Source organism: Streptomyces sp. NPDC096310 (assembly GCF_044763125.1).
In the GTDB taxonomy this organism is placed as follows: domain Bacteria; phylum Actinomycetota; class Actinomycetes; order Streptomycetales; family Streptomycetaceae; genus Streptomyces.
In genome coordinates this window covers 394,580-508,730 of record NZ_JBIWFO010000002.1, presented here as the reverse complement: position 1 = coordinate 508,730, position 114,151 = coordinate 394,580, and the positions used below count along the sequence as shown (strand labels likewise).

The following is a 114,151-nucleotide window of genomic DNA, read 5'->3' as shown; positions in this document are numbered from 1 at the left end:
CGCGATGTCGACATCCTCCTGGTCGACGACATCCAGTTCCTGGCGTCCAAGGAGTCCACGCAGGAGGAGTTCTTCCACACGTTCAACACGCTCCACAACGCCAACAAGCAGATCGTGCTCTCCTCGGACCGGCCCCCCAAGCAACTGATCACGCTGGAGGACCGGCTGCGCAACCGCTTCGAGTGGGGGCTGACCACGGACGTCCAGCCGCCGGAGCTGGAGACCCGTATCGCGATCCTCCGCAAGAAGGCGGTCCAGGAGCAGCTCAACGCGCCGCCCGAGGTGCTGGAGTTCATCGCCTCGCGGATCTCGCGCAACATCCGCGAGCTGGAGGGCGCTCTCATCCGGGTCACGGCGTTCGCCTCGCTCAACCGGCAGCCGGTGGATCTCGGGCTCACCGAGATCGTGCTGAAGGACCTGATCCCCGGCAGCGAGGACGCGGCCCCGGAGATCACCGCGACCAACATCATGGCGGCGACCGCCGACTACTTCGGGCTGTCGGTGGACGACCTCTGCGGCTCCTCGCGGAGCCGGGTGCTGGTGACGGCGCGCCAGATCGCGATGTACCTCTGCCGCGAGCTGACCGATCTCTCGCTGCCGAAGATCGGCGCCCAGTTCGGCGGACGCGACCACACGACGGTCATGCACGCGGACCGGAAGATCCGCGCGCTGATGGCCGAGCGCCGCTCCATCTACAACCAGGTGACCGAACTCACCAACCGCATCAAGAACGGCTGAGAGCGAGAGCGGCCCGAGAGCAGGAGCGGCCTGAAGGCGAGAGCTGTCGAAAGGCGGGAGCCGTCCGACGGCGGCAGCGCGGCCTGACGGCGCTCACGAGGGCGTCCGAGACCCCGTCCGACACGGTCCCGGGCGCCCTTTCGCCGTCCCGGAGGGCGCGCGACGCCCCCTTCGGCGCGTCACCGGCCGTCCTCGCTGTTCGAATACGCGGCGGCGCGGAGGCCTTCTCCACAGATTCGGGCAGAATCTTCCGTCCACAGGCTGGGGACCCAGGAGTTGTCCCGATCGTGTCCACAGGGCAGGCCACCGGCCGGACATCGGTCCAGGTCAAGGGGGTGTGGATTTGTGGTTGACGCCGCTCCACAGCCTGTGGACGGAAAACTCGTCCACAGGGCGTCCGGGATCTTGTCCACCGGCGGCCCACAGGCAGGCCGCCGTCGCCCACAGCTTCTCCACAGCCCTGTCCACTGTTCGGCAACAAAACACCGGGGATCGCTGAGTCGAGTGAAAGGCGTCACACCAAGGAGGTCGGTTGGGCTGTGGGGAACCTGGGTAAAACTGGGGACGCGGCTGGGGAGAAGTCACGGTGTCCTGTGCATGGAGTGTGCAGAACTTTCCGCCGTCCACAGAAGAGCCGAGTTCTCCACGGCTCCACCCACAAGCCCGGTGGATAAAAAAACGGGCTTGACCTGCGCATACGGCGTTATCCACGGTTTCCACAGGGCCTACTACTACTACCCCTGAGAGTTAGCCAGGAGTCCGTTTCGAAGCAGGGCCTGTGCACAACTTCGCGGGCGGCCATCCGGAACGTCTCGCCTCGACTTGACCCGCGGCAGCACCGAGTGTCGGTGCCGTACGTCAGACTGGTCCCCGGCATCCCAGCCGACGACGAAGGCCAGCAGGGCGAGCGAGCAACAGCAGGAGGCGGTTCCGGTGAAGATCCGGGTGGAGCGCGATGTACTCGCGGAGGCGGTGGCCTGGGTGGCCCGTAGCCTTCCGGCCCGTCCGCCGGCGCCGGTGCTCGCGGGCCTTCTGCTGAAGGCGGAGGACGGCGCGCTCAGCTTCTCCAGCTTCGACTACGAGGTCTCGGCGCGGGTCTCGGTGGACGCGGAGGTGGAGGAGGACGGCACCGTCCTCGTCTCCGGCCGGCTGCTCGCCGACATCTGCCGTGCCCTGCCCAACCGGCCGGTGGAGATCTCCACAGACGGTGTACGGGCGACCGTGGTCTGCGGCTCCTCGCGCTTCACGCTCCACACACTGCCTGTGGAGGAGTACCCGGCGCTGCCGCAGATGCCGACCGCCACCGGCACCGTCCCCGGTGAGGTCTTCGCCTCCGCCGCCTCCCAGGTGGCCATCGCCGCGGGCCGGGACGACACGCTGCCCGTCCTCACCGGCGTAAGGATCGAGATCGAGGGCGACACGGTCACCCTGGCCTCGACCGACCGATACCGCTTCGCGGTCCGCGAGTTCCTGTGGAAGCCGGAGTCGCCGGACATCTCCGCGGTCGCCCTGGTGCCCGCCAAGACGCTGCTGGACACCGCCAAGGCGCTCACCAACGGCGACACGGTCACGCTGGCGCTCTCCGGCTCCGGCGCGGGCGAGGGTCTGATCGGCTTCGAGGGCGCCGGGCGGCGGACGACGACCCGCCTTCTCGAAGGCGATCTGCCCAAGTACCGCACGCTCTTCCCGACCGAGTTCAACTCGGTCGCGGTGATCGAGACCGCCCCGTTCGTCGAGGCCGTCAAGCGCGTGGCCCTGGTCGCGGAGCGGAACACCCCCGTACGGCTCAGCTTCGAGCAGGGCGTTCTCATCCTGGAGGCCGGTTCCAGCGACGACGCACAGGCTGTGGAGCGGGTCGACGCGCAGCTCGACGGCGACGACATCTCGATCGCCTTCAACCCGACCTTCCTGCTGGACGGCCTGAGCGCGATCGACTCCCCGGTGGCCCAGCTCTCCTTCACGACGTCCACGAAGCCGGCGCTGCTCAGCGGCCGCCCGGCCGTCGACGCGGAGGCGGACGAGGCGTACAAGTACCTGATCATGCCGGTACGCCTGAGCGGCTGACCCCACAGGTGAGTACCCAGGTCCGGGCGTAGGCTCGGACCCGGGTACGAATCGCCTCAACGCTTAAGGAACGCCTGATGGAGCTCGGTCTTGTGGGTCTCGGCAAGATGGGCGGCAACATGCGCGAGCGCATCCGCCGCGCCGGCCACACCGTCATCGGATACGACCGCAATCCGGACCTCGCGGATGTCCACAGCCTGAAGGAGCTGGTGGACAAGCTCAAGGGTCCGCGCGTGGTGTGGGTGATGGTCCCCGCGGGTGCCGCGACCCAGGCGACGATCGACGAGCTGGCCGAGCTGCTGTCCCCCGGTGATGTCGTGGTCGATGGCGGGAACTCCCGCTGGACCGACGACGAGAAGCACGCGGTCGAGCTGGGTATCAAGGGCATCGGCTTCCTCGACTGCGGTGTCTCCGGCGGTGTCTGGGGCCTCGACAACGGCTATGCGCTGATGTACGGCGGCGACCCGGAGCATGTGGCGAAGGTCGAGCCGGTCTTCGACGCGCTCAAGCCCGAGGGGAACTTCGGCTCGGTGCACGCCGGCAAGGTCGGCGCGGGCCACTTCGCCAAGATGGTCCACAACGGCATCGAGTACGCCATGATGCAGGCGTACGCCGAGGGCTGGGAGCTGCTGGAGAAGGTCGACTCGGTCACCGATGTCCGTGAGGTCTTCCGCTCCTGGCAGGAGGGGACGGTCATCCGCTCCTGGCTGCTGGACCTGGCGGTCAACGCGCTGGACCAGGACGAGCACCTGGACCAGCTCCGGGGGTACGCGGAGGACTCGGGCGAGGGCCGGTGGACGGTCGAGGCGGCCATCAACCACGCGGTGCCGCTGCCCGCGATCACCGCGTCGCTCTTCGCGCGGTTCGCCTCGCGCCAGGAGGACTCGCCGCAGATGAAGATGGTCGCGGCGCTGCGCAACCAGTTCGGCGGCCACGCCGTCGAGTCGGCCGACGACAAGTAAGTGACATCCGGGGAGGTCCGCGCACAGCCATGCATGTGACGCATCTGTCGCTGGCCGACTTCCGGTCGTACGCCCGGGTGGAGGTGCCCCTCGACCCGGGCGTCACCTCGTTCGTGGGGGCGAACGGGCAGGGCAAGACGAATCTGGTCGAGGCGGTCGGCTATCTGGCGACGCTCGGCAGCCACCGGGTCTCGTCGGACGCGCCCCTGGTGCGGATGGGCGCGGAGCGCGCGGTGATCCGCGCGGCGGTCACGCAGGGCGAGCGCTCGCAGCTCGTGGAGCTTGAGCTGAACCCTGGCCGGGCCAATCGGGCCCGTATCAACCGGTCGTCGCAGGTCAAGCCGCGTGACGTGGTGGGGATCGTACGGACGGTGCTGTTCGCGCCGGAGGATCTGGCGCTGGTGAAGGGCGATCCGGGCGAGCGCCGCCGGTTCCTGGACGAGCTGATCACCGCGCGGTCACCGCGGATGGCGGGGGTGCGGTCCGACTACGACCGGGTGCTCCGGCAGCGGAACACGCTGCTGAAGTCGGCGGCGATGGCACGGCGGCACGGTGGGCGTGGCATGGACCTGTCCACGCTGGATGTCTGGGACCAGCACCTCGCGCGCGCCGGGGCGGAGTTGCTGGCGCAGCGGGTCGATCTGATAGCGACGATCCAGCCGCTGGCGGACAAGGCGTACGAGCAGTTGGCGCCGGGCGGCGGTCCGGTGACGCTGGAGTACCGTTCCTCCGCCGGTGGTCCCGGCGGTGACGAGGCCGCGGGCTCCCCGGGGCCGGGCGAGCCGGGCGCCGGGTCCTCGCGCGACGAGCTGTACGTGCATCTGCTGGCGGCCCTGGCCGAGGTGCGCAAGCAGGAGATCGAGCGGGGCGTGACGCTGGTCGGGCCGCACCGGGACGATCTGGTGCTGAAGCTGGGCCGGCTGCCGGCGAAGGGGTACGCGAGCCACGGCGAGTCCTGGTCGTACGCGCTGGCGCTGCGGCTGGCCTCGTACGATCTGCTGCGCGCCGAGGGCAATGAGCCGGTGCTGGTGCTGGACGACGTGTTCGCCGAGCTGGACGCGCGGCGGCGGGAGCGGCTGGCGGAGCTGGTGGTTCCGGGGGAGCAGGTGCTGGTGACGGCGGCGGTGGACGACGATGTGCCGGGTGTGCTGGCCGGGGCGCGGTTCGCGGTGGCCGAGGGTGCGGTGGAGCGCGTATGAGTCTGCCGGGAATGCCGGGGATCCCGGGAACACCGGGGTCGGGCGCAGGGACGGGGGCCGGTCAGTCGTCGGCCGTGTCGTCAGCCGCGTCGTCGGCGTCGGCGTCGGGGCCCGAGCCGTCCGGGGTGGATCTGGCCCGGGTCGCGCTGCGGGCGGCGAAGGAGCAGGCCCGCGCCCGGGGGAATGCCGTACAGCAGAAGAAACAGGCCAGGCGGGGCGGTGGGCTGCGCTCGGGTGCGCGGGCCGACGGGCGCGATCCGCTGCCGCTGGGTGCGGCGATCAGCCGGCTGATCATGGAGCGGGGCTGGGAGACCCCGGCCGCCGTGGGCGGAGTAATGGGCCGCTGGCCGCAGATCGTCGGTGAGGACCTGGCGAAGCACTGTGTGCCGCAGCGTTACGACGATGCCGAGGACGCGCGGGTGCTGACCGTGCAGTGCGATTCGACGGTGTGGGCGACGCAGCTCCGGCTGCTGGCGCCGCGCCTGGTGGCCCGGCTGAACGAGGACCTGGGGCAGGGCACGGTCCGGATGATCAAGGTGCTGGGGCCGGGAGGTCCGCCGCAGCGGTACGGCCGCCTCCGGGCGCCGGGGAGCACGGGGCCCGGCGACACCTACGGCTGAGACGGCCGGGCGGCCGGGGCGGCCGGGACGCCGACGACGCCCGGGGTGCCCGGGGCGCCCACGCCTCGCCCACCCCCTTTCCTCAGCTCCGCTTTCCTCGTACTCCCCCGCTCCCGTACGTCCCCGTACCCGTACCCCCCCCACGTTCCCGGTGCCCGTGCGCGGCACCGTTCCTCCTCACGAGCCGTCCTTCTCACCGGGGACGGCTCGTCCCGTTCCGTACCGCCCGAGGGCGCTGTGACCTGGGAGGGCGTGTGGGGAGATTGAGGTGTCCCTCACCGTAGCGGGAGGTTGACAGGCCGAAGCGCTCAACGCCTGTGTGAGCCTCTTGGAGCCCCTTCCTGAATATGGGGAGTCGGAGGCTGCTCATCCAGGGCGGCACATGCGGACTCAGGTACCGGCAAACCCCCATTCGGGTCGGCGCTACCGGTAGACTGATGGAAAATCCCGCGCTGCTTGCGGGGGACTGTCAACAGATGCTGACACAAGCCGAACGACGCAGCCGCTCCCGCTTGCTCGGAAGACGGCCTGTGCTGTGCCAGAAAGGGCGCTTCGTGGCCGATTCCGGCAACCCCAATGAGAAGACCTCGTCCGTCGCCACTGGCGAGCACGGCGAGGTGACCGCCGCGTACGACGCCAGTGCCATCACCGTCCTCGAGGGCCTGGACGCGGTCCGCAAGCGGCCCGGCATGTACATCGGCTCGACCGGTGAGCGCGGGCTTCACCACCTTGTACAGGAAGTCGTCGACAACGCGGTCGACGAGGCGATGGCCGGCTACGCCGACTCCATCGATGTCACGATCCTCGCCGACGGCGGGGTCCGGGTGATCGACAACGGCCGTGGGATCCCGGTGGGCATCGTCCCGTCGGAGAACAAGCCGGCCGTCGAGGTCGTCCTGACGGTGCTGCACGCGGGCGGCAAGTTCGGCGGCGGCGGGTACGCCGTCTCCGGTGGTCTGCACGGCGTGGGCGTCTCCGTCGTCAACGCGCTGTCGTCGAAGGTCGCGGTCGAGGTCAAGACGGACGGCTACCGCTGGACGCAGGATTACAAGCTCGGTGTGCCGACGGCGCCGCTGGCCCGTAACGAGGCGACGACCGAGACCGGTACGACGGTGACGTTCTGGGCCGACGCGGATGTCTTCGAGACGACGGACTACTCCTTCGAGACGCTGTCGCGGCGCTTCCAGGAGATGGCCTTCCTCAACAAGGGCCTGACGCTGAAGCTGACGGACGAGCGCGCGTCGGCGAAGGCCGTCGTGGGCGCGGACGTCGCGGGTACGGACGCGGTGGAGAGCCCCGACGAGGAGCCGCCGGCCCGTTCGGTGACGTACTTCTACGAGGGCGGCATCGTCGACTTCGTGAAGTACCTGAACTCGCGCAAGGGCGAGCTGATCCATCCGACGGTCATCGACATCGAGGCCGAGGACAAGGAGAGGCTGCTCTCGGTCGAGATCGCGATGCAGTGGAACGCGCAGTACAGCGAGGGTGTGTACTCCTTCGCGAACACGATCCACACGCATGAGGGCGGTACGCACGAGGAGGGCTTCCGCGCGGCGATGACCGGTCTGGTCAACCGCTACGCGCGCGAGAAGAAGTTCCTGCGGGAGAAGGACGACAACCTGGCGGGCGAGGACATCCGCGAGGGTCTGACCGCGATCATCTCGGTGAAGCTGGGCGAGCCGCAGTTCGAGGGGCAGACGAAGACGAAGCTGGGCAACACGGAGGCGAAGACCTTCGTCCAGAAGATCGTGCACGAGCACCTGACGGACTGGTTCGACCGTAATCCGAACGAGGCCGCGGACATCATCCGCAAGTCGATCCAGGCCGCGACGGCCCGGGTCGCGGCCCGTAAGGCGCGGGATCTGACCCGTCGCAAGGGGCTGCTGGAGAGCGCGTCCCTGCCGGGCAAGCTGAGCGACTGCCAGTCGAACGACCCGTCGAAGTGCGAGATCTTCATCGTCGAGGGTGACTCCGCCGGCGGTTCGGCGAAGTCGGGCCGTAACCCGATGTACCAGGCGATCCTGCCGATCCGCGGCAAGATCCTGAACGTCGAGAAGGCGCGGATCGACAAGATCCTCCAGAACACCGAGGTGCAGGCGCTGATCTCGGCGTTCGGCACGGGGGTGCACGAGGACTTCGACATCGAGAAGCTCCGCTATCACAAGATCATTCTGATGGCGGACGCCGACGTCGACGGTCAGCACATCAACACGCTGCTGCTGACGTTCCTGTTCCGCTTCATGCGTCCGCTGGTCGAGGCCGGGCACGTCTATCTCTCCCGCCCGCCGCTCTACAAGATCAAGTGGGGCCGGGACGACTTCGAGTACGCCTACTCCGACCGGGAGCGCGACGCGCTGGTCGAGCTGGGCAAGCAGAACGGGAAGCGGATCAAGGAGGACTCGATCCAGCGCTTCAAGGGTCTGGGCGAGATGAACGCCGAGGAGCTGCGGATCACCACGATGGACGTCGACCACCGGGTGCTCGGCCAGGTCACGCTGGACGACGCGGCCCAGGCCGACGATCTGTTCTCGGTGCTGATGGGCGAGGACGTCGAGGCGCGGCGGTCCTTCATCCAGCGCAATGCCAAGGACGTCCGCTTCCTCGACATCTAGTCGGTCACCGCTGACGGATTCGACAAGGCAGAAAGGAACACCGACCAGCGATGGCCGACGAGAACACCCCCGCAACACCTGACAACGCCGACGGCTCGGAGAACTCCGGAGTCCCCGGCACCCCCGGTACCCCTGTGATCCAGGAGGCGGTCGAGGCGGTCGAGGGTCTGGCGATGCGCGTAGAGCCCGTGGGGCTCGAAACGGAGATGCAGCGCTCGTACCTCGACTACGCGATGTCCGTCATCGTGTCGCGCGCGCTGCCGGACGTACGGGACGGCCTCAAGCCCGTGCACCGGCGTGTGCTGTACGCGATGTACGACGGCGGTTACCGGCCCGAGAAGGGCTTCTACAAGTGCGCCCGCGTCGTCGGTGACGTGATGGGTACGTACCACCCGCACGGCGACTCCTCGATCTACGACGCGCTGGTCCGCCTGGCGCAGCCGTGGTCGATGCGGATGCCGCTGGTGGACTCCAACGGCAACTTCGGTTCACCGGGCAACGACCCGGCCGCCGCCATGCGGTACACCGAGTGCAAGCTGATGCCGCTGTCGATGGAGATGCTCCGGGACATCGACGAGGAGACCGTCGACTTCACGGACAACTACGACGGCCGCAACCAGGAGCCGACGGTGCTGCCGGCGCGGTTCCCGAACCTTCTGATCAACGGTTCGGCGGGTATCGCCGTCGGTATGGCCACGAACATCCCGCCGCACAATCTGCGGGAGGTCGCGGCGGGTGCGATGTGGGCGCTGGAGCACCCGGACGCTTCGCACGAGGAGCTGCTGGACGCGCTGATCGAGCGGATCAAGGGGCCCGACTTCCCGTCGGGCGCGCTGGTCGTGGGCCGTAAGGGCATCGAGGAGGCGTACCGTACGGGCCGCGGCTCGATCACGATGCGCGCGGTGGTCGAGGTCGAGGAGATCCAGAACCGCCAGTGCCTGGTGGTCACGGAGCTGCCGTACCAGACCAACCCGGACAATCTCGCTCAGAAGATTGCCGACCTGGTCAAGGACGGAAAGATCGGCGGGATCGCCGATGTCCGCGACGAGACGTCCTCCCGTACGGGACAGCGCCTGGTCGTCGTCCTCAAGCGGGACGCGGTCGCCAAGGTCGTCCTGAACAACCTGTACAAGCACACCGACCTCCAGTCCAACTTCAGCGCGAACATGCTCGCGCTGGTGGACGGGGTGCCGCGCACGCTGTCGCTGGACGCGTTCATCCGGCACTGGGTGGCGCACCAGATCGAGGTCATCGTCCGGCGGACGCGCTTCCGGCTGCGCAAGGCGGAGGAGCGGGCGCACATCCTGCGCGGTCTGCTCAAGGCGCTGGACGCGATCGACGAGGTCATCGCGCTGATCCGGCGCAGCGACACGGTCGAGATCGCGCGTGAGGGCCTGATGGGGCTGCTCACGATCGACGAGATCCAGGCGAACGCGATCCTGGAGATGCAGCTCCGCCGACTGGCGGCCCTGGAGCGGCAGAAGATCGTCGCGGAGCACGACGAGCTGCAGGCGAAGATCAACGAGTACAACGCGATCCTGGCCTCGCCGGAGAAGCAGCGCACCATCGTCCGCGAGGAACTGGCCGTCATCGTCGACAAGTTCGGCGACGACCGGCGTTCCAAGCTGGTTCCCTTCGACGGTGACATGTCCATGGAGGACTTGATCGCCGAGGAGGACATCGTCGTCACCATCACGCGGGGCGGCTATGTGAAGCGTACGAAGACGGACGACTACCGCTCGCAGAAGCGCGGCGGCAAGGGCGTCCGCGGGACGAAGCTCAAGGAAGACGACATCGTCGACCACTTCTTCGTCTCCACGACCCACCACTGGCTGCTGTTCTTCACGAACAAGGGCCGGGTCTACCGGGCCAAGGCGTACGAACTGCCGGACGCCGGCCGGGACGCGCGGGGCCAGCATGTGGCCAATCTGCTCGCTTTCCAGCCGGACGAGCAGATCGCGGAGATCCTCGCGATCCGCGATTACGAGGCCGTTCCGTATCTCGTTCTCGCAACAAAGGCGGGACTGGTCAAGAAGACCCCGCTCAAGGATTACGACTCTCCGCGGTCGGGCGGTGTCATCGCGATCAACCTGCGCGAGACCGACACGGGCGCGGACGACGAGCTGATCGGCGCCGAGCTGGTGTCGGCGGAGGACGATCTGCTGCTCATCAGCAGGAAGGCGCAGTCGATCCGGTTCACCGCGACGGACGACGCGCTGCGCCCGATGGGCCGTGCCACGTCCGGGGTCAAGGGGATGAGTTTCCGTGAGGGCGACGAGCTCCTCTCGATGAATGTCGTCCGGCCCGGTACGTTCGTCTTCACTGCCACGGACGGCGGATACGCGAAGCGGACCGCGGTTGACGAGTATCGCGTCCAGGGCCGTGGCGGCCTCGGTATCAAGGCCGCCAAGATTGTGGAGGACCGCGGGTCGCTCGTCGGCGCGTTGGTGGTCGAGGAGAGTGATGAGATCCTTGCCATCACTCTCGGCGGTGGTGTGATTCGCACGCGAGTCAGCGAAGTCAGGGAGACGGGCCGTGACACCATGGGCGTCCAACTGATCAACCTGGGCAAGCGTGATGCCGTCGTGGGCATCGCGCGCAATGCCGAGGCGGGCCGTGAGGCTGAAGAGGTCGACGGGACCGATGACCCGGGGACCGACGAGGCCGGTACGGCCGAGGTCGCCGGAGGCAGCAAGCCTCCGGCCGGGGAGCACGAGGAGTAAGCGTGAGTGGAGCCACGGGCGCCGGATCGGCCGCTTCCGGAGCGAACGGTGCCCGTGGCCCTGCCACGGACTCCCAGGGGGTTACGGTGACCGACACCCGGGGGAACAAGCCCCCGTACGAGACCTATGGCGCTGGGCAGCCGCAGCCGGCCGCTCAGCCGTACCACCCGCCGCAGGCGTATCCCTCTCCCGGCGGCGGAGCCACTCAAGCCGGACAGGGATCCAAGCCGGCCGGACAGCAGGGCCAACAGGGAGCTTCCGTGACATCTGCCCCTTCCGCCACCGGGACAGCCGGGGGCGGCGGATCCGCCGCACCGACGACGGGACCCGCCGCTGCCTCGGCGGTGCGCCTGCCGAGGACGGGCGCACGGACCACGCCCCGGACGCGCAAGGCGCGGCTGCGGGTTTCCAAGGCCGACCCGTGGTCGGTGATGAAGGTCAGCTTCCTGCTCTCCATCGCGCTCGGCGTCTGCACGATCGTGGCGGCGGCGGTGCTGTGGATGGTCATGGACGCCATGGGCGTCTTCTCGACCGTCGGCGGGACGATCAGTGAGGCCACCGGGTCCAACGAGAGCAACGGGTTCGATCTCCAGTCGTTCCTGTCGCTGCCGCGGGTGCTCGTCTTCACGTCGGTCATCGCGGTGATCGACGTGGTGCTGGCGACCGCGCTGGCCACGCTCGGGGCCTTCATCTACAACCTCTCCGCAGGCTTCGTGGGCGGCGTCGAGCTGACGCTCGCCGAGGACGAGTGAGGACCGGGTATCGATTTTGGGGCTGGCCCTGAAGTGCGCTAATCTTCAGGGGCAGCGCGGGGCTATAGCTCAGTTGGTTAGAGCGCATCCCTGATAAGGATGAGGCCACAGGTTCAAATCCTGTTAGCCCCACCGCGAGTATCGGCCCGTACGGATCACTCCGTACGGGCCGATCGCATTGCGCGATTCGTTACGCGGTTCGTCACCCGCTTCTTCCGTTCTTTTACTGTCGGTGTCCGGCCCTGGCGAAGGCGGAGTTGGGGTGCGGACAGGTCACCGATCGATATCGATCGGTGTGTATAGTCGGGCGCCAGAAGTCCCCTACGTCAAGGAAAGACGAGGTCGCGCGGTGAAGAAGCTTCTCTTGGTCGCACTGGCTGCCATCGGCGGGCTCCTCGTGTACCGCCAGATCCAGGCGGACCGCGCCGAGCAGGATCTGTGGACGGAGGCGACCGACTCCGTGCCCGCAGGTTCGGGTGTGTGAGACGCAGCAGTCCTGATGCGAGCCCCGGTCGCTGAGCGGCCGGGGCTTCGTGCTGCCCGGGCAGACAGCGGTACGGCCGCCGGGGCAGGATGGACCCGCGGGACGGAACGCGGACGGAACGTGGCAGCGGGCAGAGGCAGGGGGACGAGCGCGTGAACGGGCAGCGCAGCAGGGGCCGGGTGGCGTCGGCCGCGACATCGGTGATGTGTGTGGCGGCGGCCGTGAGCGCGGCTCTGGCGCTGCCGGGGCAGGCCTGGGCGGCGGGCGGCCCTGCCCCGTACGCCTTCGAGCCCGGTGCGCGGCAGATCACCGGCGCGACGACCACGAGCGAGGCGCGGACGCTGGAGACCGGCGCCGTCTACCGCGACGCGATCAAGCCGGGCGAGAAACGCGTCTACCGGCTCGACCTGACGAAGAGCACGAGCGACTACGTCTCCGCGGTGGCCGTGCCCGAGCCCGGTACGAAGGTCGCCTTCGGGGACAAGATCGAGGTGTCGCTCCAGAACCGCGAGGGCACCGACTGCAGTTCGAACTACTCGAACTTCGGTACGCAGGGGGAGTTCGCCCGGCCGCTCGCCGCCTACGCCTACCGGGTGCTCAAGGAGGGCTCGTCCACCTGCCAGGAGTCGGGGCCGTACTACGTCGTCATCGAGCGGACCAGCGAGGAGACCTCCTCGGCCGCGCCGTGGGAGCTGGAGATCCGCCATGTCTCCGAGCCGGGGCTCAAGGCGACCGGGCCGACCCAGGCGCCCTCGCAGTGGCCGAGTGCCTCCCCCGAGCCGGTCGCGGGCGCCGTGCGCGAGCGGGCGGGCGGCAACGGTTTCACCGACGCCAAGGGGCTGGAGTCGGGCGAGTGGACGACGAAGATCGAGCCGGGGGCCTCGCTCTTCTACCGGGTGCCCGTCGACTGGGGGCAGCAGCTCTTCGCCAGCGCCGACCTCGGCAGCTCGGAGGGGGACGGGTTCGTGAGCGGCGCGCTCGGGGTGTCGCTGTACAACCCGGCGCTCGGGTTCGTGGACGGCAGCAGTTCGGTCTCGTACGACGGCAAGCAGAAGACGGCGGCCCTCGACCCGCTGCCGCCGGTGGCGTACGAGAACCGCTTCGGCTACCGCTCCGGCGACCAGGACATGCGGTTCGCGGGCTGGTACTACCTGCGGATCAGCCTCAGCCCGGAGGTCGGCAAGACGTTCGGGGAGAAGCCGTACGGGCTGACGCTGCGGGTCGACGTCAAGGGCACGCCGAAGGCAGGACCGGGGTACGACGGGCCGGCCGGGCTGTTCGCCGTGACCGAGGACGACCGGGACGCGGCCTCGGCCGGGCAGGCGCCGCCGGACGAGGCGCGGAGCGACACGATGGTGCTGGTCGCGGCGGGCGGGATCGGCACGGGCACGGTGCTGGTGCTCGGGCTCGGCGTGTGGACGCTGCTCGCGCGGCGGGGCGGCGGCGTAGCGGGTCCGTGACGGGCGGGTCCAGGACGGCCTGGTCCGTCGGGCCTGGCGGACCTGTCAGATCTGTCAGCCCTGTCCGACCTGGGTGAGCGCCCAGAAGCCGACCGCGAAACAGGCCAGCGCCAGCAGCAGGACCGGGACCGTCACCTTCGGGGGCGGTCCCGGACGCCTGGGGGGCGCGTGGCGGGCGACGGTACGGTGCGCCGGCTGCGGCGGCGGGGCCTGCTGGGGCAGGGAGGCCCCCGCGAGAGGGGCCTGCGGGCTCTGGGCGGTGTACGGACGCGTGAGGCTGTGGTCCTGCCGTACAGCGGCGGTCTGCGCCTGTGCGTGGGCCAGCTCGGCCGCGGAGGGGTACGGCTGGGGCTGACCCTGGGGCTGGTGGGGCTGGAGGTGGGGTTGAGGCTGAGGTTCCTGCGGCCGGACCGGCGGTGGGGGGAGATGGAAACTGCCGGTCTCCGACATGGAGGTGGGCGGGGGCGTGGGGGAGGGCGCGGCGGAGGGTTCCGGCACGGGTGCCGGTGCCGGAACGGGCTCGGCTTCCGGTTCCGGCTTCGGGGTGAGCGCGGGTGCGGGCTTCTGTTCGGGAGCGGGCTCGGACTGCTTGACGGGGCCGGAGGGGCCGAACCCCGGGGGCAGCGGACCGATCTGGTCGAAGATCTCGACCGGCTCCTCGTCCTCCCCGGCCTCGGGGAGCAGATCCACGGCCGTCGTCAGCGCCTTGCGCGCCCCCGTGGCCGTACGGAACCTGGCGTCCGGGTCCGGCTGGACGAGCCCCGCCAGGACCTGCCACAGCGGCTCCGGGATGCCCTGCGGCGCCCCCGGGGTGCCGTGTGCCACGAAGTGCTCGACGAGCGCCTTGGAGTCGGGTTTCTGACCCTGCAACAGATAGAGCGCGACGAGGCCCACCGCGAAGAGATCGGCGGGGAAGTCGGGCTCCGCGCCCATCAACTGCTCGGGCGCGAAGTAACCGGGCGTTCCCACCACGTAGTTGGTCTCCGTCAGCCGCGGCTCCCCCTTGCGCATGGAGATGCCGAAGTCGGAGAGGCGCAGGTGCGGCCGCGCCGTTCCGGTCGCGTCCAGCAGGATGTTGGCGGGTTTGATGTCGCGGTGCACGACCCCCTCCGCGTGCACCGCGGCCAGACCGGCGAGCAGCTGATCGAGCAGGGTGCAGACGAAGCGGGGAGGCAGCGGGCCGTAGTCGCCGATGACGTGCGCCAGCGAGCCGCCGGTCACCAGGTCCATGGTGAAAAGGACCTTGTCGTCGTCCGCCGCCCAGCTCGCCGGGGCGAGGACATGGGGATGATCGATCCGCAGCGCCTGCTCGCGGACGAACCGCAGCAGGGTGTGCGCGTCGCTCTGCTGGAGGACCTTCGCGGCCACGTAACGGCGGCGCCGGTGGTCCCAGGCGCGCCAGACGGCGCCCACACCGCCGCGGCCGATCGGGTCGATCAGCTCGTACCGCCCCGCGAAGACCTCACCCATGGCGCCGCACTCGCTCCCCGTCGTCGTATCCGGCGGACATCCGCCCCGCCCTGCCCGTACCGCTTGCCGCTTGTTGGCTGTCGATCTAGTTCTGGTGCGCCTCGTAGTGGGCGACCGCGTCGGCGGTGCGCCCGGCACCGTAGACCCTGAGGAACTCTGCCAGTTCGGGCTGGGTCGGGGCGAGGGCGTCCGCCGCGTCTATGATGTCGCCGGCCGCGGCGACCGACCGGAGCAGGGACTGGATCTCCCGCACCACCCGGCGCACGGTGGGCGCGCCCGAGCTGTTCGTCGTCTGGCTGGTACCCGTCAGGACGGAGCCCCCCTGGGACTTCTTGATCTCCTCCATCCGGTCGGTGGCCTCCCCGGCGCTGACGCTGCCGTCCGCCACCTGGCCCGCCAGATCCTGCAGCGCCTGCACGCGCTGGACGACCGCGGGGTTGCCGATCTTCGCGCGCTGGCCGCTCATCAACTGCGAGAGCATCGGCGCCGACAGCCCCAGCACGGCCGCGAGCCGCGCCTGGTTCAGCCCCAGATCGTCGATGAGCCGGCGGAAGAGCGCCCCCAGCGGCTCTCCGTACCAGCTTCTCTGAAGCTCTCTGGCTCTGGCAGTCGATTCCTGCTGTGCGGCATCCATGCGCGTCTCCCCATCGCTTCCCCAATGCGGCAGCTTCACTGCTGCGAACCTCGTGGGGCATCTTACGGAGCGTGGTCGCGCACGGGGAGCCCCAATCGTTTTGCGGGATCCCCGGGTACACCCGGTACTCTGGTGCCCGGTGATGGGAGAGCCGATCTCTGCTGGTCGGCGTACCTGCCCGTCCCCGGGGCCTTAGCTCAGTTGGTAGAGCGCTGTCTTTGCATGGCAGATGTCAGGGGTTCGACTCCCCTAGGCTCCACTCTCCATACCTCCTCTGACCTGCGGAAACGCGGGCCGAGGAGGTTTTTCGTGGTGGGCATGTCAATGTGTGCGCGAGGGCGGCTGCGTGGGGGCTCAGGAGCCGGACGACGCGGACGCGGACGTGGTGGGGACCGGCTTGTCGAGCATGGCGCAGACCGCGGCGTTCACCAGGGCCTGATGGGCGGCGGCGGCCTTCGGGGTGGCGATGCCGAAGATGGTCGTGGTGAAGACCGAGACCGTGCGGCGGCCGGTGGCGTCGGTGTGGTCCTCGCCGGAGTAGCCGGGGGCCTGGCCGCTGTGGCCCCAGACGGTGCCGCGGGGGGTGGACACCTGCTCCAGGCCGAGCCCGTACCGGCGGTCGGGAACTGGCCGTCGCGGGCCGGATGTTCGTCAGTGAGAAGACCGTCAGCAAGCACAGCCACCACATCTTCACCAAGCTCGGACTCGAACCGTCCGAGGACGACAACCGCCGGATTCTGGCCGTACCCGCCTACTTGGAGGGCCGAGCCACCACCGCCACCCTTGCCGCCGCGACCGCGACCGCCGCCGCCGTCCTCGTCCGGAGCCGGCGTGGGCTCACCCGGTCATCGGCTCGTGTTCGACGGGTGCCAGTCGCCGGCTGAGCCTGAGCACGTTGTCGACCGTCCGGGGCGTGGTGCTCGCACGGAAGGCGGGTACGGGGGTGGCCCGGGGGCCGATGACGAGGCCGGTCCGCCCGTCGAGTGAGGCGTCGGTGGCGGCGGCTATGGACGACCGGGCGGCCGTGGAGGCAGGGCCGGCGGTGGAGCGTGCGAAGAGCCGCCGGACCAGCGGCCACAGCGGGCGCAGCGCGGGAGAGACGATCTTCGGTGACCTCATGGTGCCGTTGGTCATGTCGGTGGCGGCGCCGCCGGGGTCGGCCGCGAAGACGCTGATACCGCTGCCGCGCAGACGCTGGGCCAGGTCCAGGGTGTACGCGAGGTTGGCGAGCTTGGCCCGGCCGTACCAGTGGAACGCGTAGTAGCCGCCCGGCGGCTCGACGTCCTCGAAGGAGCGCTTGGCGGCGCGGACCGCCGAGGAGCTGACGTTCACGATCCGGCTGGGCCCGTCGGCCCGGAGCTGGTCGAGCAGCAGTTCGGTCAGCAGGTAGGGCGAGAGGTGGTTGAGGACGAACGTCGCCTCGATCCCGTCGACGGTGTGCTGCCGGTCCGCGAGCATCGCGCCCACGTTGTTGACCAGGACCTTCAGCGGCCCTTCTGCCGCCAGCCGGGCGGCGAGTTCCCGGACGTCGCCGAGTGATGCCAGGTCGGCCGCTATGAACCGTGGCTCGCCTCCGGTCGCGACCGTGGCGATCCGCTCGACGGCGCGGGCGCCCCGTTCGGCGTCACGGCCGACCACGGTGACGGCGAGCCCGTACGCCGCCAGCCCCATCGCGGTCTCCAGGCCGATTCCTCCGGTCCCCGCCGTGACCACCGCACGCTGTTCCATCAGGTCCGCCCTCCGCCATGACACCACAGGAATCGGATAGGTATCCGATTGATGGGGTCACGTTATCAACCGGATGGCTATCCGCTTGGTCGTGGGCAGGGGGAGATACGGAACGGATGCTCTTGGCGCGGAGTGTTCGGCCGCAGGGCCGTGGTCAGCGCGGGGGGCGCAGGCCTTCGAGGAGCACGGCGAGATAGATCTCGGCGCGGGTCGCGTCGCCGGCGTTGTTGCCGTTGCCGTCGCCATCGTTGCTGTCGTCGTTGCCCTCGCCGTCGCTGCCGGAGCGTACGGCGTGCACGGTGCCGCAGAGCAGGCGGCGTACGTCGTCGGCCTCGATGTCGCGCCGGATGGCGCCCGCACGGCGGCACTGGTCGAGCAGGTGCGAGACGGCCCGGTCGAGCTGGGCCTTCAGCTCCGAGGTCTGGGCCTCGTTGTCACTGGTGGATTCGAGTACCGCGGCGAACCCGCTGTCGTCCAGCGCCTGTACGAGGGTGAACCGCAGCAGGCGGTGCAGACCCACGAGGACGTCCTCGTCGGCCGCAGCGGCCCGGGCCTCGTCGACCAGCTCCTGGAACCGCTCGGCCGACAGGGCCTCCCACAGTGCGTGGCGGTTGGGGAAATGCCGGTAGACGGTACCCACCCCCACACCGGCGAGCCGGGCGATGGTGTTCAGTCGAAGCGAGTCGTCGCCGGCGGCCAGTTGCTCGCGGGCGACCTTCAGCACCCGGGCGCGGTTGCGTGCGGCGTCCTCCCGGAGTGCCGGTCCCTGCTCGCCCTTCGGTGTCACGAATGCAGCATAACCTTGCGCCGATCCGAGTGTACGTTCGTACGCTCCGGCGGGTAGGCTCGGCGGTATGCCGACGGACTACTTCGCTGACGATCCGCGCACCAACCTGGAGCGTATGCAGGCCGGTGACCTCTACATCGCCGACGACCCGGAGATCGCGGGCAGGCTGCGGCGCGCTATTCGGCTCACCGCCCGCTACCAGGCCGTCTTCCTGGAGGAGACCGGCGAGGCGCGGCAGATCCTGGAGGAGCTGCTCGCGGCGGTGGGGGAGGGTGTCGAGGTGCGGCCGCCGCTGTACGTCGACTACGGCAGCAACATCACCATCGGCGCCCGTACCTTCGTCAACTACCACCTCACCGCGCTGGACGTCGCGCCGATCACCATCGGCGAGGACTGCCAGATCGGGCCGAACGTCCAACTCCTCACCCCGACCCACCCGGTGGAGCCGCTGCCGCGCCGCGACAAGCTGGAGGCGGCGCTGCCCATCACGATCGGGGACAACGTCTGGCTCGGCGGCGGCGCCGTCGTCTGCCCCGGGGTGAACATCGGCGACAACAGCGTCATCGGCGCCGGGGCGGTCGTCACCCGGGACATACCCGCGAACGTCGTCGCGGTCGGCAACCCGGCCCGCCCGATCCGTACCGTCTGAGGGGCGTCGGATGGCCACCGGACACACGGACCCGCAGCGCCGCGAGCGCATCCTCGCCGCGACCCTCGACCAGATCGCGGAGGAAGGCGTGGCCGGCGTCTCCCACCGTAAGGTCGCCGCCCGCGCGGCCGTCCCCCTCGGCTCGATGACGTACCACTTCAGCGGCATGGACGAACTGCTGCGCGAGGCCTTCACGCGCTTCGCCGACCGGATCGTGGCCCTCTTCGAGGAGCACCTGGGCCGTGCGGACAGTCCGGAACAGGCGCGTGAGGCGGTCGCCGACCTGGTGCACACGCTCTCCGAGGGGCCCCGCCGCGATCTGGTCCTCACCCAGGAGCTGTACACCCTCGCCGCGCGGCGCCCGGAGTACCAGGTGCTGACCCAGGCGTGGATGCGCCGTAGCAGGCATCTGCTGGAACGGCACTTCGACCCGGACACCGCCCGTCAGCTCGACGCGCTCATCGAGGGGCTCACGCTGCACCGGGCGCTGGACAACGGCGCGCCGCACGACCGTGCGCTGACGCTGCGGGCGGTCACCCGTATCACCACCGTCCAGCGGTGATTCCCGGATTCCCGGATTCCCGGACGGCCGGATGAGCGGCGCCGGACGCCGGACGCCGGACGCTGGACGCGCTCAGCTCCGCCGGGGCCGCAGCACCCTCGCGAGCAGGATCACCGAGAGCCCGGCCAGGGGCACCACCAGCAGGCCCACCCGCAGACTGGTCGTGTCCGCGACGTACCCGACCACCGGCGGGGAGAACAGGAAGCCCAGCCGCATGAGCCAGGAGACGATCGTCAGTCCTGAGCCGGGTTTGAGGCCGGGCAGCTCGTCGGCCTCGTGCATCGCCGCGGGGATGAGCGTCGCCACCCCGAAACCGGCCGCGGCGAATCCCAGGATCGTTCCGGGCAGCGTCGGCACGGCCAGCGCCAGGCCCATGCCGGCCGCGGCGATCAGGCCGCCGGTGCGGGCCACGGCGCGCTGCCCGAAGCGGTCGACGAGCCGGTCACCGATGATCCGGCCGATGAACTGGGCGCCCACCAGTGCGATGTAGCCGCAGGCCGCGAGCGCCGCGGAGGACGTCAGGGCGTCGGAGAGGTACAAGGCGGCCCAGGAGCTGCCCGCGTCCTCCACGAGCGTGCCGGCCATGGCGATCACGACAAGGGCGGCCAGCACATACCCCGTACGCGGGAAGCCGCCCGTACTTCCGGCGGACCGCTCCCGCGCGGCGTCGGCGTCCTCGGGCTCGCTGTCCGGGCCGGGCAGACGGAACCGCCAGGCGGCCACGGCGGCCAGGGAGAGGACGACCGCCGAGATCGTCAGATGCTGCCCGCGCGACAGGTCCAGGGTGATCGCACCGGCCGCCATCAGCCCTCCGGTGACGGCGCCGATGGACCAGATCGCGTGGAACGCGTTGATGATGGAGCGTCCGTAGCGGCGCTGTACGCGCAGACCGTGCGCGTTCTGCGCGACATCGGTGAGCGCGTCCATCGCCCCGGCCAGGAACAGCGCGGCGGCGAACAGCGCCACCGACTCGGCGAGACCGGCCGCGAGGATCCCCACGCCGGTCAGCAGGGTGCCCGCGACCGCGACCCCGGCCGAGCCGAACCGGCGGACGAGCACCCCGGCCGCGAGACCGGCCGCGATGGCCCCGGCCGGAAACGCGGCGACCGCCAGCCCGTAGGTGCTGTTGTTGATCCCGAGATCGGCCTTGATCTGCGGATACCTCGGCAGGAGGTTGGCGAACAGCGCTCCGTTGGTGAAGAACAGCACGGCCACGGCGGCCCGTGCGCGCTGCTCGGCGCGGGTGGGGCGCACCTCGGTGTCGAGAGTCATGCGGGTGACCCTAACCCGAGTGCGTACGAACGTACACTCCCCTTTTCGGCTCGCGGAATGCCCGGAGCGACACGCACGAGCCCTCATCGACCGTGATGTCGATGAGGGCTCGATGCGTCCGACGGTGCCGGAGAGCCGGCGCGACGGGGCAAAGCTTGCTGGGAATGACTCGTCCTAGACGCGGTCGGCTGCGATCAGGAGGTACTGGAAGGAGCCGTCCTTGTACGAGTTGATGAAGGCTTCCTCGATACCGGTGACCAGCGAAGAGGTCGCCCGCAGCTCCCAGTAGGGCAGGGTCGCGGGGGTGAGGTCGACGACGGCCTGGGGGACGAGGCGGTGGTCGGCCATGGCGCGGAGGTATTCCCGGCGGGAGTGGATGTTGCACTCGAAGTGCGCGTTGATCTGGGAGACCCACTTCGACGGCTGGCCGTACCGCGGGTTCCAGCAGCCGGTGATGGTCACGTAGCGGCCGCCGGTCGCGAGGACGCGGGAGTGCTCGGCGAAGAGGTCGTCCAGGTCGACGTACATGGACGACTCGTTGTTCCACGAGGCCGCGGCCTGCCCGGTCTCGAAGGGCGTGCCGAGCATGTTGCAGACGCGGGCCCGGACGTGGTCGTCGATGCCGAGTTCGCGGGCGCGCCGGTTGGCGAAGTCGGCCTGCTTGGCCGACAGGGTGACGCCCTCGACCTTGCAGCCGAAGCGCTGATGGGCCATCACCATCGAGCCGCCGCGGCCGCAGCCGGCATCCACGAGGGTGTCGTCGCGGTCGATGGGGCCGAGGTGGTCCAGGAGGAGTTCGGCCTGTGCCGATTCCAGGCGGTGCAGCTCGGCGATCAGCTTCTTCTCGTACGCGCTGTTCTCGGGGTCGCCGAGGGCGTCGTGGTCGACGTCCCCGATGCCGTAGTGGTGGTGGTAGAGGCCGTCGACATCGCCGAGTCGCAGGTTCACGGGCCGCGCCTCGCCGTCCCAGTAGCGGGCGATGTCCCCCTGATAGGGCGTCGCCGGCGAGGGGATGAAGACGGGGGATCCCGTGGTGGTGGGTGCGGTGCTGGTGCGTTCGGTGCTGGTCACAGGTGAATCCATTCTTCTTACCAGAAGTCGGGCAGGCTGTAGCGGTAGGTGTTGGTCCGGTGCCAGTAGTGGTTGCCGTCGACCCACGCGGCCACCCCCCGCAGGAAGCGCTGCGCGCTCGGGACGGGGCAGGCGGTGGCGAAGGCCGCGGCGGCGGTCTCGAAGTCGCGCATCAGCTCGTTGTGGATCTCGACCGCCTTGAGGTAGGCCTCGCGGTCGGAGGTGTTCTCGCGTTCGGCGATCACCACCGGCAGGTTCAGGTGCCGGCCGGGGGACGCGAGTTCCTTGGTGTACGAGTACAGGTCGTTCACGATGGTGGTGGCGTTCGAGGCCAGTGCGATGACCCGCTGCATGGCGGGCTGGGCGTGCAGGTCCGCGGGGAGTTCGTAGCCGCCTACGGTGTCGGTGATGGTGGGGCAGGGGCGGAAGTTGTTGAACTGGCGCATCGCCAGGTACTCCCACACCTCGGGGACATGGTCCTGCTCGGCCCAGGCGGCCTCGGCGAGGTATCCCAGGTGCAGCCGGGCCATGTCGTGCCGGTACCGGTCGGCCTGGGAGGGGCCCGCCTCCTGGAGGAAGTACTCCATGGCGGAGCGGTAGGCGCGGCGCGGTGCGTCCGAGTGGAGCGACTCCGCCCACTGCGGCTGGTACTCCGCCGTCGTGTGCAGGGGGTCGAGGGTGGTATGCGCCAGCAGAAGGCGTCCGCCGAGGCCGACGGGCGAGCCTCCGTGGTCCTCGCAGTAGCAGTCGTCCACCGCGTTCTCGGCGACCATCAGGCGGGTGGCGAGCATCAGGTGGTCGACGGTGGGAGCGTCCGGGTGGCAGGCGACCATGTAGCGCCCCACGGAGAAGCCGTCGAACTGGTCCTCCCAGTCCTCGGGGAACAGGTCGACCTCGTCCACGGCCCAGGCCTTGATCCTGCGGCTGACCTCTTCCACCCGTACGGGATCGGGCTCCGCCACCGGGTGGTGGTAGAGGCCCGGGATGGGACTGCCTTCCACCGCTGAGGACGAGGACGGGGGCGAGTGCGAGGGTGCGGTCGAAGGCGTCGGCGTCGGCAGTGCCGGCGGCTCCTCGCGCCGGGTGAAGCGCAGGCTCGCCGTACCAAGGCCGCTGGGGCCGCCCAGGATCCGTCGCAGGTCGGCGGCGGGGACGTCCACGGCGGGCGGGGCGGGTAAGGAGGACACCGGGGGCGGGGCGACGGTCGCGGCCTTGAGAGCGCGGGCGGCGTCGGCGAGGACGTACGCCCCGAAGTGGGAAGCGGCCGTGGGCAGGCTCGACTGCACGGGGAAGAGCTCAGGGTCGGGCATCCATGGCTCCTTGAAAGCGGGCGTGGGGGTGTGCGGTGGGGGGTGTGCCGGTGCGTGGTGTTCCGGCTCCCGGGCATGCTCGGCCGACCCGCCCCGGAGGGTGCGGGTGGCCCAGCAGGATCCGGACGAGAGGCCGGGAGGGGCACTAGTCGTGCTTGCCGGCGATCTGTACGTTCTCCAGCACGCCGAGCGCGTCCGGCACGAGGACGGCGGCCGAGTAGTACGTGGTGACGAGATAGGAGATGATCGACTTCTCGTCGATCCCCATGAACCGCACCGACAGGCCCGGCTCGTACTCCTCCTGGAGGCCCGTCTGGCGCAGGCCGATGACGCCCTGGTTGTCCTCGCCGGTGCGCATGACGAGGATCGAGGTGGTCTTCTCCTTGGTGATGGGGATCTTGCCGCAGGGCAGGATCGGGACACCGCGCCAGGCCGGGACCTGCTGGCCGCCGAGGTCGACATGGGTCGGGTAGAGGCCGCGTCGGTTGAACTCACGCCCGATCGCCGCGATCGCCCGTGGGTGGGCGAGGAAGAACTTGGAGCCGCGGCGGCGGCAGAGCAGTTCGTCGAGGTCGTCCGGGCTGGGCCGGCCGGCGTGGGTCTGGATGCGCTGCTTGAAGTCGGCGTTGTGGAGCAGACCGAACTCCCGGTTGTTGATCAGCTCGTGCTCCTGGCGCTCGCGCAGCGCCTCGATGGTGAGCCTGAGCTGCTCCTCGGTCTGGTTCATCGGCCCGTTGTAGAGGTCGGCGACCCTCGTGTGGACCCGTAGAACGGTCTGGGCGAGGGAGAGTTCGTACTCGCGCGGCTTCAGTTCGTAGTCGACGAACGCGCCGGGCAGCGCGGGCTCCCCGGTGTGACCGGCCGACATGGCGATCTCGGCCTCGCCGTGACGATTCTGCCGTTGCCGAGGGAGCGAGCTGAACCGCTCGACATGGGCCTGGAGGCCCGGCGCCGAGGACATCACGGCGGCGAAGTCGGCGCGGGACAGGGTGAGCAGGGTGCCGGCGGTCTCGGCGGTGGCGGTGGACTCCCATCGGGCGTCCGCGTCCAGCAGGGCGTTCTCGCCGAACCGGTCGCCGTCGGCGAGTACGGCGACGGCGACTTCCTCGCCGTACTTGCCGGGGGCGGTCCGGCTGACGCGGCCGTGGGCGATCAGGTGGATCCGCTCGGCGGGCGTGCCGTGCTCGACCAGCGTCTCGCCGGCCCGGAAGTCGCGCTGGACGCACCGGCCGGCGAGCGCGGTCAGCACCTCCACGTCCTCGAAGCCCCGCAGCAGGGCCAGTTCGCCGAGTTCGCGGGGGATCACCCGGACGACGGCGCCGTCCTGGACGAACTCCACGCGCCCGTCGCCGACGGTGTAGCTCAGCCGGCGGTTCACCCGGTAGGCGCCGCCCTTGGTCTCCACCCACGGGAGCATCCGCAGCAGCCAGCGGGAGGAGATCTCCTGCATCTGCGGGGCCGACTTGGCCGTGGTGGCGAGGTTGCGGGCCGCCGCCGTGCCCAGGCTGGACTGCCGGGGCAGCTCCAGGGGTGCTTCCTGGCCGGTTTCAACAGTCATCGGGCGCGCTCTCCTTCGTGAAGGCGGTGGCCGACGGGCTGCGCGGCACCGGGAAAGAGGGAAAGGACAAGTAAGGACAAGGGGGTGAACATCCGGGAATCCGTCGAGATGCCAGGGAACAGTAACGGCCGGTGCACCCGGTTGGTCCAGAGAATCCGGCGGCGTTAACTCGATGCGATGATCGGGCCGGGGAAAGGTTTAACCGGATGATTGTCGGTATTCGCGCAGGCGCGTGGCTGGAACCGGACGTTCGTTCCACGCCCTGAAGGTAGCGATCGATAACGCGCCTGCCGTGCAGCCCGTAGGGTTCGTTCCGGGAAACGCCGTCCGTCGCCACGCCTTCCGTCGCGCGCCCATGACCTGACTGTTCCAGCGTCAGCTCATGCGCCGGCCTCTGCGGTGACGTGGCTGTCGCTCTGGTCCTGTGAAAGCGGGAGACCACCGTGAGCCGTCCCTCCACTCCGGACGGCGAGCTGTCGCTCGTCGCGGAACGGGCCGAACCCGCCGACGACGCGGACGTACGGCGCGGCGTCGTACTTCCTGCGCCGGCCCGACGGCACCGGGATGATGATCGACACCCCGCGCTGGCGGCCCGCGCCGGCCCGCCGCTACGAGCAGCGGGTCGGCCGGATCACCGATGTCCTGATCACCCACCTCGACCATGTGGCGCACGCCCGTAAATACGCCGACGCCTTCGAGGCCCGGCTGTGGATCCAGGAGGGGGACCTGCACTCCCTCCCCTCGGCCGACCACATCATCCGGGGGGCACGGAGCCCGTCGAGATCGGGCCCGGCGTCATCGCCCACCCCTTCCCCGGGCACACCGCGGGCTCCACGCGGGCTGGCCGCCGCGCCGCGACCTACCCCGCCGAGCCGATCGACTACGGGGCCGTCCGCTACTGACGGGCCGCACACCGAACCCGTACGCCGCCCTGGTGGGCCGGGGTGGCCGCGGGCCCCGTCATGCGTCGTAACGCAGCAGCCGTACCGGCCCGAAGAGGCCCGTACGCACCTGGCCCGCGGCCACGGCCATCGTCGGGGACGCGTCGTCCAGATAGCCCGCGAGGGTGGAGCGGACCACGATCTCCAGGTCGTTGCCGCCGGGGCGCAGGGCGCCGGTGATCTCGGTGCGCCAGGGGCCCCAGACGAGCCGGTCGACCAGTACGCCGTTGACCAGCACATCGGCCGTGCCGCGCACCTCCCCCAGGTCGAGCACCACCCGGCCGCCGGGCGGCGCGGGGAAGACCGTACGGTGGCGGACCTCACCGCCCAGCGCGCGCAGCCCCAGCTCCTCCCAGGCCACCAGCTCCGCCGGGGCCTCGGCGACCTCGGCCTCGATCGCCGCGTCCAGCAGGGCGCCGCCGCTGCGCCCGTCCGTCGCCGTGACCCGCAGCAGGATCTCCGTTCCGGCGGGCAGAGGGGCGGGGAAGCGGATCCGGCCGTCCGCCGCGGGACCGTGGGCGCGGCCCGCCACCGTCACGGCCGTGTCGAGGCCGGTGGGGATCCGCAGCGCGGTCGTCCCCAGCGGTGCGGGGAAGCGGAGCCATTCGGTCCGCGGGCCGGCCTCCACCGCCGGAGACCGGGGCACCAGCGGCAGGACGACACCGTTCTGCGCCGCCTCTGGTTCCAGCCAGCTCGCGCCCGGCAGCGGGTGCGGCCTGACCCGGGCGCAGAGGAAGCGCGGGTCGCGCGGCTGGTGCCGGCGCGGCAGGGCCGACTCCCAGTCCGGGCCGCTGAGCACGTCCAGCGACCTGGAATCCACCGTCGCGGCCCCGCCCTCGCCCAGCCGCAGCGTGAGCGTGTTCTCCCCCGGGCGCAGCACCGTACGCAGGTCGTAGGGGTGCACCCGGATCTCGCGGTGGCCCGGATACGGGTTGAAGTCGCCCTGGCGGCCCACCTCGGCGCCGTTGACCAGCACCGTGCAGGCGCCCTCGCAGGCGACCAGGATCTCCGCGTCGTCCGGCACCTCCGTCAGCCGGAAGGTACGGGTCGGTGCCGTCCCCGTCAGCCACTCCGGTCTGCGGTAGGCGGCGGGGTCGGTGACCACGGCGAAGGAGGCCCGCAGCGGCCCGTCGCGCTCGGCCGTGAACTCGATCTCCAGCTCGGCCTCGCTCCCCACCGGGTGCGCGGGCAGCGGGCTGAAGGACTGGTACCCCGCACCCTCGGCGGGCAGTTCCGCGCCGTCGACCCGTACCCGGCGCGCGGCCCCCGACCCCACGGCGAGATACCGCCGCGCCCCGTCCCCGGCCGCTCCCGGCAGTGCGATCCGGGTGCGTACGGCGACGCTCGCGCCCCGGTCCACCCGGCGCCAGTCCAGGAACTCCTCCGGTACGTACCCCTTGGGTCCCAGCGGGCCCTCGTGCACCGCGTCCTTGTGGATGCCGCGCGACAGTGACCACCGGGCGGGCCGCCAGGTGGAGTCGGGGTCCCGGACCTCGGCGAACGGGCCGTAACCGGCGATCACCGGCCGCCAGTCGCCGTCCTGAGCGTCGTCGGTCCGGTGCTCCAGGCGCCAGACCTCCAGCGGCAGGACGCCCGTACGGTCGGCGGCGGCCAGGTCGCCGTGGCTGTTGTCCAGCGTGGAGCGGGCCCGTGCCCGCCACGGGCCTTCGACCGGGACGGTGCTCACGGGCTCGCCCAGCGGCTCCCGGGTGGCGTCCGGCAGCTCCGCGCCGAGCACGAGCAGGGTCACGGGACCGTCCGCGAAGTCCACCTCCACCGTCCAGAAGGTGCCGTCGCCCTCGTCGGCCACCGTGAGCTCCGTACGCGCCCCCGTCCGCGGGTCCCAGCGCTGTGCGCGCAGCGGCGGCAGGCCCTCGACCGTGACCCGCGCGCGCCGGTCGCCCGGCGGCACGAAGTCGTAGCCGTCCTCCCGCAACTGGCGCCAGTACGCGTCCCAGGGGAAGCCCGTGTCGGCCCAGTCGTGCCGGTCCAGCCCCTCCAGACGTGTCATCGGCGCCTTCGTACCGCTGATCTCGTCATGCGCGGTGAGCAGCACCACCCAGGTGTCGCCGACCCGCCGCAGCAGGAACGGCACGTCGGTCCGCACCCGGACGGGCCCCGCCGCCAGCGCGGCCGGCACGTCGCGCGGGGTGGCGACCCGCACCGCGAGCCCGGCCAGCGCCGGACCCACCGGGCTCCGGCCGACCCGGACGACCCGGCCGCCCGCCCGCGCGAACTCCGCGAGGACCGACTGCGCCGCCTCGTCGACGAGCGCCGCGTCCGGGATCACCACATTGCGGTACGTCTCGTGGCCGATCCGCAGCCCGCCGTCGGCGGTGACCGTACCGCCCGCGACGGTCGCCTCGTCCAGCGTGTCGTGGTCCGTCCCGGCCCGCTCCAGCACGCCGCGGCGCTCCGCGAACCAGGCGCTCACCCCGTTCAGTTCGTGGTACGCGGCGACCGCGCGCCGCGCGGGCGGCAGCGGCCCCTCCAGCGTCAGATAGGCCTGCGCGGTGCTGGTCGGGGAGAGCAGCACCGTGTCGCACACATGCGTACCGGCCGACAGCACCGAGCAGAGCCGGGTCACCGCCCCGGCGAACTGGTGGTACGAGGGCCAGTACGGCTGACGCCAGCAGGTGGACGGCGGGGCCCACTCCCACCAGCCGCCGGCCGTCGAGTAGTACACGGCGTGCGGGTCGTAGAGGTTGGCGCCCCGGCGCAGAAAGGGCGCGAGCCAGTCGTACGTCTCCTCCAGCGTGCCGCCCCAGCCGGAGGAGTGGAACGCCTCGATCCAGGTCCGTTGGCCGCCGTGCGCGTGCGCCAGCGAGCTGTGCGCCTTCGGGTCGCCCCAGTGGTCGCTGCCGGGCGCCCCGTACCCCTTGTGGGTGCCCAGGTAGTCGCCGTAGAGCAGCACCCCGCCCACCGGGTCGCCCTCCCGCGCCGGGGACGCCTGGTCGAAGCCGCAGAGCAGCCCCCGCTCGGCGAACCAGGCGTCCAGCGGGTCGAAGAACGCCCGGCGCGCCAGCGTGGCCCGGTGTGCGTGGTAGTCCCGGCGCACCCGCGCCGCGTCCCGGCTCGCGGCCCCGAGATACCGGCCGCCCCCGGCCCCCCGGCCGCCCCCGAACAGGGCGGCGCGCAGCGGCAGCAGGTCGTATCCGTACGCCTTCTCGAACGTGGCCGCGAAGTCCCGCCCCCAGGTCGGCATCGGCGGCAGCTCGTCCTGGAAGAACCCGGGGATGACCGTGCCGAACCAGCGCCCCACCTGGCGCTCCAGCTCACCGTGCACCTGGTCGAGCAGGGCCGCGCACGCCTCGGCGCCGAAGTAGTCGAAGCCGCTGATCCGCTCCTCGATCACCCCGTCGGCCTCCCGGTGCAGGGCGAGCCCGGCGAACTCGGGGTGTACGGCGGTCAGCCTGCCCTGGAAATTGGCGCCGGAGAAGCCGATCTGGTCGTACATCCACAGGTGGAAGCCCAGCTCCCGCGCGTCTTCGCAGGCGCCGTCCAGCAGCTCGATCCACCGCGGGCTGAGGAAGGGCGGATCGTCGGCGAGTGACCCGAACATCGGCCCTGTGGGCGCCAGGCACATCACCACGGCCTGCCGTACGCCCTGCGAGACCAGCTCCGTCATCTGCCGCCGCAGCCCGCGCCGGGTGACCTTCGCGCCGCTCCACCACCAGATCGGCAGCGGCGTGTACTCCGCGCCGGGGTCGGTGAACCGGGCCAGGAGCTCGTGCGCGCCGGCGCTCGCACCGGTGCCCGCGCGCTCGGTCCCGCCCAGTTCCGGACTCATGCCCGCATTCCTGCCCATACTCATGCCGTGGCACGCTCCGCCTCGATCATCTCCAGCGTCTTGCCGCAGGTGTCGGGCATGAAGACATATCCGATCACCCCGCTGATCAGCAGGAACAGCGAGAGCAGACCGCCCACGACACCGAGCCCGACCTGTGCGAGCGTCGGTACGAAGAAGCTCCAGACGCCGAGGCACATACGCGCCACCCCGAAGGTGAAGCCCTGCGCCGTGCCGCGCAGCATCGTGGGGAACAGCTCCTGGCTGAAGACCTTGTAGAACGCCTCGCCCGCGAGCGCGCCGCCCGCGCTGAACAGCACGATGTTGATGACGATCACCGGGATCGTGAACGGCAGGAAGAGGAAGAGCGCGTACGCGACGATCTGCGTCGCGGAGCCGATCCCCCACAGCAGCCTGCGGGTCGCGTGCGTCCCGTCCGCGTGCCGCATGAAGACCAGCACCGTCATCGCGATGCTGATCACGAAGCCCCCGCAGGACAGCGCCACGCCCGCCGCCTGGCCCCCGGCGTGCAGCGTCTTGACGAAGTACGGCGTGAAGATGCCCGCCGTCCCGGCCGCCAGCCCCCAGAAGACGTAGATGCCGCCCGTCCACATCAGCGCCCTCAGATGGGCTCCGGTGAACAGGTCCCGTACGCCGTGGCGCGTCGCCGTCCCGGCCGCCGCCGCGGCGGCGGACGCGGCCTGCCAGCGCGGCGACTCGGTCAGCCCCTGGCGCAGCGCCCAGGTGACCAGGGCGACGACGAGGAGATGGAGAAAGACGATCCGGATGCCCAGCAGTCCCAGCGGGGCGAGCGTGAGGGCGAGCAGCAGGACCACCACAGGACCCACCGACCACGCCACCTGGGTGAAACCGAGCAGTTTGCCGCGCGACCTCGGCGGCGAGAACTCGCCGACCAGCGCCAGCGAGGTGGGCACGTCGGCGCCGACCGCGACCCCGATGACGAAGACCCCGAGGAAGAGCATCACGGAGTCGAAGGAGAGCGCGACACAGAGCACGCCCACCGCGTACACCAGCAGGTCGTACTTGTAGATGCGTTTACGGCCCAGCCGGTCGCCCAGCCGGCCGCCGATGAACGCGCCGATCGCGCAGCCGATCGCGTTCGGACCGATCGCGGCGAGCGCGCCCACCACCGTGCTGCTCAGATGCAGATACGACTGGAACAGGGCGAGCCCGGCGCCGAGGGCCACGATGGACCCCGCGTCCAGATAGGACGCCATACCAGCCAGGACGGACCATCGCCACTGCTGGGGGCTGACCTCCTCCCGGCCGGCCGCTTCCTCCGTGGCAGCACCGACGGTCCGCTGGGCCATGGCTCTTCCTCCTACACGCCGTTGTGCCGGGGGGATGTCGGGGCCGGTTGGACCGTACGAGTGGTGTTCATCCGAAGAACTGCGCAGTGACGGCGTAGCTCCTCGGAATCCCCAGATGCGTACACATCATGAGGAAGGTATGTAGATCGCCCCGACCAAAAGCGCAACTCGAAGCGCAACCCGAAACCCCGTCCGAGACACACATCCGAAAGTGAGGGGTCATGGCCGCCTTCAAGGTCAAGACACTGTGGACCGTCTTCCTCACCGCGTTCTTCGCGGTGCTCGCCTCCCTGGGACTCACCACTCCGGCCGCCGCCGCCACCGGCCGCGCGGCACAGCCCGCCGACCGGTCCGCCGACCGCCCGGCGCCCGCGCCCGCCGCCGCGCACCGCGCCGCCGTGGCCCTGCCGGCGGCCGGAGCGGCCGTACCCAGAGCCCTGCCGCGCGCCCGCTCCCTGCCGCCCACGATCAAGCAGCGGATCCGCGCCGAGGCGCACGGCTCGTCACCGTCGGTCCGTCACCTGCCCGCGCTCGCCCTGCCGGACGACGACGGCGCCCACGCCGCCGACGCGGCGCTCGTCGCGGCGTGAGGCGCTCGCACGGTCCTGTTCCCCGGGACCCGCACGGTCCTCCTGTTGCTCAAGATCCGTACGGGTCTGTTCCCCCGGATCCGCACGGTGCTGTCGCTGAGGATCCGCACGGGTCTGTTGCCCAGGGCCTGCACGGTCCTGTTGCCCAGGATCCGCACGGCTCTGTTCCTCAGGATCCGCACCGCCCGGCCGGTCAGGGACGGTCGTCCCGGTTCCGGTCCCGTTCCGCGGCCTCCGCCTCGGCCTGCTTCGCCTGCACCTCGGGGTCGAGCGGATCGACCACATGGCTCCCGCTCGCCGGGGTGCCGTCCACCGACGTCAGCGGAGCACGCTCCGAGACCTCCGTAGCGGCCGGCGGCTCCACCAGCCAGTCCGGATTGGCCTGCTTGTCCCACCACTTCCACGCGGCGAAAGCCCCACCGGCCATCAGACCGAGGACCGCGAGACCCTTGGCCACCCGGCCGGCCCTGGCCCGCCGCTCGTGCTTGCGCACCAGCCTCTGGATCTCCTTCGGCGTGACCTGTCCGCGCAGAGCGGCCAGCGCCGCCGCCGAACGGGCCGCGGCCTGCTCCGCCACCGGCTGAGCCGTCGCCACCGCGTGCCCGACCCGCGGCACCGTGTAGTCCGCCGCCTGACGGGCTGCCCTGCGGGTGCGTACGGCGGCACGGTGAGCCGCGTCATCGAACTTCGGAGGTACACGTGGCGCCACATGGGCGCTGTACTGAACACGAGCCTGTTCGGCTGCCTTTGACATCGTCGGCGCGAGCCGGACCCGGGCCTCCCGGGCGTACAGGGCCGCTTGCTCCTTGGCCAGAGTGGCCTGCTCCTTTGCCGTGTCGGCGTAGGGGGCCACCGCTACCGCGGCGTGCTGCACGCTCTCCTTGGCCGAACCGGTAGCGGCACGCACGCTGTCCATGCGGGTCACAGGATCATCCTCCTCGGTGGCGTTCCGTATTTCGCCTATCCACCCTTTTCGAAATCATGCCTGCCGGTGACGCTCCCGGCATGCGTTACGGGCATCCGTGTCATCCCGGACGTCCGTCCTTCCGGCATGTCCGCCGAAACCTTCCTCCGGTCTCACGTACCCGTGTCCGTGCGAGGATCGGGAACGTCAGCGACGACTCACGGAAGGCACATCGTGGCCGAGCAGCTTTACGCCACCCTCAGGACCAGCCAGGGCGACATCGAGCTGCGGCTCCTGCCGTACCACGCGCCCAAGACGGTCAAGAACTTCGTCGAACTCGCCCGGGGCGAACGCGAGTGGACCGACCCGGCGACCGGCAGGAAGACCACCGAGCCGCTGTACAACGGCACCGTCTTCCACCGTGTGATGAAGGGCTTCATGATCCAGGGCGGCGACCCGCTGGGCAACGGCACCGGCGGCCCGGGGTACGAGTTCGCGGACGAGTTCCATCCGGAACTGGCCTTCGACAAGCCGTACCTGCTCGCCATGGCCAACGCGGGTCCTGGCACCAACGGCTCGCAGTTCTTCATCACCGTCTCGCCGACCGGCTGGCTGAACCGCAAGCACACCATCTTCGGCGAGGTCAGCAACGCCGCGAGCAAGAAGGTCGTGGACGCGATCATCACCGTCCCGACCAATCCGGGCACCGACCGCCCGCTCCAGGACGTCGTGATCGAGTCGGTCGTCGTCGAGACCCGCTGAGCCGGCGGATCGGCCGGTGTCCTCGATGGATCAGCCGGAGCCGGCGAGGACGCCGGCCCGCCCGAATCGTTGAACACCGTCGTCACCGACCGGTTCCCGCCACCCGGGACCGCCACCCGGGAACCATCCCGCCCCGCCCGTCCGTAGTGGTTACATACCGGACGGGCGGGGCGCCGCGCTGCGTACCGCCCGCCGCCACGAAGACCGAGGGGACCGATGGACCACCCGCCAGGAGGCCACGGAGGCCAGGACCAGCCCGCCGTCACCCAGGGCCCGCCGAGCTGCTACCGCCATCCCGGCCGGGAGACGGGCATAAGCTGCACGCGCTGCGAACGGCCCATCTGCCCGGAGTGCATGATCAGCGCCTCCGTCGGATTCCAGTGCCCCGAGTGCGTCAGGCAGGGATCCGGTACGGGACACGGCGCCACCGCCAACCAGCCGCGCACCCTCGCGGGCGGCACGATCGCCGCCGACCCCCGGCTGCTCACCAAGATCCTGCTCGGTATCAATGTCGCCGTCTTCGTCGCCGTCCTCGCCGTGGGCGACCACGACCGGCTCGCCATCGACCTCGGGCTCATCGGCGGCGCCTACGAGGCGGGGCATGTCATCGGCGTCGCCGGCGGCGAGTGGTACCGGCTGATCACCTCGATGTTCCTGCACGAAGCGGTGTGGCACATCGCCTTCAACATGCTGGGCCTGTGGTGGCTCGGCGGTCCCCTGGAAGCCGCCCTCGGCCGCGCCCGCTATCTGGCGCTCTACCTGCTCTCCGGACTGGCCGGCAGCGCGCTCACGTATCTGATCGCCGCGCCCAACCAGCTCTCGCTGGGCGCGTCCGGCGCCATCTTCGGGCTGCTCGGCGCCACCGCCGTCCTGATGCGCCGGCTCAACTACGACATGCGGCCGGTCCTCGCCCTGCTGGCGCTGAACCTGCTCTTCACCTTCACCTGGAGCGGCATCGCCTGGGAGGCGCACGTCGGCGGCCTGGTGGCGGGCGTCGTGATCGCCATAGGCATGGTCCACGCGCCCCGGGCGCACCGGAACGTGGTGCAGTACGGGACGTGCGCGCTGGTGCTGCTGGTGACGGTCGGGATCGTCGTGGCCAGGACGGCGCAGCTCACCTGAGGCCTCCTGCGACGCTCTGGAACGCCCTGCGGGGCGGACCTGTGGCCACGTTGTCCACAGAGCGTGCCGGATCTTGTGCATCCTGTGGGGAACATGCGTGCCCCTTGTCGCCGGTATGGGTCTGACCAGCGGAGACAAGGGGCGATCACATCATCGGAGGGACCGTGGCGGTCACACCGGCGTCAACCACTCGTGGAGTTATCCACAGATCTTCCGACCTTTTCCCCCGCCTGTGGATAACGATGTGGACAAGCATGGGGAGAGCTTGACGCGGAGCGGTCGGGACCGCTACTTCCACTGGGTGGAGACACCGAAACCGGCGGCGATGAAGCCGAACCCGACCACGATGTTCCAGTTGCCGAAGCTCTTCACCGGAAGATCGCCCTCGGTCACATAGAAGACGACGATCCACGCCAGCCCGATCAGGAACAGGGCCAGCATCACCGGAGCCACCCAGCTCCGGTTGGTGAGCCTTATGGCGGTCGTCTGCTTCGCCGCCGGGGGCGGCGTGAAGTCGGCCTTCTTGCGGATACGTGACTTCGGCACGAGGGACTCTCCTGTCGATGCGCTGCGTGACCGCGCAGGGGACTGTAAACGGGTCCCGGGGCGGAGAGCAGGGGGAACCACCGCCCCCGGGCGTCCGTTAGCGTAGTGCTTCCGCGGCGCCTAAGGAGATAAGGGTACGTTGAGCAATTCAGCCGACTCTCCCCCAGGGCCGGTCCCGGGGCCGGTTCCCGGGCCGGGAAGGACGCCGGGCCGCCGGCCGGGAGCACGCCCCGTACGGGTCCTCACGGCCGCGGTGTTCGCCCTCGCCGGGCTGATCTTCGTCACCAGCTTCAACACGGCCAAGGGCACCAACCTCCGTACGGACACCTCGCTGCTCAAGCTCTCCGACCTGATCCACGAACGCGACCGGAAGAACGCCGAACTGGGCGACACCACCGCCGCGATACGGCAGGAGAACGACCGGCTCGTCAGCCGCGACCACGGCACCAGCGAGGCCGAGAACGCCGAGCTGCGCGCCCTGGAGGCCTCCGCGGGCACCCGGAAGGTCACCGGCCCCGGGCTCACCGTCACCCTCGACGACGCCCCGCCCAACGCCACCGCCAACCCCGGCTATCCCGAGCCGCAGCCCAACGACCTCGTCATCCACCAGCAGGACCTCCAGGCAGTGGTGAACGCGCTGTGGCAGGGCGGCGCCGAGGGCATCCGCGTCATGGACCAGCGGCTGATCTCCACCAGCGCCGTCCGGTGCGTGGGGAACACCCTGATCCTCCAGGGCCGCGTCTACTCGCCCCCGTACAGGATCACGGCGGTCGGTGACCGGACCGCGCTGCGCAAGGCGCTCGATGACTCACCCGCGATCCAGAACTACGAGCTGTACGTGAAGGCGTACGGCCTTGGCTGGCACGTCGATGAGCTGCGCAAAGAGACGCTCCCCGGCTACTCGGGCACGGTGGACCTGCACTACGCGACGCCCGTGCAGTGACGAAGAGAGTGACGAAGAGCAAGTCCGAACCTGGGCGCAGCTCGCTGATGCGCCGCCCACGCGCCCCCGTGGCCCTTTAGTCTGGTGCCGTACCGCCTGGCGCGGTACCGAACGGAAGGGACAGCATGTACGGCTGGATCTGGCGGCATCTGCCGGGCAACGCGCTGGTACGGGCGGCGCTCTCGCTCGTGTTGGCGCTCGCCGTCGTCTATCTGCTGTTCCAGTACGTCTTCCCGTGGGCGGAGCCGCTGCTGCCGTTCAACGACGTGACGGTCGACGGAGCGGGGGCGGCCCGATGAGCGCGCGCATCCTCGTCGTGGACAACTACGACAGCTTCGTCTTCAACCTCGTCCAGTACCTCTACCAGCTCGGCGCCGAGTGCGAGGTCCTGCGCAACGACGAGGTGGCCACCGCGCACGCCGACGACGGCTTCGACGGCGTCCTGCTCTCCCCGGGCCCCGGCACCCCCGAACAGGCCGGTGTCTGCGTCGAGATGGTGCGCCACTGCGCCGCGACCGGCCTGCCCGTCTTCGGTGTCTGCCTCGGCATGCAGTCGATGGCCGTGGCGTACGGCGGGGTCGTCGGCCGGGCCCCCGAACTGCTGCACGGCAAGACGTCGCTCGTCACACACGAGGGCAAGGGCGTCTTCGCCGGGCTGCCCTCGCCGTTCACCGCGACCCGCTACCACTCGCTCGCGGCCGAGCCCGCCGAGCTGCCGGCCGAGCTGGAGGTCACGGCGCGGACCGAGGACGGGATCATCATGGGGGTGCGCCACCGTGAACTGCCCGTCGAGGGCGTGCAGTTCCACCCGGAGTCGGTGCTCACCGAGCACGGTCACCTGATGCTGGCCAACTGGCTGGCGCAGTGCGGTGATCCGGGCGCGGTGAACCGCTCGACGGGACTGGCGCCGGTGGTGGGCAAGGCGCTCGCGTGACCGCACTGCGCCCCGAACACGACGCCGGTCACGGGGGCGCGTACGACCAGGACCGGTACGAACCGGACGGTTTCCAGCCGGGCGCGTACGGGGACTCCCGCGCGTTCGAGGCGGCGGTGGACGGTCTCGCCGACCCGCTGAACGATCCGCTGCCGGGTCAGCCGGGTCAGCCGGGTCGGGCGGGTCGGGCGGAGAGACCGGGGCCCCCCGACCCGCCGGTGCGGCGGCCGGGGCGGCACCGGGGGCCGCGGCGTGACGAACGGGCCGCACCGGGCCCCGTAGCGCCTCCTCCGGGCCCTGTGGCGGGCTCCGGCGCCGGGCCCGGGCCCGAGTGGTCCGGGGACTACTACCGGCAGTACGCGGCGGAGCCGCGGCCACGGGCGGCGCCCGACCCGGCCCCCGCTTCCGCGCCGGCGCCCATATCCACGGCCGCCGCGGCGGAGTTCGTGACACAGCCCATGCCCGTGGTGGAACCGGGCCCCGCGCAGGGCCCGGGCCCGCTGCCGCCGGCCGTCGCGGCGCCGTCGGTGTCCCAGCCGCGTACGGGCGGCCGTGCGGAGCGCCGGAGGGCGGCGGCGGCCAAGGGCGGCGGCAGGGACCGTAGGCGCGCCGCCGAGGCGACTGAGGGCGAGGGCGGCCCCGGGAGCGCCGGGAACGAGGCGGAGCGCGCGGCCACGGGCCCCACACGGGCGGCGTCCTCCCGGCCGCTCTCGCGGGTCGAGGCGCGGCGTGCGGCGCGCGCCCTCAAGGAGAGCCCCGCCGTGATCGCGAGCCGGGTGATCGGTGAGCTGTTCATCAGCTTCGGTGTGCTGATGCTGCTGTTCGTCGGGTACCAGCTCTGGTGGACGAACATCCAGGCAGGCCAGTACGCCGGCAAGGAGGCGGACAAGATCCAGAGCGGTTGGGCGGAGGGGAGGCAGCCCGGGGCCTTCGAGCCGGGCCAGGGTTTCGCGATCATGCACATCCCGAAGCTGGACGTCGTGGTGCCGATCGCGGAGGGCATCAGCAAGCCGAAGGTCCTGGACCGCGGGATGGTCGGTCACTACGCGGAGGGTTCGCTCAAGACGGCGATGCCCTCCGACAAGCAGGGCAACTTCGCGGTGGCCGGCCACCGCAACACCCACGGGGAGCCGTTCCGTTACATCAACCGGTTGCAGCCCGGTGACGAGATCATCGTCGAGACGCAGGACGCGTACTACACGTACGACATGACCAGCATCCTGCCGCAGACGCCGCCGTCGAACGTCAGCGTGATCACTCCGGTGCCGCCGGGGTCGGGGTTCACGAAGGCGGGGCGCTACATCACGCTGACGACCTGCACCCCGGAGTTCACCAGTACGTACCGCATGATCGTGTGGGGCAAGATGGTGGACGAGCGGCCGCGCAGCAAGGGGAAGCCCGACGCGCTCGTCGGCTGAGGCCGGCGGGTCCCGCGGGGTCCGACGCCCGGCCGAGCGGCCGGAATCACGACAGGGACGGGGACGGGTGCCGTGGCAGCGAACACCGGGCACGAAGAGCAGACCGGCGCACCGCCGCCGTCCTCGGAGCCGGACCCGGCAGCCGCCCAGGCTCCGGCCCCCGTCCGGGTCCAGGTCCGGGGACGCCGTCCCCGGGGCCGGGTCGCCGCCGCCGTCAGCGTCTTCGGCGAACTGCTCATCACGGCTGGGGTGGTGCTGGGCCTCTTCGTCGTCTACTCGCTGTGGTGGACGAATGTGCTGGCCGACCGCGCGGCGGGGAAGCAGAGCGACGACGTACGGCACAACTGGGCGCGCGAGGCGACCGGTGGCGGCGGCGGACCCAAGAGCTTCGACGCGGCGGACGGCATCGGCTTCCTGCACGTCCCGGCGATGGACAGCGGTGAGGTCCTGGTGAAGAAGGGGACGAACACGTCCCTGCTGAACGACGGCGTCGCGGGCTACTACACGGATCCGGTCAAGTCGGCGCTCCCCTGGGACGAACAGGGGAACTTCACGCTGGCGGCGCACCGGGACGGGCACGGCGCGAGGTTCCACAACATCCACAAGGTCAGGACGGGTGACGCGGTCGTCTTCGAGACACGGGACACCTGGTACGTCTACAAGGTGTACAAGGAGCTTCCGCAGACGTCGAAGTACAACGTCGAGGTGCTGATGCCGGTGCCGAAGGAGTCGGGGAAGACCAAGCCGGGCCGCTACCTGACGCTGACGACCTGCACGCCCGTCTACACCTCGGACTACCGCTACATCGTCTGGGCCGAGCTGGAGCGCACGGAGAAGGTCGACAAGGAGCGCACGCCGCCGCCGGAGCTGCGCTGACGGCCGGAGGGCCGGGGAGCGCGAGGGCCGGGGAGCGGGAGCTCTGGAGGGCTGCCGCCGCGGTCACGGGAATGCCCCGGCAGCCACTGCTGTGGGTGCCGGGGCATTTCGCTGGGCCGAGCTGAGCTGGGGCTACAGGGTCTACGAGTTCTCGGGCCGGAAGGGGACGTCGGACACGCCGCCGAAGCCGAAGAAGCCTCCGCCGTTCCCGTCGCCGTTGTTCCCGTTCCCGTTGCCGTTGCCGTTCCCATTGCCGTTGTTCTGGCCGCCGAAGGTGGTCAGGGTGACCGTGTCGCCCTTGTTCACTTCCTGACCGGGGCGCGGGTCGCTGCCGATCACGATGGCGTTGTCGTCGCCCGACGAGCCGCCCGCGACCGCGACGTTCAGCCCCTGGCCCTGGAGCGTGCCCCTGACCTCGCCCAGGCGCTTGCCGGTGAGGATGTCGGCGGGGATGGTCACCTTTTCCTGCTGCGGGCCCTTGGAGACGTCCAGGGTGACGGTGGAGCCCTCGGCGGCCTTGGTGTCGCCCGGCGGGGTCTGCTTGACGACGGTGCCGGCGGGCTGGTCGGAGTCGACCGGGTTCCGTACGACGACGAACTTGAGCGTCTTGAGCTGTGCCTCCGCCGTGTCCACGGAGTTGGTGGTCACGTTCGGGACGGGGATCAGGGTGTTCGTCGCGATCGTCAGGGTGACCGTGGAGTTCTTCTCCGCCTGGGAGTTGCCCTCGGGATCCTGGGAGAGCACGGTGCCGGAGTCCCGGTCGGACTCCTCCTCCTTGTACTCGACCTTGAAGCCCTTGTTCTCCAGTTGGACGGTCGCCTTGTCCTTCAGCTTGTCGGTGACGTCCGGGACCTCGATCTGCGGGGCGCCCTCGGAGACGACGACCTGGATCGTGTCGCCCTTGGCCATCTGCCCGCTCTCGGGCGTCTGGCTGCAGATGGAGCCCTTGGGGTGCTCGCAGCGCTCCGCGCCGGACTGGGTGACCTTCACGGAGGCGTTCTCCGCGAGGGTCTCCGCGTCGGTGAAGGGCTTGCCGACGAGTTGCGGGACGTCCACCTGGCCCTTCGACTCGCCGCCGCTGCCGTCGAAGATGTACTTGCCGATGAGGATCGCGCCGACCAGTACCAGGATGCCCGCGACCGCGAGCAGGATGGTCGACGTGTTGGACTTCTTCGGCTGCTGGCGGCGGCGTGCGGGGCGGTCGTCGTATCCGCCGAAGCCGCCGTCGTCCGGGTTGACCGGCGGGAGCATCGAGGTCTGGCCGGCCGGGTCGCCCGAGCGCATCGCCGTGGTCGGCTGGTCGGCGCCGTACCCGCCGCCGTAGCCGACCGCGCCCATGGCGGCCGTGGCGGCGACGGGCTGGCCGTCGAGGCAGGCCTCGATGTCGGCGCGCATCTCGTCGGCGGACTGGTAGCGGTAGTCCGGGTCCTTGACCAGGGCCTTGAGGACGATCGCGTCCATCTCGGGCGTGATCTCGGGGTCGAAGACGCTGGGCGTCTGCGGCTCTTCCCGTACGTGCTGGTAGGCGACCGCGACCGGGGAGTCGCCGATGAACGGCGGCCGGACGGTGAGGAGTTCGTAGAGCAGGCAGCCCGTGGAGTAGAGGTCGGAACGCGCGTCGACCTGTTCGCCCTTGGCCTGCTCGGGGGAGAGGTACTGGGCGGTGCCGATGACGGCGGAGGTCTGCGTCATCGTCATGCCGGAGTCGCCCATGGCGCGGGCGATGCCGAAGTCCATGACCTTGACCTGACCGGTGCGCGTCAGCATGACGTTGGCCGGTTTGATGTCGCGGTGGACGATCCCGTTGCGGTGCGAGTACTCCAGCGCCTGGAGGATGCCGACGGTCATCTCCAGCGTGCGCTCGGGCAGCAGCCTGCGCCCGGAGTGCAGCAGCTCGCGGAGCGTGGAGCCGTCGACGTGCTCCATCACGATGTACGGGAGGGAGACGCCGTCGACGTAGTCCTCGCCGGTGTCGTAGACCGCGACGATCGCCGGGTGGTTCAGGGAGGCCGCGGACTGGGCCTCTCTGCGGAACCGCGCCTGGAAGGACGGGTCGCGGGCCAGGTCGGCCCGCAGGGTTTTGACGGCTACGGAACGGCCGAGCCGGGTGTCATGGGCGAGGTAGACCTCTGCCATGCCACCACGACCGAGCACCGAGCCCAGTTCGTACCGGCCGCCGAGGCGACGCGCCTCTTCCATAACGTTCCAGCCCTCTCCGTCAGTCCCGACCGCACCGGCGAGTGGTCCGGCGGTGTGCTGTTCGCGCCTACGCTACCGGGCACGCCGTATGAGGTTGGCCCGTAACGGTGAGCTGATATACGACCGGTATCGCATTGTGCGGGTATGGACGTGCGTCGTGACGGGCGTCACTTCTTACTGTCGATGACCGCCTTCATCACGTCCTTGGCGATGGGGGCCGCGAGGCCACCACCGGAGATGTCGTCACGGCTGGCATCGCTGTCGGCGACGACGACCGCGACGGCAACCGGGGAGCCGTCACCCGTCTTGGCGTAGGAGATGAACCACGCGTACGGATTCTTGCTGTTGTTCTCGCCGTGCTGGGCGGTGCCGGTCTTCCCGCCCACTGTGACGTTCGGGATCTTGGCATTGGTTCCCGTGCCCTCGTCGACGACGGTCTCCATGATGCTCTGGAGCTTCTGGGCGTTCTCCTGCGAGAGGGGCCGGCTCAGCTCTTCGGGCTCGGTCTTCTCCAGCACGTCCACGCTGGGGGACTCCAGGCGGTCCACCATGTACGGCTTCATCAGCTTGCCGTCGTTGGCGACCGCGGCGGCGATCATGGCCATCTGGAGGGGCGTGGCGCGGGTGTCGAACTGGCCGATGGAGGAGAGCGCCGTCTGCGAGCTGTTCATGTCCTCGGGGAACACCGAGGCCGCCGCGCGGACCGGGACGAACTGCTCCTCGTTGAAGCCGAACTTCTTCGCGGTCTCCAGCATCTTCTCTTTGGTGAGGTCCGAACCCAGCTTGCCGAAGACGGTGTTGCAGGAGTAGCGCAGCGCGATCCGGAGGGTGGCGTCCTTGCAGGGGATGTTGCCCTCGTTCGGAAGCGGGGTGGTGGTCCCGGGCATGATCCACGGGAGCGGCGTGTCGGTGGGGGCGTCCACGTCGCTGACCTTGCCGTGCTCCAGGGCGGCGGCGGCGGTCAGCACCTTGAAGGTGGAGCCGGGCGGGTAGGTCTCGCGCAGTGCCCGGTTGAGCATCGGGTCGTCGGGGTCGTTCTTCTTGTCGAGGCCGACCCAGGCTTCTGAGTCCTTCTCCGTACGGCCGGCGAAGGTGGCCGGGTCGTAGCTGGGGGTGGAGGCCAGCGCGAGGATCTTGCCGGTCGCCGGGTCGATCGCGGCGACGGCGCCCTTCTTCTTGCCGAGACCGTCGTAGGCGGCCTTCTGGGCGGCGCCGTTGAGCGTCGTGACGACGTTGCCACCCTTCTTCTCGTCGCCGGTGAACATGGACATCGTGCGGTCGAAGAAGAGCCGGTCGTCGTTGCCGGTGAGGACCCCGTCCTCGATGGACTCGATCTGGGTGGCACCGAACGCCTGCGAGGCGTAGCCGGTGACGGGCGCCCACATCGGGCCGTCGGCGTAGGTGCGCTTGTACGTGTAGTACGTGTCGTCGGTCTTGGCGGAGCCGGTTATGGGCTTGCCGTCGACGATGATGTTGCCCCGTGCGTTGCTGTACCGCTCGATCTGCACCCGCTTGTTGAAATCGTGGGAGCTGAGCTCGTTCGAGCGTACGAAGCCGAGCCAGTTCTCCCGGAGCAGCAGGGCGAGCATGAGGAGCCCGCAGAAGATGGCGATACGGCGCAGGGGCTTGTTCACGGTCGGACCACCTGGGTCATCTCGGCGTCGGGGGACGGGGCGGGGGCCGGTGCGGGTCGGCGCGCGGTGTCGCTGATGCGGATGAGGATGCCGATCAGGGCCCAGTTGGCGAGGACGGAGGAGCCGCCGTACGCGACGAACGGCATGGTCATACCGGTCAGCGGGATGAGCCCCATGACACCGCCGGCGACGACGAAGACCTGGATGGCGAAGGCGCTGGAAAGCCCGATGGCGAGGAGCTTGCCGAAGGGGTCGCGGGCGGCGAGGGCGGTGCGTACGCCGCGCTCCACGATCAGCGCGTAGATCATCAGGACGGCCATGGTGCCGGCCAGGCCCAGTTCCTCGCCGATGGTGGTGAGGATGAAGTCGGCGTTGGCGGCGAACCCGATGAGGTCGGAGTTGCCCTGGCCGAGTCCGGTGCCGAGGGTGCCGCCGGAACCGAAGGAGAGCAGGGCGTCGCCGATCTGCTGGCAGGCGCCGCTGGTCTCGTAGCAGGCGAAGGGGTCGAGCCAGGCGTTGACGCGGGACTGGACGTGCGACTCGAAGGTGGCGACGCCGACGGCTCCGCCGACCGACATCAGCAGTCCGAAGACGATCCAGCTCGTCCGCTCGGTGGCGACGTACAGCATCACCACGAAGAGACCGAAGAAGAGCAGGGAGGTACCGAGGTCGGTCTCGAAGACCAGGATGAGGATCGAGACGCCCCAGATACCGAGGATGGGGCCCAGGTCGCGGCCGCGGGGCAGGTAAAGACCCATGAAGCGGCGGCTGGCCAGGGCCAGGGCGTCTCTCTTGACCATCAGGTAGCCGGAGAAGAAGACCGCGATGATGATCTTCGCGAACTCGCCGGGCTGGAGGGAGCCGAGGCCGGGGAGGGTGATCCAGATCTTGGCGCCGTTCTTCGCGGGGAAGAACATCGGCAGGATCAGCAGGAAGAGCGCGACGGCCATCGAGATGTACGTGTAGCGCTGGAGGACGCGGTGGTCCTTGAGCGCGATCAGTACGGCGACGAAGAGCGCGACGCCGATCGCGGAGTTCAGGAGCTGGCCCGGAGCGGCCGGGTTGTACTCGGACTTGGTGACGATCTTGGCGAGCTGGATCAGCCGCGGCGACTGGTCCAGGCGCCAGATCAGCACCAGCCCGAGGCCGTTGAGCAGCACAGCCAGCGGCAGGAACAGCGGATCGGCGTACGGGGCGAACTTGCGCACCACGAGGTGCGCGACGCCCGCGAGCAGGCTGAGGCCGGCCCCGTATCCGAGCATCCCCGCGGGGATCTTGCCGTCCATGGCCAGCCCCACGTTCAGATACGCGAACACGGGGATGGCTACGGCGAAGGCGAGCAGGGCGAGCTCGGTGTTGCGGCGGCTCGGTGCTTCGATCGCGCCGATGGTGGTCGTGTTGGTGACAACGCTCATGGTGGTGAAGGGCCCCCTACGGCCGGCTACTGCTGCTTACCGCAGTTCGAGGCCACTTTCTGCTCCTCTTCGGAGAGGCTGGGGCCTGGAGTGGGAGTCGCGGCTTTCGGGTTGACGGTGGCGGACCTGGTGAGAGACGTACCGGTCGTACCGCCGGCCTGTCCCTCGCCTGTGGCCACATTGGACTCTTGGCCGGCGGTGCGGCGCTGCTCTTCCTTCTTGCACGCCGAGGCCTGGGTGGCGAGTTCCTCGATCTTCTTCCGGCCGCCGGTGAGGCTGCCTTCGGCGATCGTGTCCTCGACCTGCTTGCGCTGGTACGGAGGGAGGTACTTGAGTTCGATCTCGGGGTGGTCCTTCTCGACCTTCGAGAGCGAGAGCCAGGCGAGGTCCTGGCTGATCCCCCGGTAGAGGGCGACGTGCTGGTCGCTGGCGCCGACGTAGTACTGGGTCTGGGTCCAGCGGTAGCCGCCGTACAGACCGCCGCCGACGACGGCAAGCGCGAGCACGGAGTAGAGCGATCTCTTGAGCCACCGGCGGCGCGGGCGCTCCTTGACGTAGTCGTCGGAGCCGTCGTACGCGCCGAAGCCGTCCCCGGGGGTCGCCCCGCCGTACCCGTAGTCGGTGTCGTCGCCGCTGCCGGGCGGGCCGAAGCCGCCGGCGCCCTGCGGGGGTACGGAGCGGCCGAGGCCGGCGGCGCGGCCGGCCGGGGTCTGCATCGCCGCGGCGTTCTCCGCCGAGTTCAGCGGGAGCTGGTTCTCGGCGACGGCGCCGACGACGACCGGGGTGTCGCTGAGCAGGCCCGCCATGGTGTCGGTGGACTCGACGTCCAGGACGTCGGCGACGATGCAGGTGATGTTGTCGGGTCCGCCGCCGCGCAGGGCGAGCTGAATGAGGGCCTGGATGGTCTCAGGAGGGCCCTGGTAGCTGGCGAGGGTCTCTTCCATCGTCTGGTGCGAGACGACGCCGGAGAGGCCGTCGGAGCAGATCAGGTAGCGGTCGCCGGCGCGGACCTCGCGGATGGAGAGATCCGGCTCGACGTGGTCGCCGCTGCCCAGCGCGCGCATCAGCAGGGAGCGCTGCGGGTGGGTGGTGGCCTCTTCCTCGGTGATCCGGCCCTCGTCGACCAGCCGCTGCACCCAGGTGTGGTCCTGGGTGATCTGGGTCAGTACGCCGTCGCGCAGGAGGTACGCGCGGGAGTCGCCGACGTGGACGAGGCCGAGCCGCTGGCCGGTCCACAGGAGGGCGGTGAGCGTGGTGCCCATGCCCTCCAGTTGCGGGTCCTCCTCGACCATCACGCGGAGCTGGTCGTTGGCGCGCTGCACCGCCGTACCGAGCGAGGTGAGCAGGTCGGAGCCCGGGACGTCGTCGTCGAGCTGCACGAGCGTGGAGATCACCTCGGACGAGGCGACCTCGCCGGCCGCCTGGCCGCCCATGCCGTCGGCGATGGCCAGCAGCCGGGGGCCGGCGTAGCCGGAGTCCTCGTTCCCCTCGCGGATCATTCCTTTGTGCGACCCGGCGGCGAAACGCAGAGACAGACTCATGCGCACCTCGCCCGTCGGCTCGCCGGTCGACTGTCGCGCCAGCCGGTCTCGAGCCACACTGCCCACCCTCCGGTCGGGAGCCTGCTGCGGTCCGCTGTGGGGACCGTCGTGGCTCGCTCGCTCCGCTCGCTCATTGTCGTACTACTTCCGCAGCTCGATGACGGTCTTTCCGATGCGGATCGGAGCGCCCAGTGCGATCGGCTGCGGGGTCGTGAGCCGGGTCCGGTCGAGATACGTGCCGTTGGTGGACCCGAGGTCCTCGACGATCCATTGACCGTCACGGTCCGGGTAGATCCTGGCATGCCTGCTGGACGCGTAGTCGTCGTCCAGCACGATGGTCGAATCGTGGGCGCGGCCCAGCGTGATCGTCTGTCCTTGGAGGGCCACCGTGGTGCCGGTGAGGCTGCCCTCGGAGACGACCAGCTTGGTGGGCGCTCCCCTGCGCTGCCTGCCCCCCTGCTGTTGCTGCTGGCGCTGCTGGGGCGGCGCCGCGGACTGGCGGGCCTGCTGCGGACGGGCGTCGGCGTTGCGGCGTGAGCCGCGCTGCGTGACGCGTGTTCCGAACAGGTCGCTGCGGATGACCTGTACGGCCACGATCACGAACAGCCACAGAACGGCCAGAAAACCTAGCCGCATGACCGTCAGGGTCAGCTCTGACATTGCCCCCGCTTCACCCTTCGGCTTGCCTGAAAACGATGGTGGTATTGCCCACGACGATCCGCGAGCCGTCGCGGAGCGTAGCGCGGGTGGTGTGCTGTCCGTCCACCACGATGCCGTTGGTCGACCCGAGGTCCTGGATCGTGGAGGGCGTTCCGGCCCGGATCTCGCAGTGCCTGCGCGAGACTCCCGGGTCGTCGATCCGTACGTCGGCGTCGGTGCTGCGGCCGAGGACGAGGGTGCCGCGGGAGATCTGGTGGCGGGTGCCGTTGATCTCGATCCAGCGGCGCGTCTGGCCCTGCGGCAGCGCTCCGGGGCCGGGGCCCGCGGGCCGGCCGCCGGGGCCGCCGGGGCTTCCGGGCGGCGAGGAGGCGGGCATGGGGGGCACGGCGGAGGGCGGGTAGCCGTAACCGCCGGGGGCGCCCCGGGGAGGCGAGGCGGGTGCCGCGGGGCCGGGGTGTCCGGCCGCGCCGCGGTCGGGGCCGGCCTGTGACGTACTCGACGCCAGGGTTCGGCTGCGCACCCGGTAGAGACCGGTGTCGAGATCCTCGGCCTTCTCCAGATGGACCTTGATCGGCCCCATGAACGTGTACCGCTGCTGCTTCGCGTAGTCGCGGACCAGCCCGGACAGTTCGTCGCCGAGCTGCCCGGAGTACGGGCTGAGCCGCTCGAAGTCCGGCGTGCTCAGCTCCACGATGAAGTCGTTGGGCACGACGGTCCGCTCGCGGTTCCAGATCGTCGCGTTGTTGTCGCACTCGCGCTGGAGGGCACCCGCGATCTCGACAGGCTGGACCTCGGACTTGAACACCTTCGCGAAGGTGCCATTGACCAAACCTTCGAGACGCTGTTCGAAACGCTTCATGACTCCCATGGGGCACCTCCTCCGTCGTTGCCGTCCTGGTACTGCTTACTGATCGTATCCACGCGTCGGGAAATCGGCTGGTTCCCCTTGTCTGCCCCGTCGATGAGTGTCACCTCTCACACGGGATCGTAGAGGCGGCCTGACGCCAGTGTCCCGCACCCGGGGTGTACTCAGGAGGAGTGGGTGGCGGCCGTGGTCCGTTCCCTGTTCCGGGGTCGGATCGTCGAAACAAACGGATGTGATTCCACCCCTCGCGGCGTGCTAATCTTCTCGATGTCGCCAGGAGCGCACACCAGCGGAACACCAGCAGGTGAAGCACCGGACGGCACACCCAATGCGCGGGTGGCGGAATAGGCAGACGCGCTGGATTCAGGTTCCAGTGCCCGAAAGGGCGTGGGGGTTCAACTCCCCCCTCGCGCACAGCGGGTAGTCAGTGACTACCCACAGCGGATTGGTCGAACCCCCGCTCCGGAGATCTTCCGGAGCGGGGGTTCTTCTGTGTGTCCGGCCGCAGGGTTCCGAGGAGTCCGCGAGGGCTTTCGGGAGGCCGGAGGGGGTCGGGGAGTGCGGGAGCTGTGACGCAGGTTACGTCCGGGAGGTCGTAGGGAGGCCGTCGGGAGGTCGTCGGAGGGACGCCGGACCGGTGGTCGGCCGGGTCTCGGACAGCGGCGTCGGATCCGTGGCGTCGGACAGTGGCGTCGGACAGTGGCGTCGGCAGGTGTGTCCGGCGCGTCCGGCGCGTCGGCAGGCGGGCGCTCCGGGGTTATCCACAGGGGCGGGCGCCTGTTCGGATCCGGCGGTACGGTCGTGAGCGGTTGATCCCGCACGGCGGGACACGACGCACGACGAGTACGGGGGAGGCGGCACGTCATGGACGCTGTCGGGCCGGGGACGGCAGCCGGGACGGTACGGATTCCGCCGGTGCCGGGGTTCGCGCCGCGCGCGGTCCCGGGGGAGGCGGACGGCGCGCGGACGCCGAAGGAGCGGGGGCGGGCGCTGCGCGAGCGGGTGCCCAGGTCCTCGCACGCCGCGGCGGCCCCGGTGGCGGGGCGGCCGGACGCGGTGCGGGCCGTGGAGGAGTCCAACCGCGGTCGGGTGGCGGGGCTGACGCCGATACGGGTGGGGCGGATGGCCGCGACCCCCTTCGCCTTTCTGCGGGGCTCCGCCGGACTGATGGCCCATGACCTGGCGGGCACACCGGTCACCGGCGTCGGCGCGCAGCTCTGCGGCGACGCGCACGCGGCCAATTTCGGCCTGTACGGGGACGCGCGCGGCCGGCTCGTCATCGATCTCAACGACTTCGACGAGACCGTGGTCGGCCCGTGGGAGTGGGACGTCAAGCGGCTCGCCGCCTCTCTGGTGCTGGCCGGGCGGGAGGCGGGCGCGGACGAGGACATCTGCCGCAGCGCGGCGTACGACGCGGTGGGGGCCTACCGGCGCACGATGCGGCTGCTGGCGAAGCTGCCGGTGCTCGACGCGTGGAACGCGATCGCGGACGAGGAGTTGGTCTCCCACACGGACGCCCGCGACCTCGCCGGCACGCTGGAGCGCGTCTCGGAGAAGGCGCGCAACAACACGAGCGCGCGGTTCGCGGCCCGGTCGACCGAGGCGGTGGACGGCGCGGACGGGCAGGCCGCCGCCGAGCGGCGCTTCGTCGACGCGCCGCCCGTGCTGCGCCGTGTGCCCGACGAGGAGGCGGCTGCCGTGGCCGCCTCGCTGGAGGCGTATCTGGCCACCCTCCCGTCGGACCGGCTGCCCCTGCTCGCGCGGTACGCGATCCACGACGTGGCGTTCCGGGTCGTCGGCACCGGGAGCGTGGGGACTCGGTCGTACGTGGTGCTCCTCCTGGACCACCGGGGTGAGCCGCTCGTACTCCAGGTGAAGGAGGCGCGGCCCTCCGCCCTGCTGCCTCATCTGCCGGCGATCGGTTTCGAGCCGCCGGAGGTGGCGCACGAGGGGCGGCGCGTGGTGCTCGGCCAGAAGCGGATGCAGGTGGTGAGCGACAACCTGCTGGGCTGGACGACTGTCCTCGGCAGGCCCTACCAGGTACGGCAGTTCAGGAACCGCAAGGGCAGCGTGGACCCGGCGGCGCTCCCCGCCGACCAGGTCGACGACTACGCGCGGATGACCGGAGCGCTGCTCGCCAGGGCCCACGCGCACAGCGTGGACCCGCGGCTGATCGCCGGGTACTGCGGCAAGAACGAGGAACTGGACGCGGCGGTGGCCGGCTTCGCGGTGGCGTACGCGGACCGTACGGAGGCGGACCACGCGGAGCTGGTCGCGGCGGTGCGCGGCGGTCGGATCTCCGCCGAACTGGGGGTCTGAGCGGCTGGTACGGGTCCTCAGCGGCCGGGGAGGGGCAGGGGCCGCCCGATCCGCCCGTAGGCTGGTCGGGTGATGCACGACGCCCCTGGGGAGCCGACGATCCGTAACGACGACGAGCAGGACGTACGAGACGTGCCGGACGCCACCGAAGCATCCGACCCGCGGCCCGAGGCGCGCCTGGAGCGGGCCGTGCGCGCGGCCGAGCAGGCGCTGATCGAGTTCGAGATCGCCCTGGAGACGTTCCGGATCGAGGTCGACAACTTCTCCCGGCTGCACCATCAGCGGCTCGGGCCGATGTACGCCCGGCTCGACGAGCTGGACGCGCTGATCGCCGAGGCCCGCGCCGCCCGCAGCGGCGATCCGGAGGATCTGCGCAAGGCGCGGGAGGCCCGGGCGATGGTGCAGCCGATGCCGGGTGTGGAGGAGCTGTTCCACGACTGGCTTGATTCCGATGGTCTGTCGCCCGAGGCGTCGGCGATGTTGACAGACCGGCCCGTACGGCCGCCCAAGCGGGTCCGGCCGAGCGACGAGGCGCGCAAGATCTACCGCGATCTGGTGCGCAGGTCGCACCCGGATCTCGCGCAGGACGACGGGGAGCGGGCGCGCCGTGAGGAATTTCTCACGCGGGTCAACTCCGCCTACGGGCGCGGGGACGAGGCGCTGCTGCTGGAGCTGGCCGCCGAGTGGGCGGCGGGGCCCGCGCCACGCCCGGCGGAGCTGAGCGAGAGCGAGGAGCTGTACGCCCGGCTGGAGTGGCTGTCGCAGCGCAAGGAGGCGCTGACGCTGGTCGCCCATGAGCTGGAGCAGGGCGCGATCGGCGCGATGCTCAGGATGGCGCCCGACGACCCGGACCGGCTGCTGGAGGAGATCGCGGAGCAGCTTCTCGCGGAGGTCTCGGGGCGTGAGGCGGAACTCGCCAAACTGGTGGAGTAGATTTCCCGGGCCCGGGCCCGGTCATGGCGCCCGGCCGTGGCGCCCCGATCCGGCCCCGGTGCCGGTCCCGTACGAGAGAAGGCAATCCCCATGAACTTCGCCCCGCTGCCCTCGGTCGACGCCGCGGCGGTGCCGGCCGACGGGCTGGTGCTGGACGTCCGTGAGGCCGACGAGTGGGCGGCCGGTCATGTCGAGGGCGCGCTGCATGTTCCGATGAGCGACTTCGTGGCCCGCTTCGGCGAGGTCACGGAGGCGGTCGCCGACGGACGGAAGGCGTTTGTGATGTGCCGGGTGGGCGGCCGTTCGGCGCAGGTCACCCAGTATCTGGTGCGGCAGGGGATCGACGCGGTGAACGTGGACGGCGGCATGCTCGCCTGGGACGGCGCCGGGCGTCCGATGGTCGCCGACAACGGCGCGGCGGCATTCGTCCTCTGACCGGCGCGACGGCGCCAGCGCCCGGGCCGGGGCCGGGATCGGAGACCGGGACAGGCATCCGGGCTCGGGCTCCGGGCCCGGCGGGGCTCCGGCTCAGCGGTCGAAGTCCAGCTCCACCTCCGCGGTCGCCGGATGGGACTGGCAGGCCAGTACGTACCCCGCGTCCGTCTCCTCCGGTTCAAGGGCGAAGTTGCGGTCCATGGAGACCTCGCCCTGGACCAGGAACGCCCGGCAGGTGCCGCAGACGCCGCCCTTGCACGCGTAGGGGGCGTCCGCGCGACCGCGCAGCACCGTCTCCAGCAGGGATTCGCCCTCCCGTACCGGCCAGGTGCCCGAGCGGCCGGCCAGGGTCGCGGTCAGCGTGCTGTGCGCGGGGGCCCGGGCGCCGGGTGTGGCCGCCGCCACGGCGGCGGACGGCGCCTCGTCGACGTGGAAGATCTCCTGGTGGATACGGGCACGCTCCACCCCGAGGCCGCGCAGCGCGCGCTCCGCGCCGGAGACCAGACCGAGCGGGCCGCAGAGGAACCAGCCGTCGACGTCGGCCACCGGGAGCAGCGCGGGCAGCAGCCCGGTCAGCCGCTCGCGGTCCAGTCGGCCGGACGGCAACCCCGTCCGCCGCTCCTCCCGGGAGACGACCGTGGCGAGCTGGAAGCGGTCGGGAAAGCGGTCCTTGAGGTCGGCGACCTCCTCCAGGAACATCGTGGACGCCACGGTGCGGTCGCTGCGCACCAGACAGAACCGGGCCGTGGGTTCCCGTATCAGCAGGGTGGCCGCGATCGACAGCACCGGGGTGATGCCGCTGCCCCCGACGACTGCCGCGAAGTACCCGGCGCGGGGCTCCAGGACGAAGCGGCCGGTCGGCTCCATGGCCTCGACCACATCGCCCACGGCCAGCTCCTTGAAGGCGTATGTCGAGAACTCTCCGCCCTCGACCAGCCGGATACCCACCCGCAGCGCCGCGTCGGGGCCGGCGGGGGCGCAGATCGAGTACGTGCGTCTGATCTCCTCGCCGCTCCCGGTGCGGCGGCGCAGGGCGATGTGCTGGCCCGGGGTGTGCCGGAACGCCTCGCGCAGCTCGGGCGGTACGGCGAGGGTGACGGCGACCGCGTCGTCCGTGAGCGGTTCGACCTCGCTGACCCGGAGCGGATGGAACATCTACAACTCCTTGAAGTGGTCGAACGGTTCACCGCAGGCCGTGCAGCGGCGCAGCGCCTTGCAGGCGGTGGAGGAGAACCGGCTGAGCAGTTCGGTGTCGGTCGAGCCGCAGTGCGGGCAGCGCAGGGAGAGCGTCAGCGGCACGGGCCCGCCGGCGGTGCCCGCGGTGGCGCCCGGGCGGGGCGGGGCTATGCCGGACTCGGCGAGTTTGCGGCGGCCCTCGGCGCTGATGTCATCCGTCGACCAGACCGGGGAGAGGACCGTGACGACCGAGACCTCCGGCACCCCGTGGTCGTGCAGGACGCGCTCGATGTCCGAGGACATCGTGCCGATGGCCGGGCAGCCGGTGTAGGTGGGGGTCAGCTCCACGCGGACCCGGCCGGGGCCCGCGACATGGAGGCCGCGCAGCACGCCCAGCTCGGCCAGGGTCAGCACCGGCAGCTCGGGGTCGGGGACGGAGCCCGCGAGGGCGCGCAGCTCCTGCTCCAGCGCCGTCGTGCCCGCCGGCGCCGCGCTCCTGTCGGGGGTCGTCACCATGACGCCTCCGGGTGGCTGCGGTGGAGGTGCTGCATCTCGGCGATCATCCGTCCGAACGGTTCCGTGTGCAGCCCCTGGCGGCCCGCGCCCGCCGTCCAGGCACCGGATCGGGGGCCGTCCGGCACGGGCAGGGTCGCCCGGTGCAGCACATCGGTGACGGAGGCGAGCCAGCTCTCTTCCAGCGCCCGCCAGTCGACATCGAGCGCGTCGAGCCCGTCGGTGGGGCGGAACATCTCGCCGGTGAACCGCCAGAGCGCCCGGCAGCCGCGCTCCATCCGCTCATGGCTCTGCGGTGTGCCGTCCCCGAGCCGCAGGGTCCAGTGCTCGGCATGGTCCTGGTGGTAGGCGACCTCCTTGACCGCCTTGGCCGCCAGAGCGCTGAACTCGCTCTCCCCGGCCGCGAGCTGCCGGTACAGGAGGAGTTGGTAGGTGGAGAAGTAGAGCTGGCGGGCGATCGTGTGCGCGAAGTCGCCGTTCGGCTGCTCGACCAGGTGGAGGTTGCGGAACGCGCGCTCCTCGCGCAGATAGGCCAGCTCGTCCTCGTCCCCGACGAGGGAGAGCAGGAACCGCGCCTGGCCCAGCAGGTCCAGCGCGATGTTGGCCAGCGCGACATCCTCTTCGAGGACGGGGGCGTGGCCCGCCCACTCCCCCAGCCGGTGCGAGAGCACCAGCGCGTCGTCGCCGAGCGCCAGGGCCGCCGCCCTGTTCACCGCGTCGGGGGCCCGCCCGGGCGCCGGGGCGCCGGTCGTCGCCGGTACGCCGCTCACAGGTGCTTCACCCCCTCGGGGATCTCGTAGAAGGTCGGGTGCCGGTAGGGCTTGTCGGCGGAAGGGGCGAAGAAGGGGTCCTTCTCGTCCGGCGAGGAGGCCGTGACCGCCGAGGACTCCACCACCCAGATCGAGACGCCCTCGCCGCGCCGGGTGTAGAGGTCCCGCGCGTTGCGCAGGGCCATCTCGGCGTCCGGGGCGTGCAGGCTGCCCGCGTGGGTGTGCGCGAGCCCGCGGCGGGAGCGTACGAAGACCTCCCACAGGGGCCAGTCGGCCGTACCGCTCATGCCGTCGCCTCCATTCGTACCGTCCCGGGGCGGTGCTTCTCCGCGTACGCCGCCGCGGCCTCCCGTACCCACGCGCCCTCCTCGTGGGCCCGGCGGCGCTGGGTGATCCGCTCCTCGTTGCACGGCCCGTTGCCCTTCAGCACCTCGTGGAACTCCGCCCAGTCGATCGCCCCGAAGTCGTGCCGCCCCCGCTCCTCGTTCCACCGGAGGTCCGGGTCGGGGAGGGTCAGGCCCAGGGCCTCGGCCTGCGGGACGCAGATGTCGACGAAGCGCTGCCGCAGCTCGTCGTTGGAGTGCCGCTTGATCTTCCAGGCCATGGACCGCGCCGAGTGCGCCGACTCGTCGTCCGGCGGGCCGAACATCATCAGCGACGGCCACCACCAGCGGTCCACCGCGTCCTGTGCCATGGCCTGCTGCGCCGGAGTCCCGTTGCTCAGGGTCAGCAGCAGCTCGTACCCCTGGCGCTGGTGGAAGGACTCCTCCTTGCAGATCCTGACCATCGCGCGGGCGTACGGGCCGTACGAGCAGCGGCACAGCGGGACCTGGTTCGTGATCGCGGCTCCGTCCACCAGCCAGCCGATCGCGCCGACGTCCGCCCAGGTCAGCGTGGGGTAGTTGAAGATCGACGAGTACTTCTGGCGGCCGCTGTGGAGCTTGTCGAGCAGCTCGTCACGGCCCGTGCCCAGCGTCTCGGCCGCGCTGTAGAGATACAGGCCGTGTCCCGCCTCGTCCTGGACCTTGGCCATCAGGATCGCCTTGCGGCGCAGCGAGGGCGCGCGGGTGATCCAGTTGGCCTCCGGCTGCATTCCGATGATTTCGGAGTGGGCGTGCTGGGCCATCTGGCGGACCAGGGACGCGCGGTACGCCTCGGGCATCCAGTCGCGTGGCTCGATGCGCTCGTCGGCGGCGACGGCCGCGTCGAACGCCGCCTCGAAGGACTCCGCCGTCCTTGCCATCGTCGCCTCCTCGGCCGTCCCCGTGGACACTGCCGTCATCCGGACCCCCTACCGACCGATCGTTCGGTTCATGGACTTCAATGGTGGGTGTGCGGCCCGTAGGGTGTCAACCCTGTGGATAACTGACCGGAGTACGACGGGGATCGGGGCGGGATGGATTCGTACGACGACCAGGGCGGGAAAGCCGGTCCGCCACCGGGGGCCGGGATATCCGGCCTCTCCTTCCGTTACCAGGTGGTGGCCGCCGTCTCGCTCGCGGTCATCGGACTGCTGGCCTGCGGGCATGTCGCGATGGTGTTCCTCCACGTCGCGCCGTCCAACACGCTGACCAAGCAGTACGGCAAGGCCGTCGACGGCTGGGTCTACCCCGAGTTCGAGCAGAACTGGAAGCTCTTCGCGCCCAACCCGCTCCAGCAGAACATCGCCGTCGAGGTGCGCGCCGAGACCGGATCCACCGGTTCCACGCGCAGGACCAGTGAGTGGATCGACCTCTCCGCCGAGGACGGCGCCGCGATCCACGGCAACGTCCTGCCCAGCCATGTCGACCAGAACGAGTTGCGCAGGGGCTGGGACTTCTTCGTCGGATCGCATGATGATCAGAACCGGCCGAACGGGCTGCGCGGACAGCTCTCCGAGAGCTACATCCGCCGGATCGTGATGCTGCGGCTGGCCGATCACGATCTGGGCGGGCCGGTGGTGCGCATCCAGGTCAGGTCGGTCACCACGGCGGTCTCCTCGCCGCACTGGAGCACCGAGAAGATCAGCACGCGCCCGTCCTACCGGGTCTACCCCTGGTGGACGGTGGACGCCGCCGACCTTCCCGGCGGCGTACGGAACGGCCGTGCGGAGGCGCACCGGTGAGCGAACACCCCGAGCAGCCCGAACTCCCCGAACAGCCGGAGCGGGCCGCCCCGCGTCACGCCCCGGTACCCGCGGCGTCCGCTCGTACGGCACGCCCCCTCGACCGGTGGGCGGCCGACGCGCTCCACCGGGTCACCTCCGCGGCCCTCGGCCCCTACCAGAGCGCCGTCATACGGATCGGCTTCGCCGGTACCTGGCTGCTCTTCCTGCTGCGCGAGGTGCCCCACCGCCGTGAGCTGTACGGACCCGAAGGGCCCTGGAGCTGGGACATGGCCCAGCGGCTCATCGCGAGGAACAACGCCTTCTCCGCGCTGATGTGGTCGGACAGCGCGCTCTGGTTCGAGATCGTCTTCGCCGTCGCCGTCCTCTCCAGCGCGCTGCTCATGATCGGCTGGCGCACCCGCACCATGTCCGTGCTCTTCATGGTTGGGGTGCTGTCGCTCCAGAACCGCAGCATCTTCATGGGGGACGGCGGCGACAACGTCATCCACCTCATGGCGATCTATCTGGTGCTGACGCGCTGCGGACAGGTCTGGTCGCTCGACGCCCGGCGCGCCGCCCGAGCCGCCCGCGCGGCGCGCACGCCGGAGACGGTGGGTACGGCGGAGACGGTGGGTACGGCGGAGACGGCGGGTGCCTCGGACGCCGCCCCTCCGGCCGTACGGGACCGGGTCGGACCCGTCCTCTGGACCGTCACCGGCACGGTCCTCCTCATCGGCACGTTCACCGACCGGGTCCAGATCGAGAACTGGCTGACGGCCCTGTTCTGGGGGGCCTGGGCCGCCCAGGGGCTCTGGTGGGCCGTGAACCGCCACGCGCCCCGCGGCGAGCCGCGCGCCCTGCTGAACGTGCTCGCCAATCTGATCCACAACGCCGCGCTCGCCGTGATCATGGCCGAGGTCTGCCTCATCTACGCCACCGCCGGCTGGTACAAGATCCAGGGTTCGCGCTGGCAGGACGGCACCGCGCTGTACTACCCGCTCAAGCTGGACTACTTCGCGCCCTGGCCCGCGCTCTCCGACCTCTTCGCGTCCAGCGCGCTCATCGTGATGGTGCTGACGTACGGCACGGTCGTCGTGCAGGTCGCCTTCCCCTTCACGCTCTTCAACCGGCGCGTCAAGAACGTCCTGCTCGTCGCGATGATGCTGGAGCACGCGGGGATCGCGGTCCTGCTCGGGCTGCCGTTCTTCTCGCTCGCCATGATCGCCGCCGACGCCGTGTTCCTGCCGACGGTCTTCCTGCTGTGGCTCGGCGGCCGGGTCACCGGGGTGCGCGACCGGCTGCTCGGCCAGCTGCCGGGCCGCACTCGCACGTCGACCGGGGAGGCGGTGCCCGGGCAGCGGCAGGAGAGCCCCGAGCAGCCACGTACCCTCGTGTAGGTGATCAGCGAGACATCGGACGAGGGCCTGGAGCCGGTCCAGTACGACGAAGGCTACGTACCCCCGGTCGGTGTCGGACCGCACCGCGAGCCCTGGCCCCGGGGCGAGCGGTACGACCTGGAACTGCTGGCGGCCGGGGACCGCCGCAACGTGGCCGACCGGTACCGGTACTGGACGCGCGAGGCGATCGTCGCCGACCTCGACACCCGGCGCCACGACTTCCATGTCGCGGTGGAGAACTGGAGCCACGACTTCAACATCGGCTCCGTGGTCCGCACCGCCAACGCCTTTCTCGCCAAGGAGATCCACATCGTGGGCCGGCGGCGCTGGAACCGGCGCGGAGCCATGGTCACCGACCGGTACCAGCATGTGCGCCACCATCCCGGTACGGAGGAGCTGACGGCCTGGGCGGCGGCCGAGGGGCTGCCGATCATCGGGATCGACAATCTGCCGGGCGCCGTCGCGCTGGAGCGGACCGAGCTGCCGCGCCGCTGCGTGCTGCTCTTCGGTCAGGAGGGGCCCGGCCTGACCGAGGAGGCCCGCGCGCACGCCACGATGGTCTGCTCGATCGCCCAGTTCGGCTCGACGCGCTCGATCAACGCGGGAGCCGCCGCGGCCATCGCCATGCACGCCTGGATCCAGCGGTACGCGCAGATCCCGGCTCCGCCCGCGCCCTGACGGACCCGGCCAGGTCGGCGGCTGCACGAACCGGCCCGGCACAGGTCGGCGGCTGCCCGGCCGGCCGGGCCAGGACGCGAGCGCTCAGGACGGGCGGCGTACCTCCACCGTGCGGAAGCGGTTGGCCACGAACGCCGCGTCGCACAGCGCCGCGTTCGCCGCCGGATTGCCGCCCGAACCGTGGAAGTCCGAGAACGCCGCCGTCTGGTTCACATACACCCCGCCCGTGAGGTTGAGCGAGAGCTGCGCGGACTCCTCCAGGCAGACCTCCTCGACCGCGCGCTCCGTCTCCTGCGACGTCGTGTACGCGCCGACCGTCATCGCGCCCTGGTGGCGCACCGTGCGCCGCAGCAGCTCCAGCGCGTCCTGCGTCGAGTCCACGGCGACCGCGAACGACACGGGCCCGAAGCACTCGGTGAGGTACGGCACCTCCTCGCCGCCGTCCCACGCCCTCTCCCAGACCTTGCGGGCGCCGTCGGCCGTCACGATCGCGGGCGTACGGACCACCGCGTCGGGGAAGTCGGGGTGGGCGATCTCCCGTGAGGCGAGCGCGAGGTCCCCGAGCCCGCCGGCCGCCTCCAGCCGGGCCTTCACCCCGGGGTTGACCAGCGCGCCCAACAGGGCGTTGGCCCGGGTGTCGTCGCCCAGTAGCCCGGCCACCGAAGCCGCCAGATCGGCCACCACCTCGTCGTACGCCTTCTCGCCCGCGTCCGTCGTGATGCCGTCCCGGGGGATCAGCAGATTCTGCGGCGTCGTGCACATCTGGCCGCTGTAGAGCGACAGCGAGAAGGCGAGGTTGGAGAGCATCCCCTTGTAGTCGTCCGTGGAGTCCACGAGGACCGTGTTGACGCCCGCCTTCTCCGTGTACACCTGCGCCTGGCGTGCGTGGGTCTCCAGCCAGTCGCCGAAGACGGTCGACCCCGTGTAGTCGATGATCCGGATCTCAGGGCGGACGGCCAGGGACTTGGCGATGCCCTCGCCGGGCCGCTCCACCGCCAGCGCCACCAGATTCGGGTCGAAGCCCGCCTCGGCCAGCACCTCCCTGGCCACCCGGACCGTCAGCGCGAGCGGCAGCACCGCCCGCGGATGCGGCTTGACCAGGACCGGATTGCCGGTGGCCAGGGAGGCGAACAGTCCCGGGTAGCCGTTCCACGTGGGGAAGGTGTTGCAGCCGATCAGCAGGGCGACGCCGCGCGGCACGGCGGTGAAGGACTTCCGCAGCTCCAGCGGGTCGCGCTTGCCCTGCGGCTTGGACCACTCGGCCGAGGCGGGCGTCCGGGTCTGCTCCTGGTAGGCGTACGCCACCGCTTCCAGACCGCGGTCCTGGGCGTGCGGGCCGCCCGCCTGGAACGCCATCGTGAACGCCTGGCCGCTCGTGTGCATCACCGCGTGCGCGAACTCGTGGGTCCGCGCGCTGATCCGCGCCAGGATCTCCAGACAGACCAGGGCGCGGGTCTCGGGGCCCGCCGCGCGCCACGCGCCCATGCCCGCGCCCAGGGCGGGCAGCAGGACGTCCGGGTCCGCGTGCGGGTACTCGATCTCCAGGGCCGGCCCGTAGGGCGAGACCTCGCCGCCGGTCCAGCCGTCCGTACCGGGCTGGTCCAGCTCGAAGCGCGTCCCGCGCAGTGCCTGGAAGGCGGCGAGCCCGTCGGCGGGCGCGCTCTCGCCGTACGCCTTGGGGTGCTCGGGGTGCGGGGACCAGTAGCCGCGGGACCCGATCGTCCCAAGGGCACGGTCGAGCGTGGGCCGGTGCTTCTCGGCGAGCTGCTGGGGGCTGAGCTGGGCGGCCATCGTGGACCAACTCCTCATCGAGTTCATCGGATGTGCGAGGACGTGCGAGGGGGCGAGGCGTGCGGGGTCGTGCGGCGGCGGAGAGCCGGAGCGGAGAGGGGAACAGGGGCAGGGACAGGGGCTGGGACAGAGGCGGGGACAGGGACCGGCCGACAGAGTTAGAGTAACCGAACGATCGGTCGGGACAAGGGGATCCGGGCGATCCTGTGGACAACCGACGACGAACGCGGCGGACAGCGGTCGCCTCCCCGGCACCGCGCGCCCCACCGATACGGGAGGATTGCGGCCATGACAGCAATCGAGCCGGGCCGCGTCGTCGCGGTCGCGGGCACCGGCACGATGGGCCAGGGCATAGCCCAGGTGGCGCTGGTCGCCGGCCACCCCGTACGGCTCTACGACGCCGTGCCGGGCCGCGCCGGTGAGGCCGCCGCCACCATCACCGGGCGCCTGGACCGGCTGGTCACCAAGGGCCGGCTCGGCACGACGGCCCGCGACGCCGCGGTGGCCCGGCTGCTCCCGGCGGCGGACCTCGCCGAACTGGCCGACGCCGCGCTGGTGATCGAAGCCGTCCTGGAAGAGCTCTCCGCCAAACGGGAGTTGCTCGCGGCGCTGGAGGACGTCGTCTCCGACGACTGCCTGCTCGCCACCAACACCTCCTCCCTCTCCGTCACGGCCGTCGCGGGCGCGCTGCGCCTGCCGTGCCGCCTCGTGGGGACGCACTTCTTCAACCCGGCGCCCCTGCTGCCCCTCGTGGAGGTCGTCAGCGGCTTCGCGAGCGCCCCGGACGCCGTGACGCGCGCGTACGAGACCGTGCTGGCCTGGGGAAAGACCCCGGTGCGCTGTGCCGATACGCCGGGCTTCGTCGTCAACCGCGTGGCCCGCCCCTTCTACGCGGAGGCGCTGCGGGTGTACGAGGAGGGGGCCGCCGACCCCGCCACCGTCGACGCGGTGCTGCGCGAGGGCGGCGGCTTCCGGATGGGCCCCTTCGAGCTGACCGACCTGATCGGCCAGGACGTCAACGAGGCCGTGACCCGTTCCGTGTGGGAGTCCTTCTTCCACGACCCGAAGTTCACCCCGTCGCTCGCCCAGCGCAGGCTGGTGGAATCGGGCCGCCTCGGCCGTAAGACGGGCCAGGGCTGGTTCCCGTACGGCGAGGGCGCCGCTGCCCCCGTACCGCGCACCGAAGAGCCCCGCGAGGCGCCGGACGCGGTCGGTGTGCACGGGGATCTCGGGCCCGCCGCCGTCCTGCGCGAGATGATCGAGGAAGCGGGCATCAAGGTCACCCGCGACCGCACCCCGCACGTCCCGGGGGGCTTCCTCGCCCTGCCCGGCGGTACGGCGCTGCGCCTCACCGACGGATCCAGCGCCACGGGCGGCCCCTCCGGGCCGCGCATCCACTTCGACCTCGCACTGGACTACCGCTCCTGTACGCGCGTCGCCCTCGCGCCCGGCGCCGACGCCGACCCCGGGGACCTGCGGGCGGCCATCGGCCTCTTCCAGCGGCTCGGCAAGCGGGTCAGCGTCGTCGACGACATCCCCGGCATGATCGTCGGCCGTACCGTGGCCCTGCTGATCGACCTCGCCTGCGACGCCGCCGCCCGCGGGGTGGCGAGCGCGCGGGACATCGACACCGCCATGAAACTCGGCGTGAACTACCCTGGCGGACCCGGCGAGTGGTGCGACCGGCTCACGGCGTGGTGGGCCCGGTCCTTCCTGTCGGCCCTGGACGACGCGTATCCCGGCGGCCGTTACGCCCCGTCCACGGCACTGACCCGCCGCGCCGACATCGAAGCGAAGCAGGGGCGTTCATGACCACCGCCAAGCGCGACACCTACACTCCCGAGACCCTGCTGGCCGTGGCCGTCCGTGTCTTCAACGAACGCGGCTACGACGGCACCTCCATGGAACATCTCTCCAAGGCGGCCGGGATCTCGAAGTCCTCCATATACCACCATGTCGTCGGCAAGGAGGAGCTGCTGCGGCGGGCCGTCAGCCGCGCCCTCGACGGCCTCTTCGGGATCCTGGAGGAGGACGGCGCGACGCGTGGCCGGGCCGTCGCCCGGGTCGAGTACGTCACCCGGCGCACGGTCGAGGTACTGATGGCCGAGCTGCCCTACGTGACGCTGCTGCTGCGGGTCAGAGGCAACACACAGACCGAGCGCTGGGCGATGGAGCGGCGCAGGGAGTTCGACCTGCGGGTCGCCGGCCTCCTGAGGGCCGCAGCGGCCGAGGGCGATCTGCGGGCCGACCTGGACACCAAACTGGCGACGCGGCTGCTCTTCGGCATGGTCAACTCCCTGGTCGAGTGGTACCGGCCGCACGCGGCCGGGGGCTACGACCGCGACCAGGTCGCGGACGCCGTCGTACGGCTGGCCTTCGGCGGGCTGCGCACCTCCTGACGGGCGGGCCGGGCGCGGCCCTGAGGCGGGGCCTGGCACGGCCCTGGGAGACACGCCACAGGCTCTCAGAGGGGCGGCATGCTGCCCGGGCCGAGATCCGTCTCCTCGAACACCAGCAGCGTGCGCGTCGAGAGCACCTCCGGGATCGACTGGAGCCGGGTCAGGACCAGTTCGCGCAGCGACCTGTTGTCCGGGGCGTGCACCAGCAGCAGGACGTCGAAATCGCCGCTGACCAGGGCGATGTGGGTGGCGCCCGGCAGCTCCTGAAGCTGCTCGCGCACCGTGCGCCAGGAGTTCTGGACGATCTTCAGCGTGATGTACGCGGAAGCCCCCTGCCCGGCCCTTTCGTGGTCGACCCTGGCGCTGAAGCCGCGGATCACCCGGTCGTCGATCAGCCGGTTGATCCGCGCGTACGCGTTGGCCCGGGAGACATGGACGCGCTCGGCGACCGACCGTATCGAGGCGCGGCCGTCCGTCTGGAGAATGCGCAGGATGTCCCGGTCGATGGCGTCCAGCGGACGCGGCGGCTGCTCCTGCGCGGCGGCCCGTTCCGTGCCGTCGGCCATTTGTTCAGCCCTCCTGTCTCCCCGACTCCCCGCCATGGACGGCCTGCGTCCATCCCAGGCTGTGGAGAACCGTTTGTCCACAGGCTGGAGGCGTGTGTAGCCAAAATGGCCCGTCGACCGAACAATCGGTAGGGAGGCGGCGCCGCGATCCGGTGCTCCGCCCGTTCGCCCCGACGAGGAGGTGCACGCGTGAAGAAGAGCAGCACGCCGGTCCAGGAACTGCCCGCCGCCGCGGCTCGTCCACCCGCCCCGCCCCCGGCCTGGCAGCCGCGGACCGACCCCGCACCGCTGCTCCCCGACCCCGAGCCGTACCGCGTACTGGGGACGGACGCCGCGGCCGGGGCCGACCCCGCGCTGCTGCTGCGGCTCTACGCCGAACTGGTCCGCGGCCGCAGGTTCAACACGCAGGCCACGGCGCTGACCAAGCAGGGCAGGCTCGCCGTCTATCCGTCGAGCACCGGCCAGGAGGCATGCCAGGTCGCCGCCGCGCTCGCCCTGCGCGAGCAGGACTGGCTCTTCCCCAGCTACCGCGACACGCTCGCCGCCGTGGCCCGCGGGCTCGACCCCGTCCAGGCGCTGACGCTGCTGCGCGGCGACTGGCACACCGGGTACGACCCGCACGAGCACCGGATCGCCCCGCTCTCCACACCGCTCGCCACCCAGCTTCCGCACGCGGTGGGGCTGGCGCACGCTGCCCGGCTCCGGGGGGACGATGTCGTCGCGCTCGCCCTGGTCGGTGACGGCGGCACCAGCGAGGGCGACTTCCACGAGGCACTGAACTTCGCCGCCGTATGGCGCGCTCCGGTCGTCTTCCTCGTCCAGAACAACGGCTTCGCGATCTCCGTACCGCTCGCCAAGCAGTCCGCCGCCCCCTCTCTGGCCCACAAGGCCGTCGGGTACGGCATGCCGGGGCGCCTGGTCGACGGGAACGACGCGGTCGCCGTGCACCGGGTGCTCGACGAGGCGCTGGCGCGCGCCCGGCACGGCGGGGGGCCCACGTTGGTCGAGGCCGTGACGTACCGCATCGACGCCCATACGAACGCCGACGACGCGACGCGCTACCGCGAGGGCGACGAGGTGGAGGCCTGGCGCGCGCACGACCCGGTGCGGCTGCTGGAGCACGAGCTGAGGGAGCGTGGAGTGCTCGACGAGGACGGCGTCAGGGAGGCCGCCGGCTCCGCCGAGACGATGGCCGCGCGGCTGCGCGAGCGGATGAACGCGGATCCGGTGCTCGACCCCATGGATCTGTTCGCGCATGTCTTCGCGGAGCGGACATCGCAACTTCGGGAGCAGGAGGCCCAGCTCAGGGCGGAGCTGGCCGCCTCCGCCGAGCCGGCCGCCGAAGGGGCCGGTGATCCGCGATGACCGGCACCGGCATCGGCGCCGTGGCGGAGAAGGCGGCTGTGGCGGCGAAGCCCGCCACGATGGCACTGGCGCTCCAGCGCGCGCTGCGTGACGCGATGGCCGAGGACCCGTCTGTCCATGTGCTCGGGGAGGACGTGGGCACGCTCGGCGGGGTCTTCCGGATCACCGACGGGCTCGCGGCCGAGTTCGGGGACGAGCGCTGCACGGACACGCCGCTCGCCGAGGCGGGCATCCTGGGGACGGCGGTCGGTATGGCGATGTACGGGCTGCGGCCGGTCGTCGAGATGCAGTTCGACGCCTTCGCCTATCCATCGTTCGAACAGCTCATCAGCCATGTGTCGCGGATGCGCAACCGGACGCGCGGCGCCATGCCGCTGCCGATCACGGTGCGGGTGCCGTACGGCGGCGGGATCGGCGGGGTCGAGCACCACAGCGACTCCTCCGAGGCGTACTACATGGCGACCCCCGGCCTCCATGTCGTCACACCCGCGACGGTCGAGGACGCGTACGGGCTGCTGCGGGCCGCCATCGCCTCCGACGACCCGGTGGTCTTCCTGGAGCCGAAGCGGCTCTACTGGTCGAAGGCCGCGTGGTCGCCGGACGCGCCGGCCACGGTCGGGCCGATCGGGCGCGCGGTCGTCCGGCGCCGGGGCTCCAGCGCCACGCTGCTCACGTACGGTCCCTCGCTCCCCGTCTGTCTCGAAGCGGCGGAAGCGGCCCGCGCCGAGGGCTGGGACCTGGAGGTCGTCGACCTGCGCTCGCTGGTGCCGTTCGACGACGAGACGGTGGCGGAATCCGTACGCCGCACGGGCCGGGCGGTCGTCGTCCACGAGTCCACGGGCTTCGGCGGGCCGGGCGGTGAGATCGCCGCGCGGGTCACCGAGCGCTGCTTCCACCACCTGGAGGCGCCGGTCCTGCGAGTGGCCGGATTCGACATTCCCTATCCGCCGCCCATGCTGGAGAGGCACCATCTTCCGGGAGTGGACCGGGTGCTGGACGCGGTCGCGCGGCTCCAGTGGGAGACGGAGAGCTGATGGCGCAGGTGCTGGAATTCAAACTGCCTGACCTCGGTGAAGGGCTGACCGAGGCGGAGATCGTCCACTGGCTGGTGTCGGTGGGGGATGTCGTCGCCGTCGATCAGCCGGTCGTCGAGGTCGAGACGGCCAAGGCGATGGTCGAGGTGCCCTGCCCCTACGGGGGCGTGGTGACAGCGCGCTACGGCGAGGAGGGCACGGAGCTGCCGGTTGGGGCGCCGCTGCTGACCGTCGCGGTGGGCGCGTCGGCCCCGGGCCAGGCCTCGCCCGAGGCCCCGGCCCCGGCCTCCCACCCGGCTCCGGCGGCCGGGTCCGCGCCGCCTCCGTCTCCCGCACCGTCCGAGGCCGGAGGTTCGGGCAATGTGCTCGTCGGGTACGGCACGGGCGCGCCGGTGGCGCGCAGGCGCCGGGTCCGGCCGCCGGGGGACGGACTCCGTGCGGCTCCTCCCGCCGGGCCGGCCGACTCCACCGCGAACGGGACGGCGGGTCCCGTGCCGGTCGTCTCACCGCTGGTGCGCAGGCTCGCCCGTGAGCACGGCCTCGATCTGCGGACACTCTCGGGCTCGGGCCGCGACGGCCTGATCCTGCGGTGCGACGTCGAGCGGGCGATACGGGAAGGCGCCACGGCGTCCCCCGCCGCCCCGCCCCGCCTCGCACCGGCCCCGGCACCCGTACCGTCCACGGCACCGAGGCCCGCGTCGCGGGCACCGGGCCGTGCGGAGGGTTCCCCGCTGCCGCCCGGCGCCACCAGGGTGCCGCTGCGGGGCGTACGGGGCGCGGTCGCGGACAAGCTGGTCCGCAGCCGCCACGAGATCCCGGACGCCACCTGCTGGGTCGACGCGGACGCCACGGAGCTGCTGGCCGCCCGTGCGGCGATGAACGCGGCGGGTGGGCCCAGGATCTCGCTGATCGCGCTGTTCGCCCGGATCTGCACGGCGGCCCTGGCCCGGTACCCCGAGCTGAACGCCACCGTGGACACGGCGGCCCGGGAGATCGTGCGGCTGCCCGAGGTGCATCTCGGCTTCGCCGCGCAGACCGACCGCGGGCTGGTCGTCCCCGTCGTACGGGACGCGCACACCCGCTCCGCGGAGTCGCTGAGCGCCGAGTTCGCCCGGCTCACGGAGGCGGGCCGGACCGGCACGCTGACGCCGAAGGACCTGACCGGCTCCACCTTCACGCTCAACAACTACGGGGTGTTCGGGGTCGACGGCTCCACCCCGATCATCAACCACCCCGAGGCGGCGATGCTCGGCATCGGACGGATCGTGCCCAAACCCTGGGTCCACCAGGGCGAGCTGGCGGTCCGTCAGCTCGTCCAGCTCTCGCTCACCTTCGACCACCGGGTCTGCGACGGCGGTACGGCGGGCGGCTTCCTGCGCCATGTCGCGGACTGTGTCGAGCAACCGGCGGTGCTGCTGCGCACGCTGTGAGGGGTCCGGGCCGGGGAACGGAGGACCGCGCGTACTCCCGAGCGGCGATCACGGCACATAATGCAGCCATGACCGCGTATGACGCCATCGTGCTCGCCGGAGGCGCCGCCAGACGGCTCGGCGGGGCCGACAAACCCGGGGTGCGGGTCGGCGGCCGGGCGCTGCTCGACCGGGTGCTCGCCGCCTGCGACGGGGCCGCCGAGACGGTGGTCGTGGGCGGCCGGCGGCCGACGGCACGCCCGGTGCGCTGGGCCCGCGAGGAGCCGCCGGGCGGCGGGCCGCTCGCCGCGCTCGACGCAGGGGTGCGCTCCGTCAGGGCCGGTGCGGAGACCGTGCTCGTCCTCTCCGCCGACCTGCCGTTCCTCTCCCGGCCGACGGTGCGCCGCCTGGTCGGGACGCTCACCGGGAGCAACGCCGAGGCGGCGTTGCTCACCGACGCCGATGGCCGGGACCAGCCGCTGGTCGCGGCGTACCGGGCCGAGCCGCTGCGCCGCGAGATCGCCCTGCTCGCCACCGAGTACGGCAGCCTCGCCGGGCTTCCGCTGCGGCTGCTCACGCAGGAACTCGAACTCGCCCGGGTCGATGCGGGGCCCCTCGCCTCTTTCGACTGCGATACCTGGGAGGACATCTCCACGGCGCGGGCCCGGATCAGGGAGCATGGGACCGTGCTGGACGAATGGATCACCGCAGTCAAGGACGAACTCGGCATCGAGCTGGACGTCGACACCTCCACCCTCCTCGATCTGGCCCGCGATGCCGCGCACGGCGTCGCCCGGCCCGCCGCGCCGCTGACGACCTTCCTGGTCGGGTACGCGGCGGCGAAGGCCGGGGGCGACGGGCCCGAAGCCGTCGCGGAGGCGGCCCGCAAGGCCGCGGCGCTGGCCCTGCGCTGGGCCGCGGAGGCGGAGGCCGGGGCGAAGGCCACCGGAGACGCCACCGGCGACTCCACCGGGAGCGACGGCGGCGCGGCCGGATCCAAGGGGGCCGACGCAGGATGACCGCCCATGACCGCAAGGTCGACGGGCCCGACGCCGCCGACGGGAGCGACGGGTCCGACGAGACCGCGGGGGCAGGTGGGCTCAACGGGCCCGATGGCGTCGACGGCACCGACGGCACCGACGGCACCGACGGGATCGACGGGATCGACGACGTGCTGGCCCTCGTCGGCCGAGGCGCGGCCGACCCCGGCGGGAGCCACGACAGCAGCCACGCCCACACCACCGGCAGCGCCCACACCACCGGCAGCGCCCACACCACCGGCGGCAGCCACACCACCGGCGGCAGCCACACCACCGGCCGGGGCGCCGGGACGGCCGGCACAGCTCCCGCCGCGTCCCGCCGGCACCGTGCCACGGCGTGGTCCGACGCCCGCGCGCTCGCCGCCCGCTCCGGGCGCCCCGCACCGGACCCGGCGCCGTCCGCGCGGACCCGCCGGGCCCCCCTCGACCAAGCCCTCGGCCTGGCGCTCGCCGAACCGCTCGTCGCGCTGACCGACCTGCCGCCCTTCGACACCTCCGCCATGGACGGCTGGGCGGTCTCCGGGCCGGGCCCCTGGTCCGCACAGAAGGAGGTCACAGGCCGCAGCGACGACGGCCCCGGTCTGCTCGCCGGGCACGCCACGGCCGCGCCCCTCCCCGACGGTTCGGCGGTACGGATCGCCACCGGCGCCCGCGTGCCGCCCGAGGCGACCGCGGTGATCCGCAGCGAGCACGCCCGTACCGACGCCGCCGGACATCTGTACTCCCAGCGCCCGGTGACCCAGGGTCAGGACATCCGGCCGCGCGGCCAGGAGTGCCGCTCCGGTGAACATCTGCTGCCCGCCGGCTATGTGATCACCCCCGCCGTGCTCGGGCTCGCGGCGGCGGCCGGATACGACGAGCTGCCCACCGTCCCGCGCCCGCGCGTCGAGGTACTGGTCCTCGGCGACGAACTGCTCGTCGAAGGGCTCCCTCACGACGGACTGATCCGTGACGCCCTCGGCCCGCTGATCGCACCCTGGCTGCGCGCTCTCGGCGCGGAGGTCGTCGCCACCCGCCGGCTCGGCGACGACGCCGAGGCGCTGCACCGCGCCGTCTCCGCGTCCACGGCGGATCTCGTCATCACCACGGGCGGCACGGCGGCGGGACCGGTCGACCATGTCCACACCGTGCTGCGGCGGACGGGCGCCGAACTGCTGGTGGACGGGGTCGCCGTACGCCCCGGACATCCCATGGTGCTGGCCCGGCGCGACCCCGGGCGGCTCTTCATCGGGCTGCCCGGCAATCCGCTCGCCGCGGTCTCCGGACTGCTGACGCTCGCCGAGCCGGTGCTCTGCGGGCTGGCGGGGCGGGCGCCCAGGACGCCGTACCACGTACCGGTACGGGACGCGGTGCACGGGCATCCGTCCGACACCCGGCTGATCCCCTTCGTCCACCGGGACGAAGGGCTCGTACCGTTGCGATTCAACGGTCCGGCCATGCTGCGCGGTATCGCCGCCGCGGACGGGCTCGCGGTGGTGAAGCCCGGTGGCGCGCGGCCGGGCGAAGAGCTGGAAGTTCTCGACCTGCCGTGGAACGCCGTGGCATCGGTCGACGGAGGGTGTTTCACGTGAAACTTCCCGGCCAGGATGCGATGGCCAGGCGCGCGGACGAGCATCTGGTCGCCGCGCGGGTGAAGCTGCCACGCCGTACGGCCGTACGGCCGCTGCGGCAGGTCAGCCGACGGCTGCTGATGGCGCTGTTCGTCCTCGCGCTGACGGTCTTCCTCGTCTACATCGACAGGGAGGGCTACCACGACAACGCGGACGAGTCCGTCGACTTCCTCGACTCCGTCTACTACGCCACCGTCACGCTCTCCACGACGGGGTACGGCGATATCGTCCCGTACAGCGACAGCGCGCGGCTGGTGAACATCCTGCTCGTGACCCCGCTGCGGGTCTGCTTTCTCATCATCCTGGTCGGAACCACTCTTGAGGTCCTCACGGAGCGCACCCGGGAGGAGTGGCGGCTGAACCGCTGGAGGTCCAACTTGCGCGACCACACCGTCATCGTCGGGTACGGCACCAAGGGACGCTCGGCGATACAGACTCTCCGGGCCACCGGGCTGAAGAAGGAACAGATCGTCATCGTCGACCCGTCGAACAAGGTGATCGAGGCGGCCAACGCCGAGGGGTTCGTGGGGGTCGTCGGCGACGCGACCCGCAGCGATGTGCTGCTGCGGGCCGAACTCCAGCGCGCCCGCCAGATCGTCATCGCCACCCAGCGCGACGACACGGCGGTCCTGGTGGCCCTGACCGCGCGGCAGCTCAACCGCGGCGCGAAGATCGTCGCCGCGGTGCGCGAGGAGGAGAACGCGCCGCTGCTGCGGCAGTCCGGCGCGGACGCCGTGATCACCAGCGCGAGCGCGGCGGGCCGGCTGCTCGGGCTCTCGGTGCTCAGCCCCAGCGCCGGCACGGTGATGGAGGATCTGATCCAGCAGGGCAGCGGCCTCGACCTCATCGAACGCCCGGTGATAAAGGCCGAGGTGGGGCGGAGCGTACGGGAGACGGACGACCTGGTCGTGAGCGTGCTGCGCGGGCACCGGCTGCTCGGTTACGACGACCCGGCCGCGAGCCCGCTCCAGCTCACCGACCGGCTGATCACCATCGTCCGGGCCACGAGCCCCGCGGAGTCCGACCTCGCCAACTGACCTCGCCAACTGACCGCGCCAACTGACCGCGCCAACTGACCGCGCAGGCCATCCAGTTGACCGGCCCGGCGGTGCGAACTCGTCAACTGACCTGGTGTCCGCGCTGACCTGGCCTCTCCGATGGGTGCTCAGGAGTAGCCTCGCGGCCATGCATGCGATCACGATTCCGGAACCCGGCGGCCCCGACTCGCTCGTATGGGCAGAGGTGCCCGACCCCGTAGCCGGTGACGGCGAGGTGCTTGTCGAGGTGGTGGCGAGCGCCGTCAACCGTGCCGACCTGTTGCAGCGCCAGGGCTTCTACGATCCCCCGCCCGGCGCCTCCCCGTACCCCGGTCTGGAGTGCGCGGGCCGGATCACCGCACTGGGCCCCGGTGTCGCCGGGTGGGCCGTCGGGGACGAGGTGTGCGCGCTGCTGGCCGGCGGCGGCTACGCCGAGCGGGTCGCCGTACCGGCCGGGCAGCTCCTGCCCGTACCGGCGGGGCTGGACCTGGCCACCGCCGCGGCGCTGCCCGAGGTCACCACGACGGTCTGGTCCAACGTCTTCATGATTTCCCACTTGCGGCCCGGTGAGACCGTCCTGGTGCACGGCGGCGCCAGCGGGATCGGCACGATGGCGATCCAGCTCGCCAAGGCCGTGGGCGCGCGGGTCGCGGTCACGGCGGGCGGCCCCGACAAGCTGGCGCGCTGCGCCGAGTTGGGCGCGGACATCCTGATCGACTACCGGGAGCAGGACTTCGTCGAGGAGATCCGCACGGCCACGGAGGGCGCGGGAGCGGATGTCATCCTCGACATCGTCGGCGCCAAATATCTGGAGCGGAATGTGAAGGCGCTGGCCGTGAACGGCCGGCTCGCGGTGATCGGTCTCCAGGGCGGGATGAAGGGCGAACTCAATCTGGGCGCCCTGCTGAGCAAGCGCGCCGCCATCACCGCGACCTCGCTGCGCGCCCGCCCGCTGGCCGAGAAGGCGTCCATCGTCGCGGCGGTACGGGAGCATGTCTGGCCGCTGATCGCGGACGGACGGGTCCGGCCGATCGTCGATCAGACGCTGCCGATGGAGCGGGCGGCCGACGCGCACCGCGCGCTGGAGAGCGGTACGCATATCGGCAAGGTGCTGCTCCTCACCTCCTGAGGAGCCCGAGAAACAGGGGCGCGGTCCGGTGTACGGCGTACGGGCCGGACCGCGCCACCCCTGCGGGGCTTGCGGAAGCGCGGCTCAGAGTCCGCGCGACCGCTTACAGGCACAACCGCTTACAGGCGCGACCTCTTACAGATACGGGCCCGAGCGGATCGCGCCATGGCCCTGCTCGCCCTCGTCGTCCGGGACGGAGCCGGGCGGCAGAGCGCGCCGCATCTGTTCCAGCTGGGCCCTGGCAGCCATCTGCTGGGCGAAGAGCGCCGTCTGGATCCCGTGGAACAGGCCCTCCAGCCACCCCACCAACTGGGCCTGCGCGATGCGCAGTTCCGCCTCGGAGGGGATCGCCTCGTCCGTGAAGGGCAGCGAGAGCCGTTCCAGCTCCTCCACCAGCTCGGGGGCGAGCCCGTCCTCCAACTCCTTGACCGAGCCGGCGTGGATCTCCTTGAGCCGCACCCGGCTCGCCTCGTCCAGAGGAGCCGCCCGCACTTCCTCCAGAAGCTGCTTGATCATGCTGCCGATGCGCATGACCTTCGCGGGCTGCTCCACCATCTCCGTCACCGGGATCTCACGCGCCTCGGCGTCGGCCCCGCCGCCGCCGAAGGACATCCCGTCTTGTCCGACCACCAGGACATGGGGGCTCTCCTGCGACCGTTCGTTCCTCGGCATCTCCATGCGGTCCATTGTCTCGCACAAGTGCGTCATCACGCGGCGTGCCCCCGTACGAAGACGATCCGTCTTTCGTACGGGGGCGCGGCTCCGGGGCCGGGAGGCCCGCCGGGGTACCCCGGCGGGCACCGGGCCCTTACGTGGCGGCCCTGCGGCCCAGCGTCCGGTGCGAGCGGGTGACCAGCGCCGCGAGGAGCGCCGCGCCCAGCGGGACGACGATCAGCAGGGCGCCCATCGTGGCCCACGGGATGACGACGGGCACGAACGGCGGGGTGGCGAAGCTCGACCCCTGGTCCAGGGCATCCTGGTACCAGCTCTCCTCGCTGCGCCGCGTGGTCAGCCGTAGCCCGATGGCGGGCAGTACCCCGGCCGCGGAGCCGAGGAGGACCCCCATCACCGCCACCACCCCGCACTGGAGGCCGCTGAGTGTCCTGCGGACCCGCGCCGGGGCGCCGACCGCCGCGAGCGTCTTCAGATCGGCCTCGGCGTCGGCCTGGGCGAGCCCGGTGGCGATACCGGCGGCGCCGATGGTGACCAGACCGGCGAAGACGGTCAGTGCCAGCAGCACGATGTCGGACTCGGCGGTGTACCCCTTCTCGATCCGCAGGTTGACGTCGGTGCCGGTCTTGTCGATCTCACCGTCCAGCTTCTGCTGCTGGGCGGTGGTCGGCAGGGAGGTGGTCGAGTAGTACGCGCCGAACGGGACGGTGCTGAGACCCGCCGCCTTCGCGGTGGCCGGAGTGATGATCATGGAAAGGCCGTAGGGGTTGACGCTCTCGGGGGTCTGGTGCACCGCGAACGACTTGATCTCGCCCGGCGGCTCCTTGTCCGCCTCCCGCGCCTTGTCCGCCGCCTCGACATCGGTGATCAGCCGGATGCCGATCCTGCCGTCCTTGTTGACGTTCCGTTTGTCGAACGAGACGACCTTGCCCTCGGCGAGCGCCTTCTCGGCCTCCGGGTCCTTGATGTCGAGTACCTTCAGTACCTTGGCGTCGCCGATCAGCACACCACCGTCGACCTGGCTGTAGACGGGGTCGTCCTGGCAGCGCCAGTCCTTGCCGAGCTTGCGGCGCTCGGCCGGGGTGAACTTGTCGGTCTCGTCGTCCTCCCACAGCGGGCACTGGTTGGCCTCGGGCAGGACGACCTCGTACAGCCCACAGCCCTCCTCACCGCCGTACATCGGACAACTGGGCTTGCCGACGTTGATCCGGTCCACATCGGCCCGGATGTCGACGGGCAGGGCCTTCTGGACCGCTTCCCGTACGGTGGGCACGTCCCGGCCGCCGCCCTCGGTGATCATGGCGGCGACCGCGCCGTGCGGCAGATCGGGCACGTACTCGGCCCGGTACTGGGCGTCGCTGCTCACGGTGTACGTGGAGACGGCGACGGTGCCCGCGACGGCGGCCAGTACGGCGGCCACGGCGGGGGCCGTGCGTCCCCGGTTGCGTACGGAGTCCCGCAGCGCCAGCCGCGGGGAGAGCGGCAGCCAGCGGCCGATCCGGCCGAAGAGCCCCACCAGGGCGGGGGTCAGCGCGACCACGCCCAGCTCGGCGAGCGCGCTGCCGCCGGCGACGACGGCGAACTGGTCGGTCATCAGCGACCCGTACAGCGCGATCGACGCGCCGATCGCGACCGCGATCAGCCCCACGACCGGCAGCACCCTGCTGGACTTGCGGACTCCGCGGCGGCCGGTGAGCGAGGCCAGGACGGTCTGCCGGGAGGAGGTGATGGCCGGGACGATCGCGGCGAGCAGCCCGGTCACGACGGCGAGCAGCGCGATACCGCCCAGCTCCAGCGGCCGGATGTCGAAGCTGCCGAACCGCTTGCCCATGTAGTCCTCAAGCAACGGGCGCAGGGCGAAGGTCAGGCCGACGGCGAGGACCGTACCGACGACCGCCGAGGCGACCCCGATCACCAGACCGCCGCCGAGGACGATGGCCCTGATGTGGTGCCGGTCGCCGCCGTTGGCCCCGACGAGGCCGAGCTGACGGCGCGAGCGCCGGGCGCCGACGGCGAAGGCGGGGCCCGCCAGCAGGCAGATCTCCAGCATCGCGAGACCGACGACGGTACCGACCGCGGCCAGCTCGGCGGTCTGGGCCGCCGTGCTCTGCTCGTAGCCGCCCCAGCCGTCCATCTGGTACAGCGGGACATCGGCGCCGGCCGGCGGGTTCAGGGCCACGGCGCGGGAGGTCACCAGGACTCCCTTGGCGTTGGCCTCCTGGACCATGTTCCACGTGAAACCGTCCGCGCCGGACGCGCCCCGGTCGACCAGATATGTGGTGGTGGCGCTCGTGCCGGGCAGGTCGTCGGCCTTCAGCGCCTTGTCGAGCGGGTCCAGCATCGCGCCGGGAAGCGCGTTGACCTGGTCCACCGCGAGTTCGCTCGGCAGCTCGTACGAGCCGACGATCCGGTACTCGGCGTCCAGCCCACGAGCGGTGAGCTGGGAACCGATCCGCAGACCGCTCGCCTCCAGGAAGTGCGTGGTCGCCGCGAGCTCGCCGCTCTTCTCCGGGAACCGGCCCTCGCCGAGGCGCATGATGCCCCGGGCCATCGGGTCGGCGGCCTTCAGCTCACGGATCTCGGTGTGCAGCAGCCCGTGGGTGGTGCGCAGCTTCCCGGAGCCGACGGAGTCCTCCAGGACGGTGGCGCCCGCCGGGATGGCCTTCTTGAGGTCGGTGGCGCCATCGGGCCACGACGCGCCGTCGAAGTCCTCCTTCAGCTGGTACATCTGGGCGTCGGGGCTCTGGAGCACCGCCTCGCCGTCGTACTCGGGGTCGGAGAACCGGGCGTCGGCGCCGCCGAGCTCCCGTTCCATGGACTCCGAGGCGGAGAGCTCCGCGCTGCGGAGGGTCAGGTCCAGGGCGCTCACGCCGAGGATGGGCAGCGCGATCATGGCCAGGACGAGGAAGCTGCGTCCCTTGTAGCGCCAGGCATCGCGGCGGGCTATTCGCAGTGCGGCCCGCCAGGAGTGGTACCAGGTCGTCACAGCTCGGCCGCCTGGCCGGAGAGGAGCGACTCCGCGTCGCTGCGCAGGGTCTGGTCGACGACGGCGCCGTCCCGCAGGAAGACCACCCGGTCCGCCCAGGCGGCGAAGCGCGGCTCGTGCGTGACCAGGATGCCGGCGGCGCCCGCGTCGCAGCGGGCGCGGAGCAGGCCGAGCACGGCCTCACCGGTCTCGGAGTCGAGCGCGCCGGTCGGTTCGTCCGCGAGGACGAGGCGCCGCTCGCCGACGAGCGCGCGGCCGAGGGCGACGCGCTGCTGCTGGCCGCCGGACATCTCGTCGGGGAAGCGGTCCGCCAGCTGTTCGAGGTTCATTTCCGCGAGGGCGGCGAGTGCCTCGACACGGGCCTTGCGGGCGGAGACGCCGTCCAGTTCGCGGGGGAGCGCGATGTTCTCGGCGGCCGTGAGGGCGGGGATGAGGTTGTAGTCCTGGAAGACATAGCCGACGCTGCGGCGGCGCAGGGCCGCGAGCTTCTTGCGGTCGGCGGTGGTGATGTCGGTCCCCTCGACGAGCACACGGCCGGACGTGGGCAGATCGAGGCCGCCCGCGATCGTCAGCAGCGTGGACTTGCCGGAGCCCGACGGGCCCATGACGGCGACGAGTTCGCCGGGGAAGACATCGAGGTTGATCCCGCGCAGGGCGTGCACCTCGGTGGCGCCACTGCCGTGGACGCGGGTCAGCTCCTGGAGCTGGAGAACGGGGCTCTGTGCGGAGCCGGACCGGGACGGAGGCGCCGGGGGCGAGCTGAGCCGCCCTTGTGACCCTTGTGATCCCTGTGATTTCTGAGGTTGATGTTGCTGCTGTGACTTGCGGGCCATGAGGGTCCCCCCTATGGGATGTACGTGGATGGAGGAGTGGTTCCGTGCGATGCCGTGGGTGTGGTGAGCACGCGCGTGCGGTGAACGCGGCGAAAGCGGTGAAACGTGGTCGTGCGGTACGAGTGCTGTACGGGTGCGGTTACGGGTGCGGGGACGGACGGGCGCGGTGTCGCGGAGGACATGAGCACGGTCGTCCGGCCCGGCCCGGGCGGGTCCGGCGGGACGCGGGCGGGGGTCGCGTCCCGCCGGACCCGGCCGGGAGTCGGGGTCGGCCGGAGCCGGAGCCGGAGCCGGAGCCGGGAGCCGGAGCACACCGCCGGGGTCGGCGGCGGCGCCGGCGGCCGGGAGCGGCGCCGGGTGTCAGCGCCCGCCGGGCGGGTGGGCCTCGTGCACCGGCGCCCGGCCCAGGACCTCACCGGACGCCTCACCGGGCGTGGCGTCCGGCGGATCGTCGGTGGGCTCGCCGGTGGCTTCCCGCACCGGCGTGGCCTCGTGCAACGGCGCCATCGAGAGCCGGATCAGCCGGGACTCGCAGTGGTCGAGCCAGCGTGCCTCGGCCTCCGTCTGGAAGATGAGCTGTTCCAGCACGAGCAGCCAGGCCACCTCGTCCCGGTCCTTCGGGACGGCCTCCAGCGCCTGCGCCTTGAGCCGGGTGTAGTCCTGCATCGCCTTGATCGTGTGGCGGCGCTGCGACTGGATGACCTCCCGGATGTCGACCCCGGGCGCGCCCACCGCCATGGCGAGCTTGATCGCCAGCTCGTCGCGGGGCGGGCTGGCCCGGTCGACGGGCGTACGGAACCAGGACTTCAGCTCCGTACGGCCGGCCTGCGTGATCACGTAGAGCGTGTGTCCCGCCTCGTCCTCGCCGCCCTGGGCGACCATGCCGTCACGTTCCAGACGGCTGAGCGTCGTATAGACCTGCCCGACATTGAGCGGCCAGGTGGAACCCGTGCGTGACTCGAACTCCGTACGGAGCTGAGAGCCGTAGCGCGGGCCACGTTCCAGGAGGGCGAGAAGCCCATGGCGAATCGACATACTCAGTATGTATACCGAGTATGCCGTGGCCCGCAAGCGACCTGAGAGGGAGGTCGTAAGTCCGCCATAAGGACTACGCGGGGCAGACAGGAGGGGATAGACGCAGGTGGGGAGGGGTGGCGGTGGCGGAGCGGCGGGATCAGCGGCGGCGCAGCCGCAGCCCGAGAAATCCGAGCCCGAGTCCGATCAGTGTGATGCCGGTGCCCAGCGTCAGTACGGAGACGGGCCGCCCCGAGGTGTTCGTGACGAACGCCGTGCCCCGCTCGCGGGGCGCCTCGGGGGCCGGGGGGCGGGGTGTCGAGGACGTGTCCGGGATCGGCGCGACCGGCTCGGGCAGCGCCTCGTCCTCCTCCGCCGTCTCTTCCTGCCCGTCCGCCTCGGGGGGCTTCGCGGGCCGGCCAGGGCGTACGCGGGAGGGTGACGCGGAGGCGGAGGTGCCGGCGGAGTCGGACGCGGCGGACGATGTCCTGGGCGAGGGCCGGGCGGACCCGGCGGGCGGTGTCGCGGGGGCGCCGGACGGCTGCCCGGCGGGGCGCGTGGCCGCCGCTCCCGTACCGCTCTCCGGGGTGTGGCCGCCCGTACCGCCGCCCGTGTCCGCGTCCTCGGCGTCCTTGACGGCGCTTCCGGAGCCCGGGCCCCCGTCGTTCTCGGTGTCGATCGCGGGGCCGGCCTCCTCGGGCCGTACGACCTGGCCTCCCGTGGGCCTCCCGGGCCGGGGGTGTCCCTCGCTCGCGGGCCGCCCCGCCGGAGAGGCGGCGGGCTCCGGCTCCACCACGGCCGTCCCGGGCGCGACGGGTGCCCCGGACTCCTCGGCGTACGCGACGGGCGCGACCAGCAGCAGCGCCGCGACGGCGACCGCGGTCGCTCCCGGAAGATGGGGCGGGGGGCTCGGACTCACCGACTCAGCGTCACATGGCACGCCAAAACCGGCATCTCGGACGTTTCGTACGGCTCACCTGTCGGAGCGCGAGCTGCCCTCAGGGCGCGAGCTTGCCCTCAAGCACCACCCGGTACTAGCCCGCGTCCCCCGTCGAGATGGTCAGCTCGAACCGCTGGTCCTTGGGCAGGATCGCCGCACCCGGTTCCGGGTACTGACCGATCACGATGTCCTCGGCCTGTGCTCCGTCGTCCTTCTTCTTCGGCTCCGCCCAGGTCCAGCCCGCCTTACGCAGACAGTCCTTCACCGAGATGATGTCCTTGTACCGCAGGTCCGGAGCCTGCACCTTCGACGGGTCCAGGCTGTCCTCGGAGGCGTCCGTGCACTTGTCGGCGTCGATCGTCCGGTTCCGCTCGGGGTCCCTGTGATCCGCGGACACCGTCGCGCTGCCGGTGGCGACCGGGTCGGCCTTGTCGTCCTTCGTGTCGCCGTTCATCGACAGTGCGGTGACCAGGCCGCCTATCGCCAGGAGCGCGACGACGATCGAGCCCACGACCACCGGGGTGTTCCGCTTGCCGCCGCCCCCGCCCGTACCGGCGCCCGAGGAGCCGTGCGGGGAGATGCCGTACCCCTGGGGTGTCGTCGGCGCGGGCGTCGAGTACGCCGGGGGCGCCTGCGGATAGCCGTAGCCCGGATTCTGCGTGTGGGCCGGCGGCGAGGTCTGTGTCGGGCCGTACGCCGAGGCCGGGGTGGGCGTCGGCGGGCCGTAGGCGTTGGGCTGGTACGGCGCCTGCACACCGCCCGGCACGCCCTGCGGGGCCTGGCCCGACTGGTCCACCGGCGGGAAGACCGCCGAGCCCACGCCGGAGCCGCTGCTGTGCTGCGCGGCGCCCGGCACGATCGCCGGGGCGCCCGGCTGCCCGGCCGTCAGGACGCGCGCGCACTCGTCGCGCATCGCCTCCGCGCTCGGGAAGCGCTCGTTGGGGTTCTTCTTCAGCGCCCGCGCGACCAGCGCGTCCATCGCCGGGGTGAGGGACCGGTTGATGCCGGAGGGCGCGCCCGGCTCCTCCTGGACGTGTGCGTATGCGATCGCCAGCGGTGAGTCCGCGTCGAACGGCAGCCGCCCCGTCAGGAGCTGGAAGAGCATGATCCCGACCGAGTACAGGTCGGAGCGCGCGTCGACACCGCGGCCCAGCGCCTGTTCGGGCGAGAGGTACTGCGGCGTCCCGACGACCATGCCGGTCTGCGTCATCGACGTGACGCCCGACTGCATGGCGCGCGCGATGCCGAAGTCCATCACCTTCACGACACCGCGCTTGGTGATCATCACATTGCCGGGCTTGATGTCCCGGTGGACCAGGCCCATCTCGTGGCTGGTCTCCAGGGCGGCCAGCACATCGGCGGTCACCTTGAGCGCCTTGTCGGCCGGCATCGCGCCGTACTGCCCGATGTCCTGCTGGAGCACGGAGCCGAGTGGCTGCCCCTCGACGTACTCCATGACGATGTACGGCATCACCGCGCCGTCGAGGGTGTCCTCGCCGGTGTCGAAGACGGAGACGATGTTGGTGTGCGACAGCTTGGCAACAGCCTGCGCCTCGCGGCGGAAGCGCTCACGGAAGGACTGTTCGCGCCCCAGCTCCGTGTGGAGCGTCTTGATCGCGACCTGGCGGTCGAGCGCCGCGTCGTACGCGAGATATACGGACGCCATCCCGCCCTCGCCGAGCAGATCGCGGAGCTGGTACCTGCCGCCCGCGACCGACCCGCCCGCATAGCGGCCCCGTGCGCCGTCGTGGCTCATGACTGTGCTCCCCCTCGGCGCGCGTGGACGCGGTGGTGCCTCGCGCGGCGGTATCGCGGTGACACCGGCAGCACCGGCGAGAACGGCGATACTGGCGCGGTGATCCCTTATTACTGGCCAAGTCTGCCGTAGGGCACTGACACGTCAAGCCGGGTGCCCGTTCCGTGACCGTAGACACAGCAAGCATCTCGGAAGCGTTACAGGAACCGCACGTAATTTGCATGCGCGGTGAGGCAACGGGTTTCATGACCGGTCCATCCTGGACCGGCGTGTCACCGGGAGGCTGTAGCGTGAGGTGCCATAGCCACCCCTGAGCGACCCTCCCAAGTCCCAAACACGCAGACACACAAGCTTCACAGAGCTCCTGAGACCCACAGACCACCCGCGGACCGCGCGCGCGGCCACCACGCGGACAGACACGACGGCGAGGACTGATGGCACCCGAACCCGAAGCAGGCGGCGGAGTGTCGGATGCGGCGGACTCCTGGGGCGACAACGGATTGGTCGGCGGGATGGTCGGCGACGGCCGCTACCGCATGACCCATCGCCTCGGTCGCGGCGGCATGGCCGAGGTGTTCGCGGCCGAGGACGTACGGCTCGGGCGCATCGTCGCCGTGAAGCTCCTCCGGGCGGATCTCGCCGAGGACCCGGTCTCCAAGGCCCGCTTCACGCGCGAGGCACAGTCGGTCGCGGGCCTCAACCACCACGCTGTGGTGGCGGTGTACGACTCGGGCGAGGACACCGTCAACGGGCAGACCGTCCCGTACATCGTGATGGAGCTGGTCGAGGGCCGCACCATCCGCGATCTGCTCGTCAGCGCGGAGGCCCCGCCGCCCGAGCAGGCGCTGATCATCGTCTCCGGTGTGCTGGAGGCGCTCGCCTACTCGCACCAGCACGGCATCGTCCACCGTGACATCAAGCCGGCGAACGTGATCATCACGGACGCGGGCGCGGTCAAGGTGATGGACTTCGGCATCGCGCGCGCCCTGCACGGCGCGCAGTCGACGATGACCCAGACCGGCATGGTCATGGGCACGCCGCAGTACCTCTCGCCGGAGCAGGCCCTCGGCAAGGCGGTCGACCACCGCAGCGACCTGTACGCCACGGGCTGTCTGCTGTACGAACTGCTCGCCCTGCGGCCCCCGTTCACCGGCGAGACCCCGCTCTCCGTGGTGTACCAGCACGTCCAGGACATCCCCGTACCGCCCTCCGAGGTCTCGGACGTGGCGCCGCCGGAGCTGGACGGCCTCGTCATGCGCTCGCTGGCGAAGGAGCCGGACGACCGGTTCCAGAGCGCCGAGGAGATGCGCGGGCTCGTCCAGTACGGCCTGCAGATGATCCAGCAGCAGGGCAGCCACACCGGAACCTGGAACACCGGCCCGGTCGACGCCCACATGATGGGCGGCAACACCCCGGCGATGGGCATGGCCGCGACGCCGGCGATGGGTCACCCGCCGCACGGCGAGACGTCGCAGGGCCCGATCCTGCCGCCGATGAACCCGAACGACGGCGGATACGACGGCGGCCACCACGGCAACGGCGGCGGTCGCGGCAAGCTCTGGCTCTTCGTCGCGCTCGCGGTGATCGCGATCATCGCGGGGGTGGCGTTCGCGGTGAACAACATGGGCAGCCCGGACACCGGCAACGACACCAAGAACCCGACCACGAACTCCCCGAGCGCGGAGCAGACGACCGAGAGCCCGTCCCCCTCCGAGTCGGCGTCCTCGCAGGACAGCGAGACGGACACGTCCACGGGCGGCAACGACTACCCGAGCTACGAGCAGCCTTCGAAGCCGCGCTACACGCCGAGCCCGTCGCTGGAACCGTCGAACGACACGCCGACCTCCACCGACACGGGCACGGCGGACGGCGGGACGAGCGACGGCGGCAACGGCAGCGATCCGTCGAGCGACCCGAGCACTGGGCCGAGCGGTGACGGTGGCGACCCCGAGCCGCCCGGCGGTCCCGGGTCGGTCACGAGCGGCGTGACCGGCGACACCGGCACCTCGACCGGCGCGGACGGCGGCACCGACGCGGGCGGCCAGGGCTGAGAGCCTGTCGGAGACGCCGTCACGGGCCGGCCGCCTGAGATCCACCCCGGCGGGCCGGCCTTCCGGGGCCGGTCCTGAGGTCGGTCCCCTGAGGCCGGTCCGGCGGTCCGCCCCGGCGCCCGGCCCCGGCAGCGGTCAGCCGGCGAACGCCTCGCGCACCGCCTCGTACTCACGCGTCCACCACACGGCGAGGGCCGACACCGCGGCGAACAGCGGGTCGGCCCTCCGGTCGTCCAGCATGTAGCGCCACCGCAGTATCCAGAAGTCGTTGAGCCGCTCCCACCAGACCCGGTGGACCGCCGCGGCCAGCTCGGAGGCGTCCGCCCCGGCCGCCCGGCGGTAGGCCCGTGCGTACGCCCGTACCTTGGTCAGCTCCAGCTCCCCCGTCGGCCGGACGAAGAAGATCGCCGCGGCCCGTACGGCCTCCTCGGCGCGCGGCTGGACGCCGAGCCGGTCCCAGTCGATGATCGCGGCCGGCTCCGCGCCCCGGTAGAGCAGGTTCAGCGGGTGGAAGTCGCCGTGCACCCACCCCGTCGCCGGCTCGGTGCCGGGCGGCGGGCGGCGGTGCGCGTGCCGCTCCAGCAGCTCCCTGCGCTCCAGGAGCCGGTGCTCGGCCAGGGTGTCGATGACCTCGCGGCGGGCCCGGCCGCGCGCCAGGACGAGGAGTTCGTCGATGAGCGCGAAGGTGTCGGCGGGGTCCGGGCTGAGATAGGCGAGCGCCGCCGGATCGGGCTCCATCACCCGCTCCAGGCAGGTGTGCACGAGCCCGAGCAGCCCGCCCAGACGCCGTGACGCGCGGGCCGTGAGCTGCGCGCCGTCGCGGTGGCTGCCCTCGACCCAGGGGTGCAGCGCGTAACAGCGCCCGCCGATGACGGCGACGGTGTCCCCGTCCGTGCTCTCGACGGGCGGCGCGACGGGCACGCCGAGCGTCTGGAGCCGCTGGGTGGCGCGGTGCTGGTGGGCGATGGCCTCGTGGTCGCCGTCGAGATGGTGCTTGAGGAAGTACGCGCCGCGGGTGGTGCGGAGCCGGTAGCCCCGGTTGAGGAGCCCTTGGGCGACGGGCTCGCACGACAGGGGATCGCCCGTGTTCCGGTAGCGGCGGAGCAGCAGCCGTACGGGCGGCGCCGCGGGGTGGGGAGCGCTGGTGGTGCGAGGGGTGGGTACAGGGGCGGTTACGGGGGTGGTGCGGGGGGCGGAAAGGAGAGCGGTAGCGGTAGGAGCTGTGTGGCTGGCACGAGCGGCGGCGGGCCGGGGGATGACGGCGGTCGCGGCAGGCGCAGCGAGTTCATATGAGCGCGGCACTTGTCAGATGTTAGATCACGCAGCGTGTCGGCTCCGTTGCTCATCGATACCGTCGAGCGTGTGTACGGTTATGAACTGGGGCGTAAGCCGCATATAGACCGGATCGAACGGTTCGCCGTCCACATGGTGAGGTCCGGCGCCAAACATTTCGATTTCCGAGGGGGTCGGCTCGATCAACTCGGCCGTCCCGGTGAACTGCACCGACCAGAGATCGTCCGCGTCGCTGCCGTAGTTGTCCGCCCCGTACGCCACCACCCCGCCGCCGCACGCCTGGTGGTATCCGTGCCCCGCGTGCATCCTCAGCAGGACCGAGCCCCCGGTCACCACATGGCGGGCCGGTGCCACGAACGGCATGGCCCGCATGCTCGTCGCCACGCGTCCGTACGGCACGCGGTTAAGCAGGTCGATGGCGCGGATCTCCTCGGTGGACATGCTGTCCACCCTCCGTCACGGAAGCCGCCGCCACCAGGGGAGACGGCCCCTGAACCACAGGACGTTGGTCCCGATTAGGACCCGGAGCGCCGCGGTACGGGGACCGGTGCGCCCCGCCCCGCGACCGACTCAGCGCTTCTCGGCCTGGAGCCGGGCCACGTACGCCGCCGCCTGCGAGCGCCGCTCCATCCCCAGCTTGGAGAGCAGGCTGGAGACATAGTTCTTGATCGTCTTCTCGGCGAGATGGAGCTGCTCGCCGATCGCCCGGTTGGTCATCCCCTCGCCGATCAGGTCCAGGATCCTGCGCTCCTGGTCGGTGAGGCCGGACAGTTTGTCGTCCGCCTTCGGTCCGCTCCCCGTACGCAGCCGCTCCAGCACCCGCGCCGTCGCCACCGGGTCGAGCAGCGAACGGCCGGCCGCCACGTCCCGTACGGCCGTCAGCAGTTCGTTCCCCCGGATCGCCTTGAGCACGTACCCCGAGGCGCCCGCCATGATCGCGTCGAAGAGCGCCTCGTCGTCCGCGAACGACGTGAGCATCAGGCACTTGACGGACTCGTCCCGGGATCTGACCTCCCGGCAGACCTCGACGCCGCTGCCGTCGGGGAGCCGTACGTCCAGCACCGCCACGTCCGGGCGCGTGGCCGGGATGCGAGCCATCGCGTCGGCCGCCGTGCCCGCCTCGCCGACGACCTCGATATCGTCCTCGACCGAGAGAAGTTCGAAGACTCCGCGGCGGACGACTTCATGGTCATCAAGCAGGAATACCCTGATTTTTCCTTCTTCGTGCACAGAATTCAGTCTCACACACTCACCCCTTCCCTGCCGCAGATCAGCGGGATAACGTGCCGTTGTTCCGGCGGCCTGCGAGGCTGTGACCAGTGGTTGTTCCGGACTTTGCCGATTTACTTGGAAATCCAAGCAAAATGGCAGGTCAGATGGGGTTTCGCAGTAATGCTGCCCACTGGGTAACGTGCCTGTGACAGGGCGCTCGCCGGGGCACCTGTCACGCCTGTCCCGATCTGGTCGCACCCACCCCGTGCGTCCGGCGGTACAGGCGAGCCGCACTGGTTCCCGGCGGATCCCGGGGGCCGGACAGACGGAGGAGCACGCACGTGACCGTGGAAAGCACTGCCGCTCGCACACCGCGACGGAGCAGCGGTACCGGTACCAAACGCGCGAGCGCGAAAAGGACGGCCAAACCGCGGGCTTCCGCGCCGCAGCTCGTCCAGTTGCTCAGCCCCGAGGGCGAGCGTCTGGACCACCCCGAATACTCGGCCCTCATCGCCGACATCACCCCCGAATCCCTGCGCGGGCTGTACCGGGACATGGTCCTGACCCGCCGCTTCGACGCCGAGGCCACCGCCCTCCAGCGCCAGGGCGAGCTGGGACTCTGGGCGTCACTGCTGGGCCAGGAGGCCGCGCAGATCGGCTCGGCGCGCGCGCTGCGCGACGACGACTACGTCTTCCCGACCTACCGCGAACACGGCGTCGCCTGGTGCCGGGGCGTCGACCCGACCAATCTGCTGGGCATGTTCCGCGGCGTGAACCACGGCGGCTGGGACCCCAGCGCGAACAACTTCCACCTCTACACGATCGTCATCGGCTCGCAGACCCTGCACGCCACCGGCTACGCCATGGGCGTCGCCAAGGACGGCGCGGACTCCGCCGTGATCGCGTACTTCGGGGACGGTGCCTCCAGCCAGGGCGACGTCGCCGAGGCGTTCACCTTCTCGGCCGTCTACAACGCGCCCGTCGTCTTCTTCTGCCAGAACAACCAGTGGGCGATCTCCGAGCCCACCGAGAAGCAGACCCGGGTGCCGCTCTACCAGCGTGCCCAGGGGTTCGGCTTCCCCGGTGTCCGCGTCGACGGCAACGACGTCCTGGCGTGCCTGGCCGTGACCCGGTCCGCGCTGGAGCGCGCGCGCCGGGGCGAGGGGCCGACGCTGGTCGAGGCGTTCACGTACCGGATGGGCGCGCACACCACCTCCGACGACCCGACGAAGTACCGCGCGGACGAGGAGACGGAGGCCTGGCAGGCCAAGGACCCGATCCTGCGGCTGCGCAGGTACCTGGAGCGCGAGGGCCAGGCGGACGCGGCGTTCTTCGCGGAGCTGGAGGCGGAGAGCGAGACGCTCGGAAAGCGGGTACGTGAGGTGGTACGGGCGATGCCGCAGCCGGACTCCATGGCGATGTTCGACCATGTCTACGCCGACGGCAACGCGCTCGTGGACGAGGAGCGGGCGGGGTTCGCCGCGTACCAGGCGTCGTTCGTGGATTCCGGACCGGCCGGCGCCGAAGCCGCGGGTTCCGCCGAGGGGGACAACTGATCATGAGTGGCGTACAGAAGCTCCCGATCGCGAAGGCGATCAACGAGTCGCTGCGCAAGGCGCTCGAAACCGACCCCAAAGTCCTGATCATGGGCGAGGACGTCGGCAAGCTCGGCGGCGTCTTCCGCGTCACGGACGGCCTTCAGAAGGACTTCGGCGAAGGCCGGGTCATCGACACCCCGCTGGCCGAGTCCGGCATCGTCGGCACGGCCATCGGGCTGGCGCTGCGCGGCTACCGCCCGGTGGTGGAGATCCAGTTCGACGGCTTCGTCTTCCCGGCGTACGACCAGATCGTCACCCAGCTCGCGAAGTTGCACGCCCGCTCGCTCGGCAAGATCAAGATGCCGGTCGTGATCCGTATCCCGTACGGCGGCGGCATCGGCGCGGTCGAGCATCACAGCGAGTCGCCCGAGGCGCTGTTCGCGCATGTGGCGGGGTTGAAGATCGTCTCGCCGTCCACGGCGTCGGACGCGTACTGGATGATGCAGCAGGCCATCCAGAGCGACGATCCGGTGATCTTCTTCGAGCCGAAGCGCCGCTACTGGGACAAGGGTGAGGTCAACACGGAGGCCATTCCCGACCCGCTCCACGGGGCGCGGGTGGTCCGGGACGGCACGGATCTCACCCTGGTGGCGTACGGCCCGATGGTGAAGGTCTGCCTGGAGGCGGCGGCCGCCGCGGCCGAGGAGGGCAGGTCGCTGGAGGTCGTCGATCTCCGGTCGATGTCCCCGATCGACTTCGACACGGTCCAGGCGTCGGTGGAGCGGACGCGCCGGCTGGTCGTCGTGCACGAGGCGCCGGTCTTCTTCGGCTCGGGCGCGGAGATCGCCGCCCGGATCACGGAGCGGTGCTTCTACCACCTGGAGGCCCCCGTGCTGCGGGTCGGCGGCTACCACGCGCCGTATCCGCCGGCCCGGCTGGAGGACGAGTACCTCCCGGGCCTGGACCGGGTGCTCGACGCCGTCGACCGCTCGCTCGCGTACTGAGGAGTGCCGTGACCATGACTGCTGAAACCTCCGCCCGGTACCGGGAGTTCAAGATGCCCGACGTGGGCGAGGGGCTCACGGAGGCGGAGATCCTCAAGTGGTACGTACAGCCGGGCGACACCGTCACGGACGGCCAGGTGGTGTGCGAGGTGGAGACGGCGAAGGCGGCCGTCGAACTGCCCATCCCGTACGACGGGGTGGTGCGGGAGCTGCGCTTCGAGGAGGGCGCCACGGTGGACGTGGGCGCGTCCATCATCATGGTGGACGTGGCGCCGGGGAGCGGTGAGGCACCGGCCGCGCCGGCCGCTTCGGCGTCGCCGGCTCCTTCGGCTCCCGCTCCCGAGCCGGCCCCGGAGCCGCCGGTGACGCCGGAGGCCGGGCCCGCGGGCGGCGGCCGTACGCCGGTGCTCGTCGGGTACGGGGTGGCCGAGGCGTCGACGAAGCGCCGGCCGCGCAAGGGCGGCACGCGGAAGGCCGCCTCTGCCGCACCGGTGCCCGAGCAGGTGAACGGCCACGCGGGCACGGGTACGGCGCCGCCCCCCGCACGCCCGCTGGCCAAGCCGCCGGTACGGAAGCTCGCCAAGGACCTTGGTGTGGATCTGGCGACGGTGACGCCGTCGGGCCCGGACGGGACCATCACCCGCGAGGACGTCCACGCGGCGACGGCCCCGGTACGGGAGCGTCCCGAGGCCCCGGCGACGGCTGCCGCGCCGTCCCCGGCTCCGGCATCGGTGCCCGCGTCCGCGCCGACCCCGGCTCAGGCTCCCGCACCCGCCGCGCAGCTCTCCACCACCGCCCGGGAGACCCGTATCCCCGTCAAGGGCGTACGGAAGGCCACGGCCGCCGCGATGGTGGGCAGCGCCTTCACCGCGCCGCATGTCACGGAGTTCCTGACCGTGGACGTGACGCGCACGATGAAGCTGGTCGAGAAGCTGAAGTCCGACAAGGACATGGGGGGCGTGCGGGTCAGCCCGCTGCTCCTCGTCGCCAAGGCGGTCCTGGTCGCCCTCAAGCGCCACCCCGACGTCAACGCGGCGTGGGACGAGGCCAACCAGGAGATCGTGCTCAAGCACTACGTCAACCTGGGCATCGCGGCGGCGACCCCGCGCGGACTGATCGTCCCGAACATCAAGGACGCGCAGGACAAGACGCTGCCGCGACTGGCCGAGGCGCTGGGCGAGCTGATCACCACGGCCCGCGAGGGCCGGACGACCCCGGCGGCGATGCAGGGCGGCACGGTGACCATCACCAATGTCGGCGTCTTCGGGGTCGACACCGGTACGCCGATCCTGAACCCGGGCGAGTCCGCGATCCTCGCGGTCGGCTCGATCAAGGCGCAGCCCTGGGTCCACAAGGGGAAGGTCGTACCACGCCAGGTGACGACGCTGGCGCTCTCCTTCGACCACCGGCTGATCGACGGGGCGCTGGGCTCGATGTTCCTCGCCGACATCGGGGCGATCCTGGAGCAGCCGAAGCGCCTGATCACCTGGGCGTAGGGAACCGCCGGGGGGACGGCCGGACCGCGAGGCCCGGCCGTCCCCTTCTACCGGATTTACCGGACAGAAGTTCCGGACAAGAGGCTCTGGACGAGTCATTCCGGAGTCCCGTCCGCGGGGAGGTGCCATGCACGCACATCCGCGGCGTTGACGGCGATGCCGGGGGAACCGACGCTCCCGCGTCGCTTCCCTCCTGCGCCTTGCGGCTGCGCTCGGCATCCGAAGGACCGTTCAATGCGCCGAGACGGAGCGAGCGCGGCGAGTGCGGTGCACCTGACACCTCCCCGCCCGCCCCGAGGGGCGGACGACGCTCCTTCGGAACGACTCGTCTAGTCGCGCTGTGCGTTCGACGGGAGCGTACGGAGCTTCATCGTCTTCGCGGTCGAGGCGCCGAAGCCGTGGTCGAGGATCTTCGCCGCGTCCTTGTAGCGGTCGGAACCGTTCAGGATGACGCCGACGAGCGTCTTGCTGCCGCGCGTCGCCGCGAACACCAGGCAGGGACCGGCGGCGGTGCCCGTGCCCGTCTTGATGCCGATGGCGCCGCTGTAGGAGCCGAGCAGCTGGTTGGTGTTGTACCAGGTGTACGTGCGCGTGCCGCCGTTCGCGGCCGGGGCCGTGGTCTTGTACGACGTGGCCTTGACGACCGCGCGGAAGTTCGCGTTCTTCATGGCGTACTGCGCGATCTTCGCCAGGTCGCGCGGCGTCGTGTAGTTGTTGCCGCCGCCCGAGATGCCGTCGAACGAGTCGAACTTGGTGTTGGTGAGCTTCAGTTCCTTGGCCTTCGCGTTCATCTTCGCGATGAACGACTTCTTGCGCGCCGCGACGGTCGAGCCGGTGCCGTACGCGTCCGCGAGGGCGTACGCCGCGTCGCAGCCGGAGGGCAGCATCGTGCCGTACAGCAACTGGCGGACGGTGACCTTGTCGCCGGTGCGCAGGTCGGCGGTGCTCGCGCCTTCCTTGGCGACGTAGTCGCGGTACGCCTGCTTGACGGTCACCTTGCGGTTGAGGTCCACGCCCTTGGTGCTGAGCACCACGGCGGCCGTCATGATCTTCGTCGTGCTCGCCATCTGGCGCCGGGTGTCGGCGGCCTTGCTGTACACCGTCGCGCTGGACGTGTTGTTCAGCAGGAAGGCGCCCTTGGCGGTGACGGTCGGGGCGGCGGCGGCCGCCGGGGCGGCGGTCGCGGCCTGCGCGGGCGCGGACAGCGCGGAGACCGAGAGCAGAGCGCCGGCACTGAGGGCGATCACGGCGGACCTGCGCACGCCCGGGTGGGTGGATATCAAGGAAACACTCCGAATTCGCGGATGCGGTGAAATGCGGTCAAGTGCATCTGGAATGCAACGAAATGGGACCGTTCTGGGCTCCGATGTCAGTGAGGCGTCCCGAGAGGAGACCGGTGAGGGAGCCGGAGAGATGCACGGACCCAGGTAATCATTTCGGAAAAGATGATCTGCGCCCGCCGCAGAAGCCGGACGGGCCGGAGGTGAGCCGGGCCGCGGAGGCGATCGTGGCGCGCGCCTCGTGCTCGTCCAGGCCCGTACGGACCGCCGCGTCGACCAGCGCCGCCGCGAGCGCGTCGCCGAAGCCGTGCTCGTACGCCCGGCACGCGGCCCAGAACAGCCGGGTGTTGCGCTGCCCCTCGTGCGCGGCGAGCACGAACTGCACCAGTCCGTGGCCGCGCGCGGGCCGGTCCTGTGCGTGCCGGGGCCGTGCCGGGGGTGTGAGCAGCCGCAGCAGGGCCCGCGGGCAGGGCGCGGGCGCGAGTCCGGCCGCCCCCGGGGCGAGTCGGTAGGCGCCGCGCGCGGTGACCGAGCCCGGGCCCACGAGATAGCCGCCCGAGCCGCGCACGTCGATACCGGGCGCGAGCCGGCCGGCGGAGTTGGGGACGACGACGTCCGGCGGCCCGGTGAGCCAGAGGTGCCGGCCGCCGCTGGGCGTCAGGACGACGACCGTCTCCGGCAGCGTGAAGAGGTGCTGGAAGGCGAGGTGCTGGAGTGCGGCCACGGAGTCCGGCGCGGGGCCGCGCAGCGGGTCCAGGAACGGATCGGAGGCGGCGGCGGCTCCGCTCGCCGGGCCGACGTCGAGGTCGATGCCGATGAGCTGGTGCGGCGGCCGGCCGCAGGCGATGCCGTACCCCGTGGCCCAGGGCGCGGCGGCGAACAGGGCGCGCACCCGCGCCGGGTCGGCGGTGGCGTCGTGCACGCCGTGGCCGGGGCGCCCGCACTCGCCGCGGCAGAGGACCGGCTCGGGTTCGCCCCGGTGCGGGGAGCGCAGGGCGGGGAGCTTGCCGGGCGACAGGGGGAAGACGGGGAGCCCGCGCTCGGCAGCGGACAGGGCGTGCGCGAGGGCCAGGGTGGCGGTGTGCCGGACGGTGGTGGCCATGGATCCATGTTCGTACAGACGTTCGAAGAAAGGAAGGGGGGAGAGTGGGAGAGCGGTACGGAAAGAGGTCACGCCGGTCGATTTCGCCACCGGGGCGGGGTGGGCGCGGAGGTGTGCTGAAACGCTTCACCTCTTGGGGCGGGCGGGGTCTGGTACATGCATTCCCTGGGCTTTCCCTGGTGTGCGGGGCGGTACGGGGCATTGGGGGCGCATTGGGGGTTTATCGACTTGTCCTCACGCTTGCGGGCGAATCGGTTCCTCCGGGGTGGTTCCGGGGGGATTCGGTGGGCAATTCTGAGGTCGCGACGTCGCCAGCAAGACCGGGTCGGTCGGCCAGCCGCCCGGGTCCGAAAAGCACTTCCCGCCGTACTTCTGGTTCCTGGAGGAAAAGACATGGCAAGCTTCCGTACCGCCCGTACCTTCGCCGCTGTCGCCGCGCTGCCCCTGGCCGCCGCGCTCTTCACCGGGGTGGCCAGCGCCGACAACGGTGCCGTCGCCAACGAAGGATCCAACGCCAGTGCGGCGTCGATCAGCGGCAGCGGAGTGGGCGGTCACAACTTCGGCAACTCGACGACCACGCAGCAGGTGGCGACGGGTGACGGAGCGTCCAACCAGAACAACACCGCGAGTGTGGTGGGCTCGGGCTTCACCTCGATCGACCAGTCGAACGAGAACATCTCGGTAAATTTCACCCACCTGTGGTGGTGAACACGGCCCGACGGGGGGCGTGACTGAGGGGTGAACGACGTCCTGCGCGGCGGTGCTTCGGCACCGTCGCGCAGCCGTATGTCCGGCGCCGTGCCGGCGGCGCCACGGGCCGCCCGCCGGGCCCGTACGCCTCGTGTCCTTCGTATCGTCGTGCGGCGGGAGACGTACCGGGTACGCCGCGTGCGCCGCCCGGCGGTGGCCCCGTCCCCCGGGCCGCGCGAGGCCGGTGGCGGGGGCAGCCCCTACAGTCCTCGTGCCCTTTCCTCCACCTTCAGGAGGTGGCATCACCCCCACCCCTACACCCTGAGGCGGACATGGCTTCGGGACCTGGGGCCGATCCCCCGGGGCGGGCCTCGCTCCTAGCGTGGAGCCATGACCACGTCTGTCTGCCCGAGCGCTTCCACAGCCGCCAAGCCGGCCGCGCAGCACGCGCCGTACGTCACCCGTACGCCGTATCCGCCCTATGCGTCGTTCTCGTCGTACGTACGGGCGCGGGGGCCCGTGCTGCTGCGTACCGCACGCTCGCTCACCGCCAACCCCTCCGACGCGGAGGACCTGCTCCAGACGGCGCTCACCAAGACGTATGTCGCCTGGGACCGGATCGAGGACCACCGGGCCCTGGACGGCTATGTCCGCCGGGCCCTGCTGAACACCCGCACCTCGCAGTGGCGCAAGCGCAAGGTCGACGAGTTCGCCTGCGAGGAACTGCCCGAGCCCGCGGGCGTCCCGGAGCCCGACCCCGCCGAGCGGCAGGTGCTGCACGACGCGATGTGGCGCGCGGTGACCAGACTCCCCGACCGCCAGCGGGCCATGGTTGTCCTGCGGTACTACGAGGACCTCAGCGAGGCGCAGACCGCCGAGGTCCTCGGCGTCTCGATCGGCACGGTCAAGAGCGCCGTGTCCCGCGCGCTCGGCAAACTCCGTGAGGACCCGGAGCTCTCCCCCGCACGCTGACGGCCGCCCGGCCGGATTCCCCTACGGGCGCGGTCCGGGGGCTGTCGGGGGGCTGTCAGGGGAGCGGACCCGAGTGGTCCGGGACGTCCGGGGTAGTGACATACCGAGCGGTACGCGCGCAGAATCTCGGCAGCGAAACATCGCCGCGACGAGAAGCGACATGAACGCGACGATGCGCGACGACGCGACGCCAACGCCCCCGGGAGGACGCCGTGCTGAGCACCATGCAGGACGTACCGCTGACTGTGACCCGCATCCTGCACCACGGGATGACCATCCATGGAGCGTCACAGGTCATCACCTGGACCGGTGGGGGCGCACCGCAGCGCCGCAGCTTCGCCGAGGTCGGCGGGCGCGCGACTCAGCTCGCCGGCGCCCTGCGCGACACACTCGGCGTGACCGGCGACGAACGGGTCGCGACCCTCCTGTGGAACAACTCCGAGCATGTCGAGGCGTACTTCGCGGTCCCCGCCATGGGCGCCGTCCTCCACACGCTCAATCTCCGCCTCCCGCCCGAACAGCTCGTCTGGATCGTCAACCACGCCGCCGACCGTGTGGTGATCGTGAACGGCTCGCTCCTCCCGCTGCTCTCCCCGCTCCTCGCGCACCTGCCCACCGTCGAGCACGTCGTCGTCGCGGGCCCCGGCGACCGCACCGCGCTGGACGAGGCCGTGGCGGCGCGCGCGGCGGCCAAGGCGCCCGTACAGGTGCACGCGTACGAGGAGCTGATCGCCGGCCGTCCCGCCGCCTTCGACGCCTTCGACTGGCCCGAGCTGGACGAACGCTCCGGGGCGGCCATGTGCTACACCTCGGGCACCACCGGCGACCCCAAGGGCGTCGTCTTCTCCCACCGCTCCATCTACCTGCACTCGATGCAGGTCAACATGGCCGAGTCGATGGGGCTGACGGACCGGGACACCACTCTGGTGGTTGTGCCCCAATTTCATGTAAATGCATGGGGTTTGCCCCATGCGACCTTCATGACCGGTGTCAGCATGCTGATGCCCGACCGCTTTCTCCAGCCCGGCCCGCTCGCCGAGATGATCGAGCGCGAGCGGCCCACGCACGCCGCCGCTGTCCCCACCATCTGGCAGGGGCTGCTCGCCGAGGTCGCCGACCGCCCCCGCGACCTGACGTCCCTGGTCCATGTCACCATCGGCGGCTCCGCCTGCCCGCCGGCCCTGATGGAGGCGTACGACAAGCTCGGGGTACGGCTCTGCCAGGCCTGGGGCATGACGGAGACCTCACCGCTCGGCACGATGTCCCACCCGCCCGCCGGCCTCACCGCCGAGGAGGAATGGCCCTACCGCGTCACGCAGGGCCGCTTCCCGGCCGGAGTGGAGGCGCGGATCGCCGGGCCCGGCGGCGACCTCCTGCCCTGGGACGGCGAGTCGGCCGGTGAGCTGGAGGTGCGCGGACCGTGGGTCGCGGGCGCGTACTACGGAGGCGCGGGCGACGAGCCGTCCCGGCCGGCGGACAAGTACAGCGAGGACGGCTGGCTGCGCACCGGTGACGTCGGCGTCATCAGCCCCGACGGCTATCTCACGCTCACCGACCGCGCGAAGGACGTCATCAAGTCCGGCGGCGAGTGGATCTCCAGCGTGGAGCTGGAGAACGCGCTGATGGCGCACCCGGACGTGGCCGAGGCGGCGGTCGTCGCCGTACCGGACGAGAGGTGGGGCGAGCGGCCGCTCGCGACGGTCGTCCTCCGGGAGGGCGCGAGCGCGGGCTACCCGGAGCTGCGGGAGTTCCTCGCCGGGAAGGTCGCGAAGTGGCAGGTGCCGGAGCGGTGGTCGGTGGTGGCGGCGGTGCCGAAGACGAGCGTCGGGAAGTTCGACAAGAAGGTGATCCGCAAGCAGTACGCGGACGGCGAGCTGGACGTGACGCGGCTGTAGGCGCGGCTGCGGGCAGGGTCGCGGGCGGGGTTGTGGGCGGCTGTACGTACGCCGCCCGCGGCAGGCCGGTGGAGGCCGGGGGTCAGTTGGTCCCGATCTTGGCGAGGAGGTCGACGATCCGGTCCTGCACCTCGGTGCTCGTGGAGCGTTCGGCGAGGAAGAGCACGGTCTCGCCGGAGCTGAGCCGCGGCAGCTCCGCCTCGTCGATACCGGCCGAGGTGTATATGACCAGCGGGGTCCGGTTCAACTGGCCGTTCGCGCGCAGCCAGTCGATGATTCCCGCACGCCGGCGCCGTACCTGCATCAGGTCCATGACCACCAGATTCGGCCGGGTCTGGGCGGCGAGGGTGACGGCGTCGTTGTCGTTCGCGGCCCGCGCGACCTGGAGGCCGCGCCGCTCCAGCGTCTCCGTCAGGGCGAGCGCGATCTCCTCGTGCTCCTCGATCACCAGCACGCGCGAGGGGTGCTGCTCGCTGTCGCGCGGCGCCAGGGCCTTGAGGAGTACGGCGGGGTCGGCGCCGTACGCGGCCTCCCTGGTCGCCTGGCCGAGACCCGCCGTCACCAGTACGGGGACCTCGGCGGCGACCGCGGCCTGGCGCAGCGACTGGAGCGCCGTACGCGTGATCGGGCCGGTCAGCGGGTCGACGAACAGGGCGGCGGGGAACGCGGCGATCTGCGCGGCGACCTCCTCGCGGGAGTGCACGACGACCGGCCGGTAGCCGCGGTCGCTCAGCGCCTGCTGCGTCAGCACGTCAGGCGCGGGCCAGACGAGCAGACGGCGCGGGTTGTCGAGCGGCTCGGGCGGGAGTTCGTCGTCGACGGGCTGCGGCTGGGGGCGGTTGGCGACCTCGACCGCGCCGCCGGGGCCGTCCAGCGGCTCGGGGCCCTCGGCGCCCTCGTCGGGCGCCCCTATCGCGTACGAGCGGCCCGCGGCCGGGGCGGTGGGGAGGCGGCCGCCCAGGGTCTGGTGCTGGGGCGGGAGGGCCGTCGTCAGATCGGGGTGTTCGGTCCCGGCGGGCGGGGTGCCGAGCTTGCGGCGCCGCCCGGAGGGAGAGGGCGCGGGCTGGCCCTGCTGGCCCTGCTGCTGCCCCTGCGGGGGGAGCTGCTGGGCGAAGGGCACGCCCTGGCCGAGCGTGCGCACGCTGAAGGCGCGGCCCTGGGTGGAGTCCGGCGGTACGAGGGCCTCCTCCGGCAGGGGCTGCGCGGGCGGCAGCGGCTGGTGCGCGCCGCGCCGGGGGTGCGGTACGGAGGACTCGACGGACGGTTCCGAGGCGGAGACCGACGCGGTGGGCGCGGGGGCGGGCGCCGGGGCGGGCGGGGGCGCGACGGGCGCCGGTTCGGGCCGGGGAGCGGGCTCGTGAGCCTCGGGCACCGCCTCGGGCGCGGCTTCGGGCGCGGGATCCTCGGGCCAGCCCGGCGGTGGTGACATGTACCCGAAGCCGGACGTCGTGGGCATCCCCTGCCCGTTGGTCGCCCCTCCCGCCGCCCGACCGGCGCTCTGCCGGGGGAAGGCGCTGACCGGGGCGGCCGGTACGGGGCTGCCCCAGCCGTTCGGGTCGGCCGCCACGGCCGCCTCGGCGGCGGGCATCGGGGCGGGGGCGGGAATGGGCCCGGGAGCGGGCACGGGGCCCGGCTGCGCGCGGCGCCGCCCCGCCGCGGGCAGGGGGTGCGGCTGCGGCGGGGTGTGGTCGTCGTCCGGAACCGTACGTACGGCGTCGTGGCGGCCCGGCGGCGCGGCGTCCGGGACGGGCATGGGGGCGGGCGGGGGCGCGGAGGGGGTCGGCTGAGGCGTCGGCGGTGGCGTCGGCTGGGGCGCCGGAACCCTGCGGTCCGCTTCGGCGGGCGGCAGCGCGAACGCGCTGCGGGGGTTCTCCGCCTCGGCGGGAGGCGGGACGCGGCGGTCCTGCGCGGGCGCCAGCGCCCGGCGCGCGCGGCGCCCGGCAGGCTGCTGCGGCTGCGCGGCGCCGGGAGGCGCGACAGGCGCCGCCTGGACGGGCGGCTGCCCCGACGTCCCGGACGGTCCGGACGTCCCGGACGGTCCCGAAGGCCCAGACGGTCCCGAAGGCCCAGACGGCAGCGCGGGAAGCGCCCGCTGCCCGCTGTGCCGCGCCCGGCGCCCGGTACCCGGCTCGACCGGTACACCCTGCGGCGGCACGGCCTGGCCCAGCGCCGCGCGCCCGGTCGGATGCGCGCCCTCGGAAGCGGTGACGACCGCCCCCTCGGAGGGCGCGGGCGCGCCGCCCGTCAGCGCGACGGCGGAACCGGGCCCGGGAGCCGCGTCCTCGGCAGGGCTGGGCCGCCCACGCCGCCGCCCCGTACCGCCTCCGCCGCCCCCCTCCGTACCGTCACCGGCAACACCAGCACCGGCGACGCCACCAGCACCGGCGACGCCACCGGTACCCGTGGCACCCTCCGTACCCCCGTCGCCGGAAGTGATCGCGCGGGCCCTGCGCCGTCCCGTGGGCTCCTGCTCGCCCGTGTCCTCCGCCCCCGGGGACTCCAGGAACGCGTCCGTCGTCGCCCGCCGCGCGCGCCGCCTGCCGCCGCCCGAGGTCCCGGGACCCTGCCCCGGCTCCGCGTGCGGCGAAGGCGCCTGGTGCTGCGTCTCCTCCCCGCCGGGGCGCGCGGAAGGCGGCGGAACCGCCCCCGAGCCCTCGCCCAGCGGCAGCTCCAGCACGAACGCGCTGCCGTTCATCCCGGGCACCTCGTGGGTCTGCAGGACCCCGCCGTGCGCCCGTACGATCCCGCGCACGATCGGCTCGTGCACCGGGTCGCCCCCGGCGAACGGCCCGCGCACCTCGATCCGTACGACATCACCGCGCTGCGCTGCGGCCACCACGATGGTCGAGTCGACGTAACCGCCGCCCGGCGTCGCCTTCGTACGGCCCGTCGAGTCGACCCCGGCCACATCCGCGACCAGATGCGCCAGCGCCGTCGCCAGCCGTACTCCGTCCACCTCGGCCTCGATGGGCGGCGCGTGCACCGCGAACTGCGCCCGGCCGGGACCGATCAGCTCCACCGCGCCCTCGACACCGGCCGCCACGACCCCGTCGAGCAGGGTCTTCGTCTTGGTGAGCTGTTCCGCGCCGGCGTCGAGCCGCTGATAGCCGAGCACGTTGTCGACGAGCGTCGTCATCCGGGCGTACCCGGCGGCGAGATGGTGCAGGATCTGGTTGGCCTCGGGCCAGAGGTGGCCCGCCGGGTCGGCGGCGAGGGTGGTCAGTTCGCCGCGCAGCTCCACCAGCGGCCCGCGCAGCGCCTCGCCGAGCACGGCGGTGAGCTGGGTGTGCCGGCCCGCGACATCCCCGTACCGCTCCGTCAGCCCCTCGATCTCGGCCGCGTACCGGTCGCTGCGGTCGGCCAGCTCGGCCGCGTGCCGCTCCTCGGCGGCGGCGAGTTCGGCGGTGAGCCGGTCGGTCGTCTCCGTCAGCTCGGCGGTGAGCCGCTCGTCGGTCTCGGCCACCTCCGCGGTACGCCGTTCCTCGGCCGCGGCCAGCTCGGCGGCGTGCTGCTCGGTGAGTTCGTCGTACGGGCGCCGGTCGGTGAAGGTCATCACGGCGCCGACGAGCTGGTCGCCGTCGCGTACCGGAGCGGTCGTCAGATCGACCGGCACCTTCCTGCCGCCCTTCGCCCACAGCACCTGCCCGCGCACCCGGTGCTTGCGGCCGGAGCGGAGCGTGTCCGCGAGCGGGGACTCCTCGTACGGGAACGGCTCACCGTCCGCGCGCGAGTGCAGGATCAGCGGGTGCAGCTCCTGGCCGCCCAGATCGCTGGCGCGGTGGCCGAGGATCTGCGCGGCGGCCGGGTTGACGAGCACGACCCGCCCGTCGGTGTCCGTACCGACGACACCCTCCGACGCGGCCCGCAGGATCATCTCCGTCTGCCGCTGCGAGCGCGCCAGCTCGGCCTCGGTGTCCATCGTCCCCGACAGATCCCGTACGACGATCATGAGCAGTTCGTCGCCGGTGTAGCTGTGCGAGTCGTTGTACGCGTCCCGGCCGTCCTCCAGGCTCGCGCTGGTCACCTCGGCGGGGAACTCGCCGCCGTCCGTGCGCCGCGCCATCATGCGCGTGGGCTTCGTACGGCCGCGGGCGTCGGCCGAGGCGGGGCGCCTCATCGAGCCGGGGATCAGCTTCGAGTCGAACTCGGGCAGCAGGTCGAGCAGTCCCCGGCCGACCAGCGCCGTGCCGGGGGTCTCGAACATCTCCAAGGCGATGGTGTTGGCGTTGACGACCGTGCCGTTGGCGTTGACGAGCACCAAGCCGTCGGGGAGTGCGTCGAGTATCGCCGCGAGGCGAGCAGCGCCTCGGGATGGCCTGCTGCTCACGACGACGCTTCCTCCCTGAACCACTGCACCTTGCGGACGGCCGCACCCATCTTGCCTCTCGGCTCCCGGCCTGTCACTGATGGGAGTCTAAGGGCTGGGAGAGGCGCGGCGACGGCGGATGAGGGCTACCTCTCCCCGGGGCGTGTGCGTACCGCCGCCTGATTACCCGGCGCTCGCGGGAAGAACCGGCTCCAGCGCCCGCCAGCGGGAGATCTCGCAGCCGTTCTTCTTGTCGAAGGACGCGTTGACGGAACGGCCCTGCCAGGTCCCGGTGACGCGGGCGGTGGCGGGCCCGCCGTACTGCATGGTGCACATGGCGTCCCGGCCGACCGGCGCGAAGGGATCCCGGCTCCCCGTGGCCAGCTCCGCCAGCCGGTCACAGGCGGCCCGCGCCCGCAGATGCGTCCCGCCGACGGGCCGGCAGGTCAGCCGCCGCGTACCGTCGGCCCCGGCGACCCCGGAGTCCGCGACGGTGACGGTGAGCTGATCACCGGGCGCCGCCGCGCTCTGCGGCCACGCCTCCTCGGACAGCGGCAGCGGTACGGGGGCGAGCGGGGCGCCGGTGGCGGCGACGGGCGTACCGGCGAGGGCGGCGGACACGGCGACACCGAGAACAAGGAGACGCAGACGCGGCATGGGGGCTCCTGACAGTGACCTGACCTGACGGACATCACCGGACGCGACGCCCGGCCCCCTGCTTAACGCGCGTCGGCCCCCGGCGTTGCGCACGGAGATGTGCTTTGCCCTGCGGCCCACCTGCCTAGTACCGTGAGGAGCGATTGGTGACACCCCACCTGGCTGTGTCATCATCTGCACGCACCGTTTCGCGCCCGCGCGATCCGGAGCTGGAGGCGTCGCCTAGTCCGGTCTATGGCGCCGCACTGCTAATGCGGTTTGGGTCTTAAAGCCCATCGAGGGTTCAAATCCCTCCGCCTCCGCGTGAAGATCACCGAAGCCCCGGCCCCACGGCCGGGGCTTCGGCCGTTCTCCCTCACTCTTCCGAGATTTTCGGCATCGCCGCAGGTCAGGAGGGGTTCGGGCAATGGATTTCACGTGACGCCGCAGGTCATGTAATGTTGTTCCCGCAACGCCGACCGGGAAGAAAAGCCCGGAACGCCAAGCACTCGTAGCTTAACGGATAGAGCATCTGACTACGGATCAGAAGGTTGCAGGTTCGAATCCTGCCGAGTGCACACAGGTGAGAGGCTCCGGATCACTCCGGGGCCTCTTGCATTTCAGGGCCATACAGCAGCGAAGTACAGCAACGGGTCTTGGGAACGTCAGTCGGTGCCGCCCATCGCGTCCGACAGCTTGCCGATCGCGGCCCGCACCTCTTCCTCACTCACCTCGGCGTAGACCTCCATCGTCGTGGCGATCTGTGAGTGCCGCGGGGTGCGCTGAGCGATCTTTGGGCCGGAGGCTGGCCCGGCGGGCACGGAGGGCGAACCTGCGGGTGAGGTTGCCCGGGGGCCTTGGGTCAAGGCCCAGTGGCGCGCTCCACCTGGAGGCCCTGAACCACGCCCGCTCCACGGTGTGTGGGTTGAGGGCGGACGGGATGGGAGCTGGGGAGAGTGGTGGGTCGAGCTGGTAAACCGCTGCTAGACGTGACTACCCATCAAGGGCGGCGATGACCTTAGCCGCCGCTGCATCAGCGGCTTCGTGTTCCCAGACTCGTAGGACTGTCCAGCCCCGCTCGCGCAGGCGGGAGTCGGTGTCGGCGTCACGAGCTTGGTTTCCTTGAATCTTTTTGTGCCAAAAGTCGGAACGCTTAGTCGCAGGTCGGTAGTGGTCAGGGCATCCGTGCCAGTAGCAGCCATCGACAAAGACAGCAACACGGGCTTTTGGGAAGACGATGTCAGCCGTGCGTCGGAGGTCAGGGAGAGGGCGAACATTGACTCGGTAGCGGAGGCCCTGTCGGTAGAGGAACGAGCGAAGGAGCCTTTCCGGCTTGGTGTCCCGTCCCTTGTTGGCGGTCATCACGGCGCGAACGGCCGTAGACGAAGCTTTGGAGCCGGATGGCAAGACCTCATCTCGGATAAGACCAGCAGTGCGAGCCATCGTCCAGGCCTGCGCGAGGTTCGCGGCCCGTGTCGCGCAGTTGACCTCTCCGACATAGCGCTCACGGGTGCGGCCCTGTTCGGACCATCGCAGGTAAGCCCGAATGCGGCGAGTTCGCTTGTAGACACGAAGCGCGATGGATCCGGTGGCTCGCCGATCCTCATCCAGTACGACGACACGGCGATGACGGCCCCCAGAGGCGCGGTCCTGCTCCGCAGATCTGCCGGAACCGGACATGCCGGGCCTCGGCTTCCAGGCCCGTTCTGGCGGGAGTTGATCACTCCAACCGTGCTGGGTGCTGGTCACCTTGGTCACGTCCGCCCTTCAGCTTCATCGAGCGCGGATCGGACGGCTTTAGCGAATACCTCACCGAGCCGGACAGGGACGGCGTTTCCAAGCTGACGCATCTTCTCGCCACGCGGCCCGGCGAGGACCCAGTCATCGGGGAAGGTCATCACACGGGCGGTCTCACGCACGGTCATGTACCGATAGCCGCTGCCATCGAAGGTGGGGTCATCAAGCCGCATTACAGACTCGCCCCCGGGTACTCCATGCACACCGGCCTTGACGGTCTTCGCTGGGCGATCCAGCTCGTTCGGGGTGTGCCCGGTGTAGGCGCGGGCGCCTGGCCAGCCCATGTGATCGGGAATGTCATCAACCACGAGCCTTCCGCGCACTTGCTCCACCGTCACTGGGGGAAGGGGTTTGTTCTCATCTACACCGGCGATCGCGTCGCGTAGTGTGCGCCACGGTTTCTTGCCGTCCGGAACGAGGGAAGCAGGTGGCAGGGTGGCCACGACCCGTTCCCGGATCAAGTCGATACCAGGTGCGTCGTCGTACCGTTTCCAGTACGTCCCGTCATGCATAGAGTCGATCAGGGCCGCTTCCGAGTACTCAGCTTCCGGCCTGTGCTTTGCCCATTCCACGCCGAGGTCCGCGCGGAATGCGACGATGATCACGCGCTGTCGAATCTGCGGGACGCCATAGTCAGCCGCGTTCACCGGGATATGTGTGACGTCGTATTGTTCGGACGGGTGCACCGAACCGTCCTTGAGCAACTTCCGCAGGACCGCATCATGGTCTTCCCAGGTGGCGCCCTCGACTCGCTGGACGAACGGAAGACTCATCTCCCGCTTGATGTACTCAAAGTATGGCTTGAAGGAGGGGCGGAGTAGGCCGCGTACGTTCTCACAGATTACGGCCTTAGGGCGCATCTCGCGGATGGCACGGAACATTTCCGGGAACATGTTCCGCTCATCGTCGTCCCCCTTGGCCGCCCCTCCTAGGCTGAACGGCTGGCAGGGCGGACCGCCGGCCAGGATGTCAACCTCGGCATCCTTCAGGAACTCGAAGGAGAGGATGCCTCGGACGTCCCCCGGAGCCAGGGGCCAGCCGGCGGCGCGACGACCTGGCCGTCCCTTGCCTGGTTTGGGGATCGAAGTGTCCGCTGGATCACGGGGCACTGCCCCATTCTTGGTCAGCGTCTCCACGGCGCGCGTGGCGAACTCGTTGACCAGCAGTGGTTGAAAACCTGCGTTGTGAACGGCCATGGCCAGTCCTCCCCCGCCCGCGAAAAGCTCGACAGACGTCCTAGGGCTGGACTTGCGTTTCTCCTGATCAGGCATGGCGAAAGCATACCGCGGAGCGTGTGATCACGTGCACGGGGCTGTGGAAGTACCGGCTCACCAGGGGAAACAGTGCTGGTTACAGTTACCGACACAACCGCATACGCGGCATCGTCCGAGGAGGGGGACTGCGCTACATGTCGGAGGCACGATCGGTGAGAGGCACCCGCAAACCACGCAATTGGCGGGACACTGCACTCCGCCCCAAGGCATACGACCCGCTGACGCTAGAGAACCTTGGGCGTAGCATCGAGATGCGGATGCTGGAGATGGAGCCAGAGCCGCTCACAGACGTCCCGCTGATGATAGGGGCCGGAATCTACGCCATCTACTACGTGGGCGATCACGAACTGTACTCACCCATCGCTGAGCCTTACTGCCAGACGCCGATCTACGTAGGGAAGGCGACCCCAGAGGGCGGGCGTAAGGGAGGGGAGGTTGGCAATCCCGACGATGAAGACGCTCTTTGGGATCGGCTCCGCGAACACCGCCGCTCTATCGAGCAGGCCCACGATCTAGACGTAAGCGACTTCCGGGTTCGTTACTTGGTCGCCGTCGATTTCTTCGTCTCACTCGCCGAACAGGTGATGCTTCGACAGTTCCGACCAGTGTGGAACTCTGTGGTGGACGGCTTTGGCAATCATGCGCCGGGGAGCGGCCGAGGACAGCAGGCACGGCCGCCATGGGACGACCTCCATCCAGGTCGTACGTGGTCCACACCAGAGAAGATGCCGAAGCCCAGTCAGTACACAGCCCTGGAATCCAAGGTCCTCATTGTTAACCACTGGAAGCAGTTGGGTTTTCTTCCCAAGGAGGCGCCCCTCCCCACGGAGTAGCTTGGCAAGCACACTCCGAGTCCCGCAGCCCAGTGACGGTACAGCAACGAGGTACAGCAACCCCAGCAACCGATTCCGTCCGGTAGCGTCCCTGTGGGGGGCGTAGCACGGCTGGTATGACCGTTCGTGACCGGCTCACATGGAGTTACGGATCAGAAGGTTGCAGGTTCGAATCCTGCCGAGTGCACACAGGTGAGAGGCCCCCGGAGAAATCCGGGGGCCTCTCGCGTTGGGCCGTACGGCGGCGAGGTGCGGGCAGGGTCGGGTTCGCGGCTAGGGTGACCGCTCGTATCGCACGACGACTGGGGAGTCGAACGCATTCGTGCGAGGGGGAGGGGCACTGATGAAGATCCGTACGGTCGGGGTGGGACTCACCGTCGTGATGCTGGCCGCGCTGGCGGGATGCGGGACGAGGCCGGTCTCAGAGGGCGGGGGAGCCCGGGAAACCGGGGGAGCCGCAGAAGGCCGCCTGTCGTCCGGGACGCTGCAGAGCCGATGGTGGACGTGGGCGTCGACGGAGCCGGAACCGACGAATCCGGTCGACGACCAGAACGGCCGTGCGTGCGAGCGGAACCAGCCGCAGGACGTGTGGTTCCTGGCCGGCACTTTCGGCACGCACACCGAGCGCACCTGCACCGTCCCCGACGGGGTGCCCCTCGCCTTTCCTCTTCTGAACCGGCTCGGTGAACCGGCCGATTGCGCGGGCTCCATGCGCACGGCCGAGGGTTCCGCCGTGCTGGACGGCGAGAAGGTCGCCGCGGACACGTACCCGGGGGAGCCGATAGAAGTACGAAGCGCCGCCGGCAACCCCGTCACGGGCACGACCGGCCGCTTCACCACGATCGCCTGCGGCCTCTGGGTCCAACTGCCCCCACTGGCCCCCGGCCGGCACACACTGACGATCCGCGGCCGCTCAGGCGACTTCTCGACCGGCGTGGACTACGCGCTGACGGTGGAATCGGCGTAGGCACGGGAGTCGGTGACCCGGGCTGGCGTCTGGAACGGGGCGACTATCGCGCGCGGTTCGGGCACCGCTGCACCGACGCAGTCCCACTTGCCAGGTGGCGGGCAGGCGGTAGTCGCGTCGGCGGCCATGACCGTGTCGCACACCTCCACGAAGTGGTCCAGGTGGTGGCCGAGTTCTTCGAGCCGGGCGTAGATGCCGCAGGGCCCGGGGTTGGGCTGGGCGATGGGGGTGTCGCGGGCCAGGTCGAGTGGCCGATACGACACGGTGAACTCGACCGGCCGCCCGTCCAGCAGATACCGGCGACGCGGGACAGATGCCACATCCGGCGGCTGGCAGCGAAAGCGATGCCAATCGTGGCAACGCACCTTGTGCGCCGTTCAGAACTCGGGCGTGAAGCCGTCGGACTGGTCGAGGTGGAACGCAGAGCCCGGAACCGACGGAGTCCAGCCCTCCCGCAAGGCAAGCCGAACAGCCGCAGCAACTCCGGACGGCAGCAAAGACTCAGCCTCGCGGCCCACCCAGTTGCTCGCGTGCGGCTGGTTGGTAGTGACCACGAGCGTCATTCCCGGGGCGTCCGCGTGCTCAACCGCGAAGGTGCACGGCGACCAGACCAAGCCCTGGGAGTACGTCGGCCTGCCTCTCAGCCGCCAGCGGTAGGCCGTGCCGTCGACAACGATCCTCCGTGATCCTTTACGGACCAGTGCCATGACACCCCCTTCAACAGCGACGATGCTAGCGAGCCAGCCCCGCAGCTTCGACGTGATGTGGAAGACCGCGACGCCGGTACGGGAAGGGTGACCATGGCGCGGACCGACGACGACCCGGCGGCACCTGAGCCGAACAGCTTGGTGGTCGCCGCGTCCGCCGTGGTTACCGACGATGAGGGGTGCGTGCTCCCTCAGCTCCGGCGGGACAACGATCTCTGGGCGCTCCGTGGTGGCGGCATGGAGATGGTCGACTCGCTCCCGGGAACTGCTTTCCGTGAGGTGGAGGAGGAAACAGGCCTGGACGTGGAGATCACTGGGCTTGTGGGCACGTACACCGATCCGCGCCACACCACCGCCTACTCGGACGGCGAGGTGCGCGGACAGTTCAACGTCTGCTTCACCGCCCGCTTGGTCGGCGGCCGGGTCGCGATCTCGGACGAGTCAACGGAGGTGCGGTTCGTTCGGCCGGAGGAGATCGATCAACTGCCTATGCACCAGACGCAGCGGCTCCGGGTCCGTCACTTCCTGGAGTACACGGGACCCGACATCGGGCCGGCCAACCACGATGCGGCGTCCGGAGAGAGAAGTTGGCGCTCACCGAGGGAATCCGCAGGAGATCGTGGGACCATGTACGGCATGACGACGTACCGAAAGGTCCATGCCGCGTAGACGGTCACGACACATCCGGGCCGGTATCTCCCGCCGCCGGACTCCTGCTGGAAAGCCAGTCATCGACGGTTTGTCTTCGCGGGCTCTGTCCGAGATCTACCGTCTTGAGTGCACCCGTAATTACCTGCGCCCGGGAGACGTCAGCGCGGCGGTGCGCCTGTGGAAGGACTACGTACGCCGTCCCGAGCGCCAGCTGTGGCACGACTACGAGTGGGGCGACGTGCACTGGTACTGCTGCGGCGATCCTTTTGAAGCCCGCGCTCTCCTCGACACCGTGATGCAGGCCCTTTCGTCTCGAAGTGCCCGGGAACTCCGCCGGATCGTCTGTCGGTTCGACGCCGTCTGAAGCGGCCGTCGATTGACGGCAGTGCGTGGAAAATCGGTGGTATCGGGGACTTGGGGCGTACATACTCGCCGGTTATGTCAAGGACTGCTCCGGCCGGGCCGATGTGTACGCGGGATTCGCTGGCCGCCGAGTTGCGTGGTGTGGGTCTGCGCTCCGGTGAGACCGTTCTCGTGCACTCTTCCCTCAGCTCGCTCGGGTGGGTCTGCGGCGGCCCGGTCGCCGTCGTCCAGGCGCTGCTGGATGTCCTCGGTGACGACGGGACGCTGGTGGTTCCGGCGCAGTCCGGGGACAACTCGGATCCGGCGGGATGGGTGAATCCGCCTGTGCCCGAGGCATGGTGGGCGGATATCCGTGCGTCGATGCCGCACTACGACGCATGGACCACGCCCACCCGTGGTGTCGGGGTCATCCCGGAAGTCGTCCGCAACTGGCCCGGTGCCGTGCGCAGTGCTCACCCGCAGACGTCCTTCGCCGCTGTCGGGCCGCGCGCCGCCGCGATCGTGGACGGTCACGCGCTGGACTGCCGGCTCGGCGAGCGCAGCCCGCTCGCCCGGTTGGAGGAAGCCGGGGCGCGGATCCTGCTGTTGGGCGCGGGGTTCGCATCCTGTACGGCGTTCCATCTGGCCGAGTACCGGATCGCCGCGCCGCAGGTCGACAACTCCTTCGCGGTCATGACCCCTCAGGGCCGTAGATGGACCACCGTGCGCGACACCGCGATCACCGACGACCGCTTCGGTGAACTGGGCGAGGCCTTCGAGGAGGAGCGCCCGGTGGTACGGGGCAAGGTGGGCGCGGCCGATGCCCGGCTCTTGTCTCTGGCCGATGCCGTCGCGTACGCCGAGATCTGGCTCGCCGAGCAGCGACCGCATACGACGGCCTCTGCCTGACCTCTCTGCCTGACCCCTCTGACGATTCCGAGGCTCGGCCGGTGAATTCGCAGGCGGATCCCCTCCTGGGAAGGCTGAGCCGGCCGGAATCGAACCGGCGTCCTCGCGGTTTTGGAGACCGCGCGCGACGACCTCTGCGCTACGGCTCTGCCCGACCGCCATCCTAGAGACTTCCGCCGAGGCCACGCCTGGCCCTTTCGGCCGGACCTTGCCCAGGCCTCGCCGACCGAGCCTCCGGCCATCAGCGTGGAGCCCGTCGGCGCGGGTGGAGTAGCCGCGCTTACGGCCAGGTGCGCGCGTGTGCCGCGAAGAAGTCGGCCTCGCTGTGGACCGGGATGACGCACACGAGGTGGCCGCCCGGTGCGCGGAGGGTGCGGCATTCCAGCCAGGTGGATTCCTCGGTCGCGCCGAGGGCCAGCAGACGCGCGGTCTCGGCTTCGATGTCGTCCGTCTCGATGTCCAGGTGGTAGCGCGGCGCGTCGTCCACCGCCTGTACGGCCGTGACCAGCCCCGGCAGGGCTTCGTGGAGCACGGTGAACTGCTCCTCCCCCGCGACCGTACGGGCGGGCGTGCCCAGGGCGGCGGACCAGAACTCCGCTGCCCTGGACGCCTGTTCCTGGGGTACGTCGATGAGGAGCGTGGAGACCCGGGAGCGGTGCATCGGGTCACCCTAGCGGTCGGTGCTGGGCGAGGCCGGGACGTGGGGGACCACGACGACCTGGTACGCGTCCTCGTAGACCACCCGGCCCGGGTCTGTCGAGCGTAGTTCTTGCCAGGCGATGCCGTGTGCGGTGAGGAGTTGCAGGTAGCCGTCCAGGCGCGCGATCAGCTCCGCTGCCTCGGGCGAGGTCTTGAACCAGGCGACCGCGCCAGGGTGCAGCTCCGTGTCGTAGACCAGGGGGGCGACGGTGGAGGGGTCGGGGTAGTTCGCGTCGTACCAGTCGTTGCCCGCCCGCCAGAAGCGCCACTGCTCCTCGGTCAGGGCGCCGCTCCTGGCCAGGCCGTTGGCCAGGGCGAAGACGCCGGGGAAGTGGCCGCGCGGGCTGCGGGTCGTGCTCTGGAAGCGGATGAATTGCCGTGGCGGGGCGGTCTTGGCGCCAGGCGGCGTGTTCGTGGGTGCGGTCGGGGCGTTTCTGGTTTCCGTTGATTCGCTCATGTGTTCTACCTCCGGGGTGTGGGGTCGTTGTCGTGCCCGTGGGGAAAACCGGCATTCTGTCAGCAGGGAACGGAGCGTGGAGGTGGGTTGCGGGTGGCGTGGCGGTGCGACGGGCTTCGGTGGGTCGACGGGGCGCCCGTGCTCCGGTGGCGGCGGGGCGCGGAGTTGCGGGAGAGCGGTCTGGTGTACGGGCGTGACCTGGGGTTTCGCGCGGTCGGCGCGCGCGGGTGTGTCGGGGCGCGGGGGAATGTGTGCCCGCTCGGGGCGCTGATCCCCGGGCGCAGTACCGGTGGGCGGTGTGCCGAGTGCGCGCGGCTGGAGCGGGCGCACTCCGTGGCCGCCGACACCCTGGCCGATGATCCGCGTACCTACCGTGTCTATCTGGCGTGGTTCGGGCCCGGCATGGTGAAGGTCGGGATCACCGCCGAGCAGCGTGGTTCCGTACGGCTGCTGGAGCAGGGCGCCGTGGCGTTCTCCTGGCTGGGCCGGGGGCCGCTGATGGCCGCGCGGCGGACGGAGGAGCTGGTGCGCCGGGGGCTCGGGGTGCCCGACCGGGTTCCGTACGCGGCGAAGCGGGCCGTACGGTACGCGCTGCCCGAGGCGGCCGAGCGGGCGGCCGAGGTCGGGCGGCTGTACGCGCGGGCGGTGGCGCTGGAGGGGTGGCCGCAGTCGCTGGAGCGGGTGGGGTGCGCCGTGGTCGATCACGCGGCGGTCTTCGGGCTGGAACGTACGGGTACCTCGGCCGTGACCGGGGTGGTCGGCGAGCTGGTCGACGGCGGGCGGGTCGCGGGCCGGCTGGTCGCCGCCGCCGGGCCGGATCTGCACCTCGCCCCCGCCGGTGAGGAGACGGCCGTGGTCGTGCTGGACACACGGCTCATGAGCGGATGGGAGCTGATGGCGGGCACGGGCGGCGGCGTGGCCGCGGTCACCGTGCCCGTCGTGGACGTACGGAGTGAGGGCGGTGAGGTGCAGGATGGGCTCTTCTGATGTGGATGGTCTTGGCGCGGATGGTCTTGGCGTGGACGGTCTTGGCGTAGACGGGCTCGGCGTGGACGGGCTTGACGTCGATGGTCTTGGCGTGGACGGTCTCGAACCGGACGGTGAGGGCCTTCGGCGTGCCGGGATTCTGGCCGTACGGCAATTCCGGGAGCGGATCGGCGTGCCCGCCCTCGTCGATGTCCACACCCACTTCATGCCCGACCGCGTCCTCGACAAGGTGTGGGCCCACTTCGACTCCGCCGGGCCCCTCGTCGGCCGGGAGTGGCCCATCACCTACCGCCACGACGAGGCCGAACGCCTTGCCCTGCTGCGGGCGTTCGGCGTGCGCGCGTTCACCTCGATGGTCTATCCGCACAAGCCGGGCATGGCCCGCTGGCTGAACGGCTGGGCCGCCGGCTTCGCCGACCGTACGCCCGGCTGTCTGCGGACCGCCACGCTCTTCCCCGAGGAGGGCGTCGAAGCGTACGTAAGGGAAGCCGTCGAGGGCGGCGCGCAAGTCTTCAAGGCGCACGTCCAGGTAGGGGCGTACGACCCCAACGACCCGCTGCTGCGCCCCGCCTGGGGGCTGCTCGCCGAGGCCGGCATCCCGGTGGTGACGCACTGCGGTTCCGGGCCGGTGCCCGGGAAGCACACCGGGCCCGGGCCGGTGGCGCGGCTGCTGGCGGCGCATCCGCGGCTGCGGCTGGTCGTCGCGCACCTGGGGATGCCGGAGTACGGCGACTTCCTGGATCTCGCGGAGCGGTACGGCGAGGTACGGCTCGACACGACGATGGCCTGCACGGACTTCAGTGAGCGGTTCGCGCCCTTCCCGGTCACGGCGCGGGCGCGGCTCGCGGATCTCGGCGACCGGATCCTGCTCGGGACGGACTTCCCGAACCTGCCGTACCCGTACGCGCACCAGCTCGAAGCCCTGGAACGGCTCGGTCTCGGCGACGACTGGCTGCGCGCGGTCTGTCACGGGAACGGGGTGCGGCTCTTCGGCCTCGGCCCATCACTTCCGGACGACGGTGGGGCCCGCCCCTGAGCACGCGGCCGCGCATTCTCAGCGAATTCACAGGATGGGGAAAGGTCTCTCTCAGAGGACTTGCCCATGGTGAGCACCATGACCATCACCTCGCCCCGCGGGCGTACCGAAATGCTCAGGCCCGACGGGAGCCCCGTCCGCGTGCTCGTCGTCGACGACGAGGCGTCGCTCACCGAGCTGCTCTCCATGGCCCTGCGGTACGAGGGCTGGGAGGTGCGCAGCGCCGGGGACGGGGCCGGCGCCGTGCGCAGCGCGCGGGAGTTCCGGCCCGACGCCGTCGTGCTGGACGTGATGCTGCCGGACATGGACGGTCTCGCCGTTCTCGGCCGGCTGCGCCGCGAACTGCCGCAGGTGCCGGTGCTCTTCCTCACCGCGAAGGACTCCGTCGAGGACCGTATCGCCGGGCTGACGGCGGGCGGCGACGACTATGTCACCAAGCCGTTCAGCCTGGAGGAGGTCGTGGCCCGGCTGCGCGGGCTGATCCGGCGCTCCGGGGCGGCGGCCGTACGGAGCGAGTCGCTGCTGGTGGTCGGGGATCTGACGCTCGACGAGGACAGCCACGACGTCACCCGCGACGGGCACTCCATCCATCTGACGGCGACCGAGTTCGAGCTGCTGCGCTATCTGATGCGCAACCCGCGCCGGGTGCTGAGCAAGGCCCAGATCCTCGACCGGGTGTGGTCGTACGACTTCGGCGGCCAGGCCAACGTCGTCGAGCTGTACATCTCCTACCTGCGCCGGAAGATCGACGCCGGGCGCCCGCCGATGATCCACACCCGGCGCGGCGCCGGCTATCTGATCAAGCCCGGCGAGCCCGGTGACGCCCCGCGATGAGCGGTCCCGACAGGGCGGGGGGCACGCGAGGCGTGCGGGGGCGGCGCTGGTCGCTGCGGACCCGGCTCGTGGTGTCGGCGGTCGCGCTGATCGCCGTGGTCGCCTCGGTGATCGGGGCGGTCACGACGATCGCCTTCCGCTCGTATCTGTACAACCAGTTGGACACGCAGGTGCAGTCCGTCGCGGGACGCGCGGCGGGACCCCAGGGCGGGGGCGCCGCCGGCAGCCCTCCGCCGGGTGCGATTCCCGGCGGTGACAAGGACCCGCTGGAGAGGGACCCGCTGGAGGTGGTCACCGGCGGTGGCGCGCCGCTCGGTACGGTCGGCGCGGTGGTGTCGGCCGACGGTACGGTCGGCCGAGGGCTGGTCAGCGACGAGCAGAAGAGCGCGGCCTCGTGGCCTCCCGTCTCGAACAAGGACCTCACCTCGGCGCAGAGCGCGGCCCTCGCCACCGTCGTACGGGACAGCGAGCCGCACACGGTGACGCTGCCCGGACTCGGCGACTACCGGGTCACGTACATCGAGGGCCCCCGGGGCGACTTCCTCGTCGGCGTCCCCCTCAGGGACGTCCAGGACAATCTCAGCATCCTGGTCCTCGTGGAGGTCTGCGTCACCCTCGCGGGCCTTGTCGCGGCCGGGATCGCCGGGGGCGCCCTCGTCGGGGTCGCCCTGCGCCCGCTGCGGCGCGTCGCCACCACCGCCACCCAGGTCTCCGAACTGCCGTTGCACAGCGGTGAGGTGGCCCCGCTCGTACGGGTCCCCGCCGCCGAGGCCGATCCCCGTACCGAGGTCGGGCAGGTCGGCGCCGCGCTCAACCGGATGCTGGGGCACGTCGGTTCGGCGCTCACCGCGCGGCAGGAGAGCGAGACGCGGGTACGGCAGTTCGTCGCCGACGCGGGCCATGAGTTGCGTACGCCGCTGGCCTCCATCCGCGGATACGCCGAACTGACCCGGCGCGGCCGGGAGGAGACCGGCCCCGACACCCGCTACGCGCTCGGCCGGATCGAGGCCGAGGCACAGCGGATGTCCGGACTGGTCGAGGATCTGCTGCTGCTGGCGCGGCTCGACGCGGGACGCCCGCTCGCGTACGAGACCACCGATCTCTCCCCGCTGGTGGTGGACGCGCTGAGCGACGCGCACGCCGCCGGGCAGGGCCACCACTGGCGGCTGGAGCTGCCGGGGCCCGAGGAGCCGCCCGCCACCGTGCACGGCGACGCCTCCCGGCTCCACCAGGTCCTCGTCAACCTCCTCGCCAACGCCCGTACGCACACGCCCCCCGGCACCACCGTCGTCGCCCGCGTACGCACCAGCGCCGGCGGGCAGCCGGGGCCGCGGACGTTGTCAGGACAACCAGGGCAACGGGGACAGCCGTGGCAGGCGGAGCGGCCCGGGCACGGTTCCTGTGTGGTTCTCGACGTGCGGGACGACGGCCCCGGGATTCCCGCCACGCTGCTCCCCCATGTCTTCGAACGCTTCGCGCGCGGTGATGCCTCCCGCTCCCGCGCGGCCGGCTCGACCGGGCTCGGTCTCGCGATCGTCCAGGCGGTCGTCACGGCGCACGGCGGAACCGTGACGGTCGAGAGCGCGCCCGGCCGGACCGTCTTCTCCGTACGGCTGCCTCATGTGCCCGCGCAGGCGGCACCGTGCCCGCAGCCGTCCGCGCAGGACTCCGCGCAGCCGCCCGCGCAGGACTCCGCGCAGGAGCAGGACCCCGCGTACGACTCACAGACAGGCCACAGGCTCACCACACGGCCGTGACAGCCCGCCTCGCGAGTGTTCTCACCATGCGAACCGACACTTCATGGGGCGCCCTCCCGGCCCGGGAGCACCTCCCGGTCGAGGTGACCGAGGCCCCCGTACTCGATGTGACCATTCCCGTCTACAACGAGGAGCAGGACCTCGAACCATGTGTGCGGCGCCTGCACGGCCATCTCGCCCGTACCTTCCCGTACAGCTTCCGCATCACGATCGCGGACAACGCGAGCACCGACCGCACTACAGAAGTCTCCGCCCGGCTGGACGCGGAGCTGCCGGAGGTACGGGCGTACCGACTGGAGCAGAAAGGGCGCGGGAGGGCGCTCCGTACCGTCTGGTCGCACTCCGACTCGCCCGTCCTCGCCTATATGGACGTGGACCTGTCCACCGACCTGAACGCGCTGCTGCCGCTGGTCGCCCCCCTGATCTCCGGGCACTCCGATCTGGCGATCGGGTCCCGGCTCTCCCGGTCGTCGCGGGTCGTGCGCGGCCCCAAGCGCGAGTTCATCTCACGGGCCTACAACCTCATCCTCAAGTCCTCTCTGTCGGCCCGGTTCAGTGATGCCCAGTGCGGGTTCAAGGCGATACGGCGCGATGTCGCCCAGCGGCTGCTGCCGATGGTCGAGGACACCGGCTGGTTCTTCGACACGGAGATGCTGGTGCTCGCCGAGCGCGCCGGACTGCGGATCCATGAGGTGCCGGTCGACTGGATCGACGACCCCGACAGCACGGTGCACATCATCAGCACCGCGACCGAGGATCTGAAGGGCGTCTGGCGGGTGGGGCGTGCGCTCGCGGTGGGCGCGCTGCCTCTGGACCGGCTCGCGAGGCCCTTCGGGGACGACCCGAGGGACCGCCGGCTTCCTGGGGTTCCCGGCGGTCTCGCCAGGCAACTGGTCGGCTTCTGTGTCGTGGGCGCCCTGTCCACGCTGTTCTATCTTGTCCTGTATTCGCTCTTCCGAACCATGGCCGGGCCACAAATCGCCAACGCCGCCGCGCTGCTGGTCTCGGCGATCGCCAACACCGCCGCCAACCGGAGGCTCACCTTCGGGGTACGCGGCCGGGACGGCGCCGTCCGCCACCAGGCCCAGGGCCTGGTCGTCTTCGCGATCGGTCTCGCCCTGACCAGCGGTTCACTGGCGGCCCTGGACGCGGCCAGCGGCAACACCGCGCACTCCACCGAGCTGGCCGTGCTGATCGCCGCCAACCTCGCCGCGACCGTGCTGCGCTTCCTGCTCCTGCGCGCCTGGGTCTTCCCGGACCGGCGCGCCGACGAGCAGCTCCCCCACGTCCCCGTCAACTCCCGTACCGAAGCGTCCGCCGACGGTCCCGCCGACAGCCCGGCCGACTCCGCCGCCGCCCTCTACTCAAGGAACGTCCGATGACCACGACCCTTCAGCCCGACGGGCTCGTACCGGCGGCGGACGGCCCCGTCCACCGCGCCGGCGCCGGCCGCGCCGCCCGCCTCTGGCGGGGCAGGCAGGAGGACCCGGCCTGGGTGCGCCCGGCCCTGTTCGCCCTCCTGCTGGCCACCGCGCTCCTCCAGCTCTGGAACCTGAGCGCCTCCGGGTACGCCAACTCCTTCTACTCCGCGGCGGTCCAGGCGGGCAGCGAGAGCTGGAAGGCGTTCTTCTTCGGCTCCTCCGACGCCGCGAACTCGATCACCGTCGACAAGCCGCCGGCCGCGCTCTGGCCGATGGCCCTGTCCGTACGGCTCTTCGGGCTCGGCTCGTGGCAGATCCTGGTGCCCGAGGTGCTGATGGGCGTCGGGACGATCGCGGTGCTGTACGCCGCCGTACGCCGCCGTTTCAGCCCGGTCGCCGGGCTCACCGCGGGTGTCGTGCTGGCGCTGACGCCGGTCGCCGCGCTGATGTTCCGCTTCAACAACCCGGACGCGCTGCTCGCGCTCCTCATGACCGTCACCGTCTACTGCGTGCTGCGCGCGCTGGAGGCCGGCCGGACGAAGTGGCTGGTGTGGGCGGGCGTCGCGGTCGGCTTCGCCTTCCTGACGAAGACGCTCCAGGCGTTCCTGATCCTGCCGCCGCTGGCGCTGGTGTACGCGGTCTGCGCGCCCACGTCCCTGCGGCGCGGGCTCGGCCAGCTCGCCCTGGCGGCGGGCGCGATGGTGGTGGCCGGCGGCTGGTGGGTCGCGATCGTGGAGCTGTGGCCCGCGTCCTCCCGCCCGTACATCGGCGGGTCGCAGAACAACTCCTTCCTTGAGCTGACCTTCGGTTACAACGGTCTCGGCCGTATCAACGGCAACGAGACCGGCAGCGTCGGAGGCGGCGGCGGTGGCGCCGGTGGCGGCATGTGGGGCGAGACCGGCATCGGCCGGATGTTCAACTCCGAGGTCGGCGGCCAGATCTCCTGGCTGCTGCCCGCCGCGCTGATCCTGCTCGTCGCCGGACTCCTCGTCAC

96 protein-coding genes, 6 tRNA genes and 3 pseudogenes (2 of these 105 cut by a window edge) are annotated in these 114,151 nt (G+C 71.1%); 58 read left to right on the top strand and 47 right to left on the bottom strand.

What is annotated here, in order from left to right; translation table 11 throughout:
- From dnaA to ACIQ7D_RS07690, 11 genes are all read left to right on the top strand, one after another.
- Positions 1–738, top strand: partial view of a chromosomal replication initiator protein DnaA gene (dnaA, locus tag ACIQ7D_RS07740; RefSeq protein ID WP_403934750.1) — the final stretch only. 1,050 nt of this gene lie to the left of the window's left edge; the window shows 738 of its 1,788 coding nt (coding positions 1,051–1,788); its start codon lies off the left edge, out of view; it ends in the stop codon at positions 736–738.
- Between the two features lie 933 nt (positions 739–1,671).
- The gene (gene dnaN / locus ACIQ7D_RS07735) at positions 1,672–2,802 is read left to right on the top strand and encodes a DNA polymerase III subunit beta (protein ID WP_384995593.1); all 1,131 of its coding nucleotides are present in this window, start codon (positions 1,672–1,674) and stop codon (positions 2,800–2,802) included.
- Between the two features lie 77 nt (positions 2,803–2,879).
- Positions 2,880–3,764: a phosphogluconate dehydrogenase (NAD(+)-dependent, decarboxylating) gene (gene gnd, locus ACIQ7D_RS07730; RefSeq protein ID WP_403934747.1), complete on the top strand. Its 885-nt coding sequence runs from the start codon at positions 2,880–2,882 to the stop codon at positions 3,762–3,764.
- Positions 3,765–3,793: 29 nt separating this feature from the next.
- Positions 3,794–4,963, top strand: a complete 1,170-nt coding sequence (gene recF / locus ACIQ7D_RS07725; protein WP_403934745.1) for a DNA replication/repair protein RecF — start codon at positions 3,794–3,796, stop codon at positions 4,961–4,963.
- An 11-nt stretch (positions 4,964–4,974) separates the two neighbouring features.
- Positions 4,975–5,583 carry a DUF721 domain-containing protein gene (locus ACIQ7D_RS07720; protein ID WP_403935076.1) on the top strand — a complete coding sequence of 203 codons (609 nt, stop codon included), beginning with the start codon at positions 4,975–4,977 and terminating at the stop codon, positions 5,581–5,583.
- Between the two features lie 530 nt (positions 5,584–6,113).
- Positions 6,114–8,195 carry a DNA topoisomerase (ATP-hydrolyzing) subunit B gene (gene gyrB, locus ACIQ7D_RS07715; protein WP_403934742.1) on the top strand — a complete coding sequence of 694 codons (2,082 nt, stop codon included), beginning with the start codon at positions 6,114–6,116 and terminating at the stop codon, positions 8,193–8,195.
- 50 nt (positions 8,196–8,245) lie between these two features.
- Complete coding sequence (gene gyrA, locus ACIQ7D_RS07710; RefSeq protein WP_403934739.1) at positions 8,246–10,918, top strand: DNA gyrase subunit A; 2,673 nt, start codon at positions 8,246–8,248, stop codon at positions 10,916–10,918.
- Positions 10,919–11,004: 86 nt separating this feature from the next.
- Positions 11,005–11,670 (top strand): DUF3566 domain-containing protein, encoded by a 666-nt coding sequence (locus ACIQ7D_RS07705; protein WP_403934736.1) that lies wholly within the window; start codon positions 11,005–11,007, stop codon positions 11,668–11,670.
- A 58-nt stretch (positions 11,671–11,728) separates the two neighbouring features.
- Positions 11,729–11,802, top strand: a tRNA-Ile gene (locus tag ACIQ7D_RS07700).
- A 217-nt stretch (positions 11,803–12,019) separates the two neighbouring features.
- Complete coding sequence (locus ACIQ7D_RS07695) at positions 12,020–12,154, top strand: DLW-39 family protein (RefSeq protein WP_003958712.1); 135 nt, start codon at positions 12,020–12,022, stop codon at positions 12,152–12,154.
- Positions 12,155–12,306: 152 nt separating this feature from the next.
- Positions 12,307–13,614 carry a hypothetical protein gene (locus ACIQ7D_RS07690; protein ID WP_403934733.1) on the top strand — a complete coding sequence of 436 codons (1,308 nt, stop codon included), beginning with the start codon at positions 12,307–12,309 and terminating at the stop codon, positions 13,612–13,614.
- A 54-nt stretch (positions 13,615–13,668) separates the two neighbouring features.
- Here the strand turns inward: ACIQ7D_RS07690 and ACIQ7D_RS07685 are convergent, their stop codons facing one another.
- Positions 13,669–15,084, bottom strand: coding sequence for a serine/threonine-protein kinase (locus ACIQ7D_RS07685; RefSeq protein WP_403934730.1), 1,416 nt, complete (start codon positions 15,082–15,084; stop codon positions 13,669–13,671).
- A gap of 85 nt (positions 15,085–15,169) precedes the next feature.
- Entirely contained in the window at positions 15,170–15,718 is a 549-nt protein-coding gene (locus tag ACIQ7D_RS07680) for a helix-turn-helix domain-containing protein (RefSeq protein ID WP_384995570.1), read from the bottom strand.
- Between the two features lie 186 nt (positions 15,719–15,904).
- Between ACIQ7D_RS07680 and ACIQ7D_RS07675 the strand changes: the two genes are divergently transcribed.
- A tRNA-Ala gene (locus tag ACIQ7D_RS07675) sits at positions 15,905–15,977 on the top strand.
- Between the two features lie 95 nt (positions 15,978–16,072).
- Here the strand turns inward: ACIQ7D_RS07675 and ACIQ7D_RS07670 are convergent.
- From ACIQ7D_RS07670 to ACIQ7D_RS07660, 3 genes are all read right to left on the bottom strand, one after another.
- Positions 16,073–16,309 carry a hypothetical protein gene (locus ACIQ7D_RS07670; protein ID WP_403934727.1) on the bottom strand — a complete coding sequence of 79 codons (237 nt, stop codon included), beginning with the start codon at positions 16,307–16,309 and terminating at the stop codon, positions 16,073–16,075.
- A 246-nt stretch (positions 16,310–16,555) separates the two neighbouring features.
- Complete coding sequence (locus tag ACIQ7D_RS07665; RefSeq protein ID WP_403934724.1) at positions 16,556–17,446, bottom strand: SDR family NAD(P)-dependent oxidoreductase; 891 nt, start codon at positions 17,444–17,446, stop codon at positions 16,556–16,558.
- 154 nt (positions 17,447–17,600) lie between these two features.
- Positions 17,601–18,233: a TetR/AcrR family transcriptional regulator gene (locus ACIQ7D_RS07660; protein WP_403934721.1), complete on the bottom strand. Its 633-nt coding sequence runs from the start codon at positions 18,231–18,233 to the stop codon at positions 17,601–17,603.
- 67 nt (positions 18,234–18,300) lie between these two features.
- Here ACIQ7D_RS07660 and ACIQ7D_RS07655 point away from each other — a divergent pair, with 67 nt between their 5' ends.
- Positions 18,301–18,882, top strand: coding sequence for a sugar O-acetyltransferase (locus ACIQ7D_RS07655; protein WP_403934718.1), 582 nt, complete (start codon positions 18,301–18,303; stop codon positions 18,880–18,882).
- Positions 18,883–18,892: 10 nt separating this feature from the next.
- Entirely contained in the window at positions 18,893–19,444 is a 552-nt protein-coding gene (locus ACIQ7D_RS07650) for a TetR/AcrR family transcriptional regulator (RefSeq protein WP_403934716.1), read from the top strand.
- Positions 19,445–19,516: 72 nt separating this feature from the next.
- Here the strand turns inward: ACIQ7D_RS07650 and ACIQ7D_RS07645 are convergent, their stop codons facing one another.
- The 4 genes from ACIQ7D_RS07645 to ACIQ7D_RS07630 form a co-directional block, all read right to left on the bottom strand.
- Positions 19,517–20,716, bottom strand: coding sequence for an MFS transporter (locus ACIQ7D_RS07645; protein ID WP_403934712.1), 1,200 nt, complete (start codon positions 20,714–20,716; stop codon positions 19,517–19,519).
- Positions 20,717–20,890: 174 nt separating this feature from the next.
- Positions 20,891–21,799 carry a geranyl diphosphate 2-C-methyltransferase gene (locus tag ACIQ7D_RS07640; protein WP_403934709.1) on the bottom strand — a complete coding sequence of 303 codons (909 nt, stop codon included), beginning with the start codon at positions 21,797–21,799 and terminating at the stop codon, positions 20,891–20,893.
- 5 nt (positions 21,800–21,804) lie between these two features.
- Positions 21,805–23,097: a family 2 encapsulin nanocompartment cargo protein terpene cyclase gene (locus ACIQ7D_RS07635; protein WP_403934706.1), complete on the bottom strand. Its 1,293-nt coding sequence runs from the start codon at positions 23,095–23,097 to the stop codon at positions 21,805–21,807.
- 145 nt (positions 23,098–23,242) lie between these two features.
- On the bottom strand, positions 23,243–24,655 hold the full coding sequence (locus ACIQ7D_RS07630; protein ID WP_403934703.1) for a family 2B encapsulin nanocompartment shell protein: 1,413 nt from the start codon (positions 24,653–24,655) through the stop codon (positions 23,243–23,245).
- A 513-nt stretch (positions 24,656–25,168) separates the two neighbouring features.
- Between ACIQ7D_RS07630 and ACIQ7D_RS07625 the strand changes: the two are divergent.
- Positions 25,169–25,557 (top strand): annotated as a pseudogene (locus ACIQ7D_RS07625) (hypothetical protein); the annotation flags it as partial.
- A gap of 58 nt (positions 25,558–25,615) precedes the next feature.
- Here ACIQ7D_RS07625 and ACIQ7D_RS07620 read toward each other — a convergent pair.
- Together ACIQ7D_RS07620 and ACIQ7D_RS07615 are read right to left on the bottom strand one after the other, a co-directional pair.
- Positions 25,616–29,386 (bottom strand): hypothetical protein, encoded by a 3,771-nt coding sequence (locus ACIQ7D_RS07620; RefSeq protein WP_403934700.1) that lies wholly within the window; start codon positions 29,384–29,386, stop codon positions 25,616–25,618.
- Positions 29,387–29,406: 20 nt separating this feature from the next.
- A complete protein-coding gene (locus tag ACIQ7D_RS07615; RefSeq protein WP_403934697.1) occupies positions 29,407–30,714 on the bottom strand; it encodes an MFS transporter in 1,308 nt (435 codons plus the stop codon).
- Between the two features lie 221 nt (positions 30,715–30,935).
- Here ACIQ7D_RS07615 and ACIQ7D_RS07610 point away from each other — a divergent pair, with 221 nt between their 5' ends.
- A complete protein-coding gene (locus tag ACIQ7D_RS07610; RefSeq protein WP_403934694.1) occupies positions 30,936–31,304 on the top strand; it encodes a DUF6344 domain-containing protein in 369 nt (122 codons plus the stop codon).
- A gap of 193 nt (positions 31,305–31,497) precedes the next feature.
- On the opposite strand, the gene ACIQ7D_RS07605 is transcribed toward ACIQ7D_RS07610, so the two are convergent.
- Positions 31,498–32,229, bottom strand: a complete 732-nt coding sequence (locus ACIQ7D_RS07605) for a DUF5324 family protein (protein ID WP_403934691.1) — start codon at positions 32,227–32,229, stop codon at positions 31,498–31,500.
- A 213-nt stretch (positions 32,230–32,442) separates the two neighbouring features.
- Here ACIQ7D_RS07605 and ACIQ7D_RS07600 point away from each other — a divergent pair, with 213 nt between their 5' ends.
- Both ACIQ7D_RS07600 and ACIQ7D_RS07595 read left to right on the top strand, forming a co-directional pair.
- The gene (locus ACIQ7D_RS07600; protein WP_403934688.1) at positions 32,443–32,970 is read left to right on the top strand and encodes a peptidylprolyl isomerase; all 528 of its coding nucleotides are present in this window, start codon (positions 32,443–32,445) and stop codon (positions 32,968–32,970) included.
- 216 nt (positions 32,971–33,186) lie between these two features.
- Entirely contained in the window at positions 33,187–34,092 is a 906-nt protein-coding gene (locus ACIQ7D_RS07595; protein WP_403934685.1) for a rhomboid family intramembrane serine protease, read from the top strand.
- A 288-nt stretch (positions 34,093–34,380) separates the two neighbouring features.
- On the opposite strand, the gene crgA is transcribed toward ACIQ7D_RS07595, so the two are convergent.
- Positions 34,381–34,638 carry a cell division protein CrgA gene (gene crgA / locus ACIQ7D_RS07590; RefSeq protein ID WP_403934682.1) on the bottom strand — a complete coding sequence of 86 codons (258 nt, stop codon included), beginning with the start codon at positions 34,636–34,638 and terminating at the stop codon, positions 34,381–34,383.
- A gap of 139 nt (positions 34,639–34,777) precedes the next feature.
- On the opposite strand from crgA, the gene ACIQ7D_RS07585 reads away from it, so the two are divergent.
- The 5 genes from ACIQ7D_RS07585 (at position 34,778) to ACIQ7D_RS07565 (ending at position 38,809) form a co-directional block, all read left to right on the top strand.
- Positions 34,778–35,581, top strand: coding sequence for a DUF881 domain-containing protein (locus tag ACIQ7D_RS07585; RefSeq protein WP_403934679.1), 804 nt, complete (start codon positions 34,778–34,780; stop codon positions 35,579–35,581).
- Positions 35,582–35,706: 125 nt separating this feature from the next.
- Positions 35,707–35,880 (top strand): hypothetical protein, encoded by a 174-nt coding sequence (locus tag ACIQ7D_RS07580; protein ID WP_385005880.1) that lies wholly within the window; start codon positions 35,707–35,709, stop codon positions 35,878–35,880.
- Positions 35,877–36,515: an aminodeoxychorismate/anthranilate synthase component II gene (locus ACIQ7D_RS07575; protein WP_403934676.1), complete on the top strand. Its 639-nt coding sequence runs from the start codon at positions 35,877–35,879 to the stop codon at positions 36,513–36,515. Before ACIQ7D_RS07580 ends, ACIQ7D_RS07575 begins: the two co-directional genes overlap by 4 nt.
- Entirely contained in the window at positions 36,512–37,933 is a 1,422-nt protein-coding gene (locus tag ACIQ7D_RS07570) for a class E sortase (RefSeq protein WP_403934673.1), read from the top strand. Before ACIQ7D_RS07575 ends, ACIQ7D_RS07570 begins: the two co-directional genes overlap by 4 nt.
- Before the next feature lie 72 nt (positions 37,934–38,005).
- Positions 38,006–38,809 carry a class E sortase gene (locus ACIQ7D_RS07565; protein ID WP_403934670.1) on the top strand — a complete coding sequence of 268 codons (804 nt, stop codon included), beginning with the start codon at positions 38,006–38,008 and terminating at the stop codon, positions 38,807–38,809.
- A gap of 141 nt (positions 38,810–38,950) precedes the next feature.
- On the opposite strand, the gene pknB is transcribed toward ACIQ7D_RS07565, so the two are convergent.
- The 6 genes from pknB to ACIQ7D_RS07535 form a co-directional block, all read right to left on the bottom strand.
- On the bottom strand, positions 38,951–41,008 hold the full coding sequence (gene pknB / locus ACIQ7D_RS07560) for a Stk1 family PASTA domain-containing Ser/Thr kinase (protein ID WP_403934667.1): 2,058 nt from the start codon (positions 41,006–41,008) through the stop codon (positions 38,951–38,953).
- 167 nt (positions 41,009–41,175) lie between these two features.
- The gene (locus tag ACIQ7D_RS07555) at positions 41,176–42,642 is read right to left on the bottom strand and encodes a peptidoglycan D,D-transpeptidase FtsI family protein (RefSeq protein ID WP_403934664.1); all 1,467 of its coding nucleotides are present in this window, start codon (positions 42,640–42,642) and stop codon (positions 41,176–41,178) included.
- Positions 42,639–44,057: an FtsW/RodA/SpoVE family cell cycle protein gene (locus ACIQ7D_RS07550; RefSeq protein WP_403934661.1), complete on the bottom strand. Its 1,419-nt coding sequence runs from the start codon at positions 44,055–44,057 to the stop codon at positions 42,639–42,641. Before ACIQ7D_RS07550 ends, ACIQ7D_RS07555 begins: the two co-directional genes overlap by 4 nt.
- A 26-nt stretch (positions 44,058–44,083) precedes the next feature.
- A complete protein-coding gene (locus ACIQ7D_RS07545; RefSeq protein WP_403934658.1) occupies positions 44,084–45,598 on the bottom strand; it encodes a PP2C family protein-serine/threonine phosphatase in 1,515 nt (504 codons plus the stop codon).
- A gap of 141 nt (positions 45,599–45,739) precedes the next feature.
- Positions 45,740–46,258, bottom strand: a complete 519-nt coding sequence (locus tag ACIQ7D_RS07540) for an FHA domain-containing protein (protein ID WP_329828253.1) — start codon at positions 46,256–46,258, stop codon at positions 45,740–45,742.
- 10 nt (positions 46,259–46,268) lie between these two features.
- Positions 46,269–47,126 carry an FhaA domain-containing protein gene (locus tag ACIQ7D_RS07535; protein ID WP_403934655.1) on the bottom strand — a complete coding sequence of 286 codons (858 nt, stop codon included), beginning with the start codon at positions 47,124–47,126 and terminating at the stop codon, positions 46,269–46,271.
- A 327-nt stretch (positions 47,127–47,453) separates the two neighbouring features.
- Here ACIQ7D_RS07535 and ACIQ7D_RS07530 point away from each other — a divergent pair.
- From ACIQ7D_RS07530 to ACIQ7D_RS07515, 4 genes are all read left to right on the top strand, one after another.
- A tRNA-Leu gene (locus ACIQ7D_RS07530) sits at positions 47,454–47,537 on the top strand.
- A 450-nt stretch (positions 47,538–47,987) separates the two neighbouring features.
- Entirely contained in the window at positions 47,988–49,442 is a 1,455-nt protein-coding gene (locus ACIQ7D_RS07525) for a DUF2252 domain-containing protein (RefSeq protein ID WP_403934652.1), read from the top strand.
- A 72-nt stretch (positions 49,443–49,514) separates the two neighbouring features.
- Positions 49,515–50,375 carry a hypothetical protein gene (locus tag ACIQ7D_RS07520; RefSeq protein ID WP_403935074.1) on the top strand — a complete coding sequence of 287 codons (861 nt, stop codon included), beginning with the start codon at positions 49,515–49,517 and terminating at the stop codon, positions 50,373–50,375.
- Positions 50,376–50,465: 90 nt separating this feature from the next.
- Positions 50,466–50,810: a rhodanese-like domain-containing protein gene (locus ACIQ7D_RS07515; protein ID WP_403934649.1), complete on the top strand. Its 345-nt coding sequence runs from the start codon at positions 50,466–50,468 to the stop codon at positions 50,808–50,810.
- A gap of 93 nt (positions 50,811–50,903) precedes the next feature.
- On the opposite strand, the gene ACIQ7D_RS07510 is transcribed toward ACIQ7D_RS07515, so the two are convergent.
- Genes ACIQ7D_RS07510 through paaA form a run of 5 tightly spaced genes read right to left on the bottom strand, consistent with a single transcriptional unit; the run spans position 50,904 to position 54,512 of the window.
- Positions 50,904–51,965, bottom strand: a complete 1,062-nt coding sequence (locus ACIQ7D_RS07510; protein ID WP_403934647.1) for a 2Fe-2S iron-sulfur cluster-binding protein — start codon at positions 51,963–51,965, stop codon at positions 50,904–50,906.
- Complete coding sequence (paaD, locus tag ACIQ7D_RS07505) at positions 51,966–52,502, bottom strand: 1,2-phenylacetyl-CoA epoxidase subunit PaaD (protein ID WP_403934644.1); 537 nt, start codon at positions 52,500–52,502, stop codon at positions 51,966–51,968. It lies immediately after the preceding gene.
- Positions 52,496–53,269 carry a 1,2-phenylacetyl-CoA epoxidase subunit PaaC gene (gene paaC, locus ACIQ7D_RS07500; RefSeq protein ID WP_403934641.1) on the bottom strand — a complete coding sequence of 258 codons (774 nt, stop codon included), beginning with the start codon at positions 53,267–53,269 and terminating at the stop codon, positions 52,496–52,498. Before paaC ends, paaD begins: the two co-directional genes overlap by 7 nt.
- Positions 53,266–53,556, bottom strand: coding sequence for a 1,2-phenylacetyl-CoA epoxidase subunit PaaB (gene paaB / locus ACIQ7D_RS07495; protein ID WP_403934638.1), 291 nt, complete (start codon positions 53,554–53,556; stop codon positions 53,266–53,268). Before paaB ends, paaC begins: the two co-directional genes overlap by 4 nt.
- A complete protein-coding gene (gene paaA, locus ACIQ7D_RS07490; protein WP_403935071.1) occupies positions 53,553–54,512 on the bottom strand; it encodes a 1,2-phenylacetyl-CoA epoxidase subunit PaaA in 960 nt (319 codons plus the stop codon). Before paaA ends, paaB begins: the two co-directional genes overlap by 4 nt.
- A 153-nt stretch (positions 54,513–54,665) precedes the next feature.
- On the opposite strand from paaA, the gene ACIQ7D_RS07485 reads away from it, so the two are divergent.
- From ACIQ7D_RS07485 to ACIQ7D_RS07475, 3 genes are read left to right on the top strand one after another with little or no spacing between them, the layout of a single operon-like run.
- Positions 54,666–55,373 (top strand): DUF5819 family protein, encoded by a 708-nt coding sequence (locus tag ACIQ7D_RS07485; RefSeq protein WP_403934635.1) that lies wholly within the window; start codon positions 54,666–54,668, stop codon positions 55,371–55,373.
- Complete coding sequence (locus tag ACIQ7D_RS07480; RefSeq protein ID WP_403934632.1) at positions 55,370–56,752, top strand: HTTM domain-containing protein; 1,383 nt, start codon at positions 55,370–55,372, stop codon at positions 56,750–56,752. Before ACIQ7D_RS07485 ends, ACIQ7D_RS07480 begins: the two co-directional genes overlap by 4 nt.
- A complete protein-coding gene (locus ACIQ7D_RS07475) occupies positions 56,753–57,430 on the top strand; it encodes a TrmH family RNA methyltransferase (RefSeq protein ID WP_403934629.1) in 678 nt (225 codons plus the stop codon).
- An 84-nt stretch (positions 57,431–57,514) separates the two neighbouring features.
- On the opposite strand, the gene paaN is transcribed toward ACIQ7D_RS07475, so the two are convergent.
- Positions 57,515–59,221: a phenylacetic acid degradation protein PaaN gene (paaN, locus tag ACIQ7D_RS07470; RefSeq protein WP_403934626.1), complete on the bottom strand. Its 1,707-nt coding sequence runs from the start codon at positions 59,219–59,221 to the stop codon at positions 57,515–57,517.
- 288 nt (positions 59,222–59,509) lie between these two features.
- On the opposite strand from paaN, the gene ACIQ7D_RS07465 reads away from it, so the two are divergent.
- Complete coding sequence (locus ACIQ7D_RS07465) at positions 59,510–61,033, top strand: 3-hydroxyacyl-CoA dehydrogenase (protein WP_403934622.1); 1,524 nt, start codon at positions 59,510–59,512, stop codon at positions 61,031–61,033.
- A complete protein-coding gene (locus tag ACIQ7D_RS07460) occupies positions 61,030–61,620 on the top strand; it encodes a TetR/AcrR family transcriptional regulator (protein ID WP_403934619.1) in 591 nt (196 codons plus the stop codon). Before ACIQ7D_RS07465 ends, ACIQ7D_RS07460 begins: the two co-directional genes overlap by 4 nt.
- A 65-nt stretch (positions 61,621–61,685) precedes the next feature.
- Here ACIQ7D_RS07460 and ACIQ7D_RS07455 read toward each other — a convergent pair whose 3' ends face one another.
- Positions 61,686–62,186, bottom strand: a complete 501-nt coding sequence (locus ACIQ7D_RS07455; protein WP_403934616.1) for an Lrp/AsnC family transcriptional regulator — start codon at positions 62,184–62,186, stop codon at positions 61,686–61,688.
- A gap of 189 nt (positions 62,187–62,375) precedes the next feature.
- Here ACIQ7D_RS07455 and pdhA (ACIQ7D_RS07450) point away from each other — a divergent pair, with 189 nt between their 5' ends.
- The 7 genes from pdhA (ACIQ7D_RS07450) to ACIQ7D_RS07420 all read left to right on the top strand — a co-directional run bounded on the left by pdhA (ACIQ7D_RS07450) (position 62,376) and on the right by ACIQ7D_RS07420 (position 70,810).
- Positions 62,376–63,551 (top strand): pyruvate dehydrogenase (acetyl-transferring) E1 component subunit alpha, encoded by a 1,176-nt coding sequence (pdhA, locus tag ACIQ7D_RS07450; protein ID WP_403934613.1) that lies wholly within the window; start codon positions 62,376–62,378, stop codon positions 63,549–63,551.
- Positions 63,548–64,585, top strand: coding sequence for an alpha-ketoacid dehydrogenase subunit beta (locus tag ACIQ7D_RS07445; RefSeq protein WP_403934610.1), 1,038 nt, complete (start codon positions 63,548–63,550; stop codon positions 64,583–64,585). Before pdhA (ACIQ7D_RS07450) ends, ACIQ7D_RS07445 begins: the two co-directional genes overlap by 4 nt.
- Entirely contained in the window at positions 64,585–66,015 is a 1,431-nt protein-coding gene (locus ACIQ7D_RS07440; RefSeq protein WP_403934607.1) for a dihydrolipoamide acetyltransferase family protein, read from the top strand. The genes ACIQ7D_RS07445 and ACIQ7D_RS07440 overlap by 1 nt, the downstream gene beginning before the upstream one ends.
- Positions 66,016–66,083: 68 nt before the next feature.
- On the top strand, positions 66,084–67,013 hold the full coding sequence (locus ACIQ7D_RS07435; protein WP_403934604.1) for an NTP transferase domain-containing protein: 930 nt from the start codon (positions 66,084–66,086) through the stop codon (positions 67,011–67,013).
- The gene (locus ACIQ7D_RS07430) at positions 67,010–68,605 is read left to right on the top strand and encodes a molybdopterin molybdotransferase MoeA (RefSeq protein ID WP_403934601.1); all 1,596 of its coding nucleotides are present in this window, start codon (positions 67,010–67,012) and stop codon (positions 68,603–68,605) included. Before ACIQ7D_RS07435 ends, ACIQ7D_RS07430 begins: the two co-directional genes overlap by 4 nt.
- Before the next feature lie 20 nt (positions 68,606–68,625).
- Positions 68,626–69,681 carry a potassium channel family protein gene (locus tag ACIQ7D_RS07425; RefSeq protein WP_403934598.1) on the top strand — a complete coding sequence of 352 codons (1,056 nt, stop codon included), beginning with the start codon at positions 68,626–68,628 and terminating at the stop codon, positions 69,679–69,681.
- A gap of 148 nt (positions 69,682–69,829) precedes the next feature.
- Positions 69,830–70,810 carry an NAD(P)H-quinone oxidoreductase gene (locus tag ACIQ7D_RS07420; protein WP_403934595.1) on the top strand — a complete coding sequence of 327 codons (981 nt, stop codon included), beginning with the start codon at positions 69,830–69,832 and terminating at the stop codon, positions 70,808–70,810.
- 135 nt (positions 70,811–70,945) lie between these two features.
- On the opposite strand, the gene ACIQ7D_RS07415 is transcribed toward ACIQ7D_RS07420, so the two are convergent.
- The 6 genes from ACIQ7D_RS07415 to ACIQ7D_RS07390 all read right to left on the bottom strand — a co-directional run bounded on the left by ACIQ7D_RS07415 (position 70,946) and on the right by ACIQ7D_RS07390 (position 79,011).
- A complete protein-coding gene (locus ACIQ7D_RS07415) occupies positions 70,946–71,488 on the bottom strand; it encodes a bacterial proteasome activator family protein (RefSeq protein WP_403934592.1) in 543 nt (180 codons plus the stop codon).
- Positions 71,489–71,618: 130 nt separating this feature from the next.
- Positions 71,619–74,468: an FtsX-like permease family protein gene (locus ACIQ7D_RS07410; RefSeq protein WP_403934589.1), complete on the bottom strand. Its 2,850-nt coding sequence runs from the start codon at positions 74,466–74,468 to the stop codon at positions 71,619–71,621.
- A complete protein-coding gene (locus ACIQ7D_RS07405) occupies positions 74,465–75,301 on the bottom strand; it encodes an ABC transporter ATP-binding protein (RefSeq protein ID WP_403934586.1) in 837 nt (278 codons plus the stop codon). Before ACIQ7D_RS07405 ends, ACIQ7D_RS07410 begins: the two co-directional genes overlap by 4 nt.
- A gap of 360 nt (positions 75,302–75,661) precedes the next feature.
- Positions 75,662–76,336, bottom strand: coding sequence for a PadR family transcriptional regulator (locus ACIQ7D_RS07400; protein ID WP_403934583.1), 675 nt, complete (start codon positions 76,334–76,336; stop codon positions 75,662–75,664).
- Between the two features lie 139 nt (positions 76,337–76,475).
- On the bottom strand, positions 76,476–77,234 hold the full coding sequence (locus ACIQ7D_RS07395) for a hypothetical protein (RefSeq protein WP_403934580.1): 759 nt from the start codon (positions 77,232–77,234) through the stop codon (positions 76,476–76,478).
- A gap of 115 nt (positions 77,235–77,349) precedes the next feature.
- The gene (locus tag ACIQ7D_RS07390; protein WP_403934577.1) at positions 77,350–79,011 is read right to left on the bottom strand and encodes a protein kinase; all 1,662 of its coding nucleotides are present in this window, start codon (positions 79,009–79,011) and stop codon (positions 77,350–77,352) included.
- 434 nt (positions 79,012–79,445) lie between these two features.
- On the opposite strand from ACIQ7D_RS07390, the gene ACIQ7D_RS07385 reads away from it, so the two are divergent.
- Positions 79,446–81,062, top strand: a complete 1,617-nt coding sequence (locus ACIQ7D_RS07385) for a protein kinase (RefSeq protein WP_403934574.1) — start codon at positions 79,446–79,448, stop codon at positions 81,060–81,062.
- Between the two features lie 135 nt (positions 81,063–81,197).
- On the opposite strand, the gene ACIQ7D_RS07380 is transcribed toward ACIQ7D_RS07385, so the two are convergent.
- From ACIQ7D_RS07380 to ACIQ7D_RS07370, 3 genes are all read right to left on the bottom strand, one after another.
- Positions 81,198–82,172: a phosphotransferase gene (locus tag ACIQ7D_RS07380; protein ID WP_403935067.1), complete on the bottom strand. Its 975-nt coding sequence runs from the start codon at positions 82,170–82,172 to the stop codon at positions 81,198–81,200.
- Between the two features lie 207 nt (positions 82,173–82,379).
- Complete coding sequence (locus ACIQ7D_RS07375; RefSeq protein ID WP_403934571.1) at positions 82,380–82,796, bottom strand: pyridoxamine 5'-phosphate oxidase family protein; 417 nt, start codon at positions 82,794–82,796, stop codon at positions 82,380–82,382.
- Between the two features lie 129 nt (positions 82,797–82,925).
- Positions 82,926–83,585, bottom strand: a complete 660-nt coding sequence (locus ACIQ7D_RS07370; RefSeq protein ID WP_403935064.1) for a response regulator — start codon at positions 83,583–83,585, stop codon at positions 82,926–82,928.
- Between the two features lie 323 nt (positions 83,586–83,908).
- Between ACIQ7D_RS07370 and pdhA (ACIQ7D_RS07365) the strand changes: the two genes are divergently transcribed.
- Genes pdhA (ACIQ7D_RS07365) through ACIQ7D_RS07355 form a run of 3 tightly spaced genes read left to right on the top strand, consistent with a single transcriptional unit; the run spans position 83,909 to position 87,605 of the window.
- Positions 83,909–85,123 carry a pyruvate dehydrogenase (acetyl-transferring) E1 component subunit alpha gene (gene pdhA / locus ACIQ7D_RS07365; RefSeq protein WP_403934568.1) on the top strand — a complete coding sequence of 405 codons (1,215 nt, stop codon included), beginning with the start codon at positions 83,909–83,911 and terminating at the stop codon, positions 85,121–85,123.
- A gap of 2 nt (positions 85,124–85,125) precedes the next feature.
- Complete coding sequence (locus tag ACIQ7D_RS07360) at positions 85,126–86,109, top strand: alpha-ketoacid dehydrogenase subunit beta (RefSeq protein WP_403934565.1); 984 nt, start codon at positions 85,126–85,128, stop codon at positions 86,107–86,109.
- Between the two features lie 8 nt (positions 86,110–86,117).
- The gene (locus ACIQ7D_RS07355; protein WP_403934562.1) at positions 86,118–87,605 is read left to right on the top strand and encodes a dihydrolipoamide acetyltransferase family protein; all 1,488 of its coding nucleotides are present in this window, start codon (positions 86,118–86,120) and stop codon (positions 87,603–87,605) included.
- A gap of 329 nt (positions 87,606–87,934) precedes the next feature.
- On the opposite strand, the gene ACIQ7D_RS07350 is transcribed toward ACIQ7D_RS07355, so the two are convergent.
- Both ACIQ7D_RS07350 and ACIQ7D_RS07345 read right to left on the bottom strand, forming a co-directional pair.
- Positions 87,935–88,867, bottom strand: coding sequence for a D-alanyl-D-alanine carboxypeptidase family protein (locus tag ACIQ7D_RS07350; RefSeq protein WP_403934559.1), 933 nt, complete (start codon positions 88,865–88,867; stop codon positions 87,935–87,937).
- A gap of 169 nt (positions 88,868–89,036) precedes the next feature.
- Entirely contained in the window at positions 89,037–89,987 is a 951-nt protein-coding gene (locus ACIQ7D_RS07345) for a bifunctional DNA primase/polymerase (RefSeq protein ID WP_403934556.1), read from the bottom strand.
- 393 nt (positions 89,988–90,380) lie between these two features.
- Between ACIQ7D_RS07345 and ACIQ7D_RS07340 the strand changes: the two genes are divergently transcribed.
- The 3 genes from ACIQ7D_RS07340 to ACIQ7D_RS07330 all read left to right on the top strand — a co-directional run bounded on the left by ACIQ7D_RS07340 (position 90,381) and on the right by ACIQ7D_RS07330 (position 93,544).
- Positions 90,381–90,695, top strand: coding sequence for a hypothetical protein (locus ACIQ7D_RS07340; RefSeq protein ID WP_403934553.1), 315 nt, complete (start codon positions 90,381–90,383; stop codon positions 90,693–90,695).
- Between the two features lie 372 nt (positions 90,696–91,067).
- A complete protein-coding gene (locus ACIQ7D_RS07335) occupies positions 91,068–91,649 on the top strand; it encodes a SigE family RNA polymerase sigma factor (protein ID WP_403934550.1) in 582 nt (193 codons plus the stop codon).
- 212 nt (positions 91,650–91,861) lie between these two features.
- A complete protein-coding gene (locus ACIQ7D_RS07330; protein ID WP_403934547.1) occupies positions 91,862–93,544 on the top strand; it encodes a long-chain fatty acid--CoA ligase in 1,683 nt (560 codons plus the stop codon).
- 82 nt (positions 93,545–93,626) lie between these two features.
- Here ACIQ7D_RS07330 and ACIQ7D_RS07325 read toward each other — a convergent pair whose 3' ends face one another.
- Entirely contained in the window at positions 93,627–97,871 is a 4,245-nt protein-coding gene (locus tag ACIQ7D_RS07325) for a PAS domain-containing protein (RefSeq protein WP_403934544.1), read from the bottom strand.
- 162 nt (positions 97,872–98,033) lie between these two features.
- Positions 98,034–98,507: an SSI family serine proteinase inhibitor gene (locus ACIQ7D_RS07320; RefSeq protein ID WP_403934541.1), complete on the bottom strand. Its 474-nt coding sequence runs from the start codon at positions 98,505–98,507 to the stop codon at positions 98,034–98,036.
- A 211-nt stretch (positions 98,508–98,718) separates the two neighbouring features.
- Here ACIQ7D_RS07320 and ACIQ7D_RS07315 point away from each other — a divergent pair.
- A tRNA-Ser gene (locus ACIQ7D_RS07315) sits at positions 98,719–98,809 on the top strand.
- A 182-nt stretch (positions 98,810–98,991) separates the two neighbouring features.
- Positions 98,992–99,064, top strand: a tRNA-Arg gene (locus ACIQ7D_RS07310).
- An 87-nt stretch (positions 99,065–99,151) separates the two neighbouring features.
- On the opposite strand, the gene ACIQ7D_RS07305 is transcribed toward ACIQ7D_RS07310, so the two are convergent.
- From ACIQ7D_RS07305 to ACIQ7D_RS07295, 3 genes are all read right to left on the bottom strand, one after another.
- Complete coding sequence (locus ACIQ7D_RS07305) at positions 99,152–99,307, bottom strand: hypothetical protein (protein WP_403934538.1); 156 nt, start codon at positions 99,305–99,307, stop codon at positions 99,152–99,154.
- Positions 99,308–99,479: 172 nt separating this feature from the next.
- On the bottom strand, positions 99,480–99,929 hold the full coding sequence (locus tag ACIQ7D_RS07300; protein WP_403935061.1) for a very short patch repair endonuclease: 450 nt from the start codon (positions 99,927–99,929) through the stop codon (positions 99,480–99,482).
- Between the two features lie 311 nt (positions 99,930–100,240).
- A complete protein-coding gene (locus tag ACIQ7D_RS07295) occupies positions 100,241–101,554 on the bottom strand; it encodes a DNA cytosine methyltransferase (protein ID WP_403934535.1) in 1,314 nt (437 codons plus the stop codon).
- A gap of 260 nt (positions 101,555–101,814) precedes the next feature.
- Here ACIQ7D_RS07295 and ACIQ7D_RS07290 point away from each other — a divergent pair, with 260 nt between their 5' ends.
- Together ACIQ7D_RS07290 and ACIQ7D_RS07285 are read left to right on the top strand one after the other, a co-directional pair.
- On the top strand, positions 101,815–102,390 hold the full coding sequence (locus tag ACIQ7D_RS07290) for an Eco29kI family restriction endonuclease (protein WP_403934532.1): 576 nt from the start codon (positions 101,815–101,817) through the stop codon (positions 102,388–102,390).
- 343 nt (positions 102,391–102,733) lie between these two features.
- Positions 102,734–103,357, top strand: a complete 624-nt coding sequence (locus tag ACIQ7D_RS07285; protein WP_403934529.1) for a signal protein — start codon at positions 102,734–102,736, stop codon at positions 103,355–103,357.
- Between the two features lie 113 nt (positions 103,358–103,470).
- On the opposite strand, the pseudogene ACIQ7D_RS07280 reads toward ACIQ7D_RS07285, so the two are convergent.
- Positions 103,471–103,662 (bottom strand): annotated as a pseudogene (locus ACIQ7D_RS07280) (GntR family transcriptional regulator); the annotation flags it as partial.
- Between the two features lie 72 nt (positions 103,663–103,734).
- On the bottom strand, positions 103,735–104,064 hold the full coding sequence (locus ACIQ7D_RS07275) for a hypothetical protein (protein ID WP_403934526.1): 330 nt from the start codon (positions 104,062–104,064) through the stop codon (positions 103,735–103,737).
- 93 nt (positions 104,065–104,157) lie between these two features.
- Between ACIQ7D_RS07275 and ACIQ7D_RS07270 the strand changes: the two are divergent.
- Together ACIQ7D_RS07270 and ACIQ7D_RS07265 are read left to right on the top strand one after the other, a co-directional pair.
- Positions 104,158–104,598, top strand: a pseudogene (locus ACIQ7D_RS07270) (NUDIX domain-containing protein); the annotation flags it as partial.
- A 555-nt stretch (positions 104,599–105,153) separates the two neighbouring features.
- Entirely contained in the window at positions 105,154–105,966 is an 813-nt protein-coding gene (locus tag ACIQ7D_RS07265) for an aminoglycoside N(3)-acetyltransferase (RefSeq protein ID WP_403934523.1), read from the top strand.
- A 74-nt stretch (positions 105,967–106,040) separates the two neighbouring features.
- On the opposite strand, the gene ACIQ7D_RS07260 is transcribed toward ACIQ7D_RS07265, so the two are convergent.
- From ACIQ7D_RS07260 to ACIQ7D_RS07250, 3 genes are all read right to left on the bottom strand, one after another.
- Positions 106,041–106,115, bottom strand: a tRNA-Trp gene (locus ACIQ7D_RS07260).
- A 131-nt stretch (positions 106,116–106,246) separates the two neighbouring features.
- A complete protein-coding gene (locus ACIQ7D_RS07255; RefSeq protein ID WP_403934520.1) occupies positions 106,247–106,627 on the bottom strand; it encodes a VOC family protein in 381 nt (126 codons plus the stop codon).
- A gap of 9 nt (positions 106,628–106,636) precedes the next feature.
- The gene (locus ACIQ7D_RS07250; protein WP_403934517.1) at positions 106,637–107,122 is read right to left on the bottom strand and encodes a hypothetical protein; all 486 of its coding nucleotides are present in this window, start codon (positions 107,120–107,122) and stop codon (positions 106,637–106,639) included.
- Positions 107,123–107,209: 87 nt separating this feature from the next.
- Here ACIQ7D_RS07250 and ACIQ7D_RS07245 point away from each other — a divergent pair, with 87 nt between their 5' ends.
- The 6 genes from ACIQ7D_RS07245 to ACIQ7D_RS07220 form a co-directional block, all read left to right on the top strand.
- On the top strand, positions 107,210–108,109 hold the full coding sequence (locus ACIQ7D_RS07245) for a DUF2797 domain-containing protein (RefSeq protein WP_403934514.1): 900 nt from the start codon (positions 107,210–107,212) through the stop codon (positions 108,107–108,109).
- A 91-nt stretch (positions 108,110–108,200) separates the two neighbouring features.
- Positions 108,201–109,145 (top strand): amidohydrolase family protein, encoded by a 945-nt coding sequence (locus tag ACIQ7D_RS07240; protein WP_403935058.1) that lies wholly within the window; start codon positions 108,201–108,203, stop codon positions 109,143–109,145.
- Positions 109,146–109,223: 78 nt separating this feature from the next.
- A complete protein-coding gene (locus ACIQ7D_RS07235) occupies positions 109,224–109,979 on the top strand; it encodes a response regulator transcription factor (RefSeq protein WP_403935055.1) in 756 nt (251 codons plus the stop codon).
- Positions 109,976–111,736 (top strand): sensor histidine kinase, encoded by a 1,761-nt coding sequence (locus ACIQ7D_RS07230; protein ID WP_403934511.1) that lies wholly within the window; start codon positions 109,976–109,978, stop codon positions 111,734–111,736. Before ACIQ7D_RS07235 ends, ACIQ7D_RS07230 begins: the two co-directional genes overlap by 4 nt.
- A 26-nt stretch (positions 111,737–111,762) precedes the next feature.
- Complete coding sequence (locus ACIQ7D_RS07225; protein ID WP_403934508.1) at positions 111,763–113,118, top strand: glycosyltransferase; 1,356 nt, start codon at positions 111,763–111,765, stop codon at positions 113,116–113,118.
- A protein-coding gene (locus ACIQ7D_RS07220) for a glycosyltransferase family 39 protein (RefSeq protein ID WP_403934505.1) crosses the window boundary here: on the top strand, positions 113,115–114,151 show its 5' portion. The gene runs 1,126 nt beyond the window's last position; only the first 1,037 of its 2,163 coding nucleotides appear in the window; the start codon lies at positions 113,115–113,117; its stop codon lies beyond the right edge, outside the window. Before ACIQ7D_RS07225 ends, ACIQ7D_RS07220 begins: the two co-directional genes overlap by 4 nt.

Bases quoted from the DNA above. Each gene is read 5' to 3' on its own strand.
- gnd (WP_403934747.1), top strand. From the start codon at position 2,880: ATGGAGCTCGGTCTTGTGGGTCTCGGCAAGATGGGCGGCAACATGCGC.
- recF (WP_403934745.1), top strand. From the start codon at position 3,794: ATGCATGTGACGCATCTGTCGCTGGCCGACTTCCGGTCGTACGCCCGG.
- ACIQ7D_RS07720 (WP_403935076.1), top strand. From the start codon at position 4,975: ATGCCGGGGATCCCGGGAACACCGGGGTCGGGCGCAGGGACGGGGGCC.
- gyrA (WP_403934739.1), top strand. From the start codon at position 8,246: ATGGCCGACGAGAACACCCCCGCAACACCTGACAACGCCGACGGCTCG.
- ACIQ7D_RS07685 (WP_403934730.1), bottom strand. From the start codon at position 15,084: ATGGGTGAGGTCTTCGCGGGGCGGTACGAGCTGATCGACCCGATCGGC.
- ACIQ7D_RS07680 (WP_384995570.1), bottom strand. From the start codon at position 15,718: ATGGATGCCGCACAGCAGGAATCGACTGCCAGAGCCAGAGAGCTTCAG.
- ACIQ7D_RS07665 (WP_403934724.1), bottom strand. From the start codon at position 17,446: ATGGAACAGCGTGCGGTGGTCACGGCGGGGACCGGAGGAATCGGCCTG.
- ACIQ7D_RS07655 (WP_403934718.1), top strand. From the start codon at position 18,301: ATGCCGACGGACTACTTCGCTGACGATCCGCGCACCAACCTGGAGCGT.
- ACIQ7D_RS07650 (WP_403934716.1), top strand. From the start codon at position 18,893: ATGGCCACCGGACACACGGACCCGCAGCGCCGCGAGCGCATCCTCGCC.
- ACIQ7D_RS07645 (WP_403934712.1), bottom strand. From the start codon at position 20,716: ATGACTCTCGACACCGAGGTGCGCCCCACCCGCGCCGAGCAGCGCGCA.
- ACIQ7D_RS07640 (WP_403934709.1), bottom strand. From the start codon at position 21,799: ATGGATTCACCTGTGACCAGCACCGAACGCACCAGCACCGCACCCACC.
- ACIQ7D_RS07635 (WP_403934706.1), bottom strand. From the start codon at position 23,097: ATGCCCGACCCTGAGCTCTTCCCCGTGCAGTCGAGCCTGCCCACGGCC.
- ACIQ7D_RS07630 (WP_403934703.1), bottom strand. From the start codon at position 24,655: ATGACTGTTGAAACCGGCCAGGAAGCACCCCTGGAGCTGCCCCGGCAG.
- ACIQ7D_RS07620 (WP_403934700.1), bottom strand. From the start codon at position 29,386: ATGAGTCCGGAACTGGGCGGGACCGAGCGCGCGGGCACCGGTGCGAGC.
- ACIQ7D_RS07615 (WP_403934697.1), bottom strand. From the start codon at position 30,714: ATGGCCCAGCGGACCGTCGGTGCTGCCACGGAGGAAGCGGCCGGCCGG.
- ACIQ7D_RS07610 (WP_403934694.1), top strand. From the start codon at position 30,936: ATGGCCGCCTTCAAGGTCAAGACACTGTGGACCGTCTTCCTCACCGCG.
- ACIQ7D_RS07595 (WP_403934685.1), top strand. From the start codon at position 33,187: ATGGACCACCCGCCAGGAGGCCACGGAGGCCAGGACCAGCCCGCCGTC.
- ACIQ7D_RS07580 (WP_385005880.1), top strand. From the start codon at position 35,707: ATGTACGGCTGGATCTGGCGGCATCTGCCGGGCAACGCGCTGGTACGG.
- ACIQ7D_RS07575 (WP_403934676.1), top strand. From the start codon at position 35,877: ATGAGCGCGCGCATCCTCGTCGTGGACAACTACGACAGCTTCGTCTTC.
- pknB (WP_403934667.1), bottom strand. From the start codon at position 41,008: ATGGAAGAGGCGCGTCGCCTCGGCGGCCGGTACGAACTGGGCTCGGTG.
- ACIQ7D_RS07550 (WP_403934661.1), bottom strand. From the start codon at position 44,057: ATGAGCGTTGTCACCAACACGACCACCATCGGCGCGATCGAAGCACCG.
- ACIQ7D_RS07545 (WP_403934658.1), bottom strand. From the start codon at position 45,598: ATGAGTCTGTCTCTGCGTTTCGCCGCCGGGTCGCACAAAGGAATGATC.
- ACIQ7D_RS07540 (WP_329828253.1), bottom strand. From the start codon at position 46,258: ATGTCAGAGCTGACCCTGACGGTCATGCGGCTAGGTTTTCTGGCCGTT.
- ACIQ7D_RS07535 (WP_403934655.1), bottom strand. From the start codon at position 47,126: ATGGGAGTCATGAAGCGTTTCGAACAGCGTCTCGAAGGTTTGGTCAAT.
- ACIQ7D_RS07525 (WP_403934652.1), top strand. From the start codon at position 47,988: ATGGACGCTGTCGGGCCGGGGACGGCAGCCGGGACGGTACGGATTCCG.
- ACIQ7D_RS07520 (WP_403935074.1), top strand. From the start codon at position 49,515: ATGCACGACGCCCCTGGGGAGCCGACGATCCGTAACGACGACGAGCAG.
- ACIQ7D_RS07515 (WP_403934649.1), top strand. From the start codon at position 50,466: ATGAACTTCGCCCCGCTGCCCTCGGTCGACGCCGCGGCGGTGCCGGCC.
- ACIQ7D_RS07510 (WP_403934647.1), bottom strand. From the start codon at position 51,965: ATGTTCCATCCGCTCCGGGTCAGCGAGGTCGAACCGCTCACGGACGAC.
- paaD (WP_403934644.1), bottom strand. From the start codon at position 52,502: ATGGTGACGACCCCCGACAGGAGCGCGGCGCCGGCGGGCACGACGGCG.
- paaB (WP_403934638.1), bottom strand. From the start codon at position 53,556: ATGAGCGGTACGGCCGACTGGCCCCTGTGGGAGGTCTTCGTACGCTCC.
- paaA (WP_403935071.1), bottom strand. From the start codon at position 54,512: ATGGCAAGGACGGCGGAGTCCTTCGAGGCGGCGTTCGACGCGGCCGTC.
- ACIQ7D_RS07485 (WP_403934635.1), top strand. From the start codon at position 54,666: ATGGATTCGTACGACGACCAGGGCGGGAAAGCCGGTCCGCCACCGGGG.
- paaN (WP_403934626.1), bottom strand. From the start codon at position 59,221: ATGGCCGCCCAGCTCAGCCCCCAGCAGCTCGCCGAGAAGCACCGGCCC.
- ACIQ7D_RS07465 (WP_403934622.1), top strand. From the start codon at position 59,510: ATGACAGCAATCGAGCCGGGCCGCGTCGTCGCGGTCGCGGGCACCGGC.
- ACIQ7D_RS07460 (WP_403934619.1), top strand. From the start codon at position 61,030: ATGACCACCGCCAAGCGCGACACCTACACTCCCGAGACCCTGCTGGCC.
- ACIQ7D_RS07455 (WP_403934616.1), bottom strand. From the start codon at position 62,186: ATGGCCGACGGCACGGAACGGGCCGCCGCGCAGGAGCAGCCGCCGCGT.
- ACIQ7D_RS07445 (WP_403934610.1), top strand. From the start codon at position 63,548: ATGACCGGCACCGGCATCGGCGCCGTGGCGGAGAAGGCGGCTGTGGCG.
- ACIQ7D_RS07440 (WP_403934607.1), top strand. From the start codon at position 64,585: ATGGCGCAGGTGCTGGAATTCAAACTGCCTGACCTCGGTGAAGGGCTG.
- ACIQ7D_RS07435 (WP_403934604.1), top strand. From the start codon at position 66,084: ATGACCGCGTATGACGCCATCGTGCTCGCCGGAGGCGCCGCCAGACGG.
- ACIQ7D_RS07430 (WP_403934601.1), top strand. From the start codon at position 67,010: ATGACCGCCCATGACCGCAAGGTCGACGGGCCCGACGCCGCCGACGGG.
- ACIQ7D_RS07425 (WP_403934598.1), top strand. From the start codon at position 68,626: ATGGCCAGGCGCGCGGACGAGCATCTGGTCGCCGCGCGGGTGAAGCTG.
- ACIQ7D_RS07420 (WP_403934595.1), top strand. From the start codon at position 69,830: ATGCATGCGATCACGATTCCGGAACCCGGCGGCCCCGACTCGCTCGTA.
- ACIQ7D_RS07415 (WP_403934592.1), bottom strand. From the start codon at position 71,488: ATGGAGATGCCGAGGAACGAACGGTCGCAGGAGAGCCCCCATGTCCTG.
- ACIQ7D_RS07405 (WP_403934586.1), bottom strand. From the start codon at position 75,301: ATGGCCCGCAAGTCACAGCAGCAACATCAACCTCAGAAATCACAGGGA.
- ACIQ7D_RS07400 (WP_403934583.1), bottom strand. From the start codon at position 76,336: ATGTCGATTCGCCATGGGCTTCTCGCCCTCCTGGAACGTGGCCCGCGC.
- ACIQ7D_RS07390 (WP_403934577.1), bottom strand. From the start codon at position 79,011: ATGAGCCACGACGGCGCACGGGGCCGCTATGCGGGCGGGTCGGTCGCG.
- ACIQ7D_RS07385 (WP_403934574.1), top strand. From the start codon at position 79,446: ATGGCACCCGAACCCGAAGCAGGCGGCGGAGTGTCGGATGCGGCGGAC.
- ACIQ7D_RS07375 (WP_403934571.1), bottom strand. From the start codon at position 82,796: ATGTCCACCGAGGAGATCCGCGCCATCGACCTGCTTAACCGCGTGCCG.
- ACIQ7D_RS07360 (WP_403934565.1), top strand. From the start codon at position 85,126: ATGAGTGGCGTACAGAAGCTCCCGATCGCGAAGGCGATCAACGAGTCG.
- ACIQ7D_RS07345 (WP_403934556.1), bottom strand. From the start codon at position 89,987: ATGGCCACCACCGTCCGGCACACCGCCACCCTGGCCCTCGCGCACGCC.
- ACIQ7D_RS07340 (WP_403934553.1), top strand. From the start codon at position 90,381: ATGGCAAGCTTCCGTACCGCCCGTACCTTCGCCGCTGTCGCCGCGCTG.
- ACIQ7D_RS07335 (WP_403934550.1), top strand. From the start codon at position 91,068: ATGACCACGTCTGTCTGCCCGAGCGCTTCCACAGCCGCCAAGCCGGCC.
- ACIQ7D_RS07320 (WP_403934541.1), bottom strand. From the start codon at position 98,507: ATGCCGCGTCTGCGTCTCCTTGTTCTCGGTGTCGCCGTGTCCGCCGCC.
- ACIQ7D_RS07300 (WP_403935061.1), bottom strand. From the start codon at position 99,929: ATGGCTCGCACTGCTGGTCTTATCCGAGATGAGGTCTTGCCATCCGGC.
- ACIQ7D_RS07295 (WP_403934535.1), bottom strand. From the start codon at position 101,554: ATGCCTGATCAGGAGAAACGCAAGTCCAGCCCTAGGACGTCTGTCGAG.
- ACIQ7D_RS07290 (WP_403934532.1), top strand. From the start codon at position 101,815: ATGCTGGAGATGGAGCCAGAGCCGCTCACAGACGTCCCGCTGATGATA.
- ACIQ7D_RS07285 (WP_403934529.1), top strand. From the start codon at position 102,734: ATGAAGATCCGTACGGTCGGGGTGGGACTCACCGTCGTGATGCTGGCC.
- ACIQ7D_RS07275 (WP_403934526.1), bottom strand. From the start codon at position 104,064: ATGGCACTGGTCCGTAAAGGATCACGGAGGATCGTTGTCGACGGCACG.
- ACIQ7D_RS07265 (WP_403934523.1), top strand. From the start codon at position 105,154: ATGTCAAGGACTGCTCCGGCCGGGCCGATGTGTACGCGGGATTCGCTG.
- ACIQ7D_RS07255 (WP_403934520.1), bottom strand. From the start codon at position 106,627: ATGCACCGCTCCCGGGTCTCCACGCTCCTCATCGACGTACCCCAGGAA.
- ACIQ7D_RS07250 (WP_403934517.1), bottom strand. From the start codon at position 107,122: ATGAGCGAATCAACGGAAACCAGAAACGCCCCGACCGCACCCACGAAC.
- ACIQ7D_RS07235 (WP_403935055.1), top strand. From the start codon at position 109,224: ATGACCATCACCTCGCCCCGCGGGCGTACCGAAATGCTCAGGCCCGAC.
- ACIQ7D_RS07230 (WP_403934511.1), top strand. From the start codon at position 109,976: ATGAGCGGTCCCGACAGGGCGGGGGGCACGCGAGGCGTGCGGGGGCGG.
- ACIQ7D_RS07225 (WP_403934508.1), top strand. From the start codon at position 111,763: ATGCGAACCGACACTTCATGGGGCGCCCTCCCGGCCCGGGAGCACCTC.